84 protein-coding genes and 10 pseudogenes (1 of these 94 only partly in view) are annotated in these 115,343 nt (G+C 45.3%); 44 read left to right on the forward strand and 50 right to left on the reverse strand.

From position 1 onward, the window contains the following. Positions 1–435: the end of a hypothetical protein gene (locus XZ46_RS00300; RefSeq protein WP_008051705.1), read on the forward strand. 921 nt of this gene lie to the left of the window's left edge; 435 of the gene's 1,356 nt are visible here — the last part of the coding sequence; its start codon lies beyond the left edge, outside the window; it ends in the stop codon at positions 433–435. A gap of 3 nt (positions 436–438) precedes the next feature. Here the strand turns inward: XZ46_RS00300 and XZ46_RS00305 are convergent, their stop codons facing one another. From XZ46_RS00305 to XZ46_RS00320, 4 genes are read right to left on the reverse strand one after another with little or no spacing between them, the layout of a single operon-like run. After that, positions 439–1,719 carry a glycoside hydrolase family 10-like protein gene (locus tag XZ46_RS00305; protein ID WP_008051707.1) on the reverse strand — a complete coding sequence of 427 codons (1,281 nt, stop codon included), beginning with the start codon at positions 1,717–1,719 and terminating at the stop codon, positions 439–441. Positions 1,720–1,734: 15 nt separating this feature from the next. Beyond that, positions 1,735–3,012 (reverse strand): hypothetical protein, encoded by a 1,278-nt coding sequence (locus XZ46_RS00310; protein ID WP_008051709.1) that lies wholly within the window; start codon positions 3,010–3,012, stop codon positions 1,735–1,737. Between the two features lie 46 nt (positions 3,013–3,058). Then, on the reverse strand, positions 3,059–4,300 hold the full coding sequence (locus tag XZ46_RS00315; protein ID WP_006622231.1) for a diaminopimelate decarboxylase family protein: 1,242 nt from the start codon (positions 4,298–4,300) through the stop codon (positions 3,059–3,061). 26 nt (positions 4,301–4,326) lie between these two features. Further along, positions 4,327–4,959: a hypothetical protein gene (locus tag XZ46_RS00320; RefSeq protein ID WP_006622230.1), complete on the reverse strand. Its 633-nt coding sequence runs from the start codon at positions 4,957–4,959 to the stop codon at positions 4,327–4,329. Positions 4,960–5,080: 121 nt separating this feature from the next. On the opposite strand from XZ46_RS00320, the gene XZ46_RS00325 reads away from it, so the two are divergent. From XZ46_RS00325 to XZ46_RS00335, 3 genes are all read left to right on the forward strand, one after another. Beyond that, positions 5,081–6,859, forward strand: a complete 1,779-nt coding sequence (locus XZ46_RS00325) for an ABC transporter ATP-binding protein (protein ID WP_008051711.1) — start codon at positions 5,081–5,083, stop codon at positions 6,857–6,859. A 227-nt stretch (positions 6,860–7,086) separates the two neighbouring features. Further along, a complete protein-coding gene (locus XZ46_RS00330; protein WP_008051712.1) occupies positions 7,087–10,200 on the forward strand; it encodes a CHAT domain-containing protein in 3,114 nt (1,037 codons plus the stop codon). A 175-nt stretch (positions 10,201–10,375) separates the two neighbouring features. Next, positions 10,376–11,524, forward strand: coding sequence for a helix-turn-helix domain-containing protein (locus XZ46_RS00335; protein WP_006622226.1), 1,149 nt, complete (start codon positions 10,376–10,378; stop codon positions 11,522–11,524). On the opposite strand, the gene XZ46_RS00340 is transcribed toward XZ46_RS00335, so the two are convergent. The 4 genes from XZ46_RS00340 to XZ46_RS00355 all read right to left on the reverse strand — a co-directional run bounded on the left by XZ46_RS00340 (position 11,521) and on the right by XZ46_RS00355 (position 17,339). Then, the gene (locus XZ46_RS00340; protein ID WP_228116439.1) at positions 11,521–11,931 is read right to left on the reverse strand and encodes a late competence development ComFB family protein; all 411 of its coding nucleotides are present in this window, start codon (positions 11,929–11,931) and stop codon (positions 11,521–11,523) included. The genes XZ46_RS00335 and XZ46_RS00340 overlap by 4 nt on opposite strands. A gap of 158 nt (positions 11,932–12,089) precedes the next feature. After that, positions 12,090–12,473 (reverse strand): DNA sulfur modification protein DndE, encoded by a 384-nt coding sequence (dndE, locus tag XZ46_RS00345; RefSeq protein ID WP_008051714.1) that lies wholly within the window; start codon positions 12,471–12,473, stop codon positions 12,090–12,092. Positions 12,474–12,508: 35 nt separating this feature from the next. Further along, positions 12,509–14,731: a pentapeptide repeat-containing protein gene (locus XZ46_RS00350; protein WP_008051715.1), complete on the reverse strand. Its 2,223-nt coding sequence runs from the start codon at positions 14,729–14,731 to the stop codon at positions 12,509–12,511. Between the two features lie 268 nt (positions 14,732–14,999). After that, positions 15,000–17,339, reverse strand: a complete 2,340-nt coding sequence (locus XZ46_RS00355; RefSeq protein ID WP_008051716.1) for a tetratricopeptide repeat protein — start codon at positions 17,337–17,339, stop codon at positions 15,000–15,002. Positions 17,340–17,522: 183 nt separating this feature from the next. On the opposite strand from XZ46_RS00355, the gene stpA reads away from it, so the two are divergent. The 7 genes and pseudogenes from stpA (at position 17,523) to XZ46_RS00385 (ending at position 25,253) form a co-directional block, all read left to right on the forward strand. After that, on the forward strand, positions 17,523–18,806 hold the full coding sequence (gene stpA, locus XZ46_RS00360; protein WP_008051718.1) for a glucosylglycerol 3-phosphatase: 1,284 nt from the start codon (positions 17,523–17,525) through the stop codon (positions 18,804–18,806). Between the two features lie 790 nt (positions 18,807–19,596). Then, complete coding sequence (locus tag XZ46_RS00365; protein WP_006622219.1) at positions 19,597–20,607, forward strand: rod shape-determining protein; 1,011 nt, start codon at positions 19,597–19,599, stop codon at positions 20,605–20,607. Positions 20,608–20,803: 196 nt separating this feature from the next. Further along, positions 20,804–21,932 (forward strand): annotated as a pseudogene (locus XZ46_RS00370) (RNA-guided endonuclease InsQ/TnpB family protein). A 60-nt stretch (positions 21,933–21,992) separates the two neighbouring features. Beyond that, complete coding sequence (gene mreC, locus XZ46_RS00375; protein ID WP_008051723.1) at positions 21,993–22,787, forward strand: rod shape-determining protein MreC; 795 nt, start codon at positions 21,993–21,995, stop codon at positions 22,785–22,787. 69 nt (positions 22,788–22,856) lie between these two features. Then, positions 22,857–23,420 (forward strand): rod shape-determining protein MreD, encoded by a 564-nt coding sequence (gene mreD / locus XZ46_RS00380; RefSeq protein WP_006622216.1) that lies wholly within the window; start codon positions 22,857–22,859, stop codon positions 23,418–23,420. Between the two features lie 155 nt (positions 23,421–23,575). Then, a pseudogene (locus tag XZ46_RS27755) lies at positions 23,576–24,181 on the forward strand (IS607 family transposase). Continuing rightward, positions 24,144–25,253, forward strand: coding sequence for an RNA-guided endonuclease InsQ/TnpB family protein (locus XZ46_RS00385; protein ID WP_230428132.1), 1,110 nt, complete (start codon positions 24,144–24,146; stop codon positions 25,251–25,253). The pseudogene XZ46_RS27755 and the gene XZ46_RS00385 overlap by 38 nt, the downstream one beginning before the upstream one ends. A gap of 128 nt (positions 25,254–25,381) precedes the next feature. On the opposite strand, the gene XZ46_RS00390 is transcribed toward XZ46_RS00385, so the two are convergent. Both XZ46_RS00390 and petP read right to left on the reverse strand, forming a co-directional pair. Further along, positions 25,382–26,473, reverse strand: a complete 1,092-nt coding sequence (locus XZ46_RS00390) for a Get3/ArsA fold putative tail anchor-mediating ATPase NosAFP (RefSeq protein ID WP_006622214.1) — start codon at positions 26,471–26,473, stop codon at positions 25,382–25,384. A gap of 161 nt (positions 26,474–26,634) precedes the next feature. Then, complete coding sequence (petP, locus tag XZ46_RS00395) at positions 26,635–26,838, reverse strand: cytochrome b6f subunit PetP (protein WP_006622213.1); 204 nt, start codon at positions 26,836–26,838, stop codon at positions 26,635–26,637. Between the two features lie 129 nt (positions 26,839–26,967). Here petP and XZ46_RS00400 point away from each other — a divergent pair, with 129 nt between their 5' ends. Beyond that, the gene (locus tag XZ46_RS00400) at positions 26,968–27,486 is read left to right on the forward strand and encodes a phycobiliprotein lyase (protein WP_006622212.1); all 519 of its coding nucleotides are present in this window, start codon (positions 26,968–26,970) and stop codon (positions 27,484–27,486) included. A gap of 250 nt (positions 27,487–27,736) precedes the next feature. On the opposite strand, the gene XZ46_RS00405 is transcribed toward XZ46_RS00400, so the two are convergent. The 7 genes and pseudogenes from XZ46_RS00405 to lpxD all read right to left on the reverse strand — a co-directional run bounded on the left by XZ46_RS00405 (position 27,737) and on the right by lpxD (position 36,162). Then, complete coding sequence (locus XZ46_RS00405; protein ID WP_006668598.1) at positions 27,737–28,225, reverse strand: hypothetical protein; 489 nt, start codon at positions 28,223–28,225, stop codon at positions 27,737–27,739. Further along, entirely contained in the window at positions 28,218–30,248 is a 2,031-nt protein-coding gene (locus XZ46_RS00410; protein WP_228116440.1) for a DUF3769 domain-containing protein, read from the reverse strand. The genes XZ46_RS00405 and XZ46_RS00410 overlap by 8 nt, the downstream gene beginning before the upstream one ends. A gap of 527 nt (positions 30,249–30,775) precedes the next feature. Beyond that, positions 30,776–31,447, reverse strand: coding sequence for a DUF3318 domain-containing protein (locus tag XZ46_RS00415; RefSeq protein ID WP_035759958.1), 672 nt, complete (start codon positions 31,445–31,447; stop codon positions 30,776–30,778). Between the two features lie 275 nt (positions 31,448–31,722). Continuing rightward, positions 31,723–32,114: pseudogene (locus XZ46_RS27760) on the reverse strand (zinc ribbon domain-containing protein); the annotation flags it as partial. A gap of 1,129 nt (positions 32,115–33,243) precedes the next feature. Further along, positions 33,244–34,065, reverse strand: a complete 822-nt coding sequence (locus tag XZ46_RS00420) for a radical SAM protein (protein WP_008055214.1) — start codon at positions 34,063–34,065, stop codon at positions 33,244–33,246. Between the two features lie 69 nt (positions 34,066–34,134). After that, positions 34,135–34,539, reverse strand: coding sequence for an AbrB family transcriptional regulator (locus XZ46_RS00425; protein WP_006622204.1), 405 nt, complete (start codon positions 34,537–34,539; stop codon positions 34,135–34,137). Between the two features lie 573 nt (positions 34,540–35,112). Next, on the reverse strand, positions 35,113–36,162 hold the full coding sequence (gene lpxD / locus XZ46_RS00430) for a UDP-3-O-(3-hydroxymyristoyl)glucosamine N-acyltransferase (RefSeq protein WP_008051734.1): 1,050 nt from the start codon (positions 36,160–36,162) through the stop codon (positions 35,113–35,115). A 269-nt stretch (positions 36,163–36,431) separates the two neighbouring features. Here lpxD and XZ46_RS00435 point away from each other — a divergent pair, with 269 nt between their 5' ends. Then, positions 36,432–36,722, forward strand: coding sequence for a hypothetical protein (locus tag XZ46_RS00435; protein WP_006622201.1), 291 nt, complete (start codon positions 36,432–36,434; stop codon positions 36,720–36,722). Positions 36,723–36,734: 12 nt separating this feature from the next. Here the strand turns inward: XZ46_RS00435 and XZ46_RS00440 are convergent, their stop codons facing one another. The 11 genes from XZ46_RS00440 to XZ46_RS00495 form a co-directional block, all read right to left on the reverse strand. Further along, entirely contained in the window at positions 36,735–37,514 is a 780-nt protein-coding gene (locus XZ46_RS00440; RefSeq protein ID WP_008051736.1) for a TrmH family RNA methyltransferase, read from the reverse strand. 273 nt (positions 37,515–37,787) lie between these two features. Next, entirely contained in the window at positions 37,788–39,833 is a 2,046-nt protein-coding gene (locus XZ46_RS00445) for a VgrG-related protein (RefSeq protein WP_008051737.1), read from the reverse strand. Between the two features lie 18 nt (positions 39,834–39,851). Next, on the reverse strand, positions 39,852–40,694 hold the full coding sequence (locus tag XZ46_RS00450) for a CIS tube protein (protein ID WP_008051739.1): 843 nt from the start codon (positions 40,692–40,694) through the stop codon (positions 39,852–39,854). 159 nt (positions 40,695–40,853) lie between these two features. Further along, positions 40,854–48,701, reverse strand: coding sequence for a hypothetical protein (locus XZ46_RS36140; RefSeq protein ID WP_071829292.1), 7,848 nt, complete (start codon positions 48,699–48,701; stop codon positions 40,854–40,856). Beyond that, complete coding sequence (locus XZ46_RS36145; protein WP_228116441.1) at positions 48,673–52,128, reverse strand: hypothetical protein; 3,456 nt, start codon at positions 52,126–52,128, stop codon at positions 48,673–48,675. Before XZ46_RS36145 ends, XZ46_RS36140 begins: the two co-directional genes overlap by 29 nt. Positions 52,129–52,260: 132 nt before the next feature. Beyond that, entirely contained in the window at positions 52,261–52,746 is a 486-nt protein-coding gene (locus XZ46_RS00470) for a phage tail protein (RefSeq protein WP_006622193.1), read from the reverse strand. Between the two features lie 79 nt (positions 52,747–52,825). Further along, positions 52,826–53,050, reverse strand: coding sequence for a hypothetical protein (locus tag XZ46_RS00475; protein WP_006622192.1), 225 nt, complete (start codon positions 53,048–53,050; stop codon positions 52,826–52,828). 10 nt (positions 53,051–53,060) lie between these two features. Beyond that, positions 53,061–55,502, reverse strand: a complete 2,442-nt coding sequence (locus tag XZ46_RS00480) for a substrate-binding domain-containing protein (protein ID WP_008051746.1) — start codon at positions 55,500–55,502, stop codon at positions 53,061–53,063. Between the two features lie 63 nt (positions 55,503–55,565). After that, positions 55,566–56,624 (reverse strand): type III secretion system chaperone family protein, encoded by a 1,059-nt coding sequence (locus XZ46_RS00485; protein ID WP_008051747.1) that lies wholly within the window; start codon positions 56,622–56,624, stop codon positions 55,566–55,568. 50 nt (positions 56,625–56,674) lie between these two features. Next, a complete protein-coding gene (locus XZ46_RS00490) occupies positions 56,675–58,609 on the reverse strand; it encodes an ATP-binding protein (RefSeq protein WP_008051748.1) in 1,935 nt (644 codons plus the stop codon). A gap of 24 nt (positions 58,610–58,633) precedes the next feature. Further along, positions 58,634–59,965, reverse strand: coding sequence for a Pvc16 family protein (locus XZ46_RS00495; RefSeq protein ID WP_008051749.1), 1,332 nt, complete (start codon positions 59,963–59,965; stop codon positions 58,634–58,636). 530 nt (positions 59,966–60,495) lie between these two features. Between XZ46_RS00495 and XZ46_RS00500 the strand changes: the two genes are divergently transcribed. The 11 genes from XZ46_RS00500 (at position 60,496) to XZ46_RS36150 (ending at position 70,904) form a co-directional block, all read left to right on the forward strand. Further along, positions 60,496–62,223 (forward strand): phage tail sheath family protein, encoded by a 1,728-nt coding sequence (locus XZ46_RS00500; protein WP_008051751.1) that lies wholly within the window; start codon positions 60,496–60,498, stop codon positions 62,221–62,223. Between the two features lie 92 nt (positions 62,224–62,315). Further along, on the forward strand, positions 62,316–62,873 hold the full coding sequence (locus XZ46_RS00505) for a phage tail protein (protein ID WP_006622185.1): 558 nt from the start codon (positions 62,316–62,318) through the stop codon (positions 62,871–62,873). A 3-nt stretch (positions 62,874–62,876) separates the two neighbouring features. Next, entirely contained in the window at positions 62,877–63,395 is a 519-nt protein-coding gene (locus XZ46_RS00510) for a hypothetical protein (protein ID WP_048894870.1), read from the forward strand. Between the two features lie 59 nt (positions 63,396–63,454). Further along, the gene (locus XZ46_RS00515; RefSeq protein ID WP_008051752.1) at positions 63,455–63,943 is read left to right on the forward strand and encodes a phage tail protein; all 489 of its coding nucleotides are present in this window, start codon (positions 63,455–63,457) and stop codon (positions 63,941–63,943) included. A gap of 14 nt (positions 63,944–63,957) precedes the next feature. After that, positions 63,958–64,461, forward strand: a complete 504-nt coding sequence (locus tag XZ46_RS00520) for a phage tail protein (RefSeq protein WP_006622182.1) — start codon at positions 63,958–63,960, stop codon at positions 64,459–64,461. A gap of 14 nt (positions 64,462–64,475) precedes the next feature. Further along, positions 64,476–64,778 (forward strand): hypothetical protein, encoded by a 303-nt coding sequence (locus tag XZ46_RS00525; protein ID WP_006622181.1) that lies wholly within the window; start codon positions 64,476–64,478, stop codon positions 64,776–64,778. 46 nt (positions 64,779–64,824) lie between these two features. Then, positions 64,825–65,235, forward strand: coding sequence for a hypothetical protein (locus XZ46_RS00530; RefSeq protein WP_008051753.1), 411 nt, complete (start codon positions 64,825–64,827; stop codon positions 65,233–65,235). Beyond that, a complete protein-coding gene (locus XZ46_RS35115) occupies positions 65,217–65,375 on the forward strand; it encodes a DUF6760 family protein (RefSeq protein WP_006622179.1) in 159 nt (52 codons plus the stop codon). The genes XZ46_RS00530 and XZ46_RS35115 overlap by 19 nt, the downstream gene beginning before the upstream one ends. 59 nt (positions 65,376–65,434) lie before the next feature. After that, a complete protein-coding gene (locus XZ46_RS00535) occupies positions 65,435–68,104 on the forward strand; it encodes an eCIS core domain-containing protein (protein ID WP_008051755.1) in 2,670 nt (889 codons plus the stop codon). Positions 68,105–68,123: 19 nt separating this feature from the next. After that, complete coding sequence (locus tag XZ46_RS00540) at positions 68,124–68,588, forward strand: YbjN domain-containing protein (protein ID WP_006622177.1); 465 nt, start codon at positions 68,124–68,126, stop codon at positions 68,586–68,588. Positions 68,589–68,693: 105 nt separating this feature from the next. Next, a complete protein-coding gene (locus XZ46_RS36150) occupies positions 68,694–70,904 on the forward strand; it encodes a hypothetical protein (protein WP_008051756.1) in 2,211 nt (736 codons plus the stop codon). Between the two features lie 63 nt (positions 70,905–70,967). On the opposite strand, the gene XZ46_RS00550 is transcribed toward XZ46_RS36150, so the two are convergent. From XZ46_RS00550 to XZ46_RS00560, 4 genes and pseudogenes are all read right to left on the reverse strand, one after another. Further along, on the reverse strand, positions 70,968–71,255 hold the full coding sequence (locus tag XZ46_RS00550) for a DUF2288 domain-containing protein (RefSeq protein ID WP_006622172.1): 288 nt from the start codon (positions 71,253–71,255) through the stop codon (positions 70,968–70,970). A 30-nt stretch (positions 71,256–71,285) separates the two neighbouring features. Continuing rightward, a complete protein-coding gene (locus XZ46_RS00555; protein ID WP_008051757.1) occupies positions 71,286–71,924 on the reverse strand; it encodes a lysophospholipid acyltransferase family protein in 639 nt (212 codons plus the stop codon). A 71-nt stretch (positions 71,925–71,995) separates the two neighbouring features. Continuing rightward, a pseudogene (locus XZ46_RS27790) lies at positions 71,996–72,157 on the reverse strand (DsbA family protein); the annotation flags it as partial. After that, entirely contained in the window at positions 72,153–74,306 is a 2,154-nt protein-coding gene (locus XZ46_RS00560; protein ID WP_008051762.1) for a peptidase domain-containing ABC transporter, read from the reverse strand. The pseudogene XZ46_RS27790 and the gene XZ46_RS00560, both read right to left, overlap by 5 nt. 219 nt (positions 74,307–74,525) lie before the next feature. Between XZ46_RS00560 and XZ46_RS00565 the strand changes: the two genes are divergently transcribed. Together XZ46_RS00565 and XZ46_RS00570 are read left to right on the forward strand one after the other, a co-directional pair. Beyond that, positions 74,526–74,795 (forward strand): hypothetical protein, encoded by a 270-nt coding sequence (locus XZ46_RS00565; RefSeq protein WP_008051763.1) that lies wholly within the window; start codon positions 74,526–74,528, stop codon positions 74,793–74,795. Positions 74,796–74,889: 94 nt separating this feature from the next. After that, the gene (locus XZ46_RS00570) at positions 74,890–76,395 is read left to right on the forward strand and encodes a beta-barrel domain-containing protein (RefSeq protein WP_008051765.1); all 1,506 of its coding nucleotides are present in this window, start codon (positions 74,890–74,892) and stop codon (positions 76,393–76,395) included. An 845-nt stretch (positions 76,396–77,240) separates the two neighbouring features. Here the strand turns inward: XZ46_RS00570 and XZ46_RS00575 are convergent. Continuing rightward, a complete protein-coding gene (locus XZ46_RS00575) occupies positions 77,241–78,110 on the reverse strand; it encodes a ParB/RepB/Spo0J family partition protein (RefSeq protein WP_008051767.1) in 870 nt (289 codons plus the stop codon). A gap of 393 nt (positions 78,111–78,503) precedes the next feature. Between XZ46_RS00575 and XZ46_RS00585 the strand changes: the two genes are divergently transcribed. Continuing rightward, positions 78,504–79,871 (forward strand): helix-turn-helix domain-containing protein, encoded by a 1,368-nt coding sequence (locus XZ46_RS00585; RefSeq protein ID WP_008051769.1) that lies wholly within the window; start codon positions 78,504–78,506, stop codon positions 79,869–79,871. Between the two features lie 78 nt (positions 79,872–79,949). On the opposite strand, the gene XZ46_RS00590 is transcribed toward XZ46_RS00585, so the two are convergent. Further along, positions 79,950–80,705: a DsbA family protein gene (locus XZ46_RS00590; protein ID WP_006622164.1), complete on the reverse strand. Its 756-nt coding sequence runs from the start codon at positions 80,703–80,705 to the stop codon at positions 79,950–79,952. Positions 80,706–80,759: 54 nt separating this feature from the next. Here XZ46_RS00590 and XZ46_RS00595 point away from each other — a divergent pair, with 54 nt between their 5' ends. Both XZ46_RS00595 and XZ46_RS00600 read left to right on the forward strand, forming a co-directional pair. Beyond that, on the forward strand, positions 80,760–81,572 hold the full coding sequence (locus tag XZ46_RS00595) for an arginyl-tRNA synthetase (RefSeq protein WP_228116442.1): 813 nt from the start codon (positions 80,760–80,762) through the stop codon (positions 81,570–81,572). 66 nt (positions 81,573–81,638) lie between these two features. Next, the gene (locus tag XZ46_RS00600; RefSeq protein WP_006668621.1) at positions 81,639–82,046 is read left to right on the forward strand and encodes a thiol-disulfide oxidoreductase DCC family protein; all 408 of its coding nucleotides are present in this window, start codon (positions 81,639–81,641) and stop codon (positions 82,044–82,046) included. Here XZ46_RS00600 and XZ46_RS00605 read toward each other — a convergent pair. Together XZ46_RS00605 and XZ46_RS00610 are read right to left on the reverse strand one after the other, a co-directional pair. Further along, positions 82,043–83,458, reverse strand: a complete 1,416-nt coding sequence (locus XZ46_RS00605) for a DUF4335 domain-containing protein (protein WP_008051771.1) — start codon at positions 83,456–83,458, stop codon at positions 82,043–82,045. The two genes, XZ46_RS00600 and XZ46_RS00605, sit on opposite strands and share 4 nt — an antisense overlap. Positions 83,459–83,471: 13 nt before the next feature. Then, complete coding sequence (locus XZ46_RS00610) at positions 83,472–84,032, reverse strand: DUF3038 domain-containing protein (RefSeq protein ID WP_006622160.1); 561 nt, start codon at positions 84,030–84,032, stop codon at positions 83,472–83,474. A gap of 295 nt (positions 84,033–84,327) precedes the next feature. Here XZ46_RS00610 and XZ46_RS00615 point away from each other — a divergent pair, with 295 nt between their 5' ends. After that, the gene (locus XZ46_RS00615; protein ID WP_048894871.1) at positions 84,328–84,693 is read left to right on the forward strand and encodes a hypothetical protein; all 366 of its coding nucleotides are present in this window, start codon (positions 84,328–84,330) and stop codon (positions 84,691–84,693) included. A gap of 24 nt (positions 84,694–84,717) precedes the next feature. Here XZ46_RS00615 and XZ46_RS00620 read toward each other — a convergent pair whose 3' ends face one another. After that, positions 84,718–87,174, reverse strand: coding sequence for an endonuclease MutS2 (locus tag XZ46_RS00620; RefSeq protein WP_008051772.1), 2,457 nt, complete (start codon positions 87,172–87,174; stop codon positions 84,718–84,720). 291 nt (positions 87,175–87,465) lie between these two features. Between XZ46_RS00620 and XZ46_RS37905 the strand changes: the two genes are divergently transcribed. From XZ46_RS37905 to hemG, 3 genes are all read left to right on the forward strand, one after another. Next, complete coding sequence (locus XZ46_RS37905; RefSeq protein WP_350308516.1) at positions 87,466–87,546, forward strand: hypothetical protein; 81 nt, start codon at positions 87,466–87,468, stop codon at positions 87,544–87,546. 466 nt (positions 87,547–88,012) lie between these two features. Continuing rightward, the gene (locus XZ46_RS00625) at positions 88,013–88,237 is read left to right on the forward strand and encodes a DUF2811 domain-containing protein (RefSeq protein WP_006622156.1); all 225 of its coding nucleotides are present in this window, start codon (positions 88,013–88,015) and stop codon (positions 88,235–88,237) included. Positions 88,238–88,405: 168 nt separating this feature from the next. After that, on the forward strand, positions 88,406–89,860 hold the full coding sequence (gene hemG / locus XZ46_RS00630) for a protoporphyrinogen oxidase (protein WP_006622155.1): 1,455 nt from the start codon (positions 88,406–88,408) through the stop codon (positions 89,858–89,860). Between the two features lie 251 nt (positions 89,861–90,111). On the opposite strand, the gene XZ46_RS00635 is transcribed toward hemG, so the two are convergent. The 7 genes and pseudogenes from XZ46_RS00635 to XZ46_RS00655 all read right to left on the reverse strand — a co-directional run. Next, positions 90,112–90,822 (reverse strand): response regulator transcription factor, encoded by a 711-nt coding sequence (locus tag XZ46_RS00635; protein ID WP_006668624.1) that lies wholly within the window; start codon positions 90,820–90,822, stop codon positions 90,112–90,114. Positions 90,823–90,906: 84 nt separating this feature from the next. Further along, positions 90,907–92,955, reverse strand: coding sequence for a tetratricopeptide repeat protein (locus XZ46_RS00640; protein WP_008051773.1), 2,049 nt, complete (start codon positions 92,953–92,955; stop codon positions 90,907–90,909). A gap of 65 nt (positions 92,956–93,020) precedes the next feature. Further along, positions 93,021–93,191, reverse strand: a complete 171-nt coding sequence (gene psb34 / locus XZ46_RS33665) for a photosystem II assembly protein Psb34 (protein ID WP_006622152.1) — start codon at positions 93,189–93,191, stop codon at positions 93,021–93,023. An 18-nt stretch (positions 93,192–93,209) separates the two neighbouring features. Continuing rightward, a pseudogene (locus XZ46_RS36155) lies at positions 93,210–93,421 on the reverse strand (hypothetical protein); the annotation flags it as partial. A 182-nt stretch (positions 93,422–93,603) separates the two neighbouring features. Then, positions 93,604–94,434, reverse strand: a complete 831-nt coding sequence (locus XZ46_RS00645) for a thiazole synthase (protein WP_006622151.1) — start codon at positions 94,432–94,434, stop codon at positions 93,604–93,606. 169 nt (positions 94,435–94,603) lie between these two features. Further along, on the reverse strand, positions 94,604–95,860 hold the full coding sequence (metK, locus tag XZ46_RS00650; protein ID WP_006668625.1) for a methionine adenosyltransferase: 1,257 nt from the start codon (positions 95,858–95,860) through the stop codon (positions 94,604–94,606). 125 nt (positions 95,861–95,985) lie between these two features. Then, positions 95,986–96,585 (reverse strand): annotated as a pseudogene (locus tag XZ46_RS00655) (HAD family hydrolase); the annotation flags it as partial. Positions 96,586–96,647: 62 nt separating this feature from the next. On the opposite strand from XZ46_RS00655, the gene XZ46_RS00660 reads away from it, so the two are divergent. Continuing rightward, positions 96,648–97,523 carry an IS630 family transposase gene (locus XZ46_RS00660; protein ID WP_048894872.1) on the forward strand — a complete coding sequence of 292 codons (876 nt, stop codon included), beginning with the start codon at positions 96,648–96,650 and terminating at the stop codon, positions 97,521–97,523. 18 nt (positions 97,524–97,541) lie between these two features. Here XZ46_RS00660 and XZ46_RS00665 read toward each other — a convergent pair. From XZ46_RS00665 to XZ46_RS27800, 3 genes and pseudogenes are all read right to left on the reverse strand, one after another. Then, positions 97,542–97,721, reverse strand: a pseudogene (locus XZ46_RS00665) (HAD family hydrolase); the annotation flags it as partial. A 105-nt stretch (positions 97,722–97,826) separates the two neighbouring features. Next, positions 97,827–98,954: a 30S ribosomal protein S1 gene (locus XZ46_RS00670; protein ID WP_008055852.1), complete on the reverse strand. Its 1,128-nt coding sequence runs from the start codon at positions 98,952–98,954 to the stop codon at positions 97,827–97,829. A gap of 360 nt (positions 98,955–99,314) precedes the next feature. Then, positions 99,315–99,689, reverse strand: a pseudogene (locus XZ46_RS27800) (zinc ribbon domain-containing protein); the annotation flags it as partial. Positions 99,690–101,091: 1,402 nt separating this feature from the next. Between XZ46_RS27800 and XZ46_RS27810 the strand changes: the two are divergent. The 6 genes and pseudogenes from XZ46_RS27810 to XZ46_RS00700 all read left to right on the forward strand — a co-directional run. Further along, a pseudogene (locus XZ46_RS27810) lies at positions 101,092–101,484 on the forward strand (zinc ribbon domain-containing protein); the annotation flags it as partial. A 19-nt stretch (positions 101,485–101,503) separates the two neighbouring features. Beyond that, positions 101,504–102,034, forward strand: coding sequence for a DNA starvation/stationary phase protection protein Dps (gene dps / locus XZ46_RS00680; protein ID WP_006622146.1), 531 nt, complete (start codon positions 101,504–101,506; stop codon positions 102,032–102,034). An 844-nt stretch (positions 102,035–102,878) separates the two neighbouring features. After that, positions 102,879–103,499, forward strand: a complete 621-nt coding sequence (gene grpE / locus XZ46_RS00685; protein WP_006622145.1) for a nucleotide exchange factor GrpE — start codon at positions 102,879–102,881, stop codon at positions 103,497–103,499. A gap of 119 nt (positions 103,500–103,618) precedes the next feature. Further along, a complete protein-coding gene (locus tag XZ46_RS00690; RefSeq protein ID WP_071829293.1) occupies positions 103,619–104,278 on the forward strand; it encodes an IS607 family transposase in 660 nt (219 codons plus the stop codon). Further along, on the forward strand, positions 104,190–105,299 hold the full coding sequence (locus tag XZ46_RS00695) for an RNA-guided endonuclease InsQ/TnpB family protein (protein ID WP_230428133.1): 1,110 nt from the start codon (positions 104,190–104,192) through the stop codon (positions 105,297–105,299). Before XZ46_RS00690 ends, XZ46_RS00695 begins: the two co-directional genes overlap by 89 nt. 135 nt (positions 105,300–105,434) lie before the next feature. After that, positions 105,435–105,785, forward strand: a complete 351-nt coding sequence (locus XZ46_RS00700; RefSeq protein ID WP_006668629.1) for an STAS domain-containing protein — start codon at positions 105,435–105,437, stop codon at positions 105,783–105,785. 177 nt (positions 105,786–105,962) lie between these two features. On the opposite strand, the gene XZ46_RS00705 is transcribed toward XZ46_RS00700, so the two are convergent. Next, complete coding sequence (locus XZ46_RS00705; protein WP_008051781.1) at positions 105,963–107,099, reverse strand: PP2C family protein-serine/threonine phosphatase; 1,137 nt, start codon at positions 107,097–107,099, stop codon at positions 105,963–105,965. An 83-nt stretch (positions 107,100–107,182) separates the two neighbouring features. On the opposite strand from XZ46_RS00705, the gene XZ46_RS00710 reads away from it, so the two are divergent. Next, a complete protein-coding gene (locus XZ46_RS00710) occupies positions 107,183–107,731 on the forward strand; it encodes an ATP-binding protein (RefSeq protein WP_006622141.1) in 549 nt (182 codons plus the stop codon). Here XZ46_RS00710 and XZ46_RS00715 read toward each other — a convergent pair. Beyond that, complete coding sequence (locus XZ46_RS00715) at positions 107,709–108,485, reverse strand: DUF1350 family protein (RefSeq protein ID WP_006622140.1); 777 nt, start codon at positions 108,483–108,485, stop codon at positions 107,709–107,711. The genes XZ46_RS00710 and XZ46_RS00715 overlap by 23 nt on opposite strands. 146 nt (positions 108,486–108,631) lie before the next feature. On the opposite strand from XZ46_RS00715, the gene polA reads away from it, so the two are divergent. Then, on the forward strand, positions 108,632–111,514 hold the full coding sequence (polA, locus tag XZ46_RS00720; RefSeq protein ID WP_046321847.1) for a DNA polymerase I: 2,883 nt from the start codon (positions 108,632–108,634) through the stop codon (positions 111,512–111,514). Here the strand turns inward: polA and XZ46_RS27815 are convergent. Beyond that, the gene (locus XZ46_RS27815) at positions 111,426–111,962 is read right to left on the reverse strand and encodes a hypothetical protein (protein WP_006668631.1); all 537 of its coding nucleotides are present in this window, start codon (positions 111,960–111,962) and stop codon (positions 111,426–111,428) included. The two genes, polA and XZ46_RS27815, sit on opposite strands and share 89 nt — an antisense overlap. 2 nt (positions 111,963–111,964) lie before the next feature. Here XZ46_RS27815 and XZ46_RS31275 point away from each other — a divergent pair. Then, positions 111,965–112,842, forward strand: a pseudogene (locus XZ46_RS31275) (IS630-like element ISAtsp1 family transposase). Positions 112,843–112,992: 150 nt separating this feature from the next. After that, a complete protein-coding gene (locus XZ46_RS00735; protein ID WP_008051788.1) occupies positions 112,993–114,396 on the forward strand; it encodes a site-specific integrase in 1,404 nt (467 codons plus the stop codon). Positions 114,397–115,343 lie beyond the last annotated feature (947 nt).

Here is a 115,343-nt window from a genome sequence, read left to right on the forward strand (position 1 = left end):
GCAGCGGGTTTAGGTGCGGTTAATTTCGTCGGCGCATTGATTTTAGGTCATTTACTAGAAGATGGCGCAATGGCAGCGCAAATGGGTGGCTTAGTCGCATTTGTGGAGATGATTTATCCCCTACTTTTTGCCTATGGTGCGGGTTTTCTGATTGTACCTTTAATCAGATATTTTTGGGTACAGTGGCGCAATGGTAAAATGGCTGTGCGTAATGAATACCGCCAGTCTCATGCGATCGCCTTAAATCAAGCTGATGATACCGTTCAACAAAAGTTAAAATATGCGCGTAAATTCGCCGCCGAAACCGTCATTAGCAATCAAGATTTGGCTTATACCACAGAAACAGATCTGGTTGACCAAGAAGCTGCTAACGCTGATAAAATTGATGAGGAATGGCAGAAACGTCTGAATCAATCTGATGGTAAATTAAGCTAAACTCTAGTTTAAAATAGATTCCGAAAACATGATCTCAAATGCCTGACGACGTTTTCTGGGTGCATCAGGTGTTAGGTAACTCCAGAGTGTTTCCCAGTAAAAAAAGGAGACACCATCTAAATGGCGATCGCGTACTTCTTGCACCTGTGCTTCAATCTCCTTAATCTCCACAGGATTATGGAGAGTACCGCTTAAAATACCGATAATCAGGGGGACTTTTTGTTGAGTCGTAATCAGCGAATGGTGTTCAAGTTCTTGGATAAATCCTTCTAAGCTATTGCGATAAACTTGTAAGACCACTTCATCTATCCAGCCACGATTTACCCAAGTTAACCAATCTTGTAAATAGACATTATAGGTAAATTCGTAGGGATTAGGAGATAGGGAAACAATACAATCAGGTTTCGTGGCTTTAATAGTTTTAACTAAATGTTCAATAAAGTCAGTAATTTTGTTAGAACGCCACCGCCGCCATTCCGGGTCCTGGGGATTATCAGGGGGAGATTTTCCCTGATGTTCCTGTCTGTAGAGGCTGACCGTATAGGGGTCATAACCAAACTCAACCGGAATACCGAAATGATCATCAAGTTGAATACCATCTATATTGTATTTCATCACCACTTCTATGATTAAATCTTCCAGAAATCTCTGCACTCCTGGATGTAAAGGATTTAGCCAAACATTGCGAATCGGACTTAATAGCAACAGCCTCCGAATTAGATTAAATAATCTGGCATTAACCGACTCTGGTTCCGTGGTATATCTAGGAAGTATTAGCCTACCATCTTTGGTGGTTGTTACCCATTCGGGATGTCTCTTAACTAACTGAGAATTGATGGGAGCCATAAAACCATATTCTAACCAGGGAATTACTCGTAAACCCCGATTATGTCCTTCGATGACAATTTCCGACAGAATATCTCGTCCTAGTCGGCTGATATGTAGTAGAGAATCTTGTGATTTTCCGGTGACTCTGCGACTGACAGCACTCTGAAAAAATGTCGTGCCTCGGTTCCAAATTACTGGGTAAACTGTGTTAAAATTCAGAGCAGATAGTTGGTCGAGTGCGCGGTTAATTCCCCAGGGAACAAACAGGACTCCGCTGCTAACATTGGTTATCCATACTCCCCGAATTTCCTGTTCCGCACTAACGGCTGTTTGGTGTATGGTGACAGGCGGAATTGCGGCTATGGTTAATCCACAGGTTATTAAAATTATCAGGATTACCCGGATTAAAGATTTAGACAAATTTAGGGGTTTCACAGATTTGATAATTTTAGGCATTCAAGGGGTGGTGATTTAACCGAAACTTGAAGAAGCAAAGATAGCGATATCTGTAGATGTTCTGCTATCAATTGTGCTATCACTACTGGTGGTGTCATCTGACCACTTGGTAGAGTTTAAGTTAAATTGTCGGCTGAGAATTTGTAAGAGTTTGGCTGGGGGTAATGATTCTAATTCGACAAAATTTCCGGCTTCTAACCATGCTATTTCTTCCGGTGATAGGGTGGTGCGAATTTCTGGGGATATGGCTGGTGATTGTGTCTCTGATGTGTCAGAATGACGGATAAAGAAACCTTTACTATTTAACACCTGTTGGGGTGTTAAACCTACGTCATAAATAGGTATAGTAGTGTTTTGAAACCATTGAGGGGTATTCCGCAAATGATGGGTTAATGAGACACCCCGAGTGGTAGCATCATGGACGGCATAAACTACTAATTCGGGATTGCGTTTAGCCATTTCTAAGATGGTGGAAAAAATGCTTTGAGGATATCCGGTAATACTGACAATTGCACAACTATGGTTGAAGTGAAAGTTATTGGCAATTAAAAATTGAGCGATCGCCGAATTATCACAGACCATAAGGCGATCGAAACTATAGGAGGTAATGTCAGGAGTAAGTACAGCATTACTCTCTGATTGTTTGGGAGATGGTAAGAGTTTAAATATAGGACCATTAACTGCACTCCAGCTATTTAACCAACTATCTAATTGTGTTGATGCGAGCGGAAATTTGTCAATAGCATGACTAAGCATTTGACGACGACTCTCTCCTACATATATCATAAATAAACCCAGACCTACACTCAGTAGGAAAATTATAAATCTGATATTGTTGGGATTGATCATCAGCAATATTACTGATGCAAATATCTCAAATAAACCGATAAATTGCAAAAATCTCGCCTGTTGTTTACGCAATGATACGGGTTGATTTTCTGACTTTATTTGTGCCGACAATATCATCAAAGTTATGAACGAAACTAGAAGTGGCACAGAAAATAAAATAGTTACCCAAAAATATATAATCAGGAATAGTATGGCGTATGGATAGATAGCAAACTTATTTTTTTTGCCTAATTTGCGTTCAAAAAAGTAGATTAATTGTTTTTTGGTGAATAAAAGATTCTCCGGACCTGAAACTGATTCAATAGATTTCTGAAAGCCGGGATCACTAAAGGGAGAACCTGTTTTAGGTTCAAATACAAATTGATGTCCGCAACTTTTACATCTGCCACCATAGGCGGTGCGTTCTTTAAAGTTATTTTCGATACCGCAATTGATACACTTCATAATCTAATTTGTTGATGATTAAAACTTGCAGCCAATTGATTTTAGCTTAAATATCGACCTGCTGGGTTAAGAGAATATTATAATCTTCCCGTTGGCGAATTAACTGATGTTTTCCCTGTTGTAGTAGGACCTCCGCTGGTCGAGGTCGGTGCAGAAAGTGAGATGACATGGCGTAACCATAAGCGCCACAGTCTAAAATAGCTAGGATATCTCCCCGTTTAAGTTGAGGAAGTTGGCGATTTTTTCCCAGGTAGTCGCGGGAGTAGGTTGTATTTCCACAAACATCAGTAATATAATGGTTGGGTGTATCAGAAAATGATACAATTTCTCGATAATTTCCATAGACTGAGGGGACGGATAAATTAGCCACTGTGGTATCAACTCCCACTATCTGTTTTGGGGGTTGCCATTTAGTTGAGACTACTTGAGTTAATAGGGTTCCACAGGAGGCGATCGCCGACCTTCCCGGTTCAATAATTAAATCAATTTCTCGGTTAAGTTCTCGGTTAAGTTGAGTAAGTTCCGCCGTGATTTGTTGTCCGAAAAAATGCCAATCAAAGGCTGATTTTTGGTGTTGATAGGGGTAGCCAAAACCACCGCCAAAGTCCAGATATTGCCAATCTGGTAACTGTTGACCGATAGCTAACAGGGGTTTAATCACCTGAGTAAAAGAGGAAGTTGCATTAGTGCCAGTGCCGCGATAAAAATGGAGTCCGGTAATTTTTAAGCCAGCGGATGCGGCTATTTTGATGGCTTCTGGAAATTCCTGGGGATTAACACCAATGCGACTATCGCCATTAATTTCCGGCAGATTTAGCCGAAATCCTAACTTAGGTAAAAAATCGATTTTTAGTTGTTGGAAAACTTCCCCAAATAGCTGGAGTTGGTCGAGACTGTCTAAATTATAGGTAGTGATTCCCCAGTTTAATAATAATTGAAACTCCCGGTGATTTAAATTACTGCCACTATACACTATTTGCTGGGGATGAAAGCCAGCCTTGAGTCCTAAAAATGCGTCTCCTGGTGTATTGGCATGGAGTCCCCAGTTAGCCTGTTGAAAAATCTTGAGTAAGGCAATATTGCCATTAGTGACACTAGCGAATTTAAAGCGAGTTTTAGGATAGTTAACCGCTCCACCAATATGGTTAATTGTATCCTGGAGAATATCAGCATTATACACATACAGAGGGGAGCCATATATATCTAGTAATTTTTTCGCCAAGTCGGTAGAAAATGGCAACTTTTGAGACAGTTTAGGATTGATGGTTTTGGCTTCAGTGATATTCATGAATTGTTAATGTTATTTAACTGCTGTTATTTAACGGTAAATTCTGATTGGCTTAAAATGCGATCGCCTAAAAACATTTCCACCTGCCAATTTCCTGGTGGTGAAGTGGGACCCAACTGATGCCGACAGCGGGTATTCCAGACATCACTATCAATTGTACGAGTTTGATAGCGATTTTGATGGGCAAGTTGACCATTAGGATTAATCCAATTACATCCTAATTCTAGTTGACGACCCTTGGGAGTTTGTTGTAACCTAACTTGGTAGTAAACTGTGGGGGAGTTCTGGCGGTCTATGATGTCAAAATGACTAACCCGGTCGAATCGTTCTAAAGTCAAACGACTTTGATTTGGGTTAGCATAAACTTGGGCGATCGCCTGTTGTTGTTGATCAAACCATAGGGAACCGCCGCCGACAATAGCCACAGCAGCTAATCCCAATCCTACCATTAAGATTCGGTTTCGCTTGGTTTCCGCCGCCAAGACTTCCCGACGGCGAACCTGCATCAGCGCCTGATCAAGATTTTCAGTAGGTAAATTTAATTCCTCCAGAATTTCTTGGACTTGTTGGCGATCGAGTTCAGTTTCCTGAATTTGGGATAGGCGTTCAACTTCAGCAATCACCTGATCTAACTGTTGTTGAGTAAGTTTATTATTCATGTTGTCGGGTAAAATTCAGCTCAAACAATCGAAAATTCATATCTGATTACAACTTCAATTGACAATTAGCAAATTCCAGAGACTTAACAACTGATATCCTAAACAAATAGTATTAATATCTGTGGCATCCTTGAAACAATCATCAAGTTACTGGCAACTATTGCCCTATGTTCGTCCCCAGTCGCGAACCATCGCCAAGGCCCTAACCTGTACCCTAGTTTTTACCGCATTTTGGCCGCTATTAGCTTGGCTAATGGGTCAAATAGCCGGATATATTGGTCGGGGGGATGTAGAAGCGATCGCCCAAATTGCTGGGGTTGCTGCCATTATATTTCTAATTCGGGGAACTGTCCAATACGGTCAGGATACCCTGATGGCTAAAGCAGCCCTAAGCATCGCCCTAGACCTGCGAAAACAAGTATATACTCATCTTCATCGGCTAAATGTTGGTTACTTTGAAACCGCCAAAACGGGAGATTTATCCTATCGTCTCACGGAAGATATAGATAAAATTGGCGAAGTCATTAACAAATTATTTCATCAATTTATCCCCTGCATTTTGCAGTTAATAGTCGTCCTAGGCTATATGCTTTACCTGAACTGGAAACTTACCCTAGCCACCCTAATTATTGCCCCTCTGATGGCGCTATTAATTGGCTGGTTTGGGGAAAAACTGCTAACCTTTACCCGCCAAAGTCAATCCCGTATTTCTAACCTTTCTGCCCTATTGACGGAGGTATTTAGCGGCATCCGTTTAGTGCAAGCCTTCGCCGCCGAAGATTACGAAATCTCTCGATTTTCCCTAGAAGCAGAACACAACCGACAGGCGAAATTTTTGGCGGAAAGAATTAAGGCATTACAGTTCGTAGTAGTCGGCTTTTTGGAAGCGATGAGTGTAGTGTTTTTATTTTTCCTAGGAGGCTGGCAAATCTCCCAAGGTCAGCTAACGGGAACAGGTTTTATCAGTTATGTTACAGCCGTAGCTTTATTGATTGACCCCATTTCTTTAACCACCAGTAATTATAGTGACTTCAAACAGGGAGAAGCCTCCTGCGATCGCATTTTTGAACTGTTCGCAATTCAGCCCAATGTCATAGAAAAACCTGATGCGATCGCCCTTCCCCACGTCAAAGGAAAAGTTGAATATCGTCATGTCAGCTTTACCTATCCCACCTTGAGCCAAAACAGCCATAATCACCGCCAAGATTCTGCCCCTAATCAGCCCGTTCTCGTCGATTTTAATCTCTTAGTAGAACCCGGTCAAATGGTAGCCTTAGTCGGCGCGTCAGGAGCCGGAAAAAGCACAATTGTCAGCCTCCTACCTAGATTTTATGATCGCCAACAGGGTCAAATTATGATTGACGATATAGATATCCAAAATGTCACCCTTCCCAGTCTCCGTAGACAAATTGGCATAGTACCCCAGGAAGTCACATTATTTTCTGGTAATATTGCCCAAAACATTGCCTTTGGTCAAACTGATTATGATATTGAACAGGTAAAATCCGCCGCCAAAATCGCTAACGCCCATGATTTTATCAGCCAATTTCCCGAAGGTTATCAAACCATAGTAGGGGAACGGGGAGTTAACTTATCCGGTGGACAAAGACAACGAATTGCCATAGCCAGAGCAGTCTTATTAAACCCCAGAATCCTAATTTTAGATGAAGCGACATCATCCCTAGATTCCGAATCAGAAACCCTAATTCAACAAGCCTTAGAAAGACTCATGCGGGGGCGAACGGTTTTTATTATCGCCCACCGATTAGCCACCGTCCGCCGATCCGATCGCATTTTAGTAGTGGAACATGGTACAATTACCGAATCCGGGACTCATACTGAATTATTAGCACTTGGTGGTCGTTATGCTTATTTCTATTCCCAGCAATTTAGCAGTTAGACAATTACCGAACACTACCCCTAGACTCATCTCCGCCATTCTCGCGCTATGCAACCATCCCCATGGAGAATAGCAACAATTAACGGAAATTAGATCAAGTCTGTGGTAAATAGCTATTAATCTTGATAAAATTTGAGCGGGAGGCATTGTCGGGACTTTTCCCATAATCTCTGGCTCTGTACCCCAGGCGCAAAGCCTACCGACCTAAACAATTAATCGCGATCGCAATGGATGAAAATCTTCAGCAAGCCTACTACGAAATTGTTTACAGTTTGCTTGTCTACTCTCCAGAGAAATCTCTGCAAGTCCTCCAAGCCAATATGGCTGTAATTGACGAGGATTTTGTGCCATTTGTACAGGAAGTTTGCCAAGTTCTGGCAGATCGCAATTGTGAAGAAGATGCCCAACGATTAACAGAAATAGCCACTAAAATTCAAGAGTTTGGCAATGTCTCCACCCTCATTCAGCAGAAAATGCCAGCGCCTCCACCCCAGGAAGTAGCTAAACCTGTACCAGCAGTCGCCAGCACAGCATCCCCCCAAGTTTCTGAACAACCAAAAGCCGAATTACCAGCCCTAACTCCTGAACAAATTACAGCTAAACAATCCCAAGCTGAGGAACTTTTCAAACAGGGAGTTCAACAGTTCCAAAATAATGACTTCCAAGCAGCCTTTAAATCTTGGCAAGAAGCCCTAATTCTTTATCAGGAAGTCAATAACCATCGTGGGGCGATTAATTGTTTAGGCAAATTAGGTAATATCTATCATTCTTTAGGGCAATATGAACAAGCTATATCCGCCCATCAACAGTGTTTAGCTGTAGCCAGAAAAACTCAATATCCCCAGGGAGAAGCCAACGCCTACAGCAGTCTCGCCCATGTTTGCTATGCTATTGGTCAACATGATCAAGCCTTGTTTGGCTATCAGCAGGCTTTAGAAATAACCCAAAAAATTAACTATCGTTTCGGCGAGGTAAATGTGCTGGGTTCTTTGGGTCAATTATACTCAACTTTAGGGCGCTACGAAGAAGCGATCGCCCATACCAAACAAGCCGCCGAAAAAGCCGAGGAACTAGGTTATAAATTCGGAGAAACCAGCTTTTTAGCTAGTTTGGGGAGTGCATATACTGCCATAAAACAGTATGATAACGCCACCGCAACCCACCATCAAGCCCTCAAAATTGCCCGCAGTATTAATTATAGTTTTGGGGTGGCGAATAGTCTGAGTAATATCGGGATGACCTATCAAATTAAAGGAGATTTAGAGCAGGCGATCGCCTACCATAAACAGCATCTAGAGTTAACCCAAAAAATTCAGTCAACCCAAGGACAAATAATCGCTTTACTCAATTTAGGCGACACCTATTATCGCCAAGGAGAAGGACAGAATGCCATTGACAACTATCAACAAGCCTTAGCGATCGCCAGAGAAACCGGAGATTTGCGCCAAGAAGTCAAAGCACTTAATAATTTAGGTCAGACATACCAAGCTATTAAAGACTTTGATAATGCGATTCAAGCCTTTGAACAAAGTTTAGAAAAAACCACCCCCTTGACCCTTCCTATGCACTGTTTACTAGCAGCCAGACATCTGGGGGATATCGGATTTTCGCAGCAAAACTGGTCCTTGGCTATAGCAGGTTATAGTCGCGCTATTGAAACTGTAGAAACCAGTTACACAAATATTATTCCCACCACTCATCGCCAGGAAGTTACTAGGGAAGTCGCCGGGTTATATAGTCGCATGGTGCAGACCTGTATTAATGCTGATCAGCAACAGTTAGCTTTTGAATATGGGGAACGTTTCCGCATTCAACATTTAGTCCGCTTGCTGTCCAATAATTATGCCGGAATAGATCAACAATTAACCGAACTTGTCGAAAAATATCAACGGCTTCATCAGCAAATTGACACTCTCCATTTTCGCCGTCAGTCTGATGAAATGAAACAGTTTGCAGCAGCAGGAATTAGGATGAATAGTATTGCTATATTCCGGGCGGAAACAGCTACACTCAATGGTTTGGATACTCAAACTGACCAATTGATTAATCAGATACGCTCCCTAGACCCCTTCCTGGCTGGTCTGCTGCGAGTTGAACCGTGGAGTCAAGAAATCCTACAGAATTTCATACATTCTCGAACGGCTTTATTGAGTTTCTATACATCCGACAAATGTGCCTATATTTTTATAGTAAAACAGGGAAGTAATGATGATGCTTGGTCATCGACAAACACCCTAGAGATTGCCCTGCATATATGTCCTGATCAATCAGGGGAAAACTTAGAAACTTGGTTGACTAATTACTGGCTAAAATTGGATATAGACAGCCCAACAAATAGCCGCGATCGCATGAAAGGGATGTTAGCAGAATTGGCTCAACGTCTGGATATTGACCGCCTAATTAGTGAACATCTTGTGGAAGTTGACGAACTGCTAATTATTCCGAATTTAGTCTTACATCGCTGTTCCTTTGTGGCTTTACCAATTGCTGGCGGCGAGGAATTTTTAGGCGATCGCTTCCGGGTCAGAATCGCCCCCAGTAGCCATATTCTCAATTTATCCAGTCAAGTTAGAGAAACCCGCCAGTCTCAGCCTCATTCTCAGATAACAGCATTAAACACCTCAACCCCATGGGGATTAATTGGCAATTCTCAACCTACCTCACTACTAGCAACTTATGAATGTGCAGCCTTAGCCCAACGCTATTCTATCCCCTCAGAACAGTTGCTAAATGACCAGATTAATCTGAATCAGTATCAAAAGTTACTGAAATCTGCCCAAGTTTTATATATCGGAAATCCCATTACCTTTAATACCAACAATCCCCTATCCTCTCAACTCAATTTAGGCACAGAATCCATATCTCTACAAGACTTGTTCAATATGCGATCGCCCCAACTCCTAGAAGTATTCATTTCCCGCTGTCGGACCTGTACAACAGCTTCCGACCCAAACCGCAACCCTTCCCCAATAGATCAACAATTCATCAACTTTAGTAGTGCCTTTTTGGGTATGGGAGCCACAACAGTTATTTATCCCCTATGGTCAGCCGGAGAAATTCCCACCACCCTCTTTAGCCAATTCTACTATCAATATCGTCAAGAATTAAGCCCCCTAGAAGCCCTCAAACAGGCTCAAATTAGACTCAGAAGTTTAACCAAAACCGAGTTAATGGCAACTTACCAGCCCGAATTAGAGAGCTATTTTGAACAGATAACATCTCAGGAAAACCTCAAACAAATTAATGACCAAAAAACCATTTTAGCCAGCTTCAACTTACAAGATTTTCCTTTTGCTAACCCCTACTACTGGGCTGCATTTACCTTAGCTGGGTTGGGGTAATATAAATACCTAATTATAAGATATAGCCGACCTTCCCTGAAACCCTCCTCTAATTCAGCTATCTAGCCGACTTTACCGACACAGGACACAATCAAGATTCTTTTGATCCTCATCCGGACTGAGAATCAACCCATAGAAAAATGAATTATAGCACTTGGATTAGGGGAGACCGATAATGCACGATATTAATCCCACAGTTAACTTCAGCGCCACCGGGATGGCGGCCGAGATTTCCTCAGAGGATATGCGATCGCTTTTATATAAGATTGAGGCAGAACTTCACAAAAGCGAGGTTTATCAGATTGCTCTGCAAAGCCTCCAAAAAATGTTAGGGGAAGTCGCCACTAAAGCTGAAATAGTCATCAAAGCAGTTGGTAGAGAGGCGATCCAGCTTTCTGTTAAACAGTTAATCCGACAGCAGAGAATGATGTTGGTCAGTGCTGATCAAACCGTCCTTGTTCCACCCCCACAGCCTCCGGTCTATTCTCCAACACCTGAGACCACATCTGAAACCCCCTCATCCCCATCAACCGTAGAAGTATCTACTGAAAAACCCAAACCGCCAACAGATAATTCTCCCTTATCCTCACCAGAGGATCACGACAACTCCCATAGCCAACTAAAAACCCCTCAAAAACATTCCACCCCCAAACCCAAGACCCCCACAACCAAGAAGAAAAAACCCAAAAAACTCACCCCCGCACAACAGGCCGAAAAATCCCAAAAAAGGCGGGAAATTTGCCTGTGTCAAATCGGCAAAAAATTACAAAAAACTCGCGCCGAGCATGGCATCACCTTACAGCAAGTTCATCATTATACTCTCATCCCAGTTAAAGTTATACAAGCGATCGAAAAAGGTCAAATCGATCGCCTACCCGAAGATATCTATTTGAGAGGGTTTATATGTCGTTTAGGTAATGCTTTCGGACTGAACGGCAGTGCTTTAGCCGGAGCCCTACCCACTCCCAGTCCTGACCCTACCCTAGTTCGTTCTTGGTCAAAAATTGAATTAGACTCTAGGTTTTATCTGAATTCGGTTCACCTATATTTAGGTTATACCGCCATTTTAGCAGCTTCCCTCGGTGGCATTGCTTGGATAGCCGATCAACCCCTCCCAGAAACTGAATTACCGCCGGAGCTACCTGAGACTAAACCCGATAGTAAATCTGAATCCGAAGCCAAATCCGCCGTACCAGGTTTAAAAAACCATCAGCAAGGCATTGTTTTAGGAGCAGATATCGCCCCACCAGAAACAATCTCCCCAGAATTAATCCCACAGGAATTAATTAGCATGGAGTTAAGCAACTTTATGAATAACCCCTAACGGTTGTAATAAGAGTGACTTTTACGCAAATATTGATATTGCTCAGGGTCTTTAGATCCCTTCGTCACGGGATGAGTAGCTGTCGTCGCATTTTTGTGTTCCTCCTCATCCCTTACCAAGGGAGTCGAACTTCTCAACAAATCCCGTTGAACAGCAGCCAAAGCCTGACGCACTGCTATTTTCACCTGCTCATAACAGTCATCAGTCCCCCGCCGCTTTTGATGTAGCCATCCTTCTCTACTACAAGCATAAAGAGGTGGTAAACGGTTTAAAGCATAGGTTTCTACCTCCACCCGTTTAATATATTGAGTTAGCCGAGGAGACATCGAAACTAACTGTCGTCGGACTTCCTCAGACACCAGATCTTCCATAACATTATGGTATTTTCTGGATTTAATGGTTTCCATAATCTCAATCCCCCAAAATCTACAAAAACCCGGATTAGCCATAACTCCACCGGGCTCAATATTGGTTACATAAGCAAAGTCGCCTATCCAATACTTTCACGGTCTATTATTAACCATTACAGCACTTTGATCGCTAAACGTCCAGATCACGAATACTCCTATTGTAACACTAAATCTGTTAAGTCCTCCAGGGTTTGCAGTTCACTATCCCCCGCCAAATAGCCAATACCTCGGTGTAAATGTAGCCGAAATTGTTGTTCGAGGGTTTCCGGCGAAGTTCCCAAGCCATCCTCATAACAGCGTTGCTTGAGAGCAATTGTTAAAATATTAGACATATCACCCGCAAACACCCGCCAGGTTAGTTCCACATTACTATAATTAGCGATCGGCACCGGAGAAGGAGGGCTCGACTCCCCCAGAGAACGACAGAAACCCCAGCGACATAAAATATTCCATTGGTCAATTTTAGTGATTCGTTTGAGTTTAATCAATTGGTCTTTAGCCGTTTCCGATAGGCGAAAACGCTCAACTGGTGGTTCCATAATCTCAGTAACTCTCTAACAGTTTCTGTTAAAATTTATACATCATTTCTGATGCAACCTACAGTATTGCTACCAAATAAATTCGCCTTTTCAAGTTTAGCATTGGTTAAATCAGCCCCACTTAAATTAGCATGACGAATTAAAGTAAAACTCAAATCAGCACCGTTAAATTTAGCATTACTTAAATCAGCACGAGTAAAATCAGTACCCTTTAAATTACTCTGACTTAGATTAGCACCCTGTAAGCAAGCACTGCGTAAACGACTTTTACTTAGGTCAACTCTGATTAACTCAGCATCCCGTAAATCGCTGCGGTTAAAATTAACTCGTCTCAGGTTTGCTCCATTAAAATTACCTTCTGTAATATTAGCTTGATAAAAGTTAGCTCTGTGTAAGTTAGCACCCTTGAAATTAGCACCCTGTAAGTCTGCACCCCTGAGATCAGCACCTTCTAAATGTGCGCCTTCTAAATTACCGCCTCGTAGGTTCGCATTGCGTAAATTAACTCCCCGTAGATTAGCATGAGCTAAATTAGCCTGGTTTAACTTAGCTGATTCTAAATTACCATTACTTAGATCGGCACCCTGTAGGTCACAGCCTTCTAAACTGGCTGCCATTAAATTAGCCTTAATTAAACAAGCCGATCGCAAATTCGCTCGTTGTAACTGAGCAGTTGTTAGACTCGCATAACTCAGATTCACATCTTCAAGATCCGCACGTCTTAGGTCTGTTTTTACCAAACTCGCCTCTTGCATATTAGCTCCCTTCAGATTAGCAACAGCTAATTTAGAACCGTTGAGAATAGCATGGCTCAGGTTCGCTTTGGCTAAATTTACCAGTCGCAAATCTAGTTTAATTAAACTCATTCCTTTGAGGTTTTTTTCGCGCATATCTGCACCTTTAAAATCTATGGTTTTGAGGTTCACTCCTTTCAAGTTTTTCTGGCGCAGGTCTTGTCCTTGGAACTGAGAAAATAGCCGAGATGTTTCTAGAACTGTCGGGGCTGGTAATGTGCCATCATCAGATTTAATCGAGACTAAATTATACTGTATATTTTCGGTGAACAAAGTAGATACTAAGTTGAAAACCTCTAAAAAATTGATGACAATTTTACATTGCTGTTCATCGGAATTTTGATAATAATTAATAATCCGAGAAATACACAAATCCAGATGCTCTCGACTGTTGGCCGAAATTAAAACTACTTTCATTAAAATAATTGCTAATGTCAAATGAGTGGCGTGCTTCATTGACAAAGTGAAATTAGGGGAAGGATTACCATTACTCCCAATTGTCAAAAATTCCAGTGTCTGATTACAAACTATCTGGATCATATTGCCATTAATATGACGATCGCTCCATTGGTTGCCTAAATCATTTAGCATTTTATCTAGGCGGGAACTAATCACATTAAAGGGATGTTTGGAGTCAAAATTTAAAATCAAATAATCATAAAACTTATGTTTAAATTCTCGGTATTTTAAGGCTTCTACCTCTTGTAACAATTGGTCGGCTTTGATTTTGCTTTTCGAGACACTTTGAGTAGAAATTGCCTTTTTAATTAAAGTAATAACTTCCGAACCAAGATGGGTAGGATTTTTTAAATCATTCTGGGGATAATTGGAAGACTCAGAACGGGATAAATACATAGCTAATTCAAACTTGTATGTGTCCCGGAGTTTTTGTGATAAATTTCTCGCTACTTCTCGATGTTCCCAAGAGTTTTCAGGGTTAGCATATTGAGAAACTAATAAATAGGTTTTATAGCGATCGCTCCAATTCTGACTAACCGTTACCTGGGTGACAGCCTTAATATCTTGATAATCAGAACTATCTAAAAATTGAATTAACCAATTATGTAAACAAATATGTTCTTCATCACCCCCAAACTCCTGCTCTCTAACTTCATTCAGCTTGGTAATTAGTTTTTGTACACACTCAGAATATCTCCCTACATACCAGTTATTGATTAAAATATAACAAGTGCGCTTGATTAATTCTTGAAATTTTTGCTGTTGATTTTTAGCAATCAGATACTGAAAACTTTGTTTAATTTCCCTGTCAATCGGGCCAGCAAATTTCAGAAATAGTGCTTCAAATTTAGCCAAAACTTCATCGGGTTTTTCCTGTTTTACCCTCTCGATAAAATACTGATAAATTTTCTCCTGCACTATCTCAGTGTCGGACTGAGTATAATGTAATGCCGAGGATTTTTCCCCGGGGTCATAATTTCCACTAGGTTTCTCCAAACTTGCCATTGATAGACCCCTTTAATTGCCCTATATTTCCGATAACTGACCTAAATCAACCCTTCCACAAATATTTAGCCTTTGTGATTAAGGTTATTTAGTCTAATTGCAGGTGTAAAGTCACTGTCAAAATTTGATCAAATTTGGGGATTCCCTCGGCTACAGCCAGCACTTCCCTAGCAGTTATACCATTGTCAAAATAGCTAGGCAGGGGTTAGACTGGCTGTGTCTATGGTATGGAAAACATGAACTAACTTGATATTCCTCAACATGAAGCCTAAGAACGCAGCCGACGAGCGATCGGTTCCAAATTAGGATCAGTGCGAGCCTCTTTCCCATATCGGGGATTTAAGTTAATAGCCTGTTCCAGATGTTCAGTCGCCAAATCAACCTGACTATTTATGGCATAAGCCATAGCCAAATTATAGCAAGCATCAGCATAATCTGGTTGCACCTCTAAGGCCCGTTTAAAGCTATCCATCGCGATCGCATCTTGCTCCAATTTTAGCAAAGTATAACCCCGATAATTCCAGGCTTTGGCCAAACTCGGATCACAGTGGGTCGCCACATCAAAAGACTTAACCGCCTCCTCATAACGTTCTAACACATCCAAAGCCATACCCCGATTTAACCAAGCCACCCCATCATCTTGATGCACCTTCACCGCTCGGTCGAAAGACTCAAACGCTTCCTCATGGCGCTGTAACTTTCCAAGAGCCACGCCACGATCGACCCAAGCCTGATGGTAATCCGGCTTCAATTCTAAAGCTCGTTCATAGCAAGCGATCGCCTCCTCTAACCGTCTCAAACGGCTTAAAGTCATACCCTGATTTAACCAAGCTCGATAATCATCAGGTTTCCGCGTCACCACCTGATTAAACATTTCTAAAGCCGCCTCAAACTGACCCTTAGCAAAATAGGAATTACCCTGATGCACATAATCTTCCGCAGTCATAAACATTTCAGGATTTGCCGCCTTAATCTTAGCTAGATCCTCATTAACCGTTGCTAACTTATGCAAAATTTCTGACAAAGCAGACTCAGCGATAAAAGTCGGCGAAATCTCAGCCAAATCCTGCAAAATGCGCTGTTTCTCAGTAGTCGCAGACTCTTGCAGCATCACCAATTTCGCCAAGATTTCATCCTTTTGATTCTGTGCTTCCGAATAAACCGTTCCCAACTGTTTAATAATCCGCTGTTTCTCTCCTTCCGCATCAGACTGCATCACCTCTAACTGTTCAGATAATGTACTTTCAAACTTATCTAATTTCTGGAAAGTACCATCTTTGCGATCGCGAATTTCCGTTTTTAAACCATTCAACTGATTTCCCACATCAGTTTGCAACATTTCCAGCTCTTGTAAAACCCGCTGTTTCTGACCTTGGATACCCGTTTGCGCCTCCGTAACCTGAGCGACAAACTCACTTTCCAATTGTTTAAGAGACTGAAACTTATCCCGAATCCGATCTTGAATTTTCAACTGAGCATCAGCAATTTGAGTCGCCAGAGTCTCCCCTAACCTCTCCAAATCTGATAAAGCAACTTCCACCTTCTTCTGAGCTTCCAATTCCGCTTGCTCACGAATATTTGACAATTGAGGCGAAAACTCCGCCGCCATTTGGCTGATATTTTCCAACACTAAATCTCGTTGTTTTCTCACTTCCTGTTGCCACTGTGCCAGTTGAGTAGAAAACTCCCTTTCTGCACCCTTTAACAGAGACAATACCGCTTGTTTTTGTTCATTAACATCATCTGGCACCGTCGAAATATCCCGCGTTGATACTTCCCCAAGCTGTTTCAAATTATCAACAATTAACTTTTGTTCCTGTTTGGTCTGATCTTGCAATTGTGCTAATTCTGTAGAAAATTGACCAGCCGACTCTTGCAACTGCTCCCACAATACCTCTCGCCGATTTCCCAAATCATTATGAACCTGAGAAAATTCATTTTCCAGAGTATCCACCAACCTCTGTAAATCCTGTTGAGCCAACTCTCCCCGTTCATCCACCTGTTGTTTCAGTTCTCCCATACGAGCTGTTAATTCCCGTTGTAAATGTTCTCGGGTTTCCCGTAGTTCCTGAATCTGCTCTTCAAACTTTAATAGCGCCTGTTCCCGGGACTGAACGAACTCCGATTGCATAGCGTTCATTTCTTCTCGCCGAGTTCCCAGATCTTGCTCAAAACCCTCAGCTTGCTGATTCAATTTACCAGCCAACACCTGGGTACTTTTCATCAAAGTTTGTACCTGTTCATTCCCGCTGGTGATTTTATTTTCCAAGTCCCCCAGTTCGTTTAGATGGGTTTCCACAATTCCAGTAACTTCATGAATTACCGATCGCCGTAAAATCCACAAAGCAGCGATCGCCGCCGCCAACAGCAAAGCCAACAACAACAGCAGCAAATTAAACAAAGCCATTGTCCGGCTAAAAATTTGGTTCGCTTCCGCCTGTACCGCCTCCTGTAGTCGCAGTTCATTCTGTAATCGTTCCACCTCCGCCGGACTGACCTCGACGGGGTTAGACTGACTACGGGCTACATCAACCGACAGCACAAAGGCTGAGATCATAATACTACTTACGGACATTAATGCTAAAACGGCTGGATTCTGGCGCTGCATTACAATTCCTTCCTTAAAATCAGAGTCAGTCGAGAACAGCCGGAACTGCCCTGCTTGTATCTTAAATTATCATTCTACTCTATCGCGATTTTGCCACAGCCTGCCTCATTCTGCCAGAGATGGCTTGGGAAAATACCAGCCACATGGTATAGTGGCGATCGCGCGGTCAATTTTTGCACCACCATGACACCATTATCCCCAATCCCATTGCACCAGCAGTCTCTGTCCCTTGACCATCAGACCCTCACTCAGGTTTTGGTTCAGACTCCAAACCTCTTGATTATTCAGGATTTGGATGGGGTTTGTATGGGATTGGTCAAAGATCCCCTTCAGCGCCAGATTAGTTTAGATTATGTGCGCGCCGCTTCCCTTTTAGATGGTCATTTTTACGTTTTGACCAATGGAGAACACATCGGCACTCGTGGCGTAAATGGTATCATTGAACGAGCCATCGGTGATCCCAACTTAGTAGCCACACAAGGGCTTTATCTTCCCGGTTTAGCTGGGGGCGGCGTGCAATGGCAAAATCGCCAAGGACAAGTATATCATCCTGGGGTTACTGATGCTGAGTTGGAATTTTTGGCGATCGTTCCCCGTGCTCTTCGCGCCCGACTACAAAGATTTTGTCAGACACATCAGGATATTTTGTCCCCTAAAGATATAGAAAAGTGTATTGATGCTTCCGTTTTGGATAATCAAGCATCACCAACCGCTAACTTAAACTCATTTTACGATCGCCTCCATAATCACCATCAAGTCTATGCCGACTTACAACAGGACATTCATCAGTTAATGATGGATTTACTAGAAAAAGCCAGGGCGCAAGGCTTAGAAGACTCATTTTTTGTTCACTATGCCCCCAATTTAGGCCGAGATGCACAGGGTACAGAAATTCTACGTCCCGCGCGGTTAGGAGACTCTGGTACTACCGATTTTCAGTTTATGATTAGGGGTGCAATTAAGGAAGCCGGGGTCTTAGCGTTGTTGAATCGTTACTATTTTCAACGCACCGGAAGTTATCCCCTCGGCGCAGATTTTCATGTCCGCCAGTGTCCACAGGCGATCGCTGATTTATTAGAGTTAGTCAAAGCTAATTTTGACCCCCAACAAATGCCTTTAATCGTCGGCGTAGGTGATACCGTAAATAGCCAATTTCAACAAGTAGATGGTAAATTAGAAATCCGGCGTGGTGGTAGCGATCGCAACTTTTTATTATTAATTCAGGAAATCGGCAAAGCATTCCATACCGGAAATATTATTATCTATGTAGATAGTTCCCAGGGAGAAGTAAAAAATCGCCAGCCTCTTACATTAGGAACCAATGAGGATGGAATACTAGAAGTAGTTGCTGGACCCGGCGACCCCCTAGACACAGAAGATCCCCTCACCCTCAATGTCGCATTTCCTCAAGGACATCTCCAATATATTGACTTTTTCCAAAAAGTCGCCCAAGGTAGATCCAATTAATAGATCAGCCGCATCAACCGTTAACCTGTCCCGTTTCCACATCAAAACAGCTTATAATTCTCCCCAATAATCATCGCCAACCCGGGGGAACGCTCATTGGCTTTCACCTATCCTAACTTGGGAAGTTGACTCCTTAATTCATTGACTGGGAAGCCTTGAGGATAAGTCGCTGATTGCTTTCCGTTTTGAGACTTGAACCTGGGATGGCGTGCTATTCCAGAAAAAAGTTACTGAAGGCCTTATCTAAATGCTTCAAAGACTCTTGTTGGTGTAGCCTTCCCAGGGAAAGGACTGGACTGGCTACCTCAGTCAACCAGGGGAGTTCTTTCTGTGAAGTGGGCAGTTGGTTAGCGGATGATTTGGTATAAGATAGTCCTGAAACCTTGCCTTGTCTACCGAACCCTTACATTAGGGCTGACCAAGTTAACGGATATGTATAGCAGCACGTAGTCAAGTCTTCACAAAAGACTAGACTCTGAGACCAAAACATACTACAATCCACATCGGTTCACGAGGATTGACTCAAACCAGAAAACTGGTTATAACTTCCAGTAAAATTTGGTGTTTGAGAAAAAAAATATGGCAAACTGCTAGGGGGTCATCTTAGCAACCGCTTTCTCGTATTCCAATCAACCGAGTTAGGCAGTGCTGTTGGTGCATAGTCTAAACTACAGCCTCTGGCAGGTTGTATCCTATCAACATAGCCAAGATAGCCTTGAACAAAGAATTAATTAAATTGGGGACGTAAACACCAGTGGGCTTTTTTAATCGCTTTTCCTTATCACGGGACATGGGCATAGACCTAGGAACCGCCAACACCCTCATTTATGTATCAGGAAAGGGAATAGTTCTGCAAAAACCATCCGTAGTTGCCATTAACCAAGACGACAAAACACCATTAGCAGTAGGAGAATCGGCCAAAAAAATGTTAGGTCGCACCCCTAAAAACGTCCGTGTTGTGCGTCCTCTGCGTAATGGGGTGGTTGCAGATGTAGAAGCAGCAGAACAGATGCTGAGACTATTTATCCGGGAAGTTAATGACGGAAAAAAACCTCTTTTTGCTCCTCGGATTATAATTGGCGTTCCCAGTGGTGTGACTGGGTTAGAACGACGGGCCGTAATTGAAGCCGCAACCCAAGCCGGAGCCGGAGATGTCAAACTGCTGGATCAATCGATCGCTGCAGCTATTGGCGCTGGTCTTCCCGTGGTAGACCCCACAGGAAATATGATTGTTGATATTGGTGGCGGAACCACAGAAGTAGCTGTACTCAGCTTAGAAGGAAACGTCCTGAGTGAGTCCCTCAGAGTCGCCGGGGATGACCTAAACGAGGCGATCATCCAATATATGAAAAAAGTCCATAATTTAGTAATCGGGGATCAAACCGCCGAAGAGATTAAAATAAATCTAGGTTCAGCTTATCCTATTGATGGCGAAGAACAATCTATTATGGAAGTTAGGGGGATTCATTTGCTCTCAGGATTACCTAGGACTGTGACCATTAAAGCCGCAGAAATCCGCGAGAGTATGCTAGAACCACTATCAGACATTATTACAGCCATTAAACGCACCCTAGAGCGAACCCCCCCAGAACTAGCGGCCGATATTATAGATCGAGGAATTATGTTAACCGGGGGAGGAGCTTTGATGAGAGGCTTAGATGCTCTGATTAGTCACGAAACTGGTATTGTCACCCATGTGGCTACAGATCCCCTTTCCTGTGTAGTATTGGGAACTGGACGGGTACTAGAGAATATGGAACAGTTTGAACGGGTATTTACACGGCAACTGCAAAATCCGTAGCTGTTTTGTTGAATGATTTTTGTAGGCTGCTGCGGAGCCAGAATTTAATCCAAGATTTGCTTAAAATCTTAGGACAATAAGGTACAATACCCAAAAAGATTCGCAACTCAATAATGAATATACGGTCAAACCCCAGACCATGCCAAATTTCCCTGACGACATACTCATAAAGTCGGATTCATGGTACAATCAAATCATGCCTTACAAAGCTTTCCGAACCAAACTAAAACTCAATGACCGTCAAGCCACCTTGATGGCCAAACACGCGGGGTATGCTCGATTTGTGTTCAATTGGGGATTACACTTATGGATGTCAGCTTATGAAGAGGGACTCAAGCCTAACGTCAACTCCATCAAAAAGGTTTTTACTCATTATGTAAAACCTCAATATCCTTGGATGTCTGAATTGTCTTCTAAAGTTGATCAATATGCCTTCATTAATCTAGGGGATGCCTTTAAGCGCTTCTTCAAGGGAATAAGCAGTTATCCTAAATTTAAGAAGAAAGGCCACCATGATAGTTTTACGCTTGACAATTCTGGAAAGCCATTCAATCTGTCAGGAACTCGCCATAAGCTGCCTTTTGTGGGCTGGGTTTCTACATTTGAGGCTCTACCCGAAAGTTGGGTTAAGAAAGTCACCCTAACGCGCCAAGCAGGGGACTGGTATATGAGCTTTTTTGTAGAAATCACGCCAGAAATTACACCGAAATATCGAGAGAGAATCGGGGTAGACCTAGGAATTAACAATTGGGCGACTTGCTCCGATGGGACCCAATTCTCTAATCCCAAGGCTTATAAAGCAGCCACCAAAAAACTAGCCAGATTACAACGTCATTTAAGTCGCAAAGTCAAAGGCTCGAAAAATTGGGCCAAATGTCTCTTAAAAGTTCAAAAGCTACATCAAAGAGTAGCAAACATTCGGCGGGACACCATTCATAAAATCACTACTTTTTTGGCTAAGAACCACAGCCAAGTAGTCATTGAAGATTTGAATGTGTCAGGTATGCTGAAAAATCATGGTTTGGCGGGTTCTATCGCTGATGCTTCATTTTATGAGTTCCGTCGGCAACTAGGTGACAAGGCAGAACATTATGGTTCAAAGTTGATTATTGCCGATAGATTTTATCCATCCAGTCAACTGTGTTCTAATTGCGGTTATCGTCAAAAAATGCCCCTAGTCCGTCGGACTTTTGAATGTCCAAACTGTGGCTTGAAGATTGATAGAGATTTGAACGCCAGTATAAATTTAGAAAAATCGCTTTCTTTCCGACGATTACACTTGTGGACGGGGTGCTGCCGACAGTCCCGGACGAAGCAAGAAATAAACATCAATATCCGGCTATATCCGGTTTTGTTTAAGTTTTATAGAGCAGCAGCAGGAATAGATGGGTACACGCACCTGGTGGAATCGATACGGTTCACAATTAGCACTGCTGAGTTTAGCAGTTTTCACAGCATTATGGGTAAGACAAACCCAAGGTGCAGCACTGTTTGAGGTCTATTATTGGATAACTCGCCCGTTTCAACTTCAATCTGAACAAAGATTGGAACAACAACAACAAGCTGAGTCCCTTAATCCTATTATCCAAGGACTTGAAGCTAGAGTTGAAGAATTGGAACAGCAAAACAAAAGGTTAGGAGAACTGGTGGACTATGTTTCTACTAGACCTAATTTTAAAGGTGTGGTGGCTCCGGTGATTGCTCGTAGTCCTGACCATTGGTGGCAACAGATAACTTTGGGGCGGGGAAGTCAAGCGGGTATTAAAGAAAATGCCTTAGTTATGGGACCAGGTGGTTTAGTGGGACGCATTATTAGTGTCACCCCCAACACCAGTAAAGTTCTGCTGGTGACTGACCCTACCAGTCGTATTGGTGTGGCGGTGGCCCGCAGTCGCCAGATGGGTTATTTGCAGGGTCTCAATAACAATCAGGGAGTTCTGGCGTTTTTTAATACTGTTCCTGATGTTCAACCGGGAGATGTGGTGACAACTTCGGTATTTAGCCAAATCTTACCACCGGGTTGGCCAGTGGGTAAGGTGGTATCTGTCGATATTAATAAAGCCACAGGACCAGAGGCGGCGATCGCATTTTTTGCTCCCCTTGATTCCTTAGAGTGGGTGGTGGTTTACCAAAATGAGCAACAGTCTTCAGCCTTGAATAACCCATCACCCCCAGAGTAGGGGCGAGTTCAGATGATTGGTAAACCCCCCCATACAAATGATTTGGATAATCCAATTTTTAAGATTTAAATGTATATCACAACTGGCCAATTACTCAATGCTCTGATTAATGTGGGTTCTGCGATCGCCTGTATTTTATTGATGCTGGTTGAAGTCCCTGGTGTTGATATGTTTGGTATTGGTCCTAATTGGCCGGTCATCTGGTTAGTAGCTTGGAGTCTCAGGCGATCGCTTCCACAAGCTATTATTGCTGGTTTAGTTATGGGTTTCCTAAGTGATAGCATCAGCGCCCCACAGCCAAGCCATGCGGTTCCATTAGTCATTGCTGCTGTCATCACCTTCGTACTTTCTAAATTGGTGCTCAAGAATATCCAAGAAGATTTTATCTCCGTGGCTATGATTGTATTTGGCATGGCGATCATTGTCGAGATGATCAGAGCCTTACAATTTAGCCAATGGGGCTTAGGAACCATTACAAATGATTTGGCAGACATTTGGAGCGATCGCCAAAAAATTGCCATCAGTTCAGCCATACTCAGTAGTTTATTGGCTCCTGTAGTCTACTTTCCCCTCAGTCGTTGGTGGAAATTCCACCAAAAATATCATCAAATCCCATCTCTGAGAAACCGTTAAAGCTAATCCCCAATGCAGCAAGTCCTAATTGCCCAACTCAAACCAAACCCCTCTCGATCGCAATAAAAGCTATTTGGAGCATGATTTAATCTCAAATTAGGTTAATATTTTAGGGCAATAGGGTCTAATAAGCGAGAAGAGTTGAGGATAAACCTATTGCCAGATATGTCAAACCCAAGGAAGCCGCCCAAATCCTTGGAGTCCATGAAAGAACACTCCGCAGATGGGACGACAATGGCTCAATCGAGACCATCAGAACCCCCGCTGGGCAACGACGATACAACGTTGAGTCATATACTGCCAAATCAGGCAGTGACAAACGCAAAGTCGTTATCTATGCCAGAGTTAGTAGCCGCGCCCAGCAGTCAGACCTCAACCGACAGGTAGCCGCACTGTCCAACCTCTACCCCGAAGCAGAAGTCGTCTCAGAAATCCGAGGCGGGCTCAACTTCAAGGGAAAGAAAATGCTGGCCTTACTGGGACATCAATTGTCAGGAGATGTCCGCATGGTTGTCGTTGCCCACCCAGACTGATTGGCAATATGGGGATTTGACTTGTTTCGATGGCTCTGTGAGCAAAACAGTTGCTCACTCATGGTTCTCAACGAGACAAGTCTCAGTCCAGAACCAGAAATGGTTGAGGACATCCTCGCCCTCCTCCACTGCTTTAGCTCCAGATTATACGGACGGAGTAAATACAAAACTCAGGTCAAAGAAGATCCGGATTTACCCCAGCCCCGAGCTAAATCAAGTCTGGCGTAAATGGCTGGCCGCTTGTCGGTATTGCTACAACCAAGCAATTGCATTATCCCGGAGTGGTAAACAACTAAGCAAACTGAAATTACGCAACGAAGTGATGCAGAGCGACTTGCCTGCATGGGTCAAAGAAACACCCGGCCATATTCGGCAGAATGCTATCTTTGATGCCTATCTCGCCTTTTCAGCCAGTCCTGGCGCAAGGTTTAGGAGCTGTCGGGCTAGTTCTCAAGCCATCAAGTTTAACGATGCTAATTTCTCTTCAGGGAGTTGGTATCCAAGACTAACGAAAGGATTAATTTTCATGGTTTCCGAACCCATCCCTAAAGCTTGCGGGCAAGGGACTCAGTTGGTGTTTACCAAAGGTCGATGGTTGGCGATTTTCCCTGAACCAGTTGCCGTTACCCCAACTGACGCTACTGGCGTGATTGCATTAGACCCGGGCGTCCGAACTTTTATGACCGGGTTTGATGGTTCACGATTTCTGGAATTGGGCTCCGGGGATATTGGACGCATTACTAGGCTATGTCAACATTTGGATGATTTGATGAGCCGAATCGCCAAGGAACCCTGTCGTTCAAGAAGGCGACGGATGAGGCAAGCGGCTCAACGAATGAGAACCAAAATCCGCAATCTAGTTGATGAAGCCCACAAACAAATTGCTCACTACTTGACTCACAACTACAGCCTAATTTTTTTGCCGACCTTCGAGACTTCCGATATGGTTGTCAAGGTGAAGCGTCTAATCAGGTCTAAGACTGCCCGCGCCATGCTGACATGGGCGCATTATCGATTCAAACTAACCCTGAGACATCAAGCCGAGATAACTGGAACTACAGTTGTAGATGTGACGGAAGAATACACCAGCAAAACCTGTACTCACTGTGGTCATGTGCATTCCCAGCTAGGTGGCTCAAAAGTGTTCCGATGTCCTGAGTGTGGGTTCACTCTACCCAGGGACTGGAACGGTGCTTTTGGAATCTTTCTAAAAGCTTTGCGGGATACCGCCTCTGTTACCTTAACCGGTAATAGTGCTATCGTCGCATTGTCCGGGAACAACCGGAAAAATGTCGCGTAAATGTATCAGACAAGTTAGTTGGGCTGATCGCCGTAGGGGTCGATTCAGCAGTCGCATTTGTGGTGCGTCAGGTCAGATTTTTCTGGTATTAATTATTAGAAATTTTTCTGACGCACCCTACCATGAGGTCAAAGAGAAACAATCAGATAGCCATTTTGAAATTTAGCCCCAGTTACAGGTTGACCAGTCAGGGAAGGAGGTAGCAAAATATTACGGCGTTGATCTCCAGCCTCAATAGTCAGTTCAGGACCATATTGGGTGAGTTTGATCTGTTTTTTATCAAATCCTGGTAAAAATAGGGTGACATGACGGCGCGCGACATCAATAGAGATGGAACGCGGGGCGCTGGTGGCTTGGCTAAAGTCCGGTAGGGCTTTGATTAAAGTTTCCCAGTTGGAAGCAGCTTCTGGAATGGCTGTAACCGTCAGGGGGGCGAAGCTGTCAGCCAAATAGCTGGTTTGTTGGCTCTGGTTGAGGAGAATACCACCCACAGTTAAGCCTACCTGTTGAGCGCTTCCCCATAGGTAACTAGCCGTAGCCCGCGCCACTTCATCTTCCGTAGTCACCAGATAAGCACTAACTCGGTTAGGGTCTGATACTGCGGATTTTCCCTGTTCCAGAACATTGCTCATTTCTTTAGTAGGTCCGGCGAAGGTATCCCCAGAGATATCCACACTTAACACCGTACTAGCAATGGGTTGCACAAATGGAGATAGTGCTTTTCCTAAGTCCGAGTCCAGAAATACCTGCCGAAATCTTCGGATGTACCAACTGAGAATTTCTGGCATTCCCAGCATCCTTAATGTTTCCTGGCTGTTATTGCCATCATAGACGATCGCATCATAATCGCCACTATGATCATATTCTCTCAGGGCATTGAGGGCTAGGGCGCTATCCATTCCTGGTAATACCCCCAATTCCTGACCGTAGACGTTTTTAAAAAAGGGAGTGCGTAGGTATTGCGCCTCTAGTGTCTTGAGTTGTTCCCAACTGCTTTCCAGTAAAGCAGCGCACTGGAATTGTACTGCTTTTAGGTTAGTTTCTACAGGGGTGGGTGTCGTAGTCAAAGGAGTTCCCAGTAGCAGGGATGGTCCTGGCCCGCTGTCGGAGGTGGCCAGTAAAACCCTTTTACCTTGGGCGGCGAGTCCTTTAGCGGTGGCGATCGCCATTGTAGTTCTACCTGTACCACCCTTACCCAAAAATGTCAGAATCACAGCCATCAATGATTTCCTATATGGTTGGCGATCGCGCAGTCTAGGTAAAACCCCCCCATGAGAGGCGATATATGCTACCTAAGCCTTACGCGATCGCTCATGGATTAGTTATTTATCCTATCCCAGGAACCGCACCTGAGCCGCTGATCGCGGATAATGGATTGTCATTAAGCATTTTCTAGCTCATCTTCAAAAAACCAAGTCGATAGACTATTTTCAAATTGGACGACAAAACCAATACCACTGCCATCGACCATTTTAAAGCCTTTGACAGTTCCAAATGGATTTTGCTTGAGTTGAGTAACGATATTTCCCGGTATGCGATCTCTAATGCGCCGGACTTTGACTCGTTGACCGATTTCGATTGCCACTTCCAGTGTTCTCCTTGGGTATTGAACCAATCCACAGTTTATCAGTTATCCGGTCCGCCTTTTTAGCAGTTGTGTTGAATAACCAAAGTGTTTAAGCTATTTGTTGGTTAATTGCAATGGACGAAAATCATGGATATTGTCGAATTTTTTGAGTTGAGTGCGGGAAAGTGGTTTTCTCAGCGGACTGTACACAATTTGACTTCCGGTAGCCTGGAGGCGGGTAAATCTAATTTGGTCATGGAAGCCCTTTCCCCTGATGATGCTATTGTTATAGACATCTGCTCCCATCATGGCGTTGACACGGCATTGGTAGCTAAGGGTTTAAAGTTGACTTGGGAAGGGACTATAGAATCAAATCCTGATCAGCAACGAGGTTCGGCGGTTTTGGTTCCCCTAGTCGTCAGCGACAGTCCCCTACAAGGAAAACTTTTGCAGCAGGGGGGCGATCGCCAGACTCAATTAATGGGTCGTTATCTCATGGGTAAGGATGATGTTTTGACTTTATGGCTTGAGTCTGATCAGTTTAAAGCTGAGGAGAGGATCTGGTATTTGATTCCTAATCTACGCCTGCGAACCAGTATTGTTCATTATAGTAATGGATTGGCTTTGGCTTCTTTTTGCTCGGAAATTCGCATGGGTTTAAAGTAAAAAAACATAACCCCTTTAATATTCCCTGGGTAATCAGCCCCTACATCATAATTGACAATTGACAATTGATAATTGATAATTACCCCAGCTAAATGGCTCCCCGTCGTAGAGACAAGCTACCACTTGTCTCTGCTTTGAAATACAGCCCTTTCAGTCATCATGGCTTACTTGTCTAAGTGCCTCTCCCCCCGGGGAGAGGGCTTTAGGGTCAGGGTAATTTTTGAAGCGACTTCCGAACAAACTGTATCTATTATTCATCAGTTTGACTATTTTCGATAATAGCTTGCAATTTGGCACAAAAGTCTGAATAGTGGAGCGTCAGAGTCGGGGTGATCTCACTCACTGGGAGAGATTCAATAACTGGTTTTTCCGGAGCTGGTATTTCGTTTACAGGTGGATTTTCCTTCCCTTTGATTTCTTGTATGGAATTTTCAACAATTTTATAATCCTTAAAAGCATGGGGTAATTTATTGCAAATTAAGCGCTCAAACTCTGAATTAAAGTGATATATTGGCTGATTGCGGCGTTTCCATAGCTCTAGTATTTGCTGGACTGAAATAGATTTATAACGCCCCAAATAGAGAGCTTCGATGACAGCAAGATGCAGCCAATTCACATCATATATTTCCGACCAATTTATAATAATTTGACTTGAGGTTTTTCCCTCTAGATCAAAACTGTAATGATTAAGCAGGACTTCGGCTTGTTCTGCGGGTGATAGGCTCATACGGCTAATCATCAAAAGGGGGTGAATCCCCAGTCCAGTTAAAATCACTAATCCTAAGACTGAAACTTCCCAGTCTTTGGACAGGATTAATTCTGAGGATGACACCATGGGTGCGCCGACTGTATTCTAAGGTAAATTCATAATTTAAGGCTAAACCGCTATCTAAATTAATGGCTGATTCTACACCACCCCTTAACCCTCCATAAATTTGCTGAACTAATCCCAAAGTGAGGATTCTTTGATCTACCATGCGATCGAATAAAAAGGGAGATGCACCATCGATCGCCACTTGAGTATAGAATACACTGAAACCCGTATAGTCCAGATAGCTGCGGGAAAAATGCCCTAGCTGTCCTTGAATACCCACACTACTACTAAGATAGAATTGGGATTCATCCTCAGAATACAGACTAGCCACTCCTCTAGCAATTCCCACCAGACGCACAAAGGGGATGACAGGTCTGGGAGTGTATCTGAGTCCCTCGGAAGCCGTAGCAGGGAGAGCCGAACCATTCCACAGGGGAATTGGATAGATCAGAGTACCAACAGTTTGAAAGCGTTGGCGACTGATGCGATCGTTTTCGCGTTCCGCCTCCAGAAGGTCAAAGCGATCGGTATTCGCTTCTATGGCTTGGTAGCCGGTTTGAAAATTAACATATCCTCCTGATGGTCCGATCAAGATATTAGGTACTGTCAGAACCGCGCCAAAACTACGGTGTACCGTTTGTGACCCCAGAGTTCCGTTAAATATCCGTTCCCGATAGCTATATTCCCCGGTGAGCGTGTAATCTTCTAATGATTGGCGAACCCTTAATCTCCCCCTGTAGGCGTTTTCCCCTAGGTTGGGGAAGTCTTCAAAGTTACTAATTTTGAACTGTCCCTCTATTGAAGTAGTGGGGGTAATGCGACCAGATAAGCGGGTGTTCAAGCCATAAAATCGAGGGTCAAGTGGCGATAAACTTTCCGAAATAGCCCGCTGTAGTAACACCTGGGGAGCTACTTTTAATTCTAACGGTCCTACTTCAATGGGGGTTAGGTTCCACTGGACGAAATAACCATCGAGGTCTCTCAGGTCATAGCCAAATTCTAGGGGACTCGGTTCCCTTTGGCGACGGTCAATAATAGTGCGATCGCGAAATAGCGGTATCGAGAAACGTTGGTCGAACACTAGACGCGATCGACTTGTCAGCAGTTCATCTTGTAGGGGAGAGATCCGCCTTAATTGAGCATTATCCGCCCTAAGTTCCAATTCCGGGGGCGAAAAAGGGTCATTAGTAATGCGGATATTAGTAGCCTCCCATTCTCCGTTAGGTTGAATATCGATGCGTTCGGCTTCAAACCTTAAACGATTTACAGTCCCCCCAACTTGTGGGAAAGCAGCACCAGTTACCTGGATTTGAGTCTCTCCGGTGGTGGTAACTTCCGTCACTGGTTGCGCTTCCGTCAGGGTATCTGACAGAGACCCGGAAAAAATGGGCGCAGGGGTCAGGTTGGTTGGTTGTTCTATGTCAAAGTCAGAGGCGGTCGATTGGGTGACAACTACTCCTCTCGCTTCGTAGATGACTCCGGTACTACGCACAAAGTTATATTCCATCTGGCTCCCCTGAACCAGTTGTTCCCCCCTTTGTAGGGCGACATTTCCCCTGGCGGCGGTTTGACGGGTGCTAAGGTTGACTTGGGCTTGGTCTGCTTCGATCAGGGTTTCTCTAAATCTGATTCTGACATTCCCTCTAGCCGTGATGATTTGTCGCTGTTGGTCAAATTCCTGTTCGGCGGCTGTGACTTCTACTAAGTCTGTGGGGGGAATTACTGGTATCTCAATCTCCTCTGACGGGGTAGGTTCTGTTTGGGCTAGGTATAGGGGACGATGGGGATCGAAATGTGTAAATTTTTGGCTGCTATTAATCCCGTAACTCGATGAGGAGGCGATCGCATTTTGGGGAAATTCTAATTCCCTTTGTCCAGTGTTCGGAATTAGATACAATCCCGTGTTCCCGTAAATATCTGACCAGTTACGGGTAATGGGCTCACCCAAAAGGGCTGCTGATGATTCGCGCTTTATTTCCGAGCTTGGGCTTGATGGTAGAACGTAGGATGATGGTAGAACGTAGGAGATCGTTTGATTATGCTGTATATATCCTTTTGAACCAGACTCCGGTTGATTCCAGCTCTGATATGAGGGCGGTTGATTGGGGCTTGGGTTAACAAGGGTTTCGATAATCGCTGGTGGTTCAGGAGGCGGGACCGGATAGGGCATAGTTTACTGACAAACTCGGTTCTAACATATTCGCATCATATCAAGTCCGCTTCACGCAGTATATCTACTTATCCTCGCCGGATCTCTTCCGTCACCCCAAACGGCGGGTTTATCAATCTTCTCGCCCCCAGATAGTCGCCGCCGTGGAACCCACAGAGCCGAGACAGAGGACGGGTTTATCAATCTTCTCGCCCCCAGATAGTCGCCACTGTCGAACCCACAGAGCCGAGACAGAGGGCGGGTTTATCAATCTTCTCGCCTCCAGATAGGCTGAACATTGGAACCCGCCCCTACATGATCATCCATTATCCGTAAATGCTCTCGGAACTGGAGGATGAAGAATCTGGACTACTACCTTTCACCCTGGCTTTAGCTTTAGCCGCACTGCGCTTGAGAGCCTGTAAACGTGCTTCATAACGGGCTCTTTGTCGCTTTTTGGGTGTTTGTTCAATTAACGTCTTTAAGGCACTACCAAGGCTCTTGTAGGCGTTGGGGAGTGTATAACCAAAACGAGATGCGATCGCGATCGCCTTTTCATCAGCTTCGATCGCTTCGATAAGGGTTCGCTCCCCATTATTTTTCTGATACAAGCGATAGCCAGAAACTCCACACAGAGCCAGAGCCAGCAATAACAGCAGTCCATCCTGTACCCACAGTTCTCCCACCGCACCCCCTAAACCAATAGCCAGGGCTGCCATTTCCCAGCCATCTCTGGGGATAGTATCATTTTGAATGCGGGCGACTTCGTGCCAAAATAACAGGTTACGCTGGTCTAGGGCTAGTTGTTCCCAGCGAACTAAATCAATTTGAATCTCTACTTGATCTTTGCCAATTTCTTCTGAGCGAATCAATAGCGGGTTAACCTCAATGGTTTTCTCCACAGTTACCCAACTCTGTAATTCAGGGGGTAGCAAACTTTTCAGTCGCCGGAGTTCGCTCATTTCAGATTTGGCGGTCGAGGTTGCGTATGATGTCATGGTTCCCGCTCTATGCAGTTTATATCTATTCTGACACAGATACATTCAACCCAGAAAAATCCTGCCAAGGGCGGGAAGTTTCTGAGTATGGCACCATCTGAAGTGAAGTAATCACGCCAGATGATGTGTCACTCATTGAGCCTTTAACACTTAGGTTAAAAGCGCTATTGTTGAGTCCATTCTGGTGGCCTATTCAACTGCTGACTGCAATATAGCTATAGTCAGCTACTTGATAGTTCGGCAAACCACCTTTGGTTATGGCTTAACTGATACATTTACGCGACATTTTTCCGGTTGTTCCCGGACAATGCGACGATAGCACTATTACCCGTTAAGGTAACAGAGGCGGTATCCCGCAAAGCTTTTAGAAAGATTCCCAAAGCACCGTTCCAGTCCCGTGGTAGATTGAACCCGCACTCCGGACATCGGAACACTTTTGAGCCACCTAGCTGGGAATGGACATGACCACAGTGAGTACAGGTTTTGCTGGTGTATTCTTCGGTCACATCTACAACTGTTCAGTTATTTCCCCTTGATGTCTCAGGGTTAGTTTGAATCGATAATGCGCCCATTTCAGCATGGCGCGGGCAGTCTTAGACCTGATTAGACGCTTCACCTTGGCAACCATATTGGAAGTCTCGAAGGGGGGCAAAAAAATCAGGCTGTGTTATGGGATAGCCAGGGATGCGACCCAATTAACCAAGGGGTTGAAGTCCTCACCGGGTAGTCCCCACGCCCATTTCAGCTCGATTTCATACCCGAAGGTCTCGCAGGTAGGGGTCGAGAGGGAAGTCGCCTTCCCCTACTCCCATTCAAAACCGTGCTTGATACTTTCGCATCACACGGCTCCTGATGTAGATACCCCTTGGCAACGGGAACAGGGTTACCAACCCCTGCTTTTGTACTTCAACTTTTGGAGCTAAATACAACATCGTAGTGTTTAAACTCGCTTTCGCCGTTAAACTCCTGTTGATTGCAGTAACTATATCTACACCGTGACTAGTGGGCATATCCTAACCATTACAATTAGGCATTGGCTTTCAGTCACATCCCTTCCCCTTAAAGGCATACGATTACACTTTCACTACTCAACAAGATGTACCTGCCGAGAGCCTAAAAAAAGGGGTTTAAACGTTCCGTTTATATGGGCATTCCATCTTTAGACTTGTCCTTTCCACCGGGGTACTTAAAAAGGTCTGTGTAGGTGTTGTATGGAAAACCCTACTTTTCCCCTTGCTCTTTTGAGCGCAGCGTGGCAACCTATTACGCTACTCAATAATGACGATGGTTCAAGCCAGACATTCGGTTTCCCTAGTCATGGATGGTTGGCAGTGGTCGCATTTGGTAGTAGGTTCTACTTCACGCCTTCCGTTCCCCGCTTCAATCCCAAGGTTGTGTATCCTGAAACTGGGGGTGGCTATCGCCTTTACTCTCTACTCCCTGATTTCTCAGTTTGTTTATGACCTTGAGTCCCCTGCCTTGCTCAGATTTCTCCAAGCGTCGGGACATATAAACAGTTATGGGATGGTCAGGGATGTGAATCCCTTATATTCCACAAAGGGGTGGAAGTCCCACTAGGAGGCTATTTCGGGCATTGCATCCCTATTTCACTCCTAAACGTCTCGCACCCATACTTGGTATTATACCGTATTGCCGTCAAATGTTAACCTAATTTGAGATTAAATCATGCTCCATAGACTACCATACTTAGAAAAATATTTCCCGAAATATCTAGTTCGGAACCAGTGAATCCCCCTCTAATCAACAACACCCGCCAATTAGCGACAATTCTCAACTTAAACTGTGGCAGGAATTGGCGCTGTTCTGACCATAATACCTGTTTTTTGCTCAATTTCTTGGGCGAAGTGGTGCAGAATTTCGGGAACTACGCAACGCAGCGCGCGCACTTGATAAGGACGATTGGCGCTTGATGTATGGTTTTCACGACCATCGAGTTGTCGTTGTACTGGTTTAGGACGGGTAGGGGTGTTTAATTGGATTTCCCTAGGTGCAACAGCAGTTATTAAGCTAATATACTCTCTTCTGGTAGACTCGTCCCAAGGAGAAAGCAGCATGGTTTGAATCCCTATTTCTCCCTGATAGTGCTGGCGAAATTCCAGTAGTCCGGCGATAATGTGGTCGAAGTCTATACCGGGGACAGGTCGGTTCACCCGTCTGAGTTGGTCTGATGATACCCCATCTAGTTTGATAGATACTTTATCTGCGATCGCCAAATCCGATCGCACCTGGGGGTCATTTAAGGTAGTACCATTAGTCAGAACTAGAGTAGGGCGCGCGGTCAAGGTCTTAATTCCTGTTAAAATTTCTCCCAAATTCGCGGCCAATGTCGGTTCACCACTACCGCTGAGGGTAATCACATCTACCGACCAGGGGGCAAAATTTTCTAGGCTGGTCAAAATCTCGGCGCATGGTACATAAATCATGCGATCGCTCGTTTTCTGTTCAATTTCCCCAAGCTGACAGTAAACGCAGTTAAATGAACAGGTAGAAACCACCCCAATTGGGTCAATTCCTAGCGATCGCCCATAACGCCAGGAGGACACCGGACCATAGACCGGGGTGAATGATGGGTGTAATGCAATTGTCGAATCAATCATCAGAAATTTCCCCCGAAACCGGTATCAGCAAGAGTCCCACTAACCATCCGGTGGGAACTCTCTTGATTACTATTCTTCCTCTGATTCAGCCCAACTGGTTACTTTACCGTTTTCTTGGACCTGAATCAGATGGATGTGTTTATATCCTAGTTTAATCTCAAACTCATCACCTGTTCCCAATCCCATTTCCTTAGTATAAGTCGAGCCGATCACAATTTGACCATTTTTGTGAACACTGACCGTATAGGTAGCATCCCGACCCCTACCGTCTTTGGGAGTCTCTGAATTAAAGGGAATTCCCCGCGCTTCCAGTAAAGCATCATAAAAATCCGTGAGATTCACCCTGACTTCACCATCTTTTATGGTGTAATACCCGCACAGTCTGGCGGTTTCTCGCCGGGGAATATCTGAAAGTTCTTTGACTTTTTGAAGCAAATCCTTTCCGACTAACGGGGTTGTTGCTGCTTGTGACATTGCGAAATACCTTTTATAACTCGGAAGTATTAATAAACTTACTCTGTAGCATTCCTTAATTATCTATGAATCAGTAAACCTTCTCAAGTTCAGCTAACCATTTCCTTAGTCCGGTAATGGTAACATGACAGATATTTTTGGGTGATTCCGAGTTAACTAAGGATGCCTGATGCAGTTTTTACCCGCATCAAACACCATAATATCTTTAAAACAATCATTTTGACAAACACAGTTAGATTATCGGTATCTGTGAGCCTTATCTGGGGATATCTATTGGGCTAGAAATCTTTTTTAATACGTCAATCATTCAATCTTAGCTGTTTAGCATCAATTGTGGCACTGAAGACAGTTGCACAATATTCGGCAATTATGGTCTAATCCAAGTTCTAAAAAAGCCTGTTACAGTTATCCAAGTTCTAAAAAAGCCTGTTACAGTTATCCAAGTTCTAAAAAAGCCTGTTACAAATTAGCAGATATCCAAGGGAGATGGGGGAGGGAAAACAGTATAGCAGCCCGATCTAACTATACTGAAGTTCCCGCCGGGAGAGTCATTATGGTATGAAACCCCCTATTTTATTGATCCAAGCCGAGGTGGCGCTGAATATGTTTGAGGGTTTGATAAATTTCGGGGAGTCGTTTACGAATGGCGGAATTTTTCAGATAAAGTTTATTGTCAATGGCTGGGGAGTCTGAGACAATAGCGCCTGGTTTAACATCGCTGTGAATACCAGCTTGCGCGGTAGCGATCGCACCATTACCAATTTTAGCTTGATTAGCAATTCCCACCTGACCGGCGAGAATAACGCGATCGCCAACAGTGACACCACCAGCTAACCCGACTTGCGCGGCGAAAGCACAACCAGAACCAATCTTACAGCCATGACCAATATGGACTAAATTATCTAATTTGGTCTGGCTCCCGATACGAGTTTCTCCGACGGCTGGACGGTCTATGGTGCTGTTACAACCTACACTCACGCCATTTTCAAGTACCGTAATTCCTGATTGTTCCATTTTTAGCCAACCGTCTGGGGTGGGGACAAAGCCAAAACCTTCAGCGCCAATGACTGCGCCACTATGAATAGTGCAATCTGCGCCAATCTCAGTACGTTCGTGGATAGTACAGTTAGCATGGAGTATTGTGCGATCGCCAATTTGAACTTGGGGATAAATGACGACATTGGGATGAATACAGACATCATCGCCGATTTTCGCCCCAGACCGAATCACTACATGGGGACCAATATGCACACGGGAACCGAGTTTAACATCAGGTGCAATGGTTGCTGTGGGGTGAATTTCCGACCTAGGATGATAGGGTTGATAAAATAAGGCGATCGCCCTCGCAAATAGTAAACGTGGGGATTCTGTGGACATCCAAGCTAGTCCTTTTGCGATCGCTTGAGCTTGTAAAGCCTCATCAACAGGCAAAATCACCGCATCAGCTTTCGTGGTAGCCAAATAATGGGCAAACTTTTGTCCTTCGATATAACTGAGAGTACCAGCCTGAGCCTCATCAATGGCTGCTACACCATGAATAACGGGATCTGTGCGATCGCTCAATTCGAGACTGTCGCTAACTACTCCATCTTTTAATTGCTGTAGGAGATCACTAAATTTCATCGCTCATCAAAGTTATAGTAACCTTTAGAGAATAGCCAATCTGTGTGCGTCACGGGACATTCCGGGGCTGGTTTTCCCCAAAGCTAACCGACTTCAAGCCCGACGACAGGAGAAACCGATAGCTTTTGGGTTGTTGTTGATGTCATGACGCTAGGTTATCGCCATGAGTCAGTTTTGCGGTATAGTATGGGGATGCTGTGCTATGGCACAGTTTGGAATGGCAGGGGTAGGCTGCTAAAACCTATCTCCACCCCTAATAGGAGTTGATCATGACGGATAAACACCAGCGCGATATGCGTCGTCATGCTGCCGAAGAGTTCGTTAAATCCTTTCAACAGGAGTTACTTGAGGCATTCCAACAAGAAAATGAGTCATCGGAGGAAGCCCTCTCTCTCGATCATTCCCCCGTGGAACGCCGGAGAGATCATTATCCTTCGAGTCCTATTAGTCTGTCGGAACTTGAGGAGGCTATTTCGGACATTGAGCAGTTTTTGGAAAGCCGACAGGAACACCCTTCTAGTTCAGAGACTCTCCGGGAAACAAAATCAGAGGAAGATTAACTGGAAGGCGGGTTAAGTGTCGAGTCGTTGACGCTGCGCTTCATATAATATCAAGGCTGCACAAATAGCCACATTCAGAGATTCAACATTCCCCAACAGAGGGACCCTAATATGATAGTCAGCGAGGCTGTTTAAATCTGGGGATAAGCCAGAACCCTCATTTCCCAAGACGATCGCTGTAGGTTGGCGCAAGTCAATTTCCCAGTAGCTTAGGGAAGCGTCCGCGCGGGTGGCTACAACTTGTATACCCTGTTTCTGACTATTGCTTAGTTGGGTGATCAGGTCGGAATGGACGGCTATGGGAACCTCAAACCAAGCACCAGCAGAGGCGCGGAGGACTTTGGGATGGGTTGGGTCAACGCTATCACTACTTAACCATAATCCCTCAACTCCGGCGGCTGTGGCTGTACGGATCATGGTTCCTAGGTTGCCAGGATCTTGCACGGTTTCTAGGACTAGGCCTAAACTGGTGATGGGAACTGGGGTTTGGTCTTGGCGGCGGGCGATCGCTACTACTCCGTCAGGGTTGACTGTGGTGGTCATGGCTACTATCAGGCGATCGCTCACCTGTTCAGTGCGATCTGCCGTTTTTACTGCCAATTCCCACAGTTCCGGGTGACGTTCCTGCCATTGGGGGGTACAGCAAAGGGTGATGATCTCCCAATTCACAGCACAAGCCGCCTCTATTAGGTGGGTTCCTTCTAGGATGAATAGTCCCTCCTCTCGTCTGGCTTTGGCTGTATGTAACTGGCGAATTTGCTTAACTAAGGGGTTTTGTAGGCTGGTTAGCATTTAACTTGACGTGGGGGCGCAAATTGGATTTGGGCATCGTCTCATTTACTCAGACAAACTTTTGGCTGGTTTGATGTTTTCTTCTGCCTTGATGGTCTCCCCTTTTCGGAAACTGAAAAACCACTTTGATCTGATCGGATGGGGACAAAAATTATGTTTTTGAATACTCAATTATTGGGTTTATGCCGACAAAATACCAGGAAATCGCCTACTCTGTCAAGCTCTTTCCAGCGATGCGGTTCCCTGGTTAATAGGCGATCGCCCATTGCTATATCAAAACCTCATATTCCTAGCCTGTGCTTGCGCCTCCTGTACTTGTCGTCTGAGTTCCTCTGTGGTTATGTTTTCCTGTTGGTCTAGCTGGTTTTGTTGGTTGAGGAAGTTCTGGAAGTTCTGCTGCTGTTGCTGAAGCTGGTTGTTGAGGGCGGCGGTGGTTTGGTTTTGGCTGCGGTCGCGCGCCTCTTGGGTTCTAACATAATCCTGAAACTGCTGTTGTTGCTGTTGTTGCTGCGCCGCCAAATTAGCGATCGCATCGGCCACATTCATCCCCCCCGTCCCGCCGACCATTAAAGCCGCGGCTGTTACAGCTCCGGTCACGTTGACGTTAGCAGTTTGAATGTCAATTTTGCGGGTACGATCATCAATGCGGATGCGCTGATGGCCAGATGTCACTATCTCTATACTGCGATCGCTATCATTAAGCCTAATTTGATGACCGCCACTGGTTTGAATATACACCCCATCCTGGCTAGTCCGACTTAGATCCTCCTCCACAAACTGGATTTTATGGCCGCTGGGAGTAGTGAAACTTCGCAGCCGCACTTTCCCCCGATTAGAAATAGTCTCCTCAACCGGGTCTGGGGGACTATCCTTGCCGTTCCATACCCCACCAATGCAGTATGGACGGTGGATATCTCCATGTTCAAAAGCCACTAGCACCTCATCATTAATTTCTGGGAGACAGTAAAAGCCTCGGTTTCGTCCAGCACCAAGACCCACAACCCTAGCCCAGGCGCTGGCGTGGGCGCTCCCGTCCCCTTCTGGGGTCAGGGTCGGAAATTTCACTCGCACACGCCCAAGACCCTCTGGGTCATAGTTATGAGTAACAATACCCACTAGATGGGTTTGCCCCGGTTTCAAACCTATTTTGGGGGAAAGGGTTGTCAAAATTGAACCGCCCCGTAACCCCCTCACACTAAATTCCGTGCTGTATCTCCCTTCTTGATACAGGTGGCGGGTTTCGGTAATGTAATATCTACCGCTATAACGCCCCATTCCAGTTAATTCCACCACTTTCCCTACCCGAATATTCGGGTTTCCCGGAGCATGGGAGTCGGCTTGCACAAATTCTCCCTCGAGTTCGTTATAGAGGGCTTGAGCCATCAAGTCCGCCGCTTTGGGACTGGAAACAGGCTGATCTACAACAATCATTTTCGGCGGCGGGAAGTTGCTGCCAAAAAGTCCCGTGGTTAAGGGAGCGCCACCTGATGACCTCCGTTGAAACTGACTCGACCACCCCTCCTGGGAATTACCCTCGATTTGAGTGATTTTTTCCGAGCGATCGGCTACCGAGACAATCGGCTGTTTTCTAGTATAATCCCAGCTTCGCACTTCCACTGAGTCAACCTGTTCCGCACTGGTGACTCGGACTCGAAAACTTTCAAAGTCTGTTAGCCATTTCAGTCTCAAAATATCCCCTCCCTGGGGGCGACGGAAAAATAGTTTCCCATCTTGAACAAATAATTCAAATCCAATTCTAGCCGCTCTGTCCCGCAGGAATTCCATATTGGTCTGGTTTTCCTGAAAAACGTAGGCTTGTTTTTCTCCGCTCGGATCGATTCTCCCTTGCTCAATTCCGACTTCTCTCGCGATTTTGACAACTATATCACTATCGGTATAGTCCTGGAAAGAACGGTTATAACGCCCTCGGTGCAGACGATGGGAAATGTCATAACCCCGAACTATAATCGGTGCTTGGGTGTCGCTGGTAAAGTGGGTTTCAATCGCGGTAATTTCGCCTTCGATAATGTAGTCTTTTTGTTCTTGGTTGAATTCTGGCGACTCCGTTGTGCTACCTTGAAAACCAATCTTGACTTTTTTGCCAATTTGTAGCAGGGGATCGTGTTGCCATGTTTGGCTTTCGTCATCTACCGGAACGTAGGGATTATTGATAGCCAGTGTGAACATCCCCGGTAGGTGCAAACTCTCTTCTACCGAAATTTGCAGCAAATCATTCATTAAAGCCGACAGGGATGATTGGTCGGCTCCTTCAATTTGCAACAGAGGACTGGAAACATACAGACTGCGATCGCTTGCCATGGCTACAATGATATGTTATTATTTACTGATAATTTTACGACGCTCACTAAAACTGCGATCGGCAACCCCCAGATCCACTTCTTTCAGCTTAATCGTCACTCGGGCGCGTACTGGTGTACCATCTGGTTTAAACATCGTCAATTTATAATCTAAACTTTCCACCATACAACGCATATAATTTTTATCCCCCCAAATTAAGTAGTAAACCGGGGGTCGTCGCAGCTCTAGGGCTTGTGTTTCAATATCTCCCCCACCATATTCAGCCACCTCCATGGCATTCGCATTCACCCCTAACAAGTTACTAGACAGGCTAGATACAGCCGATTGAATTACAGTATTAGTAACACTAGCTTTGACCAATCTTTCACTGTAGCCGCCTTCTTTACTAAATGGATCTTTAAAAGAACTGAAGTCTACAGTATCCAGAATAGGCTGGATTTTATTCAATACATTTTCACCGGTTTCATAGGTATCAAACACCAGATCAGTTAACGTCAATTGGTAGGGTTCTACAAAACCAAAGTTCACCTTCGGTAAACCTCTACTTGTCCGCGCTCCCTTGATATCTTCAATCGAAACAGACCTACTTAACTGCAAGTCTGTAGGGTTAAACTGGAACCTGATAATTTTAGCGCCTTCTCCACTTCTAGGAATCAGAGCAGCTTTGACCAATTTACCACTTTTGAACCCAGATCTTTGATAAAGAGAACTGGCGTCAGACTCTTTCCTTGTCTCTAGAGCTAAATACTGCTGATCTCGAATTTTGTCATATCTAGCTGCTTCTTGAAGCAAGGCAATATCGGCTGTACTTGTCGCGACATCCTTAGCCAAATTACTGAGCCATGAATTCTCTTTTGTCATAATTAAGCCACTTGTAAAATTTAACAACAATCAAGATGATACATAATTAAGATTCGGACTTTTTATAGTCAATTATTTATGATAATACCATACTTTTTGATAAATACGATAACAATTTAACTTTTCTTTATATTTCAACCAAACTTTGAATATGTTTACTTACCAAGGAAAACGTCCAGAAGACCTATGGGAACCATAACGTTCTCGTTCCACTTGAAATCGCTGACAAATAAAGCCATATATTTCTCTAGCTAGTGCTTCGAGATGTTCAGATGTGACGACTTCTTGTTGTTTAGATTCGGCTTTTTCCTGTTCATTGTAATTCCTGTTATATTGGGCTTTAATATTTTCATCTAATTCATAAATATCTTGCTGGTTTAATGGTTCAACTTTATGAGACCTTTGTGATGATACTTGTTGCTTTAATTTTGCTCTATCTTGAATAGTTTTTTGCATCATTTCTTTAACAGAAGATGGCTTATTGTAAAAATCAGAAGACAAAATATCACCCTTGGTACTCACCTGAACATTATCTGGAATATATTTATTTTTAGGTACTACCAAACTTTTCAGTCTTGATTGGTTTAATCCTAATTTTTCCTGATTTTTCATCAATTCTTGATGATTATCCGGAGACTGTGGTACTACACCACGCGGTTGAAAATCAACATTATGTCGGTTATTTTTCATTAATTTTTGTTTATTTAAAGGTTTATTTTTATCATATTTTTTCTGGTTATTTTTTGTAATAAATCCTGGCTTATTTATGTTTTTAATAAACCTTTGAATCTCAGGGATTCCTCCATTGATAAGCATTTCTTTAACCGTTTTATTACTATCAGATAAACCAGGGTTTATATCTGATTTAGGTTGAAAAAATAATGAATTAGTATCAGATATACCATCCGTTATATCTCCCGAATTGGAAGTTTCCGATTGTGGTTGAATTGTGGAATCATGAGAAGCGATCGCATTATTAACATCTCCCGAATCCGAGGTTTCCGAGAGTCTCGGAATTGGAGATGAATCAGAAGTTTCCGAGAGTCTCTGAATTGTGGAATCATGAGAAGCGATCGCATTATTGACATCTCCCGAATCCGAGGTTTCTGGGAGTCTCTGAATTGGGGAGTCATGAGAAGCGATCGCATTTACATCCACCGAATCCGAGGTTTCCGAGACTCGTTGAATTGAGGAGTCATGAGAAGCGATCGCATTTACATCCACCGAATCGGAAGTTTCTGGGAGTCTTTGAATTGGAGATGAATCGGAAGTTTCTGGGAGTCTCTGAATTGGGGAGTCATGAGAAGCGATCGCATTTACATCCACCGAATCCGAGGTTTCCGAGACTCGTTGAATTGAGGAGTCATGAGAAGCGATCGCATTTACATCCACCGAATCGGAAGTTTCTGGGAGTCTTTGAATTGGAGATGAATCGGAAGTTTCTGGGAGTCTCTGAATTGAGGAGTCATGAAAAGCGATCGCATTACTTATATCTTCCACCGAATCCGAGGTTTCCGAGACTCGTTGAATGGAAGGAGAGTCATCAGAAGCGATCGCATTTACATCCACCGAATCGGAAGTTTCTGGGAGTCTCTGAATTGGAGATGAATCGGAAGTTTCTGGGAGTCTCTGAATTGGGGAGTCATGAGAAGCGATCGCATTATTTACATCTCCCGAATCCGAGGTTTCTGGGAGTCTCTGAATTGAGGAGTCATCAGAAGCGATCGCATTTACATCCACCGAATCCGAGGTTTCCGAGACTCGTTGAATTGGAGATGAATCGGAAGTTTCTGGGAGTCTCTGAATTGGGGAGTCATGAGAAGCGATCGCATTACTTATATCTTCCACCGAATCCGAGGTTTCCGAGACTCGTTGAATGGAAGGAGAGTCATGAGAAGCGATCGCATTATTTACACCCACCGAATCCGAAGTTTCTGGGAGTCTCTGAATTGGAGATGAATCGGAGGTGTCCGAGAGTCTCTGAATTGAGGAGTCATGAAAAGCGATCGCATTACTTATATCTTCCACCGAATCCGAAGTTTCTGGGAGTCTCTGAATTGGGGAGTCATGAGAAGCGATCGCATTATTGACATCTCCCGAATCCGAGGTTTCTGGGAGTCTCTGAATTGGGGAGTCATGAGAAGCGATCGCATTATCATCCACCGAATCCGAGGTTTCCGAGAGTCGTTGAATGGAAGGGGAGTCATGAGAAGCGATCGCATTTACATCCACCGAATCGGAAGTTTCTGGGAGTCTCTGAATTGGAGATGAATCGGAGGTGTCCGAGAGTCTCTGAATTGAGGAGTCATGAAAAGCGATCGCATTACTTATATCTTCCACCGAATCCGAGGTTTCCGAGACTCGTTGAATGGAAGGAGAGTCATGAGAAGCGATCGCATTATTTACACCCACCGAATCCGAAGTTTCTGGGAGTCTCTGAATTGGGGAGTCATCAGAAGCGATCGCATTTACATCCACCGAATCGGAAGTTTCTGGGAGTCTCTGAATTGGAGATGAATCGGAAGTTTCTGGGAGTCTCTGAATTGGGGAGTCATGAGAAGCGATCGCATTACTTATATCTTCCACCGAATCCGAGGTTTCCGAGACTCGTTGAATGGAAGGAGAGTCATGAGAAGCGATCGCATTATTTACACCCACCGAATCCGAAGTTTCTGGGAGTCTCTGAATTGGGGAGTCATCAGAAGCGATCGCATTTACATCCACCGAATCGGAAGCTGCTGCGAGTCTCTGAATTGGAGATGAATCGGAAGATTCTGGGAGTCTCTGAATTGGGGAGTCATCAGAAGCGATCGCATTATTTACATCCGCCGAATCCGAAGTTTCTGGGAGTCTCTGAATTGGGGAGTCATGAGAAGCGATCGCATTATTTACATCCACCGAATCCGAAGTTTCTGGGAGTCTCTGAATTGGGGAGTCATGAGAAGCGATCGCATCATTGACATCTCCCGAATCGGAAGTTTCCGGGAGTCTCTGAATTGTGGAGTCATCAGAAGCGATCGCATTATTGACATCTCCCGAATCCGAGGTTTCCGAGAGTCTCTGAATTGGGGAGTCATGAGAAGCGATCGCATTACTTATATCTTCCACCGAATCCGAGGTTTCCGAGACTCGTTGAATGGAAGGGGAGTCATGAGAAGCGATCGCATTATTGACATCTCCCGAATCCGAGGTTTCCGAGAGTCTTTGAATTGAGGAGTCATGAGAAGCGATCGCATTTACATCCACCGAATCGGAAGTTTCTGGGAGTCTCTGAATTGGAGATGAATCGGAAGTTTCTGGGAGTCTCTGAATTGGGGAGTCATGAGAAGCGATCGCATTACTTATATCTTCCACCGAATCCGAGGTTTCCGAGAGTCGTTGAATGGAAGGGGAGTCATGAGAAGCGATCGCATTATTGACATCTCCCGAATCCGAGGTTTCCGAGAGTCTTTGAATTGGGGAGTCATGAGAAGCGATCGCATTTACATCCACCGAATCGGAAGTTTCTGGGAGTCTCTGAATTGGAGATGAATCGGAGGTGTCCGATTGTCGTTGAATCGAAGGGGAATCACCAGAAGCGGTCGCATTATTTACACCCACCGAATCCGAAGTTTCTGGGAGTCTCTGAATTGGAGATGAATCGGAGGTGTCCGAGAGTCTCTGAATTGTGGAATCACCAGAAGCGATCGCATTACTTATATCTTCCACCGAATCCGAGGTTTCCGAGAGTCGTTGAATGGAAGGGGAGTCATGAGAAGCGATCGCATTTACATCCACCGAATCGGAAGTTTCTGGGAGTCTCTGAATTGGAGATGAATCGGAAGTTTCTGGGAGTCTCTGAATTGGGGAGTCATGAGAAGCGATCGCATTACTTATATCTTCCACCGAATCCGAAGTTTCTGGGAGTCTTTGAATTGCAGAGGAATGAGAAGCGATCGGATTACTTATATCTTCCACCGAATCCGAAGTTTCCAATAGTCTTTGAATGGCGGAATCAGCAGAAGCGATCGCATTATTTCTATCTTCAGCCGCATCCGAAGATGTCGTGTATCTTAAAATTCGAGATGAGGCAGGAGCAGCGATCTTTTTTTTTATATTTTCCAAATAAGAAGTTTCGTATATTTTTAAATTAATTAATTCATAAGAAGCAATGTTATTTTTATCTTCAACCGAATCCGAAATTTCCGAGAGTCTTTTAATACTGGAGTCATGAGAAGCGATCGCATTACTTATATCTTCCACCGAATCCGAAGTTTCTGGGAGTCTCTGAATTGTGGAGTCATGAGAAGCGATCGCATTACTTATATCTTCCACCGAATCCGAGGTTTCCGAGACTCGTTGAATGGAAGGAGAGTCATGAGAAGCGATCGCATTACTTATATCTTCCACCGAATCCGAGGTTTCCGAGACTCGTTGAATGGAAGGAGAGTCATGAGAAGCGATCGCATCATTGACATCTCCCGAATCTGAGGTGTCCAATTTTCGTTGAATGGAAGGGGAATCACCAGAAGCGATCGCATTTACATCCACCGAATCGGAAGTTTCTGGGAGTCTCTGAATTGGAGATGAATCGGAGGTGTCCGAGAGTCTCTGAATTGTGGAATCACCAGAAGCGATCGCATTACTTATATCTTCCACCGAATCCGAAGTTTCCGGGAGTCTCTGAATTGGGGAGTCATGAGAAGCGATCGCATTACTTATATCTTCCACCGAATCGGAAGTTTCTGGGAGTCTCTGAATTGGAGATGAATCGGAGGTGTCCGAGAGTCTCTGAATTGTGGAATCACCAGAAGCGATCGCATTACTTATATCTTCCACCGAATCCGAAGTTTCTGGGAGTCTCTGAATTGGGGAGTCATCAGAAGTGATCGCATTATTGACATCTCCCGAATCCGAGGTTTCCGAGAGTCTTTGAATTGGGGAGTCATGAGAAGCGATCGCATTACTTATATCTTCCACCGAATCCGAAGTTTCTGGGAGTCTCTGAATTGGGGAGTCATGAGAAGCGATCGCATTATTTACATCTCCCGAATCAGAGGTTTCTGGGAGTCTCTGAATTGGAGATGAATCCGAGGTTTCCGAGAGTCTCTGAATTGTGGAGTCATGAGAAGCGATCGCATTTACATCCACCGAATCGGAAGTTTCTGGGAGTCTTTGAATTGGAGATGAATCGGAAGTTTCTGGGAGTCTCTGAATTGAGGAGTCATGAAAAGCGATCGCATTTACATCTCCCGAATCCGAGGTTTCCGAGACTCGTTGAATTGAGGAGTCATGAAAAGCGATCGCATTTACATCCACCGAATCGGAAGTTTCTGGGAGTCTCTGAATTGGAGATGAATCCAAAGTTTCTGGGAGTCTCTGAATTGGGGAGTCATGAGAAGCGATCGCATTACTTATATCTTCCACCGAATCCGAGGTTTCCGAGACTCGTTGAATGGAAGGAGAGTCATGAGAAGCGATCGCATTTACATCTCCCGAATCCGAGGTTTCCGAGACTCGTTGAATTGAGGAGTCATGAAAAGCGATCGCATTTACATCCACCGAATCGGAAGTTTCTGGGAGTCTCTGAATTGGAGATGAATCCAAAGTTTCTGGGAGTCTCTGAATTGGGGAGTCATGAGAAGCGATCGCATTACTTATATCTTCCACCGAATCCGAGGTTTCCGAGACTCGTTGAATGGAAGGAGAGTCATGAGAAGCGATCGCATTATTTACATCTCCCGAATCAGAGGTTTCTGGGAGTCTCTGAATTGGAGATGAATCCGAGGTTTCCGAGAGTCTCTGAATTGTGGAGTCATGAGAAGCGATCGCATTATTAACATCTGCCGAATCCGAGGTTTCCGAGAGTCTTTGAATTGTGGAGTCATCAGAAGCGGTCGCATTACTTATATCTTCCACCGAATCCGAAGTTTCTGGGAGTCTCTGAATTGGGGAGTCATGAGAAGCGATCGCATTACTTATATCTTCCACCGAATCCGAAGTTTCTGGGAGTCTCTGAATTGGGGAGTCATGAGAAGCGATCGCATTACTTATATCTTCCACCGAATCCGAGGTTTCCGAGACTCGTTGAATGGAAGGAGAGTCATGAGAAGCGATCGCATTATTTACACCCACCGAATCCGAAGTTTTTGGGAGTCTCTGAATTGGGGAGTCATCAGAAGCGATCGCATTACTTATATCTTCCACCGAATCCGAAGTTTCTGGGAGTCTCTGAATTGGGGAGTCATGAGAAGCGATCGCATTACTTATATCTTCCACCGAATCCGAAGTTTCCGAGAGTCTCTGAATTGTGGAGTCATGAGAAGCGATCGCATTACTTATATCTTCCGCCGAATCCGAGGTTTCCGAGACTCGTTGAATGGAAGGAGAGTCATGAGAAGCGATCGCATTATTGACATCTCCCGAATCCGAGGTTTCCGAGAGTCTTTGAATTGGGGAGTCATGAGAAGCGATCGCATTATTGACATCTCCCGAATCCGAGGTTTCCGAGAGTCTTTGAATTGGGGAGTCATGAGAAGCGATCGCATTACTTATATCTTCCACCGAATCCGAGGTTTCCGAGACTCGTTGAATGGAAGGGGAGTCATGAGAAGCGATCGCATTTACATCCACCGAATCGGAAGTTTCTGGGAGTCTCTGAATTGGGGAGTCATGAGAAGCGATCGCATTACTTATATCTTCCACCGAATCCGAGGTTTCCGAGACTCGTTGAATGGAAGGAGAGTCATGAGAAGCGATCGCATTATTTACACCCACCGAATCCGAAGTTTTTGGGAGTCTCTGAATTGGGGAGTCATCAGAAGCGATCGCATTGACATCCACCGAATCGGAAGTTTCTGGGAGTCTCTGAATTGGAGATGAATCCAAAGTTTCTGGGAGTCTCTGAATTGGGGAGTCATGAGAAGCGATCGCATTATTTACATCCACCGAATCCGAAGTTTCTGGGAGTCTCTGAATTGGGGAGTCATGAGAAGCGATCGCATTATTTACATCCACCGAATCCGAAGTTTCTGGGAGTCTCTGAATTGGGGAGTCATGAGAAGCGATCGCATCATTGACATCTCCCGAATCGGAAGTTTCCGGGAGTCTCTGAATTGTGGAGTCATCAGAAGCGATCGCATTACTTATATCTTCCACCGAATCCGAAGTTTCTGGGAGTCTCTGAATTGGGGAGTCATGAGAAGCGATCGCATTACTTATATCTTCCACCGAATCCGAAGTTTCCGAGAGTCTCTGAATTGTGGAGTCATGAGAAGCGATCGCATTACTTATATCTTCCACCGAATCCGAGGTTTCCGAGACTCGTTGAATGGAAGGAGAGTCATGAGAAGCGATCGCATTATTGACATCTCCCGAATCCGAGGTTTCCGAGAGTCTTTGAATTGGGGAGTCATGAGAAGCGATCGCATTATTGACATCTCCCGAATCCGAGGTTTCCGAGAGTCTTTGAATTGGGGAGTCATGAGAAGCGATCGCATTACTTATATCTTCCACCGAATCCGAAGTTTCTGGGAGTCTCTGAATTGTGGAGTCATGAGAAGCGATCGCATTACTTATATCTTCCACCGAATCCGAAGCTTCCGAGACTCGTTGAATGGAAGGAGAGTCATGAGAAGCGATCGCATTACTTATATCTTCCACCGAATCCGAGGTTTCCGAGACTCGTTGAATGGAAGGAGAGTCATGAGAAGCGATCGCATCATTGACATCTCCCGAATCTGAGGTGTCCAATTTTCGTTGAATGGAAGGGGAATCACCAGAAGCGATCGCATTTACATCCACCGAATCGGAAGTTTCTGGGAGTCTCTGAATTGGAGATGAATCGGAGGTGTCCGAGAGTCTCTGAATTGTGGAATCACCAGAAGCGATCGCATTACTTATATCTTCCACCGAATCCGAAGTTTCCGGGAGTCTCTGAATTGAGGAGTCATGAGAAGCGATCGCATTACTAATATCTTCCACCGAATAATAGGTTTGTCTAGAGTCGTTGAATAGAAGGGGAGTCATGAGAAGCGATCGCATTTACATCCACCGAATCGGAAGTTTCTGGGAGTCTCTGAATTGGAGATGAATCGGAAGTTTCTGGGAGTCTCTGAATTGGGGAGTCATGAGAAGCGATCGCATTACTTATATCTTCCACCGAATCCGAAGTTTCTGGGAGTCTCTGAATTGGGGAGTCATGAGAAGCGATCGCATTACTTATATCTTCCACCGAATCCGAAGTTTCCGAGAGTCTCTGAATTGAGGAGTCATGAGAAGCGATCGCATTACTTATATCTTCCACCGAATCCGAGGTTTCCGAGACTCGTTGAATGGAAGGAGAGTCATGAGAAGCGATCGCATTATTGACATCTCCCGAATCCGAGGTTTCCGAGAGTCTTTGAATTGGGGAGTCATGAGAAGCGATCGCATTTACATCCACCGAATCGGAAGTTTCTGGGAGTCTCTGAATTGGAGATGAATCGGAAGTTTCTGGGAGTCTCTGAATTGGGGAGTCATGAGAAGCGATCGCATTACTTATATCTTCCACCGAATCCGAGGTTTCCGAGAGTCGTTGAATGGAAGGGGAGTCATGAGAAGCGATCGCATTATTGACATCTCCCGAATCCGAGGTTTCCGAGAGTCTTTGAATTGGGGAGTCATGAGAAGCGATCGCATTTACATCCTCCGAATCGGAAGTTTCTGGGAGTCTCTGAATTGGAGATGAATCGGAGGTGTCCGATTGTCTTTGAATCGCAGCGGAATCACCAGAAGCGGCCGCATTATTTACATCCACCGAATCCGAAGTTTCTGGGAGTCTCTGAATTGCAGAAGAATCCGAAGTTTCTGGGAGTCTCTGAATTGGGGAGTCATGAGAAGCGATCGCATTATTGACATCTCCCGAATCCGAGGTTTCTGGGAGTCTCTGAATTGGGGAGTCATGAGAAGCGATCGCATTTACATCCACCGAATCCGAGGTTTCCGAGAGTCGTTGAATTGAGGAGTCATGAGAAGCGATCGCATTTACATCCACCGAATCGGAAGTTTCTGGGAGTCTCTGAATTGGAGATGAATCCGAAGTTTCTGGGAGTCTCTGAATTGGGGAGTCATGAGAAGCGATCGCATTACTTATATCTTCCACCGAATCCGAGGTTTCCGAGACTCGTTGAATGGAAGGAGAGTCATGAGAAGCGATCGCATTATTTACATCTCCCGAATCAGAGGTTTCTGGGAGTCTCTGAATTGGAGATGAATCCGAGGTTTCCGAGAGTCTCTGAATTGTGGAGTCATGAGAAGCGATCGCATTACTTATATCTTCCACCGAATCGGAAGTTTCTGGGAGTCTCTGAATTGGAGATGAATCGGAGGTGTCCGAGAGTCTCTGAATTGTGGAATCACCAGAAGCGATCGCATTACTTATATCTTCCACCGAATCCGAAGTTTCTGGGAGTCTTTGAATTGTGGAGTCATGAGAAGCGATCGCATTACTTATATCTTCCACCGAATCCGAGGTTTCTGGGAGTCTCTGAATTGGAGATGAATCCGAAGTTTCTGGGAGTCTCTGAATTGGGGAGTCATGAGAAGCGATCGCATTATTTACATCCACCGAATCCGAAGTTTCTGGGAGTCTCTGAATTGGGGAGTCATCAGAAGCGATCGCATTATTTACATCCACCGAATCCGAAGTTTCTGGGAGTCTCTGAATTGGGGAGTCATGAGAAGCGATCGCATCATTGACATCTCCCGAATCGGAAGTTTCCGGGAGTCTCTGAATTGTGGAGTCATCAGAAGCGATCGCATTACTTATATCTTCCACCGAATCCGAAGTTTCTGGGAGTCTCTGAATTGGGGAGTCATGAGAAGCGATCGCATTACTTATATCTTCCACCGAATCCGAGGTTTCCGAGACTCGTTGAATGGAAGGAGAGTCATGAGAAGCGATCGCATTTACATCCACCGAATCCGAAGTTTTTGGGAGTCTCTGAATTGGGGAGTCATCAGAAGCGATCGCATTTACATCCACCGAATCGGAAGTTTCTGGGAGTCTCTGAATTGGAGATGAATCGGAAGTTTCTGGGAGTCTCTGAATTGTGGAATCACCAGAAGCGATCGCATTATTTACACCCACCGAATCCGAAGTTTTTGGGAGTCTCTGAATTGGGGAGTCATCAGAAGCGATCGCATTTACATCCACCGAATCGGAAGTTTCTGGGAGTCTCTGAATTGGAGATGAATCGGAAGTTTCTGGGAGTCTCTGAATTGGGGAGTCATGAGAAGCGATCGCATTATTTACATCTCCCGAATCCGAAGTTTCTGGGAGTCTCTGAATTGGGGAGTCATGAGAAGCGATCGCATTTACATCTCCCCAATCCGAGGTTTCCGAGAGTCTCTGAATTGAGGAGTCATCAGAAGCGATCGCATTTACATCCACCGAATCGGAAGTTTCTGGGAGTCTCTGAATTGGAGATGAATCCAAAGTTTCTGGGAGTCTCTGAATTGGGGAGTCATGAGAAGCGATCGCATTACTTATATCTTCCACCGAATCCGAGGTTTCCGAGACTCGTTGAATGGAAGGAGAGTCATGAGAAGCGATCGCATTTACATCCACCGAATCGGAAGTTTCTGGGAGTCTCTGAATTGGAGATGAATCGGAAGTTTCTGGGAGTCTCTGAATTGAGGAGTCATGAAAAGCGATCGCATTATTTACATCCACCGAATCCGAAGTTTCTGGGAGTCTTTGAATTGGAGATGAATCGGAAGTTTCTGGGAGTCTCTGAATTGAGGAGTCATGAAAAGCGATCGCATTATTTACATCCACCGAATCCGAAGTTTCTGGGAGTCTCTGAATTGTGGAGTCATGAGAAGCGATCGCATTTACATCCACCGAATCGGAAGTTTCTGGGAGTCTCTGAATTAGGGATATGTCGGAAATAGGTTCAGAAGTTGAAGATTTGTATTGTCTTTGTATGGACTCAGGATTAGGGGATTTCGATTCTTCTGTTATTTTGGGGTGTTTGGGAGGATAAAATTTGTTAGATTTAGGAGATATATTATCTCCTAATATGCTTCTAAATATGGTTGACTTTGATGGTGTTGATTTTTGATAATTAACTTTTGTTTGGTCTTGATTAAGATTGTCTAATTCCTCAGATGGTGAATCTAATTCCCGGCTAATTTCAGGTGCTTCTGATGTAAAAATAGCAGATGTTTCTGTGGATTGCGGAATCGATGTTGTCTCTGCATTTGGGGTAAAATCGACAGAGTTAAGTGGCTTTTCTTGGATGACGTTTTGATTACTAAAGTTAGGCTTTGACTCTAAGAAAAAAGGACTATCCCACTCATCAAAACTTTGTAATTGTACTCCTTCACCCGCGAATAAAGATAAATCTAAAACTGATATGGAACGCGCACCCAGAGGCTGTAAAAATTTTTGACCTAATGGCGTAGGAGACATTAAAGGATTTTTTACGCCTAAATATGATGGTGAATTTATATTAGTTGATTTCACGTTATCTGGGTTTTTAGACATACAAATTAAGTGAATTTATGAATTATTATAATACTATAATATTTGATGATTGTGGTTTTAAAAGTATCCATCATTATCCCGCCTTCTATTAATGGCTGCACCTCCTGCGCCTCGAGGTGTTATGGTCACTTTTAACCCTTCATAAGCTAGGGTTAATTCTTCGATCGCTACTGAACTTCCTTCAGCTTGAAATCCTGGTGCTTTCCAGGAAATAGGAATAGCACCAATCAAAGTCCATGCTTGCATAATTTCCCCCGCTTGATTGAACATCAAAATATTGATATTCCGACGATTATATATGGGATTACTGATGGTAGTTAGCATCCAATCCCAGAAAATTGTGCTATTCGTCATTCCCCGCTTTAAGGTGATGTCGTCAAACTCTGCATGACCAATAAATACTCGCTGTTGGTCATTGACTCCACCTTCTAAATATGCTTCTTTTTGTAAGGTTACTCCGAAGCCAGAACATTCGGAAAATGATGCGGAAATGGTACTTTCCATTTCTACATAAAAGCGATTGGTTGTGATATAATTATACATGGATTATAAGGTATTCCTAGGATGTATGATCAGCATGATTTGCCTGGATATTTATTCACAACAAAATTGAAACCGAAAATCAATGTCGCTCACGGATTAAATTGAGGTCAGAAATTAACATTTCGTAAACTCGTTGTTCAACTTGTTTTTTGAGCATCGGGTCAGCGCGAACTTTTTGGGCGATTTTATACATCAAATCTCCGGGATTATCGCACTGTATTTTCGTGGGTGCGACTAAGCCAATGGGGTGGCTAGGTTGTCCGGGTGGCGGGTGTGGTATTGGGGGTTGATGGTTAGGTTTCATGATTCAGTGATTAAGGATTTGGGTTGAGATTTTGTAAAGGAACTAATCCTGTTTTGATCAGCAGATTTTGTGCTTCTTCTGTTTTGAGAATTTCGGCAAATTTCTGCCCGACTGGGGATAAGCTGTTATCAAAGGAATAAACAACAGCCAGAGAATAGGCTAAAGGATATTGTCCGGTTTGAAATTGCTCAACGGATGGATAGTAACTACCTTTATCATTGCACAAATCGGTTCCGGGTGTAATAGGTTGATTGTGATGTTGACTTATGGGTTGTACCGCTGGTCTTAACCCTTCGGCGATCGCCAGAGGGTAGACCGAACACTGCTGAAAAACTTGACTGAGGGGGCCAAAAGATAGGCTGCCAATTTCCCGTTCTTCAAAATCCTGAAGAACTCTTCTCATGGCTTGAAAAGTGGGGATTTGGCGAATTCTATTGACATTGGTTTCAGTTGTGATAAAATTGTCTGAGGGAGAGCTTTGCCACAGTCGCCGAAATTGGTCGATCGCTCGCTCGGTTTGTAGGACTCGTTCTTCAAAAATGCGGATCGCTTCTGCATCGGTGGGGATGTAAAGTTGCACCGGTAAATCTGGCCCTCCTAACTGTTTCCAGTTGTTAATTTCTCCGGTGTATAGTTGTCGCAATTGCTTAATTGATATTTGTCCGTTTAAATTGTGAGGTAAGGAATTCTGGCGGCGCTGGTAACTAAAGGCGACAAACACGACCAAACCATCATAAGCAAAGGGAATAGCATTTAAATCTCTGTCTAAGTCTTGGATTAAGCTGGTAATGGCAAAATCTGCCTCTTGGTTGCGAACTTTAGCCAGTGTTTTTTCCGTGGTCGGTTGGGGTTTATAAACCAATTTCATCTGGGGAATGCGCTGTTGTAATTCCTCCTCTAATGTTTTACCTTTTTCTACTAAGTTGCGCTGTCGGATTGCATAATTCCAAACCCCATTTTCATTAGCGGTGTAGCTAAATCTTCCTTTGGGAATAGCAGCAATATCTTTGATGCAACAGGGTAAAAAACGGTGGTCAGCTAGGACTATAGATGGGCGATATAATAACCGCCAGATACCAATTACTCCTAAAAAAGCCAGTAGAAGCAGCAGCAGAATCCATAACCGGGGAAAAGGGCGTTTTGTGTCTTCTTTTTCTAATGCGATCGCTTGATAATTGTGGTCAATTTCCGGTATTTGGGGGAGTGCTTCCCGGGCGGCTTTGGCGTTTTCAAAGGGTATATTGAATCCCAGGAGTCGCAATATAAACTGTTGCAGGGGGGGATAGGTTTCTGGCCAGTCTTCGGGGAATTGGTAACGGAAGGTTTGCCCTCGGGTATCGACGGGGGAGGTTAAATCATGTTGCCAATTTCCTTTTAAAAGGTCAAAGGCGATCGCACCTAAAGCCCTTAAATCGAGGCTAGGATCAGCCTGGCTAACCGTGGTTAACCCGGGCTGAAATGGCTTTTCTGTGAGGGTCAAATCGGCTATGTAGACGAGAAATTGGGGGCGATGAAACTGATGCTGTTCGATGGGTAAAATCAGAATCGTGTCCAGGCTGAGGTTCCCGTGGGCTACAAGTGAGTGAATTTGACCGGAGGGGAGGCGGTATTTCTGAGTGTGGAGGACTTCGAGGCTTTGCAAAACCTGATCAAGGAGGTGCCGCGCTTGTTGGGGGGTCATGGCACCAAATTGGCGGAGGTAGCTTCGCACGCTGGGATAGCTGTTGGAGAGGGAGTGGGTGACCGTGTAGCAGCGGGGTTGGTGGCGGTCGGCGATCGCTTCTGAGGGGACCAGCAGCCGAAAGTCCTGCACCCGACCATCAGCGGGGACTAATCCTGCCACATTTTCAAATACTGTTTTTGTCTGCTGTTCTTCCTGGGGGTTAAAGTGGCGTTGGGGGAGCAGATATTCTTTAATAATGACTGTTTTATTGTTGTTGGTTTGCACTGCTTGATAAAGGCGACCCAGACCCCGACTACCGATGAAATTGACGATGCGATATCGACCTTGGTTGCCGATAATTTCCGATTTGGTGGGGAGTATCGCGGGAAATCCGCATTGTAGACAGGTTAAAGCCTGTGGTTCTGCTGTCGTGGAGGATGAGTTAGCCAGGGGGCAGAATAGGGGGTTGCCGTGGGTACAGCGATATTTAGGATAGGGGTTGAGGACACCGGGGCTGACTTCCGCAAGTTGTGGAGGGGTATCGAGGGTTTCGATGTCTGTGTCTTGGGGAATTTCTTCGCCTCGTTTCCGCCGTCGGAGGAGATCTCGGACATCTTCGCGAATGAAGGGTAAAAGCCGAACTACCCACAGGGGGAGAAATCGATAGACTGGAGCGAAGGCATTATAACCTACCCGTCGGACGCGGTGTTGGGCGGTAGCAATGGTGCTTTCTCTGATGGCTTTTGCGGTTCGGGTTTTCGGAATTGGGCGCTGAGGGGGTCTTACCATTGCATAAGGGTTCCCAAAAAGCAGGTGTTAGGTAGTCAATTAGGGGGTGAGAAAATAGGGTATTTATTCAGCCTCAACTTGGGCGATCGCATCATCGGGGGATGTCCCATTGAGTACAGCAATAATACCTGGGAGGTATTGATCCATCATGGTCACGTTGGTATAAACGAGGGATTCTATTAAAGTCGGGGTGAGGCGATCGCCTTCTACATCGATACTGGTTTTATAACAAACCTCCCCATCAGAATAGTCTAACTCGAAGTTGCCCAGAATCAAACCAGAATTAGCTTTTGTTAATAATTCAGCAATAGCCGATCGCTTTTCCGCAGGAATTGTCAGGGGACAAATCGAGTAAAACAGGAATTGTTGTTCTTCGTCTCTCGCCTGTGCGGAACAACTCCAACGGCCATTGTCGCCAATAAATGCCATTTCTAGGGTAGCCCCCTCCTCTAAGCTAACGTAGTCCCAATCATCTTGGTTAAAAAAGGCAGCCATGATTTGGGAAATGGGGGCAGAAATTGGGGATTCCGAGTCTCCAGTTGGCGGCGCGCCCAATTCCCGGCTAATTTCTTCGATGGCTTGGGTTCCGTGTAACAAAGCCGTTTGAATTTGCGTCCCTAACTGCTGAAAAGCGTCTTTTCCCGTAGCAACCAGTTGACGGAGTTGGTCAGGATTTGCCCAATCCCAAAGGGTACGATAGGCGATCGTTTTGTCTAATTGTTCTTGTCGCACTCCCAAACAAAACCAGTTTTCCGTAAATTGGTGAGGTAGGGGTTCTGGTCCGGGTAGTTGTTGTAGGTGGTTGATGAGAGTAGCCGTCGTGGTTCCGTCCTGGGTGAGTTGAGGCAGCAAACCCGGTTTCAGCATCAATTCTAACGTTAAATTGGTGCAAGGGTCAAATTGGCGATCGATTAAGGGACTACAAACCTCTGGTTTCAAGTTAAACAATTGTTCCTGTTCAATCAATTGATAGGTATCAAAGGATACTTCTAGGGTGAGACAAAAATCAATATCCTTACCATCATTCTCTCTAAAAATACCATTTAAAGCAAGCATTTCAATGGTTAATTTTGAGGGCAAAATAAAGGTCAATATTTGCTTCAAGGAAATCTCTTTTTTCATGTTAATTATTAATTATTAATTATTAATTATTAATTATTAATTATTAATTATTAAACCCAGCCTTTAACTTCACTATCCATCAAAGGTTTTTCCAATTTCATATATTCACTTTGGGCGGCAGCGAGTAGATGTTTCATCATTACCGGTTCCCCGACATCAGCAGCCAGAAAAGCCGCATTAAGGGCGATATTGCGGATATTACCCCCAGAAACACTCAAGCGCGCCAATTTCTCAACCGTGAGCCCATCAGTGGGAGTTTCCGAGGGGAAGATACGCCGCCAGATTTCGGCGCGTTGTTTAGCATCGGGAAAGGGGAACTGGACCACAAAACGGATGCGACGGAGAAAAGCGGGGTCGAGCGCCCCCTTCATGTTGGTGGTAAGAATAGCTAAACCTCGGTAGGCCTCCATGCGTTGCAGAAGATAACTAACCTCGATGTTAGCATGGCGATCGTGGGAGTCTTTGACCTCGCTGCGCTTACCAAATAGCGCATCAGCCTCATCGAATAGCAAAATTGCGCCCCCACTTTCGGCAGCATCAAAGACCCGGCGAAGGTTTTTCTCGGTTTCGCCGATATATTTGCTAATCACGGAACTGAGGTCAATTTTGTATAAATCGAGTCGCAAGGCTTGGGCTAAAACTTCCGCCGCCGTGGTTTTCCCCGTCCCACTGGGTCCAGCGAATAGGGCGCTGATACCTAAACCCCGATCGCTTTTTTGACTGAAACCCCAATTTTCATAAACTTGGGAACGTTGGCGGAGGTGAGCCGCCATGGTTTCCAGAACTTGCATTTGAGCTTCTGGGAGAACCAAATCCGCCCAAGTCGCTTTAACTTCGATGCGCTGGGCCATATCTTCCATGCGGGGGCGAGCAAGGACGCGACAAGTATCCCAAAGATGGTCAATAAAGGTTTCGGTATCGTGGGGGGAAATTCCCTGGCTGGCGGTGGTTGTACAAACGGAGAGAATGGCGGGGGAGGGGAGGTTAAATTGGGCGGTAACTCGTTGTAGGTGGCCGTTAAGGTGTGTAACATCTCCCAGGTGTTCTTCCCAATACTGGTACTGTTCCGCAGCGCTGGGGCGGGTAACCTCGAAGTTGAGGAGGGGTCGGGTTCGTTGAGGAAGGCGATCGCGGACGGTAATGATCAGGGGGCTACCGATGCGCTCAATCAGTTGCCAGATACCGTCTCCGTGGCGACTCATTTCCACCTGTTCACAGTCGAGGAGGAGCGCATAGCCTCCTAAAACGGACTCGCGCTCCCATAGTTTTAACATAAGGTTAAATTCTGCGGTGGTCGAGGGGATGCGATCGCCATCACTATGATAGAGTTCTAGGTCTAACTGTTGACAGGCCACCTGTGCGATAGCTTGTCGAGTCGCCATATCTTCCCCGGAAAGCTGGACAACCGGTAACTGAGACTCTTCGCTAAAGTTCGACCAGGTTTGGGCAATTTTTAGGGCGAGTTGTTGATGGGAGGGGACTAACAGGGAGGCTTCCCCAAGGGATTCCACAATGCCGAATAAGCGTTCATCGAGATGCTGTATACCGATGAGATAGTGGAGGATACGTTCGTCAATGCGAATGGGACTGAGGGTCAAAACCGCACCGCCTCCCACTTCGAGTAAACGCCAGCGACGTAGGGGAGCATTGGGTGTTAGGGCGCTCCAATGGGGGCGATCGAGGATATTAAGGGCGAGGCTAAAGGTAGGATAAGGCTTTTGGGGGTCGCCGTGGGCTTCCGCGCAGAGTAGGGGAAATTCCCCATCGAGTTCCATTCCCGCGCACAACAGCAGCAAATCTTGTTCAAAGCTAGACAGCCCAAAGGTCTCGCACAGTTGCTCTAGGACAGGGGGGACGATGAATGGCTCGGTTGTTTCGGATCTGGTTTGCCCATTGGATGCCGCCCGGAGGGCATCCTTAATCCGGGTTAAGGCGAGTATGAGAGTTTGTTGATTCGGTAGTGAATGCCAGTTTGAGTCAGTCATGGGGAATGGAGAGTCGCGTGCTGTTTAATTTATCGCTACTTTGGGTTGAATGTATTGCTCAAAAGTTGGACTGTCGGGGTTGTCGTCTACACTCAGGATACTTTCTGCCCCATCAATTTGGACTCGCACCAGGTATTCTCCCGGTTTGACTTCCCGAATGGGGATGGAGACGGTAGCCGTGGCGCGAGTAATGGGTGGGGCGGTGAATAGGTAGCCGATGGGATTATTGCTATTGGGGCTGCATTCGTTCATCATCACCACAATTCGCTGACCTGGAGCGATCGCCAAGTTAAGGCTAATGCTGAGGGTTCCCGACCGTGGCTCGTCGTCAAATCCATCTAAGTCTAGGACTGTGACTGTTTCAATAGTAGGCCGCAAGACGAAGGGGGCGACGTTAGATTCCACTTGGGGAACACGAGCAGGAGTGTTACGGTTAGTGGTGGCTGTAGTCCCCCTTCTGCTAGATCGGGACCCGTTACGGGGGGGTGCGGGTGGGGCTTGTAGGTGAATGACCTGTAGGCTTTGAACCCCAGCCCGTAGTTGGTCTGTTTCAATTAGGCTCAAGGGGAGCCGTAGTTCTCCGCTGTTGACGACTTGGGGGGTGATTTCTAGTTCACCGATGCGGATTTGGGTTAAGACACCAGAGAGATGCTGGCCACGAATCGAGAGGATGCTGTTACTGAAAATGGGTTGATTTTTACCTCCCACCGCGACCACTTGGGTGATGATGGGTTGTTTGGGAAAGACTGTACTGCCTAAAATGCGATCGCGCACAGGTAGGGCGGAACGTCCGGCGATGTCGCTTTCAATGATGATGACAGTCACTTTGTACACCAGGGACAGGGCGTAGGGGGTTTGGAAGAACACAGACCAGATTTTGGAGAGTTCGTCCGTCGAGACAGAGATAAATTCCGAGCGGATTTGTTCCACTTGTTCCGCTAGGTCGGAGTCCGCGAGGTAGGTAAAGGTGGGGTCGGCGATCGTGGCGCGGATGGTGTCCGCACTCAATACTAACTGGTCTTCCAGGGTTTGGACGACGCTACCCAGTAGGCGCTGGGGTTCGAGATCGCCATCGTTGCCGTAGAAGGATACCACATAGAATAGGTCGATCGCCGCTTGTCTACGACGGGTCATGTCCCCGCGCCGTTGGAAGTTGGGGGTGTCTTGGTTGGTGAGGGCCGGGTTGCGTTTGATATGATACAGGTATAGGTTCACACCTGTTTCGGGAATTGACCCGCTGGAACCGTCTGGGCGCACCGTGGTGACTCGCGCTCCGTCTACGTCTCTTTGAACGGCTCGCTGTAGGATGCGCTGTAAGGTCGCGGTGGCGGTGGCGACGGCTAGATGATTACTCATGGCTGACTGGGCCAGTTAAAGGGGTGGCAATGGTGAGGAGGGGTTTCTGGGGAACTTTGATGTTCATCTCTGATGCTCCTCCATTATTTAATACCACTTTGAGTCTATAGCGATCATTATGAACGGCAGATTATATATATATTAACAATTACTTCATATATATTCACAGAAGTATAATTAACTAAAAAAAACGTTATCAAAATAAGTATATTTGGTCGAGATTTCGGTGTAGTATTTTGAATAACTCCAAATTATTGCGTAAGCTTGGATGGATAAAGCACATCCTAGAAATGATAAATAGGTAAAAAAAACAGCATGAGCAGGTTGTGGATTATCCACGCTATGCTGATTTTCAAAATTTATCCATCCGGTTGATCAGAAAAAATGGGTTTAAAACCTCGTCCTTTTAGACATGAAACTGTAAGACCAAAACTAACGAGCGTTAGTGGAGGCAGGATTCAGCCCCAGAGTCCCCACGCACTTAGGCTGGGGAGTGTCCAAACTGCCCACTCTCAGGGAGAAAGATTTTTATGGCTAGGCTTGACTATTTTGCACCTGGCGTTTACATTGAAGAGGTCGATCGCGGCTCTCGACCTCTTCAGGGTGTTCCCACCGCTGTAGCCGGATTTGTCGGTTTCACGGAAGATATCCGAGGTGGGGCTGAACCTTTTAAGCCGATGTTAGTCACCAGTTGGAAGCAGTATCTGGAATACTTCGGTCGAACCAACTCGGACGGTTTCACCGACTTCGGAGCCTATCTTCCCTTTTCAGTTTACGGTTGGTTTCTCAACGGCGGCGGTCGGTGCTGGATTACTAGCATGGGAACAGGACTCCCCGGTTCTCCTAAGCCGGAAGTGACGGAAACGGGAACCGAAATTGTCAACCGCGCTAATCGTCCTTCGTTAAGATTTTCGATCCGTGAGAGTTCCCAAGATGGTGCTTCGGAAAGTTCCCTAGCCGACAGTTCGCAAAACGGGTTCCTGGCTGTGAGCGATCGCTCTATCCGGGTGCAAATTACCGAAGGGTACCCGAAACCCCCCAGCGAAGAAACGGAAGCATCAGAAGCGATCGTTACTGCTAATACAGGGGAATTTTTCACCATAGTGATCCGCCAGGGAAGTGAGGAACTCGAACGGTTCCCGCACCTGAGTATGAATCGAGACATCGAAACAGCAGTAGCCGATTATGTGGTTAGCGCCCTGGAAGAATCCCAGTACATTATAGCCACAGATTTGGCTATCAGTGGTAGTCCCCTGGCTCGCCGCCCGTCTAACGGCATTTATGAAGTCAGCCCTCCGGCAATTATAGCAGAAACCGACAACTTAGCGCGCCATGTGGAAGGCGTGAGGGAGGATCGCACCGGGATTCGCGGCCTATTTGAAATTGACGAAATAACTATCGTCTGTTGTCCCGACTTAATGAAAGTCTACGAACAGGGATTGATTGATCAAGATCAACTCCACGGACTAATGGACTTGATGGTGAGTATGTGCGAGGGAGCCGCAGACGGAGACATCCCCAACGCCCCCAACCGGATGATCATCCTTGACCCGCCGCCTGATCGGGTGAAACCGCAGGATATCAGCCGTTGGTTGAGCCAAGAATTTAACCGGCGATCGCAATTTGCCGCCCTGTACTACCCGTGGATTTTAGTTCCGAACCCCCGCAACGCCGGACGGCCCATAGCTATTCCCCCCAGCGGCCACATGGCAGGAGTATGGGCGCGGGTGGACGAAACCCGGGGGGTTTACAAAGCACCTGCTAACGAAGTACCAAGGGGTGTGATCGGTCTGACTCACCCGTGCAACTTCCGAGAACAGGAACTGCTGAACCCTATTGGCATCAACTGTATCCGGCCCTTTGATAACCGGGGTATCAGGATCTGGGGCGCTCGTACCTTGGTCGAACCCGACAAAACCGAATGGCGCTATATCAACGTTCGCCGTCTGATGAGCTACATCGAGAAGTCCATCGAAAACGGTACCCAGTGGGTGGTGTTTGAACCCAACGACGAAGACCTATGGCAGCGGGTCAAACGCACTATTAGCAGCTTCCTGACTGAATTATGGCGATCGGGAGCGCTGACGGGTGGCAGTCCCAGCGAGGCTTTTTATGTCAAGTGCGATGCTGAACTAAATAGCCCCCAAAGCATGATGGCCGGTCGCCTGTTTGTGGAAGTGGGTGTTTGTCCAGTGCGTCCGGCTGAATTTGTGGTGTTCCGCATCAGTCAGTGGACCGCTGAGGGTGACGGCGAATAAGCCAACTCTCTTAAATCTCTGCCTCCAAAACCAACCCATTGGAGGCAGTCGAGATTTTTTTGATATTTACACTTAAACAAGGGAATCGAATCATGAGTAGTGCTGCTCCGGTTTTTACCACTACCGCCACCCGGTATCAAATTGATTTTCGCAATGATACTGTCGGGAATATTGTCCAAAATGCTTATATCAAAAGTATGGCAGCCCTGACCTACGAGGGAAAAGTAGCCGGAGGTGATAAAGCCTTGGGTTCTGGTCGCAAAGGTCGCCGGGTTCGCCAAAGTACGATCGCCGGTTATGAAAGCAACCCATCAATGACGATCGAAACCTACATCAGTGACGACCCCAACGATGCCAGCCGCCAGCTATTTGCTTGGTTCAAAGCCTGTCTACCACCCGAAGAGGGAGGAGAAGGGAAATGGTCTCAATACCGGGCTAGTGGTTCTGTGGTGCTGTATTCTCCTGACGGAGAAGAGGTTTTACGCTGGAACCTGGAACGTGCTTGGCCGAAAAAATATTCCATTGCTGATATGGACTCGACCTCGGGAGATTTGGCGGTTGAAACCTACGAAATCGTTGCTGAAATGATTACCAAAGAGGTGGCTCTGGGCGGTCAAGTTGCCAGTATGAGGAGTGGGGCTGCGGTTTAATTTATGGGTAGGTGGGTGCATCAGTATCGGGCGCGGCTGCAGAATTGGCTGGTTTTCCCGTCTCCTCAAAGAAGGGCGGGTGCAAAATTGGCTAGTTTTCCCGTCCCCTCAAAGAAGGGCGGGTGCAGAATTGGCTGGTTTTCCCGTCCCCTCAAAGAAGGGCGGGTGCAGAATTGGCTGGTTTTCCCGTCCCCTCAAAGAAGGGCGGGTGCAGAATTGGCTGGTTTTCCCGTCCCCTCAAAGAAGGGCGGGTGCAGAATTGGCTGGTTTTCCCGTCCCCTCAAAGAAGGGCGGGTGCAGAATTGGCTGGTTTTCCCGTCCCCTCAAAGAAGGGCGGGTGCAGAATTGGCTGGTTTTCCCGTCCCCTCAAAGAAGGGCGGGTGCAGAATTGGCTGGTTTTCCCGTCCCCTCAAAGAAGGGCGGGTGCAGGTAGTTGGCTGGTTTTCCCGTCCCCTCAAAGAAGGGCGGGTGCAGGTAGTTGGCTGGTTTTCCCGTGGCGGATCTAGCACCCGCCCCTACTAGCACCCGCCCCTACCAAGCCTTCAGGGCGCTTATCGGTTAGGTTAGGAGAGATTTAAATTATGGCCTATGAATATTTGACTTCTGCGCGGTTTTACTTTGAATTTGGCAATAATACTCGTTTGCTAATTTCCAAAGTGAGTGGGATTTCTATTAGTATTGACCCAGCCGCAGAGGGGCAGTCGATCGGTTCGGGAAAAAACGTGAAAAGTGAAACTCAAATTACGCCCGCATCGGTAACCTTTGAAAATATGACTCTGGAGTTTGTGACTACCGCTGAAAATGATGCCCTGGTAAAATGGTATCTCGACTGTCATCCCCCGGCGATGATTGGTGGTAAAACTGACGCGATCGCCAAGGTGAGTGATGCTTCCTTGGTACTTTACAAACAGGATGGCTCCGAGGGGGCTCGTTGGAATTTGAGGGACTGTCTCCCCGCCAAGTATACGACCACCCAAGCTAGTTCAGATTCAACAGATCTGTTTAAGGAAACCATTGAAATTAGCCATTCGGGGTTGCAGAAAGTCCCAACTTTAGGAACAACTATTTAGTTGTGGTATCAGCTATGATTGGTGATTTAATCAACCAAAAACGTGATCTCTATGAAGTTCTGACCGCCTGCCGTTTTTATGTGGCTTTGCATTTAGACGGCGGCCGGGATGATGTGGATGGCTACTTTATGGAGTGCCGAGGGTTCAAATATTCCCAGACCGTCATTACCCACCATGAGGTATTCCCGAAAAGGTGGGGAAAGGCGACTCGAGGTCAGGTGATTTGCACTAAACTTCCGGGTAACGAAAATGTTGATAATTTTTCTCTGCGTCGGGGACTAACGGCTTCAACTACACTGTGGGATTGGATCGCCAACGTCCATGATGGCGGTTGGTCATCTAAGTTTAAAAATGGTTTTTTGACCATTTACCGTCAGGATAGTTCCGAAGGGGCGCGGTTTGCTTTTAGCCGAGGCTGGCCGGTTAGTTATAGCATCACCGATAATATGGCATCGGGAAGCGATTTGGCGCTTGAGGAGTTGGAAATTGCTTGTGAAGGGTTTGAACGAGTCTTGTAGGTGGCGATTAAACCATGCAAACGGAGTTTGAGTTTACCTTACCCAAGGGCTATTTAGATCCCGATGGCAACTTGCACCAGCGGGGCGTGATGCGCCTGTCGCGGGCGATCGATGAGATTGTCCCCCTCCGCGATCCTCGCGTACAGATGAATCCCGCCTATGCAACTGTGATTATCCTGGCCAGGGTGATTACTGAACTGGGTAGTTTGGAGGAAGTGTCCCCGGCGGTCATTGAAAATATGTTTGCCGTAGACTTAGCCTATCTCCAGGACTTCTACCGCGAAATTAACGGCCTGGTCAAGTCCGAGTCGGATTGAAAATCAAAAGTCGAACCTAAGAAACCGGGTTTCTATCTGATGTCGGATGGGAATTCCAGACCCTCTTAGAAACGGGGTTTCTCAAACTCCCTACTCCCTACTCCCCCATCTAATGTCACCCGAAAACTTACCTTTGAGACAATTTCCCTTTACCCTCCCGGTCGGATTGTTGGACGGGGAGGGAACTTGGCATCGAGAGGGAATCATGCGATCGCTGACAGGGTGGGATGAACTGTTCCGGGAAAGGGATCTGCGGGTGAGGGAGAATCAAGCCTATGGAATTTTGGTGATGCTGTCTCGCTCAATTGTCCAGTTGGGGGAGATTTCCGCCGTAACACCCGATATTTTAGAAGGATTATTTTTAGCAGATCTCGACTATTTACAGGCGGTATATAATCAGATAAATCCACCAGAAGCAAGGATTTCTCGGACGGGGGAGTGGCGGGCTACCCCCTAGAGGATTTGTATCGGGAGGTAGCCTTTATTGCTTTTTATTTCCACTGGTCTCGGGCTGATATTCTGAATCTCGAACATGGAGAACGACAACACTGGATCGGGGAAATTGCCGATTTGGTTCGGGGAGAATTGGGAGAATAATTCCGTTCCCCCGTGCAAATACGCGGTTCGCTCATTACTATGGTTAGGAGGCTATCCTGATGAAAATACAACGCCGTAAAAAACGCCAAAACGAAAGCCCAACAGCTCCTTTGCAGGCACAATTTCAGTCTCGGCCGTTTCAGGATGCCAACTTTGCCCCCCCGGACAAACAAGCCGCCCCGCCGGAACGCGAATTTCAGGCGGAAGGGTCGGGGTTCAATTTGGGCAGCATTCCCCTTTTTAGCAATGGTAATAGTACGCCAACCCAGCCCATCCAGCGCAGGGAAGAAGACGTGCAGATGCAGGCAGAATCGAAATCGCCCCTGCACGGGAGATTTCAGACTTTAGCCCAAAGAGATAACCCGAAAAATTCGACACCACAGCAGCCGATTCAAGCTAAACTGACTGTGGGTGCGGTCGGGGATAAATACGAACAGGAAGCGGACAGGGTGGCGGATGTAGTTGTCGATCGCATCCAATCTCCCCCCAGCAGCCCGGAAGTTCAGAAACAGGAAGAAGAAACACTGCAACAAAAACCCCAGTTATCGACTCCGCCGACGATTTCTCAGTTGCAGAAAAAAGAAGAGTTATCAAATACCCTACAGCGAGAGTCCGATGAAGAGGAATTTGATGATGATAATGATAATGATGATGTACAGATGAAACCTCAGACCGCCGAAGCCGGGGGAGAAGTTTCTGCCGATTTCGAGTCGTCCCTTCGGCGAGAAAAGGGCGGCGGACAACCGTTGAATGAGAACTTGCAGTCCCAAATGGGGCGGGCAATGGGGGCAGATTTTGGCGGGGTGCGGATTCATCATAATTCCCCAGCCAATCAACTGAATCAATCAATCCAAGCCAAGGCATTTACGACGGGCAAAGACATCTTTTTTAAACAGGGAGAGTATCGGCCGGAGAGTCGGGGCGGACAAAAGCTCATCGCCCACGAGTTGACCCATGTGGTGCAGCAAGGTGGTGTCAATAATAGTGGTTCTGTTCAGCGTTTTAACAGTAGTAAAGAAGAACGAAAGCATCTCCAGATTCTTTTGTCTGAACAAAAGGCGAAAGGCAGAGATAAAATGACCCAAGAGTTTAAGGATTTCTCGGCTAATCTCAAGTTGCCTGCTACCTCAAAAAATATGGACAGATGGGGAGGAGAAAGACCGAGAAGTAATGCGATTAATGATAATAATACCGGGAACAAACCTGTAGATAAACTGGATAATTGGGTGAATAGCGATACTGCAGATGTGACGGGTAATACAGCCAGTGTGATTGAAGGGTTAACAGGAATTACTGGGGAAATAGGTACTGAAGGTTTGGGAAATTCCGGGGATACGGAAACTGGGATTTTTCAGAAATATTTTGAAAAAGCTGGTGCCAATATGTCGGGTGATCAGAAAAATGTACTGAGCGGACGCAGTGATATGGCGGGGGCTGTAGCGGGTGGTGTTGGCAATATATTGGGGGGCTTCCAAGCTTTTAATGATTATAGACAGGCTGAGGACAATTATGATCGCAGTAAAGCAGTATTACAAGGAGGATCAAGTCTCGCGGGTTTAGCATCAAATGTGGCTAAATTTGGGGGTGGTTATCTGACTCAGAAAGATGGTGGTGCTGCTAACTTAGATCCAAGTTGGATTTCCAAGGATCTTAATACCAGTGATAGTTGGAAGTTTGTTGGCGATGGGATTGGTGCGGTTTCTGGTGGTTTGGGTTTTGGGGCTCAGGCGGTAGGGGGAGTTAAAGACTTTAAGAGTTGGCTAAACGAGAGGAAGAAAGGTATCTACGGCGATACTAAATCGGGGGGTAAAGGTAGCGGTGCCTATTTACGTTCGCTGGGAAGGGGGGTTAAAAGTGCTGCTAATTTGGGTCAAGCCGGGGTGACAACGACCTTGGGGGTTGGTAAATTGATTGCCCAATTTGGGGCTGAGGGAGGCAAAATTGGTGCTGATGCCCTCAAGTTGGGTTCCCAAGGAGCGATCGCACCCTTAGCTAATTTGGCGGCTGCATCAGGGGGTTTGGGAATTGCTACGGGGGCGATGGATCTTGCCAGTGGCGGTTTCAAGGCGTTTAAAGCTACGAAGCGTAAGGGTTTAATTAAAGGCTTACAACAGGGAAATAAACAGTTTAGTAGTGTGAGTGAGTCGGAGCGTAATGCTGCTCTGGAACATCTCAAGGAAATTCAGACCAAAAAGCAAAAACGCGGCGGCTTAGGGATGGCTGAAGGTGCGCTGGCGGTGACGGCAGGGGCTTTGGCTTTAACTGGAGCCGGGGCGGTAGTTGGTGCGGGTCTGGCGGCGATCGGTGGTATCGCGAAGTTGGGACGCTTTGCATTCAACAAAATTAAACAGAATCGCCGAGATAAGGCGGATCGAAAAGATAAGCAATGGCAAGCTGATATGGAGACGGCGGGGCTGAGTGAAGAACAAATCAATAATGTATTTTTAGCCCGACAAGAACGGGAAGATCAACAATATGAGCAAGCTAAAAGTAAAGGAGGTTTCTCCAAATTTAAGGCTTGGTTTAAGAAGAAAATGAAAGCGGATAAAACCAAGAGTACGGATGCTAAAGACCAGCGTTACGAAACCACGGCTAAAACCTTAATCAAAATGAATGATGCTGAACCAGGTATCATGCTGAAGTTAGTGAATTTACCTGAAAAACAAATGGAGGGAATGAGCGGGGAAGAGAAACTGGAGTTAGTCAAAAAAGCTCTGAAAAAACGCTAGTTAAATTTGAGGAAGTTACATGAATTTACAGAGTATTCAGTCGATTATAGATGGTGAGAATTTCACGACTTCTTGGGAACCAGCGACACCAGAACATCCAATGGATAGGCTCTTGGTTTTGCTGAGTGAAGAGAAACAACTTCTGGCGGAGTTGCTATTTATTCCGGTAGAGGAAGAGGTGGAGAATGTGCATTTGCTGCAATTTTATGTAGGTCTACCAGGAGGGGTGGTAGCGGAGGCGATGTCTGAACTCAGAGCATTTATTTTGAGGCTAAATACTACTATGCCTATTGGTAGTTTTGGGATTCAAGAACAGCAGGAATTGCTCTATTTTCGCTATGTTTTAGTGATACCTCAAGAAGAAAAACCCAGTGCGGAAATCGCGATTATACAATCTATGTGGCTGGTGTTTTATTTGGTGGAGTCCTTTGCTGACACAATTCAGGCAGTGGCGAAGGGAGAAAGATTACCGTCGGAAGTTTAAGGGAAATTTTAGTTTTGAGGAGCGATCGCACCCCGGTTAATCCACCTATTTGGTGGTAGAATTGTCGTGGGAGTGTGATCGATGCCAAATTAGGGGGGGATCCTGATGAAAATACAACGCCGGAAAAAACGCCAAAACGAAAGCCCAGCAGCCCCTGTGCAGGCACAATTTCAGTCCCGGCCGTTTCAGGATGCCAACTTTGCCCCCCCGGACAAACAAGCCCCCCCGCCGGAACGCGAATTTCAGGGGGAAGCGTCCGGGTTCGATTTGGGCAGCATTCCCCTTTTTAGCAATGGTAATAGTACCCCAACCCAGCCCATCCAGCGCAGCGAAGAAGAAGACGTGCAGATGCAGGCAGAATCAAAATCGCCCCTGCACGGGAGATTTCAGGCTTTAGCCCAAAGGGATAACCCGAAAAATTGGACACCGCAGCAGCCGATTCAAGCTAAATTGACTGTGGGTGCGGTGGGGGATCAATACGAACAGGAGGCCGATCGCGTTGCGGATGTAGTTGTCGATCGCATCCAATCTCCCCCCAGCAGCCCGGAAGTTCAGAAGCAGGAAGAAGAAACACGGCAACCAAAACCGCAGTTAGGGATTTCTCAATTGCAGAAAAAACCATTATCGGGAAGGGTACAGCGGCAAGACGAGATCGCCTCCCCAGAAACAAGATCCAGAACCAATGCTGTTATGCCTCTCTCAAAAGAAGAAAAGTTGAAGTCTTATAAGAGTATCGTCAGTAAGTTATTTCAGAAAACATCTTGGGAGAAGCATGGCAAAACCAAAAAGGGTAGGGAATACGAAAGGCGAGATAAATTTGCCTATGAACTATTGAAGGATCACGAAATTGAAGCCCTGGAGGGATTAAGCCAGACACCAGAAGGTAGAAAATATTTATTGGGTTTAGAAAGCAGCTCATCGAAAGGCAGAAAAAGACAGGAGTTTGCCAAAGCGGCTGGTGAAAACACTTATGATATAGCCGAGTATTATAAAAAGAAAGCCGAAGAACTAGATCAAAACCAAAATTCTCCTTTGACTGGAGATTGGCTGGCAACGGGAAGTAATGTTAGCTATTTGGAGTTTTGGTCGAAGAGAAAATTTACCAGTATGGAGCGTTTATTAATTGCCACCTATCAAGCCAAATTAGGCCAGAAAAATCCCGATTATCAGAAGACTCCAGGGTATTTGCGCTATGAAGCATTGAAAGCCAAAGAGGGTAGTGAGGAACACAAGGAAGCAATTTATAAAAAAGATACGGATGCTTGGGAGAAATTGTTAAATATCAATGAGAGCAATAAAGATACAATCCTGAAGCAACTGGTTGGAAAATCCAAAAAAGATGGCAAACCAATTACTCCAGATGAAGCAAAAGGTTACGTCGAACAATCTCTGGCTATAGCCAATATAATGAGACGAGTTTTTACTGTGTTGCAGTATAACTTGGAATATTCCAATGATAAAAATAACAAAGGAGAAGATCAAAAAGATAAACCGATGTATGCAAGGGATTGGAACAAGTGGACGAAGCAAGTGGCGGTCGCCCTCTCTCACGGAGGCAGGGTGAACATTGTTTTACCGCCCATTGGTACAGAACAACATGGTAAAAAACATGGTAGAATCATGAATGCTTTGAGTTCTACCAATAAAAAGGAAACTCAAGAATATTATAACAAACGTGACCATTTTGTGAATTGGCTTTTGGGAGTTGAAAAAGGTCATCATGCCCATAAGCGTAGCAAAGAGGATTTGGCTGGTACAGATTATAAAAATGCCGAAGTTGATACCCGCTTTGTTTCCACCCATGATGTGGAAATTAAGGAAAATTCGTTTAAAGAGTTAAAAGGCACCAATACCAGTACCGGGCAAAGTGAGGTGCACTATGGAATCAATCCCGCTCTCGGGGGACTGGGTGAAACAGACTTGGCGGGCAATTTAATTTTACCGGATGGCAGTCACGGTCATATTTATATTTTCTATAAACCGCCAACCTCTAAATTAAAAGGAGCCGTTTTGATTGGAGGTGAAACCTCTGAGATGGGTAAACGAGATGTTTTTGGAAAGCTACATAATGCCTCCGGTACGAGTGCAGAATTTTCTCCAACTGGGACGGGTAAAGCGGCGAGAATAGGGAGTGAAATTGGTGGGATGAGAGTCGATCTATCAGGATTTGAGTCTCAAGCTGATATTGTTGGTATGTTTGAAACAGCGATCGCAAGAGGTGTAGAACCTGGACAACTTGTTGACGAGTCCAAGCCAGAAGTTCGCGAGGCTTTGTTTGATATCAGAAAAAGATCATCGGCGATAAGGGAGAATTAGAGCAGTGTTCCCGAAAACCCATAAATTTAAGGTAGTCGTGGGATAGCGAGGGTATAAATGATTTTAGGCTTCCTGTACCAAAACAAAAGGTTGGATAATTAGGGCATTAAATCGTTTAGTCTGATCGCCATTCCAATCGGAGATTTGCTGGGGAGAGGGTTTATAAATCTGTTGTTCACTGATCCAGCGCTGAACGTCAGTCACATGATCCTCGCTAATAGCGACACCGACATCTAATAAATCTAATTGGCGATCGACTACGACGACTGCATCCCTTTGTACATGGGGAATTAACCATTCCCACTCGGCTTGATCAATGTTAGAGGCTAATTGTGCTTTTAATTCTTCCATGATTTGATTAATTGTTGTACTGCCAAAAACTCACCGCCCTAAATCGTGCATAGCATTAATGATTTCGGCGCAATATAGAGCGATCGCCTCTAGTTCCTCCCGCTTACTGGACTTGGGGGGGTCCATAGGTTCACCAATTCTGACGGTGACGGGAACTGGTCTGGGTATAGCAGAGCCTTTGTTAAAAATAGCATGAGTTCCCCACAGACACACAGGAATTAGGGGAACCTGTGCTTTGGCTGCAATTAATGACGCGCCCAATTTCGGGTCTGTGATGCGACCGTCGGGGGTGCGAGTTCCCTGCAAAAATACACCAGTCGCCCAACCTTGTTCTAGGGAATTGAGAGCGGCTCGGATCGCATTGCGATCGCCAGCACCCCGTTTAACTGGATAAGCGCCATATAGGGAAATCGCCTGTTTCAGGACGGGAACCTTAAAGAGTTCCTCTTTAGCCATAAATGCTACGGGTCGCTTGACGCAGTTGGACAGCATTGGGGGGTCAAAATCACTAGCATGATTACTAACTACCACAATGGGTCCGGTTTGGGGCATCCGTTCAGCATTATAAATGCGACCACGAAAATAGACATGGAGCATGGGGCTAACCACAGACCACTTAAACAGGTGGTAGAGGACTAAACTTTCGAGTGGTTCACGGTTTTTGACCACGGAAACTTGAGTTGGTAAGGGTGGAAACTGTGATCTAGCCTATCAGGTTTTGGCAGCAGTGGAGTTAAAAGTTATTCGCGAGCGATGACCTCTGCGAGGGTTTCTTCGAGGGTTGACAGGTCTACAGCCCCAGATAGGGTTTCCCCATTCATGATAAAAAACGGGGTCCCAGAAATCCCTAGAACCCTCGCTAATTGCAGATCCTGTTCAATGGCTGCGATCGCTCCATTACTCTGGGAACAAATCTAAGTGCTGACCTTCGACTGTTCTTAATTGCTCAGGAGTTCCTGTAAATTTTAGTTTTCCGTTATCCAATAAAACAATCCAACTCGCACGGTTAATCACCGGGGGACGATGGCTAATCATAATAGTAGTTTTCCCCTGGCGATAATGCAGTAGTCTATCCAAAACCTCCGCTTCTCCGGCGGGGTCAAGTGCGCCGGTGGATTCATCTAATATCAGGATGGGGGGATTGGTGACAATGGCTCTAGCAATGGCTAATCGCTGCTTTTCCCCACCGGATAAATTCGCCCCAAACTCTCCTAATACAGTTTGGTATTTATCGGGAAGCTGACTGATAAATTCATCCGCATTAGCCATTTCACAGGCGGTGACAATTTCTGCCAAAGTGACGTGAGGATAACAGAATTTGAAGTTTTCCAGAATCGATCGACTCCAGAAATGAGCGTCTTGGGGAACCAGAATAATTTGCTGGCGCAAACAGTCAAGGGGTAGGTCTTGAATATTATAATGACCAATTCTAATATTCCCCGATTGTAAAGGATAGAGACTAGATATCAGTTTAGCTAGGGTACTTTTACCACAGCCAGATTTACCAATCAAAGCTGTTACTTGACCGCCGGGAATAGTCACCGAAAAATCGGTAAGCAAATTCACTCGCCCGGCATGATGAAAGTTGAGATTATTGCAGATAATATCCGCCCCATCAGAAATTTGAGCAGATTCTTTTTTACTATCATTAGGATTTTCGGCGGTAGCATCAATAACCTCCGTGAGACGTTGGGTGGCGGTTCGGGCGCGGACGAAGTTATCAACAAAGGTAATTACAGTGCTAATAAACCCGGTAAAATTACCATTCATGGCATTGAATGCCAGCAGTTGACCAATGGATAATTCATTGTTAATCACGAATCGACTACCTAGCCAAAGTAAAGCAATGCTGCCACCACTGGAGACTAAACCGGATAAAACATTATTGTAAATAGAAATTTGAGTGGTGCGTAAGGTAATGTTGGCAAGGCGACCAAACCGACTTTGAAATTCCTCCCAGACTTGGGGAGCGGCATTGGTGGTTTTCAGGGTCATCGCACCTTTAAAGGTTTCGACTAAAACCCCTTGATTTTCGGCACCCAGGACTAAAACACTGCGGGTTTTTTGTTGCAGAGTTGGCAGTAAAATAATGGTGGAAATCGACATTAAAATTGCCACAATTATGGCGGCTAGGGTGAGTTGCCAGCTATAAAACAACATGAAGCACAATGAAATTATGGCAACAAAAAGCTGGCTCGGTAATTCAACGACAACTTGGGAAACCAGTTGATTTACTTCGCTAATATCCCCTAAACGACTGACAATTTCTCCACTGCGACGGGATTCATAATAATTTAAGGGTAAGTAGAGAATTTTGCGTCCAAATTCTAGGACAAACCCTAATTCTAGGCGTTGGGCAAAATGGGCGATGAGATTAGACTGCACGAGTCCTAGACTGCTTTGAATTAGGCTCAGGATGACAATGGCAATTGCTGCCCCAGTTAGCAGTTGCATATCCCCCCGCACTAATACATCATCAGTCAGAATTTGAATAAAGAAGGGGGAGGCTAGAGACAGTAAACCCAGTACCAAATTAATGATTAATGCTTCAGCGAGAAGGGAGCCATAGGGGATTACCCGCTTAAAAAAGCGCAGGAAGCCATTGGGTTTATCGCTATCATCAGGTAGGCTGAAAAAGCGGTTCTGGTCGGGTTCAAGTCTAAGCATTACGCCATTGCCCCAACTATTGGCTAGTTGAGCTTTGGATAAGTAACGCACTCCTACGGCGGGGTCAGCAATCACATATTTTCTGCCTTTTTTGCCATATAAGACGACCCAGTGATAGCCTTGCCAGTGAATGATGGCAGGTAGGGGAAATTTATTCATTTGTTCGAGGATTTTCTGGGAGGCGCGACCTGCACTGGCATTGAATCCCAGTTCTTCTGCACCTCGTCTGAGTCCGAGAATTGTGGTTCCCTGTTGTCCTGTGCCGACGGCTTCTCGAATCCGACTCATGGTAAAGGTGCGTTTGTAATACTTGGTAATTGTGGCTAAACAAGCTGCGCCGCAGTCTTCTTCGCTGTGTTGGAGAACAATTGGATATTTCTGCACGGTCTATTGATAGGGTGATAAATAGTTTTCATATCTTAAAGGCTATTTCTGTTGGTGCAAGTGCTGGGAACTGTTTTTTTTTAAGAATGCCAACATCGGGAACAATCTTTGTTTTTGTTACATTTATTGATGTTTTGGTTCTTGACAGTTAAGAAAACCTTGGTTTATTATTGAAGGGTACAGAAAAAACTTATAGTTCAAATTACCAGGAGAATCAAAATGAATACAACTCAAATTTCCCCCTCGGTTGAAAGTCACACCGAAGAACCTCTGTGGCAAGAGTTTACTGAGCAAGAACAGGAAAAGATTTGTGGCGGTTCGGGAAGGGTTACTTTTACTACAATATTTGGTCCTTGGCGGCTTCAGGCTACTTGGCGAGATCGTCATGGCCGAGTGACGCGTAGTTACCAACGTTCGGTGACAAGATTACGAAACGGTAGTCCAATTTCGTTCGGGTCTCAACCAAGGTGGGTGGTCGATATAATCTAGCAAAATTGACTAAAAATAAAAAGCTAAACCTCCCAATATTTTCTTGTGGGGGGTTTTTATTTAATTGAGAGTATTTTCACTATAAACATTTCCCATGCAATCTAAATCAGAACAACTAATTTATGATGATTTGCCCGAAATCCAAAGCGATGAATTTCTCCCCCCGGTTAGCTTATGGATGACTTTGGGCGGATTATTTCTGGTGGGAAGCTGTGGCATTGCTGTAGCAGTTGCGGCTTTCACTCCCTATAATGTTACGGTTAGAAGTGCGGCAGCGGTTCGTCCGGTTGGAGAACTTCGGTTAGTACAAGCAAATAGCCCAGGAGTTGTTACCGATATTGCTGTTGTAGAAAATCAGACGGTTGAACAGGGCGATATTATTGCGACTATTGATGACTTTCGCTTGCAAACAAAAAAAGGTCAGCTACAAAGTAGCCTAACACAAAATCAACAGCAACTCCGCCAAATTGATGCCCAAATTCTGGCAATTAATAATCAGATTACATCGGAAACTAATCGCATTCAGAGGGTTATTGCGGCGGCGGAAGCTGAATTAGCACAAACGGAACGGGACTACCAAGAGAGAGTCGCCACTGTTCAAAGCCAATCTCAAGAAGCTGAAGCTAATTTGAATCAAGCGCAACAGGAATTACCAAAAGCATTGGCTCAGTTACGGTCGGCTGAGGCGGAATTGCGGTCAACTGAAGCGGCTTTAAATGCTGCGATCGCACGACGCGATCGCTATAAGCCAATTTATGAACAAGGTGCATTATCCCCTGACCAATACCAGGAAGCAAAGCTGGCAGTTTCCCAACAAGAACAAGCCTTAGAAGCTAAAAAATCCGCCGTTGAAGCACAAAAGCAGGAAATCCAACGACTCTCCTCTGCTGTTGATGCGGCGGCGGCTAGATTGCAGGGAACATTAGCCACTTTGAATCCCGGTGATGCTAGAGTGACAATGGCGCGGGAAAAAATCTATCAAGAACGTGCGACGGGAGAATCAGCGCTCTCCAGATTAAACCAGGAACGGGAACAACTAATCCAGCGTCAATTTGAACTACAAAACCAAATTAATCGCGATCGAGAAGAACTCCAACAAACTGAAACTGAAGTGGCTGCGATGGCAATTCGCGCCCCGGTTTCTGGTATTATTCAGCAACTCAGTCTCCGTAATATTGAACAAGTGGTTAATACTGGAGATGTACTGGCACAAATTGCCCCCAGTGACACCCCGCTAGTGATTAAAGCCTTAGTTCCTGCCCAAGACATCGGTAAAGTAGACATTGGTCAACAGGTGCAAATGCGAGTTTCGGCCTGTCCGTATCCTGATTACGGTACGCTTTTAGGTACGGTGACGACAATTCCTCCTGATGCCAGCCGTCCTCAACAAACTAATGATAATCAGGGAGAAAAAAGGAATTCTAAGCAAGAAACCGCTACCTATAATGTCACTATTCAGCCAGAACGTCTTGAGTTAACTTCCCGGACTCAGACTTGCAGAATTCAATCGGGGATGGAAGGCAGAGCAGATATTATTACTAAGGAAGAAACTGTTTTGACTTTCATTCTCCGAAAAGCTAGATTGATGACTGATTTTTAATAGACCTGTTGCCGTTAAAAATACCCGCCCAGCCTGTTTGAATATATCCCCTTGAACCCCCCTGATTAAGTTAAGGGGGGCTTTTAAAGCGCTTCTCATCTCTATGAGGTAGAACCCTCACCCCAAACCCCTCTCCCACAACGGGAGAGGGGCTTTGAAAAGTACCTCATCAGAGCGCTTCTCATCTCTATGAGGTAGAACCCTCACCCCAAACCCCTCTCCCAGAACGGGGAGGAGCTTTGAAAAGTACCTCATCAGAGCGCTTCTCATCTCTATGAGGTAGAACCCTCACCCCAAACCCCTCTCCCACAACGGGAGAGGGGCTTTGAAAAGTACCTCATCAGAGCGCTTCTCATCTGTATGAGGTAGAACCCTCACCCCAAACCCCTCTCCCAGAACGGGGAGGAGCTTTGAAAAGTACCTCATCAGAGCGCTTCTCATCTGTATGAGGTAGAACCCTCACCCCAAACCCCTCTCCCACAACGGGAGAGGAGCTTTGAAAAGTACCTCATCAGAGCGCTTCTCATCTGTATGAGGTAGAACCCTCACCCCAAACCCCTCTCCCACAACGGGAGAGGAGCTTTGAAAAGTACCTCATCAGAGCGCTTCTCATCTGTATGAGGTAGAACCCTCACCCCAAACCCCTCTCCCACAACGGGAGAGGGGCTTTGAAAAGTACCTCATCAGAGCGCTTCTCATCTGTATGAGGTAGAACCCTCACCCCAAACCCCTCTCCCACAACGGGAGAGGGGCTTTGAAAAGTACCTCATCAGTCTGGAAACCGTTATAATGGGTAAGCGGTCAGGATTAGAGAATTTTTGCCCTAGAATCAACTGGGTTGGCGGCTAATCAGATAATAACATTTCTAATTGTTTGAGCAAGGATTTGGCTTGCTCCCGCTTGTGGGGGTCGTTCCACAACTTGAGTTTCTTCATTTGTTTAGGAATCGCCTCTAACCGAGCTTGTAGTTCGTGGGCTTCTTCGGTTTCCTGTTGAGCCTTAATTCGTTGTTTAATTTGATTGAGCGATAGAGATTCTGTAATTGCTTCTTGGAGAATTTTGGCTCTAATTTCAGGATCTTTAATCCGACCAATCACTCTTCCCTTGCTGTATTTAATTTCGCCATCGCGGATAGCCTTCAGAACGTCCGGGGGTTGGTTCAAAAGGGGGAGGCGGTTGGTTCGGAATGACTCGGCTGTAAGCCCGCCCAGGGTTTGGAAAACGGATGATATAGCCGCCTGTTCCTGGGGGCGGATAACGTTATCCGCCAACCCCCTTTCAACTTTTGCCATCCGATTTAGCAGCGAAATAACTGATTCTCTATCGGTTTCTAGGTTCAATTCCAACAGTTGCAAAATCCCCTCGGTTTCCTCAATGGGGTTCAAATTATCCCGCTGCAAGTTCTCCATTAGGGCGCAGTGTAAGGCTTGTGTATCATTCATCTCTCTGATGGTCACGGGTACATGAGTTAGCCCCACGGCTTTAGCGGCTTTATATCGACGTTCCCCCGCGACTACTTCATAGCGATCGCTGCCAATGGGTCGGACAATAATCGGGTACATCACCCCATACTGTTTGACGCTTTCTGTGAGTTCTGCCATCTTTTCCGGGTCGAAGTAGCTTCTCGGCTGCAACTTGGAGGGATAGATTTGATCGAGTCTAAGTTGCTGGGAAGGCAAGGGTTCTTGAGGGTCTGGAGTCTTGTTACTTTTCATGAGCAGTTAACTAAGCTATGCTTATAGCTTCCATAAGCGGAAATCAGGGTGAGGTCTGGACACTAATGCTCAAGGTTGGGCTTTTGACTGACCGGTTATAGGCGCTGTTATAGGCAATGAGACTGTTGAGTGTTGAAAGATACCTCGATGCTCCCGGTTAGCCTCTGTTAATAGGCAATCTGTGGCTGTCTGGTGGCTATCCACTGAATTGACCGGGTTCTATTCCCATCGTAAAGTCGGCGACTTCAATCTGCCAACCAGAAAAAACAAGATTTATTCTGGGATTTTGTAACAAAATGTTAAGTAAAACCAGAAAAAACAAGATTTGATTGATAAAAGTTAGGCTATAATCTCGGAAACTTTTACCATATCTCAAGTAGATGACGATTAACTATGACTATTACAGAACTCTTAAAGGCTGTCGATCGCTTGGTGGAGAAGCAAAGGGGAAAGCACCTTAATGATTTTGAAAAAGTGGTGATTAAAGGTCTCTGGTCGGGTCAAACCTATAGCGAAATTGCTGAGGAATGCGGCTATCATCAAAATCATGTGGGCGATGTCAGCCGTCAGTTATTTAAAATTTTATCTCAAGAATTAGAAGAAGATATTAATAAATATAATTTCTGCTGGACTATTGAAAGGGTAGTCACTTCACGTCAGTTTGTGATAGGTTTATTTAACAGTAATATTACTTGGTGTAATCCTCATACCTTAGATGATGTTAATTTATCGGGTTCGAGTCAGCTAAACGGCGATATTGAAACGAATTATCACGATTTACACTTAGCGCCTAAAATTGTCAAGTTTTGCGATCGCACTGAGGAACTCAAAACCCTGTCTAATTGGGTGTTAAATGAAAACATCCCCCTCATCTCAGTTTTAGGATTACCCGGTATCGGTAAAACCAGCCTAGTTAAACGATTTATTGATCTGAATATAGATAAGTTTGATGCGGTCATCTGGAAAAGTCTGAAAATTCAACCTGCTTTAGACCATAATATCACCAGTATATTAACTAAAATGGGTTATGTCAACCCCAATTTAAGTGAAAATGAAACGCCTTTATGTCAGTTGCTCAATTCCTCAATCTTACGTGCTAAAAAGTGCTTAATCATTCTGGACGACGTTCAAGAAATATTTAATCTGGGTGTATTTTCTGGACAATACAAAACTGAACATCAAGGGTATCAAGATCTATTTAGACGCATCGCGGAAACCAGCCATCAAAGTCATTTCATTTTGCTGAGTCAGGAATCGTCCCCAGATATGTTGGGGTATAATGATGATTTTGCGATCGCCAAATTTTTACAACTCCAAGGATTAAAGAGTATTAATTTTTTGAGCGATCGCGGCTTAAAAGATAAGGAGTCTTGGTCAAAGTTAATCCATCTTTATGAAGGACATCCCGGTTATTTAAAAGATATCGCCCAACTAATCAAGGATATATTTGCGGGGAAAGTCTCCGATTTTTTGGCGGAACCAGAGATAATACTAACAGTAGAAATAAACCGGAACTTAGCCGTTATGTTGCAACGTTTATCGGTGATAGAACAACAGATTTTAATGCAGTTGAGTCAAACTGATCAACCCCGTTCACGAAATGATTTAAAACAAAGTTTATCACTATCATTAACCGATTTAATTAACGGTTTGCAATCTTTAAATAGACGGCATTTAATTCAAATAACAGACGAAAAAACTATGTTGTTTAATGTGTCTAAAGTGGTGAGGCAATATGTGAGATATTGTGGCTCAAAATAGGTGGTTAAGCGCCCCCAAAAAGGGGGATGATTTTTCTATAGCCAGATCGCTATTTGAAAGAGGTCTCTAGCCTGGGAGTTATTCGCGAGCGATGACCTCTGCGAGGGTTTCTTCGAGGGTTGACAGGTCTACAGCCCCAGATAGGGTTTCCCCATTCATGATAAAAAACGGGGTCCCAGAAATCCCTAGAACCCTCGCTAATTGCAGATCCTGTTCAATGGCTGCGATCGCTCCATCACTGTTGCGATCGCGGTTAAATTGTTCTAAATCTAAACCTAGGGAAATGGCGATCGCTTCATATAGCGCCTCTCCTAAGTCATCCTGACCTTCAAAAAGGGCGTTTTGATATTCCCAGAATTTACCTTGTTGTTGCGCCGCCCAGGACGCTTTCGCCGCCGGTAACGCTTCCGAGTGAATTTGACTGAGGGGGAGATGCTTAAACACTAGAGTAACTTGGTCTTGGTGTCTGTTCATAAACTCTCTAATCGTTCCGTGGGCGCGACGACAGAAGGGACACTGAAAATCAGAAAACTCTACCAAAACAATTTCAGCATCCGCTGCGCCCAACGTGGGAGAATCACCAATAATCGCCCGTGGTTGGGTTTTCATTTGTTGTAAAAAAGATGATCGCGCTTGGCTGAGTTGGTTTTGTTGCTGTTCCTGATAGGCTTGTACCGACTCTAATATCACTTCAGGATTATTGCGAATTACTTGTAAAACCTGTTGTTCAAAATCTGAAGATGGGGTGGATGAACAGCCGTTTACTAAAATTCCTAGGGTGCATAACATAGTCACCATCAGGGTAGGTAATCGGCGTTGAAAAGAGTTGATCATGAGTCAAGTTGTGCTGTTTTAATGGTGTCTATTATAGCAAGTTTTATGGAAAATATGGTAATTAAGCAAAGTTTAATCAAGTCCCTCGGCTCTGGATTAAGGGGGCTAGATCCTGATTTTATCGGTTCGGTTGATATTCCTGTGACTCGTGTTCCTAATGGTAGCCGGATTCGTTATATATCGGCGATCGCTATGAAATTGGCGGCTATCAATTCTCAATCTCCCGCCGAAATTGCTACTTTAATTGTCGCTAATCAAGCTGATAAAATCGTGGATGATGGTATAATTACCACCGTGCTACCATCGGGAATGATTCAATTTGATATTACTGATTTTGGCGTGGTCAAGTGGTTGGAAAATATCCGGCTCCATGGTTTGCCCATAACTGCCAATTCTCCCGATAATCAGAGTTTGGATTCCGGTTTATTTCCGGTTCAATATATCCATGCTCGTTGCTGTTCGTTATTGCGAATGGCTCATCGCGATCGCTTAATTTCTCTGGTGGAAACAGAACCAATTTTTACCCCTTTTCTGTGGAGGTTAGCCACCCCTAGGGATTTGCCTTGGTTAGATGATTCCGGGAATTTGCGGTTAGTTCATGATGCCGAAAAAATGCTGATTGGCGAGTTAATTGATGGGGTCGATTTCTGGCATTATCTACCTCGGAAGATTGATGATAAAAAGGTGGCGATGAAAATAACTGAACAATGCGATCGCTTTCTGCGCCAATGTCCGATTTGGGGAGAGGTCAAACTTCATCACCCCCAATTATCCCAAGCTAGACTAGGATTAATTATCGTCACACAGTCTATTTTGCGATTTGCACTTCAAGAAAAGTTGGGTATCATTGCACCTATGGAGTTATAAAGATTCCCTGGTCATCTCTCAGGAAATATGCTATAGTTGTTAACTGTCCTCCACTGTGATAAATTGATGCTATATCATGTAATTTACGATGGGAACTGTAACCTGTGCAGTAACTTGGTGCAACTGTTGGAAAATCTCGATCGCGGTGAACGTTTTAGCTATATTCCTATGCAGGATGAGGCAAAATTAGCACAGTTAAATATTACTCCCGAAGACTGTTTAATGGGAATGATTTTGATTGACGTAAACCAGCCACAACGACGATGGCAAGGTAGTGATGCCGCCGAAGAAATCGGTAACATTTTACCAGGTGGGGAGCTATTTGTCAAGGCTTATCGAGCAATGCCAGGGCTGAAATGGGCAGGCGATCGCATTTATGAACAGGTGCGGGATAACCGCTATCAATTGTTTGGAAAACGCGACCAAACCTATGAATCTAATTATCCCAGTTGTTTCGGGAATAACCAATGCTAATCATGAGATTCCAAGAAAGTCTGAACCCGACCGCTGGGGTCTAAAACCACCCTAATTTTCGCCGTCTTCCCATCTTCCATAGGTGAGACAAACGGCTGATTTGCTGATGGGAATTTAATCTGTGGTAACCAGTTAACCGAGGCTGACCCCAAGGGAGTAATACTGTCAATCGCGCCCTGGGAATTGAGTTGTAAACGATACTGCAATATTCTGTTTAAATTCTTGTGAGGATGCCAATTTTTTACAAAATAACTCCGTACTTCCGCCACCTGGGGAATTTCATCAAATACCGTATTATTCAGGGAACGAATAGAGACTATCCGAGGTTCTCGTTTAGTTAGCTGTGCAATTGGTTCGGCATTTTCGCTGTCTTCTGGGATATCCTGAACTGCATAATTTTCCGGGGTATCCGTTTCGGGAACTCTAGCATTTTGCAGGGGGGGAAGGCTAATATTTTCTGGTACTGTTCCTATATCAAATAGGGGAGTGGGAGGCGGCGCTAAAGGTGTGGGAGGGGGAGGAGTTTCTGTGCGGTTAACCGTCCCATTAACAGGGGTTCTATTAACGGGTTCTGTGGGAATGATAATTATCCCATCTGTTTCCGGTGCTATATTAGGGATTAATTCAGGGGAAGGGGGAGGTTGATCAAATAGGGGTGGGGGAACAGTTAAAGGTACTGTATCAACTAGGGGAAGGTCTGGCGCTACTTGTATTTCTATTTGAGGCGGCGCTGGGGGTTCATCCATGGGAAACTCTGGGAGTGGTGGCGGTTCGGGGGGGGTTGTAGAAGTGGAAATTTGGGGAGTTTCTGGGGTAGAAATTAAATGGCGATCGCGACGATAATAATTGCTTAAATTGATAATTCCGCTAAATAGTCCCGTGGTAGTAATAATAATCATCAGAGTTCGTAGCCACGCGGGAGAGGTGCGTTTCGGCTGGCTTTCTGAGGTCAAAAAAGGTTCTATTTCGGTGATGCAATTCCGCAAGGCGGCGGCGACATCAAATAACTGTAACGCGCTTAAATGAACGAATGATTCCGAAGGACTAGGCGCTAAGTTTCCCAAAAATAAATCATGGTACAATAAACCATCAGGCTTTATCTGGAAGTCTGAACAGGTGGTTAAGGAATTTTCCGCGTCGGGAGACTCTTCGGAAATGGGGTCAATTTCCGACAAGGGGGAAGCGGTCAGAAAGTCGTTAATATACCTGTTGATGCTTTCATAGAGGTTGGTTAAGTTATGGCGATCGCCTTCTATTGCGATATATTTATATTCAGAAAGACGGGGGTCATCAAAGGAAAGTTTGAACCGAAAGTTATCCCAACTCTCATGTTTCCAGCGACTGAAAAAAGAAGTATTGGCGCTAACCTCTAGTGTACAGGTAGGGGGGGTATATTGTCGGGTTACTAACATAATCTCCGGGATTTTAGGGCTGGCTTCTATTAATATTATAACCGCGTTGTCTAGCTTGCGATCGCATTAGCAGGGTTGACCAAAACCTCCCGAAACCATCAGGACTGCTATAAAATAGTAAATCAATTAGCAGTTTTTTCGCGAAGGGGATGATATCTTCTTCCGGAATGGGTCGGTTAACCGGAAACTGCTGATCATAGCCTTGGATGAATTTATCCAGGTAGTCCCGCATCAAAGAAATCTCTCGGATATCCTGATTTTGTGCTTCTAATTGTTCAATCAAAGCAATGGCGCGACGCAGCAGGGCTTGATTTTGTCTAGCTAGATAGGAGATAACTAAAACTAGCGATCGCCCCCCTTCTACCGTCAATTTTTGGGATTGCCATTTTTGGATATATTCCACATCTAAACTCAGGGTTTGTGCCGCCTTTCTTAAAGTCTCTGGTGTCACTTCAGCCAAAGACTCTAAAGCTAATATAACTAGACGCAATTCCACAGCCATACGGTCTAGTTGTGTGGCTGTTAATTCCGGCGTTTTAGGTGAATGCCAATGGGAAGGAATGCGATCGGACATAGAGTTAATATATAGTTAAAATTCCCCGTTTCAGGTGGGGTAGGGCGGGTAAATGGTGGGGCGGGTTTATGAATATCCTCGTCGAGAATTGATAATTGACAGCATAACCAGCCCCTACAACTATTAATTATAGCCAGGTTTCTCCCACATATTTCAAGAAACCCGGTTTCTCAAAGAAACCGGGTTTCTCAGCCGAAAGGGTGGTTTCCCGACAACTATTAATTATAGCCAGGTTTCTCCCACATATTTCAAGAAACCGGGTTTCTCAAAGAAACCGGGTTTCTCAGCCGAAAGGGTGGTTTCCCGACAATTATTAATTATAGCCGGGTTTCTCCCACATATCTCAAAGAAACCGGGTTTCTCAGCCGAAAGGGTGGTTTCCCGACAATTATTAATTATAGCCGGGTTTCTCCCACATATCTCAAAGAAACCGGGTTTCTCAGCCGAAAGGGTGGTTTCCCGACAATTATTAATTATAGCCGGGTTTCTCCCACATATCTCAAAGAAACCGGGTTTCTCAGCCGAAAGGGTGGTTTCCCGACAATTATTAATTATAGCCGGGTTTCTCCCACATATCTCAAAGAAACCCGGTTTCTCAAAGAAACCGGGTTTCTCAGCCGAAAGGGTGGTTTCCCGACAATTATTAATTATTAATTATTAATTATTAATTATTAATTATTAATTATTACTTCAAATAAGCAATAGTCACCCCCGCCCCACCATCTGGATTTGATGCCAGTTCAAACCTTTCAACTTGGGGATGTTCTTTGAGTAACTCGTGAACCCCTCGCCGCAGTTGTCCGGTTCCCTTACCGTGAATAATCCACAGCGCCCCAAAGTCGAGAATTTGCCCCAAAGTGCGATCGATTTCTGTTTCCGCTTCTGATACCCTTTTCCCCCTCAAATCTAGCGTATTTTTATCCGTGCGAACCCTCGGAAGTTGGGAGGGTTCCGGTTTATTCGTAATGGGTTTAGGAGTCTTGTCAGCCTTGGGAGTTGGGGAAGTTTTAGGAAGTTCTACCTTTTGACCATCTAAGGACTCAATTTCCCCTAATCCTACAGTCATTTTCATAATCCCAAACCGGACTGTTAGTTGATTATTATCATCAGGTCCGCTGAGTATCTCTGCTGTTTGACCAATGCGAGGAATACGAATCCGATCGCCTACTTTCGGCATAAAATTAGGCGATCGCACTGGTGTAGCCTGCCGAGATGGTAGATAATTTTCAGCGATCGCATCTAACCTAGCCGTAGCCTTTTGTGCGTCAGCCGCCGTAGCTTTCCCCTGTTGTAGGCGACGGATCACCTTAGCTATTTCCGCCTTAGCCTGTAGTAAAGTTTCCTTAATTTCCTGTTCCTGGGCTTGTTTAAGCTGCCTTTCTCTTTCCTGAAGAGATATAGCCCTTTCCGCCAATTCTCCGTGTAGGCGTTCAGTCTCTTGGAGTAGTTGACTAGCAGCGATCGCCTTAGTTTCCTGCTGTCGTCGCTGTGCTTCCAACCCCTCGATCACCTGGTTAACATCCTCATCACCGCCACCAACATAGGACCCCGCCAGTTTCACTATATCATGATCTAACCCCAACCGTTCCGCAATTTTCAGAGCATTAGAACGCCCAGGAATCCCCCACAATAGGCGATAGGTAGGTTGCAGGGAAGCATCATCAAACTCCACCGAAGCATTTTCAAACCGAGTGTCTTTGTATTTTAACGCTTTCAGGTCGCCAAAGTGGGTAGTCGCCACCGTAAGACGGGTGAGGTCCGCGAACTTTTGCAATAGGGCGATCGCCAAAGCCGTCCCCTCCGTCGGGTCAGTCCCCGCCCCTATTTCATCTAACAATACTAGAGATGGACAGATGCGATCGGACTCCCCCGCCTCCGTTACCCTCATCGGTTCCCCAATAGCCTGTAGAATGCGAGTAATGCGGCGAATATGACCAGAGAACGTAGACAAACTCTGCTCAATAGACTGTTCATCCCCAATGTCTGCTAACACCTGTCCAAACCAAGGCATTTCCACAGGTTCCCGCGCCGGAATAAATAGCCCCACCTTAGCCATGATCGCCGCCAAACCAATAGTTTTCAGCGTCACAGTTTTACCCCCTGTATTCGGTCCGGTAATTGCTACCACCCGGATCTGAGGGTTAATCGTGATATCAATCGGAACCACCTCCGGTCCCTGTTCATACTCTTGTTGCCATATTAGGAGGGGATGGCGCAGTTGTCGCAGATTGATAGTTTCTGACGTATCCCCAGGGTCAATAAACCTAGGTGGGTTCGCTTGTAGCCAGTAGCTATAACGGGCTTTAGCCAGGGCTAGATCGATAGTTGTCACGATCGCTAAAAGTTTTTCCAGATCCGGTACTACCGCCGCCACCTGTTCCGTGAGACTACGGCGGATCGCTTCCGCTTCCGTTTGTTCAGCCCGCTGAATTTGTCGCAGTTGGTTGTTTAGTGCTACAATAGAGTGAGGTTCCACATAGACTGTCGCCCCTGTAGTCGAAGCATCATGGACGATACCCGGAATCGCATCTTTTTGGGGAGCTTTCACTGGAATCACAAACCTACCCTCTCGTTGGGTGATGATTTGTTGTTGCACTGCTTGGGCTTTCCGTTGCAGGATGCCTTGTAGAACTTGATAAATGCGATCGCGGGTTGATTGCAGCCGGGCGCGAATAGCCCCCATTTTCACACTGGCGCGATCGGTTACCTCTCCCCGTTCATCAATACACCGATGAATTTCCTGTTCTAGTTCCGGATAGGTCCGTAGTTCTTCCACTAAGCTAGTTAATACCGGTACATCTTCCTGGTCATCAATTACCCGGCGCAGTTGTCTCGCCCCCGCTAACGTAGTGGCGATCGCTAATAACTCCTCACCAAATAAAATACCTTGGCGATCGGCCCTTTCCAGAGAAGCCCCAATATCCTGAATACCATCAAGAGACAAACCCTGAACCAGCTTCAGTTCCAGTTGATAAGCCTCTTTCGTTTGTGCTAACAGGCGATCGGTTTCTTCTTTCGTCTCTGGAATAGCCAACTGACGGGCCGCGAAAGCACCCAACTTAGTGGCTGTAAAGGTTGCCAGATGTTTACACAGCCGATGCCATTCCAGTAGTTCCAGCGTTTCTGCTTGAATCTGAATCAAAGCCTAAAGTTTTTATCATACGAATGGTTGTTCTCCATGGTATCATATTTTTTGATTTTTACCAGCGATCGCCTTGAATTTGGGAAATTTTGGTAAGTCAAATGTTTTCAACTTATCGCTTTAGGCTGGGGAGTTGTCAAAGGTTTGACTTATGCCGATATCTTCCATGGTATTGGAGGATTTATAATCGGGCTATAACCAACTGGATTAAAATGTATTTATGCGTTCTAAATTAATCAGTATTGTCGCCAAGCATACTTTCAGAATTTTGGGGACTACCCAGAAGCAGATATCCCTCAAGTTTATTTCACTAGCCTTCCCAAAGTTAATCTAATCACCCCTGGTTTTCCCTGTCAGCCTTTTAGTATTTGAGAATCCCTCTTGGCAATATTTTGACTTTCATTATCCATTGTCCACAGATCGCCCCAATTTTGTCCCTTCAACATTCTTATCTTTTCACCAAATTTTCCCCAGAGATTCCACAAACTTTCCACAGGGTAAGGCGAGTTTTTCCACAGATTTATCAGATTTTTCCACAGCCAACCACTCCCAGAATGATAGTCTGGCGTTTAATTGGGGATTTTGGCAAGCCTAGTATCGACAGCCTTAACTACCCAGATTGTTGTAAAGTTATGTAAAAAAAATGGCTTGAAACCCTGATTATGTCGTCAAGTCCCCATCACCCAGACCGAGGTTGTAACATTTAGCAACATTGACAACCCTCCCCCCCCATAGCACACAATAAATAAGATACCCTTTTCCCTTCAAGCAGAATTGGCTCAGTCGTTTGGCCTAGCCGCCTAAAAAATGGCTCCATCTCAACTCCTGTGAGGTTTATATGAACACAAGTGTTAGTATTCTGACCGAAATTCCCGAAACACTGCACGAGTCCCTTCAGGGCTACCTGGAAACTCACCCCGACTGGGATCACGATCGCGTGTTTTCCGCCGCCCTGTCCCTGTTTTTGTTACAAAATGGCAAAAACAACACACCAGAAGCCCTCGATAGCTGTAGAGTAGCCGCCAGAGTATACCTAGAAACTCTGTTTCAGTCCAATACATAGGTGAAGCGTGAGAATAACAGAGTAGGGTGCCCCGCATGCTGATAATTTCCATAGATACGATAAATCTTCTGATGCGGGACACCTTCCCAACCTGAGACTCCACTTGAGACTTGAGACTCGACAGCAATCAACAGTACAATCACTCTAATCTGCTTTGTAATTTCCACAATGACAAACCTAGTTGATAGCCTTATTGTTGGTGCTGGTATTAGTGGGCTGAGTTTAGCCTATAGTCTTAACCGTGAAAAAAGTGTGCGCGAACCTCTAAAGGTTTTGGTTACAGAAAGCCAGAACCGAGTCGGGGGAAATATTACAACCGGACGGGCTGATGATTTTTTATGGGAAGAAGGCCCTAACAGTTTTGCCCCCACCCCTGAATTACTCGGACTAGCCGTAGATTTAGGGCTCAAAGAAGAATTGATTTTTGCCGATCGCAAACTACCCCGTTATGTGTACTGGAACCTAATGTTACATCCAGTACCCATGAACCCCCCCGCCCTACTCTCCTCCGAACTCATCAGCGCCAGAGGTAAACTCCGCGCCGCATTAGGAGCCATAGGATTTGTGCCACCCCCAGTAGGCGCTCACCTCTCTCAACAGGGAGGAGAAGAAACTATCACCCAGTTTTTCGATCGCCATTTAGGTTCAGAAGTCCTAGAACGTCTCGTCCAGCCCTTCGTTTCAGGGGTTTATGCTGGCGACCCTCAACAGTTAGCAGTCCGTTCCGCTTTTAGTCGCATAGTAGCCGCTGAGGAGGCTGGGGGGGGGCTACTACCTGGATTTGTGCGATCGCGTCTGAATAAAAAAGCCCCCGTCTCTACCCCCGACCCCAACATTCCCAAAACTCGCCCCGGTGAATTAGGGTCCTTCCGTTATGGTCTGCAAACTCTACCAGAAACCTTAGCCAGCAAATTAGGCGATCGAGTTAAGTTAAATTGGACTATCGACCGTTTTTATCCCACCGATCATCAAACCTATATTGCTGAATTTTCCACCCCAGACGGTCCTCAGCAAGTAGAAGCCCGAACCCTTGCCTTAATGACCCCCGCCCATGTTAGCGCTCGCCTGTTGCAACCCCTACACTCTCCCATCGCTACCGCATTAAGCCAAATTCCCTATCCCCCCGTCGCTTGTGTAGTCCTCGCCTATCCCAAATCAGCCTTAAAACAACAACTCAAAGGCTTTGGTAATTTAATTCCCCGCCATCAAGGAATCCGTACCCTTGGCACTATTTGGACCTCAAGTTTATTTCCCGGTCGCGCCCCAGAATCTTGGCAAGTCCTCAGCAATTATATTGGGGGTGCAACAGACCCGGAAATTGGCGAAATGGATGATGATCAAATTGTCGCCGCCGTTCATCAAGACCTACGCCAAATTCTGCTGGCTGAAGATGTCCCCCCCAAGGTCTTAGCTGTTCATCTTTGGCGGCGCGCTATCCCACAATATACTCTCGGTCATCAGAACCGCCTAAATTGCATCGATGCTGGATTGCGATCGCTTCCCGGACTTTATCTGTGTAGTAACTATATTGATGGGGTTTCCGTCGGAGACTGTGTGAGGCGCGGCCAGCAATGGGCATCTAAAATTCAGTCCCACCTTCATGACTGCCAAACAGCCAACTAATCACCAGTAGGGAGTCTTGGCCCTCCCTCTAGTTTATGTTAACTTTTGTAACGAAATGTTAAGAATTGTTGCGAAAAATTTTTTCTGGGGGAGGTTCCTTGCTTTTTGGTGGCGCTTCTGGTACAATTTTAGATAATGGGAATATGTGCAAAATTATTTATATAGTCAAAGTCTTAATTTTAATTAAGATGTCAAAATATTACCATTATTCCCAGTCGCCTGTCAACCCCCAACCCTTAAAATGTGTAAGTTTAGTCCCTGGGTTCCTCATGACCACGGCGATCGAACATATATCCCACCCCGCGAATGGTTTTAATCAACACAGGTTTATCTGTGTCCGGCTCAATCTTTTTACGAATTTGACCAATATGAACATCAACCACCCGCTGTTCACCCTCATATTCATAATCCCAGACCTCCTGTAGCAGTTCTGAACGTCGCCAAGCTCTACCAGGCTTTTTGGCTAAACAGTACAGTAGATCAAACTCTAGGGCGCTGAGGGAGATTTGGCGATCGCTAATATAGACCTCACGGCGGACCGGATCTATCACCAGATCCCCATAGGTCAAGCTCCGCATTTCCGTATCCTCTACAGAACGCTGTCGCTTCAAAATGGCGCGCACACGAGCGCCTAGTTCCGCCAAACCAAAGGGCTTAGTAATATAGTCATCAGCCCCCAGCTCGAAACCCTTAATCTTATCAGCCTCTCCAGTCAAACTGGTGAGAAGCAAAACAAATACTCGCGTCCGGTCCTGCATTTCTTGGCACAGGGCAAAACCAGTGGTATCAGGTAGGTTAACGTCGAGAATCACCAGATCGGGATTAAATTCGTCAAACAATTGCAGCGCCGTCTCACCATCTTTTGCCGACTCAACCTCATAGTTTTGTTGAGTCAGATACCGAGAAATTAAATTGCGGATTGCCGGGTCGTCATCAACGACAAGAATCTTTTGAGAGGCCATAACCACAAGAAGATCGTGAGCATGGGGCAAAAATACAAGCCTAGCCTTGCCAATATAGGGGGAGTCTTGATTTTTTTATTGGTTTCAAGATAAGCAACGCCATATTTCCGGGAGGAGATGACCGGGAATCTTAGATAGGGCTTGGTTTTGACCTTGCCAACCAGATTCCTGGTACAAAGCGCGTAAGGTTCGGACTAGATGATTGAACGCCAAACGATGACGTTCTGACTCTAGGGCGTTGGCACTTCCTTTCTGAGAACATGGTTGTTCTTCACAACCTGCCATCAGGTGATGGTCCAGTGCTTTCTCTAGGTGAGAAACCCTTTGTTCTCCACTGAGACAGAGTGCTTTATCTGTTGCCAAACGATAATGAGCAAGTCCTAAGTTATTGTGAGTTGCCAAGGTATCGAATGTCAACTGCGTGGGACTGAGTTGTTGGGCTAGGGCTAAGGTTTTTTCATAAGCTGCGATCGCCTCATTCAATGATTTACTGCGGTCTTCTGGTTCTTCCTGATACATTGCTAAATGCCAACAGGCTGTCCCCAGGTTATTTTGAGTAGTTGCACAGGCGAGAGGATCGGCTTGGGATGTGCGATATTTTAATGCTTCTCGGTAGCTATAAATCGCCTTTTGCAGCCACCTTTTTGAAGGCTGATGCTGTGCCAGATTCCAGTAAGCTGTTCCCAGGTTAGCCTGAATCATAGCATAGCGTTGAGGCTCCTTATTCTCGGAATAGCCCCGCAACGCCTCCCGATAAGCTGCGATCGCCGCCTTTAAATTAACAACTGGTTCAATATGTTGGGCGCGTGTCCAGTAAGCCGTTCCTAAATTATTTTGGATGGCCCGATAATCCAGCGCTATACGGGCGGGTTCTAAAGAATCTGCTGGAGATAGAGGCTGATTACAGAACCCGCCCCCACCTAGACCGCCCTGGTCTTTAACAGATTTAAGACAGTTGATAGCCTCTTCATAAACAGTAATCGACTGTTGTAAATTCTCTAATGGCTCTCTAATTGTCCCTAAATCTGTATAAGCTGCACCCAGGTTCTTCAGCAGTCTAACATAAATATAGCCTCTCGAGGTGGGGTCAACTTTCATTAACCCCGTTTGATAACAGATGATACTGATCTCCAGATTAACCAACGCCTGGCTACCCTGATTGATAGATTTTCGAGTCTGCTGAAACAGCATCCAGTGGAAAGTACCAAGATCGTTATAGATATTAACCGGATCTAAATCTTTCCGTAAAGCACTATTTGACTCTAACAGCATTTCCCACTCATTTAATTGCTCCACCACCTGGTTATAGGCTTCTATGGCATCTTGAAGTAGTGGCACCGTGGGGGGACCCTTAGATATGCGATCGCGATACATATAAGCCCGTTTTAAACAGGTCTGTAGATATTCCTGTGAATATACCACCCTCGATGGTGAACTATTTATTGGCAAATCTGGATCACCTGTGTACGAGTTCGGATCATCTACAGACCAGATCACCCTTGAGGATTTATGTATCCCCGGCGAATTCTGCCCTGATAAAGCCGGATCATACACCGGACTAGGGTCGCCCACAAATTTAAATATACCCCTATGCAAGCGCCAAAATTCCGGCGCTGACTGTTGAATACAACACAGCCAAGGCGATGATATCCACAGCAGCACACTTAACTCAAATTCGATTAACTTAGATTCAGCCTCCCGCAAATAGTTCAAAAATGACCATTGAATTGCGGCAGGTTGTCTAGTCAACTGTTCAACCCCTAAAATCTGGAAAGCTAGGGGAGATCCAGCATTTTGACTTTTCCATTCGCACATTTGAGCAATAGGGTTTGGGTCAGTCAATTCCAAATGCAGCGTCACCAACTTAGAACTAACCGGCTTTGGGGTTGTGAGATCTTCCTTACCAGACCGCGCGCCAACTGTACTCAGAATCTCCTCAGAACCTAGTTCCGTTTCCAAACTACTCGCCATTTGATGCAACAGACTCAGGTGATCACATACTGCAATAAAAACCTGTTGTCCCAAACCTAATCTTAAAGCGCGCTTCAACTGAGTATAAAGCTGCTTATTTGTGGCGTAACTACTAGAGAAGGTTGTATTAGTTGCGGTCATTCCATGCAGAACAGATAACATTGATACTGACTTGATACTATTTCATTCAAGCCAGCACCATCACTACAGGAATTTCTGGACTGATTTTAAGATGCAGCTACCGCAATAGCTAACACACCACCCACCAAAACCACAGCAAGCACTCCCCAAATTATGTAGTTACGCTTCTGAGTTTTATTGGGAGGTTCGGCTGTATAAACTTTTGGTTCTACAGCAAAGTTATTGATGAGTCCATCTTCTTCGGTTGTATAAGGCATTCGTATATAGTCCTAATATCATATGATACATTTACGCGACATTTTTCCGGTTCCGGATAATGCAACGATAGCACCATTACCTGTTAAGGTAATGGAGGCGGTATCCCGCAAAGCTTTTAGAAAGATGATCCAAAAGCACTGTTTACCTTGGTAGCCTTAGACCTAATTTTTCGCTTCACCTTGGCAACCATGTTGGAAGTCTCAAAGATGAGCCCAAAAATTAGGCTGTGTTATGGGATGGTCAGGGATGCGACCCAATCAACCAATGGGCTGGAGTCCCCACCAGGGGGTTATTTCGGGCATTGCAGCCTTATTTCGTGCCTGAACGTCTCGCACTGACAGGATCATTGTAGCACATGGGTGCGGACTATGGCAGAAAAAGATTGGCCAGTGAGACTTTTGCCTACAGAAATTAGACAGATGTGATTGTACCGGTGAGAGGGGAAGAAGCGATCGCATAATCCTTAACCGGAATACGTCCCGCCAAATAAGCCATACGTCCGGCTTTCGCCGCCATTCCCATAGCATCCGCCATCATAGATGGTTTACTCGCCAAAGCGATCGCCGAATTAATCAGCAAAGCATCAGCCCCCATTTCCATAGCCATAGCCGCCTCACTGGGAGTACCAATTCCGGCATCTACCACCACCGGAACCTTAGCATTATCAATAATAATCTGAATATTGGCTGCATTTCTAATCCCTTGACCAGACCCGATAGGAGATCCCAAAGGCATGACCGTCGCACAACCCGCCTCTTCCAAATGTTTGGCTAACAGAGGATCAGCATTAATATAAGGCAAAACCGCAAACCCTTCTTTTACCAATTGTTCCGCCGCCTTCAGAGTTCCTATGGGGTCAGGTAGTAAATATTTAGAATCAGGAATCACCTCTAACTTGACAAAATTATTGTCTTCCTGACCCAATAACTTAGCCATTTCCCGACCCAGACGCGCCACCCGCACAGCATCTTCCGCCGTTTGACAGCCAGCAGTATTAGGTAACATCCAAATTTTTGACCAGTCGATCGCCTCCGCCAGCCCCTCATGTCCAGGAGCCTGAGTTTGCACCCGTCTAACCGCGACGGTCACTATTTCACAGCCACTAGAAACAATACTTTCCTGCATTTGTTCTAAACTGCGATATTTACCAGTTCCGGTCATCAAACGCGATGTAAATGACCTACCAGCGATCGTTAGCGGAGAATCAACAGGTTGTGATACTGGTTTTTCAACAGTTTGCATAGCATCATCCTTGAACTTGACACAAAGGGGATAGTACAGACAAGACAGATCTTATCCCTACCCTGGCGGGACATCAAATACCTGGGCCATCATTATCCGGCTTCCCGCCGCACCGATAATCACTACAGGCGGGAAGTGCTAGTTACAGAAGGCTATCAAAACCCAGGTATCAGACCGTTGCCGTTTGCAGTAATTCCCGCTTGAGTAATTCTACTTTATCAGTTTTTTCCCAAGGTAGATCGAGATCCGTGCGTCCCATGTGACCATAGGCTGCCACATCTTGGAAGAAACGGCCTCCCCGTAGGGCTGGTAAATCCCGCAGGTTAAACTCTTGAATCATACCCGCCGGACGCAACTCAAAGTTTTCTTGCACCACTTTCAGCAGTTGTTGCTCATCTACCTTACCGGTGCCAAAAGTCTCAATAAATAGACTAACAGGACGAGCTACCCCGATCGCATAACTTACTTGAACTTCGCACTTATCGGCTAAACCAGCAGCCACAATATTTTTAGCAATATAGCGGCAAGCATAAGCAGCACTGCGGTCTACTTTGGTGGGGTCTTTCCCAGAAAAAGCGCCGCCGCCATGTCTGGAATAACCGCCATAGGTATCAATAATAATCTTACGACCGGTTAAACCCGAATCCCCTTGAGGTCCACCGACGACGAATTTACCAGTAGGGTTAACTAAAAAGCGAGTATTTTCGTCAGGTTTAATATCAATGCCTTCCAAAGCTGGAGTGATCACCTTAGCCAACAAATCTTCTTTGATGCGATCTTGGACGGCTTGGGGGTCAGTAATATCGCCAATAGTTGCTGTATGTTGGGTTGAGATCAAAATGGTGTCTATTCTGACCGGGCGATCGTTTTCGTAAGCAATAGTAACTTGAGTTTTGCCATCAGGTCGCAAGTAAGGCAAAGTCCCATCTTTGCGAACAGCGGTCAACTGCCTAGACATCCGGTGAGCTAAACTGATGGGCATAGGCATCAGTTCCGGGGTTTCATTGCAAGCAAAACCGAACATCAATCCCTGATCACCAGCACCGATAGAGTCTAGGGCAGCTTCACTCAGTTTTTCCCGATTTTCCTGGGCTTGGTCAACACCTTGGGCAATATCTGGGGACTGTTCATCAAGGGCAACTAATACTGAACAGCTATCTGCTGAAAAGCCATTTTCGGCGTGTATATAGCCAATTTCGGCAATTTTTTTACGGGCTAGTTCGATATAATTAACTTGGGCTTTAGTGGTAATCTCCCCGGTAATTAGAACTAAGCCTGTGTTGACAACTACTTCGGCAGCGACCCGACTTTTAGGATCTTGAGCCAAGAGAGCATCTAAAATGGCATCAGAAATTTGGTCGCAGATTTTATCAGGATGACCCTCTGTGACTGATTCAGAGGTAAACAGATATTGACGATTAGACAAGGCTTTTCTCCTGTTGGATGATTGATTTGTTCCCAGTACGCACTATCCCGTCCAATATACCAAACTGCTGCTCCCTACAACGGATCATGAAAGTTTGAGGACTCAATGGGGTTCTAATGGGTTGGTTATAAAGAATCTGATGGAGATAGAGGCTGATTGGAGGCTCCCCCGGTAATAATTGCGATCGCATCAAGTGCCGAGATTACCACATCAGCCATTTGTAAATCATGGCTTGATGGTTGCCAGCAAATACCGATCGCCCCAGCCGCTCCGGCTTGTTTCGCCATTTGCATATCCCCAGCAGAGTCTCCCACCATTAAGGTTTTCCCTGGTTCTACCCCTAGTTCCTGGCAACTCTGAACAAATAGGGCTGGGTTAGGTTTCGCTAAATTTTCACTAGCCCCCTTCTGTAGTTGTATATATGGATCTAACTTATGGCGGGTGACAAATGCTTGCACCTGTTCCGTCGTAGCTGCCGACAAAATCCCTAGTTTAATACCCCCGTCATATAGCGATTTCAGCACATCTAAGCCGCCTACGAATAGGGGTGATGGCGGATGGTTTTTAAAGCTGTTGTCGGCTTCTATAAAGGCTTTCTGAGCAATGTTTTTCGACTCTATCCATCCCCGTCCGGTTTCCGCGATATAGGCGGCGGTGGCAATTTCATTTTCTTGGCGTGTTCCTGTTGCCATTAAACCTGTAGGGTCTAGGGTATCGTTTTCTATAGCACCAGACAGGAAAGTTAGGACGTATAATGGAGAGGACGAGATGACTAAGAAGACCCAAAATGCCAGCCCCCTATAGTTACGACCTCAGACAAAAAGTTATTGATGCAATTGAACTAGACGGTATGCCCAAAACAGAAGCCAGTCAAGTTTTCCATGTCAGCCGGAACACCATTAATCTCTGGCTGCAAAGAAAAGCACAGACCGGAGACTTCCTCCCTAAACCTAATCACCCACCTGGCAATAACCACAAAATTACCGACTGGCATAAATTCAAAGCTTTTGCCCAAGAGCATGGCCACAAAACCTCCGCTCAAATGGCTGAACTTTGGGATGACGACATCTCTCCTCGCACCATATCCAGAGCCTTGAAGAAAATTGGCTTCACCAGAAAAAAAACTTACGGCTACCAAGAACGTGATGAGCAACAGCGAGAGGAGTTTATGGCTCAGATTGAACAGATGGAGCCGGAAGGGTTGGTTTACCTCGATGAAGCTGGCATCAATAGTCAAGACTCGGATTATCCTTATGGTTACTGTGAGCAAGGACAACGCTTCCATGTCCTCAAATCCGGGAAGAGGCAGGGCAGGGTGAGCATGATTGTGGCATGGTGTCATCAACAACTCTTAGCCCCCTTTACCTTTGAGGGTTGTTGTAATCGGACAGTGTTTGAGTTGTGGTTGGAGTTCATCTTAATTCCAACACTGAAGCCAGGTCAGACTCTAGTGCTAGACAATGCAACGTTTCATAAAGGGGGACGGATTCCTGAGCTAGTGGAGGCGGCTCAATGTCGTTTGCTCTATCTACCACCTTATTCGCCAGACCTCAACAAGATAGAGAAATGTTGGTCGTGGTTGAAAGCCCGCATTCGCCACTGCATTGAGCAGTTTGATTCTCTCCATGATGCCATGGATTCCGTTCTCAAAGCTGCGTCCTAACCACCTTGACTAATGCTATATACCAAAAGCCATCAGTAGGGGTTCGCCAATGCCGGGAATTTGGGCATCAACTAAACGCGATCGCACCTGTCCCAATTTTCGCAAGAATTCCTGGGAGTCTTCGAGAGTGCCATCTTTATCGAAAATGATAGCTTCTATGCGATCGAATGTAATGTTATTAACTCGAATACTGGGCAAGGTTCAGACCTCATATTTTCTAGCACCTTCCGTTTTAAATCTATACCCTACCAAATACGAAAAAAAAAGAGGGTTATCCCTCTTTTTTCCCTGATTGTTCAGCAATTAGGATTCCGTTGCTATGGGAATCTCTTCTTCTGAATCTTCTACAGCCTCTGTTTCGGCTACCGGTTCTGTGATCGCCTCTGATTCTGAAATCGGTTGCTCCTCAGTCTGATCAGCCAATTGCGCTTCCGTTTCCACATCAGTAGCCGGTGGGATATCAGCCGTAGATTCTGCTACCTCCGCTGTCTCTGCTGTCTCTGCTGCCGTTTCAACTACCGGGATACCTTGCTGTTCAGCCTGCATTTTTTCCCGGAACTTAGCAGCCATTTCCTCAGCTTTCTCATAAACCATCTCAGGATTTTTCACCATCGCCCCCGGTTCCGGTTCTAACTGCTTAGTAGACAGTGAAATCCGACCCCGATCAGCATCAAGATCAATAATCATGACTTTCACTTCATCATTAACATTGAAGACGCTGTGGGGGGTATCAATATGATCATGAGATATTTCTGAGATGTGCAGCAAACCGCTGACACCACCGATATCAATGAATGCACCGTAAGGTTTAATTCCTCGCACCGTACCGATGACCACTTCACCTACTTCTAGGCGGTTCATCTTACGCTCAACTAAGGCGCGACGGTGGCTGAGAACCAAACGGTTGCGGTCTTCATCAACTTCTAAAAATTTCAGTGGTAGTTCTTCCGCTACCAATTCTTCTTTAGGTTTCCGGGTGCTGATATGGGAACCAGGAATAAAACCACGCAATCCCTCAATGCGGACTAAAGCCCCACCTCGGTTAGTGGCAAAAACCTGAGAACGAACTGTAGCATCTTCTGCTTGCAGTTGGCGAACTCGCTCCCAAGCCCTCATGTATTCTATGCGACGGATTGACAATGTAAGTTGTCCATCCTCGTTTTCATCCGTGAGAATAAAAAATTCCCTGGTTTCATTGGACTGCAATACTTCTTCCGGGCTCTCCACCCGGTTGATCGACATTTCCTGTAGCGGAATGTATGCTGCTGTCTTAGCACCAATATCAATCAGAGCGCCCCGGGGTTCTAAACTGAAAACTGTGCCCGGCACCACATCTCCGGGGCTGAAGTGATAATCATACTTATCCAACAGGGCGGCAAAATCTTCGTGGGTAAAGCCCACATCTCTACTTGTTAGTGTCTGATTGATCATGCGAGTCGTTTCCTAGAATTTCTCCCCTTAATTGTGTTTACATTGGACAGAGGGCAGCGGTTTTGGGTTTCCGGGGGGGGTGGATCTGCTCTATTCTAGTGACCCAAATTTGTTAATTTGGACCCCAGTTAGGTGCATTTTACCTCAATCGGTGGCCTCTGGTTATAACCTGGTTGACTACTCACCCGAATTTAATTACGGGCAATTTTCAGCAGTTGTCACACAATGGTATCAATACCCTTGGCTCCATGCCTAGTAGCTGCCATCTCTAAGTATGTATCCATATTGCCCGCTGGTCTATGCCTTAGTCTTTAAGTTAAGACCAGGACTCTGACCTAGCTTTGATCCTGACTGATACATTTACGCGACATTTTTCCGGTTGTTCCCGGACAATGCGACGATAGCACTATTACCCGTTAAGGTAACAGAGGCGGTATCCCGCAAAGCTTTTAGAAAGATTCCAAAAGCACCGTTCCAGTCCCTGGGTAGAGTGAACCCGCACTCAGGACATCGGAACACTTTTGAGCCACCTAGCTGGGAATGGACATGACCACAGTGAGTACAGGTTTTGCTGGTGTATTCTTCGGTCACATCTACAACTGTTCAGTTATTTCCGCGCTTATGTCTCAGGGTTAGTTTGAATCGATAATGCGCCCATGTCAGCATGGATCGGGCAGTCTTAGACCTGATTAGACGCTTCACCTTGGCAACCATATTGGAAGTCTCGAAGGTGGGCTAAAAAATCCGGCTGTGTTATGGGATGGTCAGGGATGCGACCTAATCAACCAAGGGGTTGAAGTCCTCACCGGGTAGTCCCCACGCCCATTTCAGCTCGATTTCATACCCGAAGGTCTCGCAGGTAGGGGTCGAGAGGGAAGTCGCCTTCCCCTACTCCCATTCAAAACCGTGCTTGATACTTTCGCATCACACGGCTCCTGATGTAGATACCCCTTGGCAACGGGAACAGGGTTACCAACCCCTGCTTTTGTACTTCAACTTTTGGAGCTAAATACAACATCGTAGTGTTTAAACTCGCTTTCGCCGTTAAACTCCTGTTGATTGCAGTAACTATATCTACACCGTGACTAGTGGGCATATCCTAACCATTACAATTAGGCATTGGCTTTCAGTCACATCCCTTCCCCTTAAAGGCATACGATTACACTTTCACTACTCAACAAGATGTACCTGCCGAGAGCCTAAAAAAAGGGGTTTAAACGTTCCGTTTATATGGGCATTCCATCTTTAGACTTGTCCTTTCCACCGGGGTACTTAAAAAGGTCTGTGTAGGTGTTGTATGGAAAACCCTACTTTTCCCCTTGCTCTTTTGAGCGCAGCGTGGCAACCTATTACGCTACTCAATAATGACGATGGTTCAAGCCAGACATTCGGTTTCCCTAGTCATGGATGGTTGGCAGTGGTCGCATTTGGTAGTAGGTTCTACTTCACGCCTTCCGTTCCCCGCTTCAATCCCAAGGTTGTGTATCCTGAAACTGGGGGTGGCTATCGCCTTTACTCTCTACTCCCTGATTTCTCAGTTTGTTTATGACCTTGAGTCCCCTGCCTTGCTCAGATTTCTCCAAGCGTCGGGACATATAAACAGTTATGGGATGGTCAGGGATGTGAATCCCTTATATTCCACAAAGGGGTGGAAGTCCCACTAGGAGGCTATTTCGGGCATTGCATCCCTATTTCACTCCTAAACGTCTCGCACCCATACTTGGTATTATACCGTATTGCCGTAAAATGTTAACCTAATTTGAGATTAAATCATGCTCTTACCAAAGGGCAACAGAGCCGGACCGCTGGCTCGGATTCGTTAAAAATATTTTTAGTTTAACTCAGAGCCTATCCATTATGCCATACTTTAGCAAAAGTTTAGCAAATTTTTATCCTAGCATTTTCAGTACCGAGATTGTCAAGGGGCTGAGACTGGTAGAAGTACCCACCTCCATCAAACGGTGGGAGAGCTTAATTTAATCGCAGATTAGTTGAACCAATTAGGGCGATGCGCTACAATACCAAGTATGGGTGCGAGACCTTCGGGTATGAAATAGAGCTGAAATGGGCGAAATAACTACCCGGTGAGGACTTCAACCCCTTGGTTGATTGGGTCGCATCCCTGACCATCCCATAACACAGCCGGATTTTTTTGCCCACCTTCGAGACTGCCAATATGGCCAGTCAGGTGAAGCGTCTAATCAGGTCTAAGACTGCCCGAGCCATGCTGACATGGGCGCATTATCGATTCAAACTAACCCTGAGACATAAGCGCGGAAATAACTGAACAGTTGTAGATGTGACCGAAGAATACACCAGCAAAACCTGTACTCACTGTGGTCATGTGCATTCCCAGCTAGGTGGCTCAAAAGTGTTCCGATGTCCGGAGTGCGGGTTCACTCTACCACGGGACTGGAACGGTGCTTTTGGAATCTTTCTAAAAGCTTTGCGGGATACCGCCTCTGTTACCTTAACGGGTAATAGTGCTATCATCGCATTGTCAGGCAATAGCCGGATAAATGTCGCGTAAATGTATCAGTAATTAATTTATGACTAGCACCACTACCAAAACTAGACTGTACTCAAGCCGTATAGATTTACCGGAAGACACCCGGTCTCAAATTATCACAATCCTCAATCAAAGTTTAGCAACTACTCTCGACCTGAAAACCCAGGTTAAGCAGGCTCATTGGAATGTTAAAGGGCTGAACTTCTACTCCCTACATCTGTTGTTTGATGAACTAGCAGGGGAATTAGAGGGATATGTGGATATGATTGCTGAACGAGTTACCGCCCTGGGAGGTTATGCGATGGGAACGGCTCGTCGGGCAGCGTCTGAATCGATTTTACCAGAATATCCACTAAATATTGATAATGGCACAGATCATATTGTGGCTTTGGCCGATCGCTTTGGTGTGTATGCTAAGTCCCTGCGAGAGGCGATCGACAAAACTGATAATCTGGGTGATGCAGACACAGCAGACCTATATACAGAAATTTCCCGCACTGCTGATATGCGCCTGTGGTTCTTAGAAGCCCACCTACAGGGTAATGCTAATCAGCCATTAGCCAGCCACTAGACTCTTGCATAAAATCCGATAATTTCCGGCTCGATCCCGAAATTACTCCTCAAAGGAGATGATCGATGCAGGTCCAGGATTAGACCTACGTTAAGGGGGTGATGACACCTACAGGTGAGCGCCAGCCTGTTGCTCTGTCGTCTATCTTTAAGGAACGAGATGAGTGGATTTGTAAGCTCCAGTGAGCTAGACGTAAAAAGCCCCTTTAACATGACCGAGGCAAACATTACCCCATCTGGGAGATAGCTTAAATACCAAATTACCCAAATTACGTTTTTGTGGTTGACACACTGGGGCAACCGTTAAGTCCCACTCATCCGGTTGTATAAATTTTCCTGAGTTTTCCGGTCATTACCAGGTTATAGACTTGCTGATAACCACCATCTGGGCTAGGCTACATTTATCAGAGAAATGGGTTTAAAACCTTGCACTTCAGGGCGACTTTGTGCTAAAACTCAAAGAAGCGGAAAATCAGATGTGTAGTCGTGGCACGCGAACTGACCGTTGTCAAAAGGCTAGTGTCACCAACCTTCCATTAGGTTGCCCCAATACCTCACTGCTCTCTAACAAAGAATATGGCTTCTGTGGGTGAAAATAGAACTTAAAATAGGGTAGGGCATACCCGAATTTACGCTTGGGGAGTAGTCCATAGCGAGTGCTTGCTGTAAAAGGTGTAGTCGGATACGACATGAAACTGTAAGACCAAAACTAACTTAGGTTAGTGGAGGCAGGATTGGGCCCAAGAATCCTCGGACTTCAGGACGAGGAGTGTCAACAGCAAGGTTGTCTAGCCATGAACGGGTCGCCATCATCATCTGACTATACCCCGCAGTTACAAAAACTTATGCGGCGGGCGGGGTTTTCCAGTATACGAGAGTTAAGCCGATATTCAGGGGTCGAGGAGAGACAGTTCTTTCGGCTATGTCAGGGTTTGGTCATGCAGACCCGGGTGGATGTTTTAATGAAAATTGCGGAGGGGCTGGGAATTTCTCTGATGGAACTGTTGAGCATTTTCGCCCCGGAGGAGAGTAGCTTCGCCTATTCGGGGTTTAATTCGGCTTTCCGTCAGGAATATGAACGGCTACAAGCTGAGATGGAACAATTGCGGGAGTCTGTAGGTCGGGAATTTGAACAAGCTAGTTTAGATATTTTGGAATCTTGGTTGTTGAATTGGCCCAAAGTTACCGAAAAAGTTGAGGAAAATCCCCAAATTCCTGCCAAAAATATATTGCCTTTGGTGAAACCAGTGGAGCGACTTGTGCAACAATGGGGAGTGGAGATAATTGCACCGATCGCCTCTGAGGTTCCCTACAATCCGCATCTACACCAGTTAGTCCAGGGAACTGCACAGCCGGGAGATAGGGTGACTGTCACTTCTGCTGGCTACCGAAAGGGCGATCGTCTTCTCTGGCGCGCCCAGGTAAAAGTCCCAACCGATGATAATTTGAGGATTCAGGGAGGTTAGGGAAACCCACATGATGGACTACCCTTTGTGTCTGATTTAGGAGCATGATTTAATCTCAAATTAGGTTAATATTTTAGGGCAATATGGTATAAGAAGCGAGAAGAGTTGAGGATAAACCTATTGCCAGATATGTCAAACCCAAGGAAGCCGCCCAAATCCTTCGAGTCCATGAAAGAACACTCCGCAGATGGGACGAAAATGGCTCAATCGAGACTATCAGAACCCCCGCTGGGCAACGACGATACAACGTTGAGTCATATACTGCTGCCAAATCAGGCAGTGACAAACGCAAAGTCGTTATCTATGCCAGAGTTAGTAGCTGCGCCCAGCAGTCCGACCTCAACCGACAGGTGGCCGCACTGTCCAACCTCTACCCCGAAGCAGAAGTCGTCTCAGAAATCGGAGGCGGGCTCAACTTCAAGGGAAAGAAAATGCTGGCCTTACTGGGACATCATTTGTCAGGAGATGTCCGCATGGTTGTCATTGCCCATAAAGACCGACTGGCAAGGTTTGGATTTGACTTGTTTCGATGGCTCTGTGAGCAAAACAGGTGCTCACTCATGGTTCTCAACCAGACAAGTCTCAGTCCAGAACGACAAATGGTTGAGGACATCCTCGCCATCCTCCACTGCTTCAGTTCCCGATTATACGGACGGAGTAAATACAAAACTCAGGTCAAAGAAGATCCGGATTTACCCCAGCCCCGAGCTAAATCAAGTCTGGCGCAAATGGTTGGCCGCTTGTCGGTATTGCTACAACCAAGCAATTGCATTATCTAGGAGTGGTAAACGACTAAGCAAACTGAAATTACGCAACGAAGTGATGCAGAGCGACTTGCCTGCATGGGTCAAAGAAACACCCTGCCATATTCGGCAGAATGCTATCTTTGATGCCTATCTCGCCTTTTCAGCCAGTCCTGGCGCAAGGTTTAGGAGCTGTCGGGATAGTTCTCAAGCGATTAAGTTCAATAATACTAATTTCTCTTCAGGGAGTTGGTATCCAAGACTAACGAAAGGATTAACTTTCATGGTTTCCGAACCCATCCCTAAAACTTGCGGGCAAGGGACTCAGTTGGTGTTTACCAAAGGTCGATGGTTGGCGATTTTCCCTGAACCAGTTGCCGTTACCCCAACTGAAGCGAATGGCGTAATTGCATTAGACCCGGGTGTGCGAACTTTTATGACCGGGTTTGATGGCTCTCGGTTTCTGGAATTGGGCTCCGGAGATATAGGACGCATCACTCGGTTATGTCAACATTTGGATGATTTGATGAGCCGAATCGCCAAGGAACCCTGTCGTTCAAGGAGGCGACGGATGAGGCAAGCGGCTCAACGAATGAGAACCAAAATCCGCAATCTAGTTGATGAAGCCCACAAACAAATTGCTCACTACTTGACTCACAACTACAGCCTAATTTTTCTGCCGACCTTCGAGACTTCCAACATGGTTGCCAAAGCCAAGCGGAAAATCAAATCCAAGACTGCCCGCGCCATGCTGACATGGGCGCATTATCGATTCAAACTAACCCTGAGACATCAAGCCGAGATAACTGGAACCACAGTTGTAGATGTGACGGAAGAATACACCAGCAAAACCTGTACTCACTGTGGTCATGTCCATTCCCAGCTAGGTGGCTCAAAAGTGTTCCGATGTCTGGAGTGTGGGTTCACTCTACCCAGGGACTGGAACGGTGCTTTTGGAATCTTTCTAAAAGCTTTGCGGGATACCGCCTCTGTTACCTTAACGGGTAATAGTGCTATCGTCGCATTGTCAGGCAATAGCCGGATAAATGTCGCGTAAATGTATCAGATGTGAAATTCTGTCTCTGAGAGCCTTAATTGGGCTGTAAGCCTCTATAATTGTTGTTTGGGTAGGAGAGTTTGGCTTGAGGACGCATTCACAGGCTATACTAGCGGAATATGGCGAGTCATTTCTATGCTTCAATCTCAAAAGAATATGAGTTCTGATGTTCAAATCCTACAGCCCCAAGGTATTTTAGACGGTACTAAAGCTAGCCAATTCCGTCAGGATATTTCTAGGTTAGTTGAAAAGGGAGCTAAAACCATCTTGATTGATTTTCAGGATGTCACATTTATGGATAGCTCTGGTCTGGGGGCTCTGGTACTGGCTCTGAAAACGGTTCGAGCGGCAGATAGTAAATTGGTAATTTGTTCGATTAATGAACAGATTAGAATTCTGTTTGAACTAACCAGTATGGATCGAGTGTTTCAACCAATTTTTGAAAATCGACAGGAGTTTGAGAAAAAACAAAGTTACCTCGGCTAGTTATGCCAATCATCCTCTGAATTTTTAATCGGGGTTTTGGGAAATAAAAAACTGGTTTTGGGATAGATATTTGGGTCTGTGTAATTGATGTTGATATTATGCAGGCTCAACGGTTTTTATCAAAATTTATAACCATCAAAATATGATATTTTTTCATGCCAAATAATCACATATTTTTTAGGGTAAACTAACTTTTATAAGGGAGAAATCATCCTCAAAGGGATGGTCAAAATTGATGGTTTTGACGGCTTCTAAGATGTTATTTAAACTCCCGGATTGAAAGTTATTGTTTCTCATTAAAAGTTTAATAAAGGCATCCATTCCCCAAATATTACCACCGGGTTGATGAATTTCATAGACTCCATCACTAAAAATATAAAGGTTGCTGTTTTTTTCGACGTGACAAGAAGCGTCAATATAGGCAGCTTCTAGGAACATACCTACAGGCATTCCGGGGGTTTTTAATTGTTGAAATTGTAGATTATTGGGGTTTTTTCCAGATAGTAGAATGGCGGGAGGATGCCCAGCGCTAGAGTAAGTTAATTGTCGGGAAATGCGGTTATAAACGCCATACCAAATGGTGAAATATTTATCATTTTGATAGGTCATTTGGAAGGTAGTATTAAGCGATCGCAATACGTCACTAGGCTGATAATAGTTAATATTAGGGATAGCACGGGATCGCAATAAATTCAACACGGAAACCGAGGGCAATGCCGCCCTAAGTCCATGACCAGAAGTATCTAATAAATAGATAGATAAATGGTCGGCATCGAGCCAACAATAATCAAAACAGTCTCCCCCCAATTGCCGAGAGGGGATAAATTTTGCCTCAATACGCACAGGTTCTTCCAGGGGTTCAGGAAGTAGCGATCGCACATATTCGGCGGCTTCGGATAACTCAGTTTCCAATAACTGTTTTTGAGTTTGTAAATCTTGGCTAAGTTGATGAAGTCGCAGACCGGCTCTCACCCTAGCATATAACTCATTCATCTCAATAGGTTTAGACAGAAAATCATCAGCCCCGGCATCTAAACCCTTAACGCGATCATCAACAGCGGTCAGAGAAGTAAGTAAAAAAAACTGAGTAGTTGATAATTCCGGCATAGCCTTAACTTGTCGGCATACTTCAATTCCGGTCAGCCGAGGCATAATCCAATCACAAATCATCAAAGCCGGACGCAATTCTTTAGCCTTTTCTATGCCTTCCTCGCCATTACTAGCTACCACCACATCATAACCCTGCTTTTTGAGTGTTCTTTTGAGCAGTTCTCGAATTATGGTATCATCATCAATCACTAAAATTTTAAACATGGGCGCTGAGTTTAAACAATTAGAGGGACGGTCAAGCAAAGTTATCATTAACCATTAGGATCACCCAGAGCATCTCACCGGGGATGGCTATATTAGATGACAATGAACTAATCCTATACAGAACATTCAAGATAGAGTATAGTCTAATTACAAGATGGCTCGACGATCGCACCTATCGAAAAGTGATTAAATCTGAAGGTTCCCAACCTATCCCTTCTACATTCTGCCTGCAAACGGAAACCAGTTTGGATATGTTGGCAGATGTTTTAACATGGTTTGGCAAATTACAGCCACCATCAATTCCTAAGTCAGTCTGGCTGCGCTGTCAACTGGCATTAGCAGAAGGATTTACCAATGCTGTGCGACACGCGCACAAGGGACTGGCTGTAGATGTTCCTATTGAGATCGAGGTCAGTCTGTTTAACAATAGTATTGAAATCTGCATTTTTGATCACGGTCAACCGTTTGATTTAGATAAAAAACTGCTAGAGATGTCATCGAAAACCCATCAAGGTTCACCGGGAGGGCGGGGGTTGATGCTAATGCGAGATATTGCGGACAAGTTTAGTTATCGGCGGTGTGATCCTCACAGAAACTCTTTAGTGATCATCAAATATTTTTCACCGGACTGAGAGGGTTAAGCCATTGTAGGACTTCCCGTCTAAGTTGGTATAGGTCTTTATAGACTTCGTGTTTAAACCATTGTCCGATCGCGTCTAGGGGGCTAAATGATTCTCCTCGTGGCCAACTGATATCCTGGGCTAGGGGGGTCTGATGATCGCCTCGCAACTGCTGAAGTGTCACCAGTCCAGGAAATCTGTGGTTGAGAATTTGATAGAGTCCGCTACTTTGGTCGATGTTATCTTTACTGAATTGGATCAACAGGTTACGCCGGACTTGATAGCGATCGCCAACTAGGGAATTGGTCTGCTGTGGGGTCGGGGTAAATTCCACATCAATCACGGATGATAACTGTTCTACCAAAGGAATTGACTGTCGGGCGGTATAGTTATTAAAAGAGATCAAAATATTTCCCGCCCTTTCGACTTCAAACAAGGACCCGATCAGTAGATGCAGCTTGCACCCCATACTATGACCAATGCCATAAATTGGCAACCCCCGCCGCCGCAGTTTCTGGGCTGCAAATAGGTCTTCTAAGCCGTCCTCAAAGGTCCATAATACCTCACGCGCCATATTTCCATGATCAAGGGTATTAATAAATGGTGTAGCGATGATGGCATATCCCTGCAACCCTAGTTGTTCTAATAACCAACGATAGGTGATATGGGGGGCTGATGCTACAAACGCCCCACCGAGAAAATGTACGATCGCTTTGGGTTTTGGGGGAATTAACACCCAATTATCGGAAAATTCCAGCCAGTCCATGAGTTACCTTTTCCTACCGCTGTCAATTATAATCAAATCTGGGGGTCTGGTTAATGGCGATTTCGGATTGACCCGTGTTTTTTTTGATTAACCCGCCCCTGGTATTATAAATATCTACCAAAATATTGTTACACAAAGGCTTGCCCGTGTCTTCTAACTCTCCGGTTTTAATCCTCATTGACGGCCATTCCTTGGCTTTTCGCGCTTACTATGCTTTCGGGAAAAGTCGCAGCGGGGGACTGCGAACTTCTACAGGAATTCCTACCAGTGTCTGTTTTGGCTTTCTTCAATCTCTACTGGAAGTTATCGACATCTATAAACCGGAATTAGTGGCGATCGCTTTTGACCGGGCTGAACCCACTTTTCGCCATGAAGCTGATGCTAACTATAAGGCGGATCGCGCCGAAACCCCGGCAGATTTTATTCAGGATATCAATAACCTCCAACAATTATTAGAAGCCTTCCGTATACCGATTTTTTCGGTGGCTGGCTACGAGGCTGATGATGTTTTGGGAACTTTGGCAAATCGGGGAAGCGCCGCCGGATATCAGGTCAAAATTTTATCTGGTGATCAAGACTTATTTCAACTAATTGATGAGCAAAAACAGATTACGGTTTTACATTTAAGCCATGGGAAGGGTAGCAGTCCCCAGGAATTTGCCGCCCCCCAGGTTTATGAAAAATTAAGTATTAAACCAGAACAGGTGGTTGATTATAAAGCACTGTGTGGCGATCAGTCTGATTGTATTCCGGGGGTCCGAGGGATTGGGGAAAAAACGGCGGTTAAATTATTGGCGGAATATGGTTCCTTAGATAGTATTTATGAATCAGTCAATCAAATCAAAGGGGCGATCGCCAATAAACTTAAACAGGGTCAAGAATTGGCTTATCATTCTCAAAACATGGCGACGATTATCTGTGATGTCCCCCTAGATATTAACTGGGAAGATTGCCAACTACAGGGGTTTGATAGCCAGGAAATTATCCCTTTACTACAGCAGTTAGAGTTTCAAGTATTTATTGATAAAATCCATCAGCTTCAATCCCAATTTAAGGGATTAGTTGATGTGGAGATTAACTCAAGTAATTCGGAAGTAAGCTATCCCACAGAGTTGGATAGTTCCGAGGATAGTTCCGAGAATAATGATGATGATGATTTGTGGTTTTTTAGTGCTGAGGATACCGCCTTAGAAACTAAAGCGATCGCCAATTCTATTCATCCTCAAATCATCCAAACTCCCGAAGCCTTAGCCCTATTAGTTAATCGCCTAAAAACCCATACTAACCCGGATAAACCAGTCGCCTGGGATACAGAAACTACATCCTTAGAACCGAGGGATGCGAACTTAGTAGGAATTGGCTGTTGTTGGGGTTCGGAATTATCCGACCTGGCTTATATTCCCCTAAATCATACCCAGGGGGAAATGTTAAATATAGAGGAAGTTTTGCCGGCTTTGCGTCCGATTTTAGAGTCGGAAAACTACCCGAAAACCTTGCAAAATGCCAAATTCGATCGCTTAATCTTACGGAGTCAAGGAATTACCTTAAAAGGGGTAGTTTTTGACACTATGTTAGCCAGTTATGTAATCAATCCTGAATCATCCCACAATTTGACAGATTTATCATTAAGATATTTACCGGATTTAGGAATAGTCGCCCAGAGTTATAGTCAGTTAGTCCCCAAAGGCAAAACTATTGCGGATTTAGATATTAACACCGTCGCCAATTACTGCGGCTTAGATGTTTTTACCACCTTTCAAATCACCCAAAAAATGCAGGATATCCTCAAAGATGTACCACCATTAAATGATTTATTGAGACAGGTAGAACAACCCCTAGAACCGATTTTAGCCGGGATGGAGTTTCAGGGGATTAGGATTGATACAGACTACCTTAATCAACTATCAAAGCAGTTAGGTGAGACCTTGGAAAGTCTCGAAAAAGCATCTCATCAAGCCGCCGGAGAAGTGTTTAACTTAGGGTCGCCCAAACAATTGAGTGAGTTGTTATTTGATCGGCTACAATTAGACCGTAAAAAAAGCCGGAAGACTAAAACCGGATATTCTACAGATGCGACGGTTTTAGAAAAGTTAAAACATGACCATCCCGTGATTAATTATATCCTGGAATATCGGACGTTATCCAAATTAAAATCTACCTATGTGGATGCTTTACCCGAGTTGGTGCGAAGTGATACGGGTCGCATTCATACAGACTTTAATCAGGCGATTACATCAACAGGTCGTCTGTCTTCTTCCCACCCGAATTTACAGAATATACCTATCCGCACGGAGTTTTCTCGCCAAATTAGAAAAGCATTTATTCCTGAGTCTGGCTGGCTGTTAGTGTCGGCGGATTATTCTCAAATTGAGTTACGGATTTTAGCGCATTTAAGCCAGGAAAAGATGTTAATAGAGGCTTATAATACTAATCAAGATGTACATAGTTTGACCGCTCAATTGCTGTTTGATAAGGATGAAATTACAGCGGATGAAAGGCGCTTAGGAAAGATTATAAATTTTGGGGTTATTTATGGTATGGGTTCCCAAAGATTTGCGCGGGAAGTGGGGGTAAGTGCTACGGCTGGCAAACAGTTTATTGATAGGTTTAACTCTCAATATCCGGGAGTGTTTGAGTATTTGGAATCGCAAAAGTTGGCGGCTATTAATCAGGGTTATGTGGAAACTATTTTAGGGAGGCGGCGCTATTTTGAAAGTTTAAAAGGACGCGATCGCGATCGCCTTAACTACCAAGATGAACAAATGTTACGCGCCGCCGCTAATGCACCTATTCAGGGTTCAAGTGCTGATATTATTAAAATAGCGATGATTAAACTGGCTGAAATTCTCAAAAACTACCAAGCCAGACTATTATTACAAGTTCACGATGAACTGGTCTTTGAGGTTCCCTTATCAGAATGGGAGGAACTCCAACATCAAATTAAATCCACCATGGAAAATTGTCTATTTTTATCAGTTCCGTTGGTGGTAGATATTCACGCCGGGACAAATTGGATGGAAGCCAAATAATGGAGAATTGACAATTCTGGAAATTCTCTAATGTAGCTTGCATTAGTGCTTGAGTTTGACCGGAAACGGTAAATAATAGGGCTTCCCGATAAACCCGCGAGGCGGGATGATCAATTAAATTAGCCGCGCCGCTGGATACTGTCACCGCAGCATGGGCGCATTTTACGGCTAAAGCGATCGCCTTTCCTCGTAACTGTACCTGTTCAGAAAAGCTATAATTCCCGTCGGTAATTGCTGCCAATATTTCCCCCCGACAGCCTCCCAACTCTTCTGTGAGGGACTCCAGCGCCGACTCAATAAAAGCAAATTGTTTTTGCTCAAAAACCCTCTCAACAATGTCTAAACCCGCCCTAGCGCATCCCAGAGCGAAAAAACTGGGCTGTAATATAGAACAAGACAGAACACTTAGGACGTATAATGGAGAGGACGAGATGACTAAGAAGACCAAAAATGCCAGCCCCCTATAGTTACGACCTCAGACAAAAAGTTATTGATGCCATTGAACTAGACGGTATGCCCAAAACAGAAGCCAGTCAAGTTTTCCATGTCAGCCGGAACACCATTAATCTCTGGCTGCAAAGAAAAGCACAGACCGGAGACTTCCTCCCTAAACCTCATCACCGACCTGGCAATAACCACAAAATTACCGACTGGCAAAAATTCAAGGCTTTTGCCCAAGAGCATGGCGACAAAACAGCAGCTCAAATGGCTGAACTTTGGGATGACGACATCTCTCCTCGCACCATATCCAGAGCCTTGAAGAAAATTGGCTTCACCAGAAAAAAAAACTTACGGCTACCAAGAACGTGATGAGCAACAGCGAGAGGAGTTTATGGCTCAGATTGAACAGATGGAGCCGGAAGAAGTGGTCTACCTCGATGAAGCCGCCATGAATAGTCAGGACTCGGATTACCCTTATGGTTACTGCGAGGAAGGAAAACGCTTCCATGCACTCAAATCAGGGAAGAGGCAGGGCAGGGTAAGCTATATAGCCGCATGGTGTCATCAACAACTCTTAGCTCCCTTTAGCTTTGAGGGTTGTTGTAATCGGACAGTGTTTGAGTTGTGGTTGGAGTTCATCTTAATTCCAACATTGAAGCCAGGTCAGACTCTAGTATTGGACAATGCAACGTTTCATAAAGGGGGACGGATTGCTGAACTGGTGGAGGCAGCTCAATGCCGTTTACTCTATCTTCCGCCTTATTCGCCAGACCTCAACAAGATAGAGAAATGTTGGTCGTGGCTGAAAGCCCGTATTCGCCACTGCACGTGAGCAGTTTGATTCTCTCCATGATGCCATGGATTCCGTTCTCAAAGCTGCGTCCTAACCACCTTGACTAATGCTATACCTTCTTTAGATCATTCTCGTGTATCCACCCCACAGGCTGTATAGACACCGGTTAGAACGGCTATAACCCCTATTGTACCGTCACTTTAATGCACTCAATGCCGATCGCACATTCAGGAGTTAGTGTAAAATGAGTGCAAGTACAAACAGTACACATAGTGGTACATATCAAGGCTTTGAAGATATTCTTGAGTTTTTCAACCTATCCCGCAAACAATGTCCCAAAGGTGTCAGGATTAAGCGTAACCGGGGGACAATTCAGCTAGACATCACTACTGACCCGGAGACGGGAGGGCGTAAGCAGCGAGGATGTAATTGTCAGTTCACTTCTGAGGGTATCCGTAAGGCCGTTGATAAGGCCTGGTTAGTTCATAAATCCCTTGACGGACAATTTCAGTCGGTGTCTGAATGGCTGGACTGGTACAAGGCTACTATCCTTGATGAAAACAAAACCCCTTTGGAAAACGACTTAATCACCTATCGCCAAGTGTTTAAAGAGATGGAAGATGATTACTTTAATGGGGTACACAAGAACACTAAACGGAAACGTTCCCGCAATATAGTTAGTGACCAAAGTTCATTCAATTGTTGCTTTTTAGATGTATTTAACAAAGTGACAGATTGGGATGCTTACGTCACCTGGGAGGGTATCAAGGAAGCGCTATATAGCCCGTTAAAGAATGGTGATAGTCCGGTAGGTAGTAAAACCTTTAAGGATAGATACTACCGACTAAAACAAGTGGCGGAACGTGCTGGTTGTAAAAAAGCACTAGAGAAACTAGAAAAAATTGACTCAACTCAGACGGTGTTTATGAAATTTCAAAGTGTAGATTTGGATACCCTACTAAACCTACTAGACAAGGAACGCAACACTGATTATCGTACCGTTACAGACAATAATGCGCGTGATGGTTGGTGCTGGGTATCGGCAATGTGTGCTTTATATGGATTGAGACCATCAGAGATTGCAGCAGGACAAAACTTAACCAAGGATATCACGGTTGACGGCATAACGTTCCCCGCAATAAGTGACTCCAATAACATTGAGTTAGTGTTAGTGATTGGTGAGTTTACTTACTTTGGGGGAAGCACTAAAACAGGTCAACGGTTAGCTATCCCAATGTCAAAAGACAATGCTTTGATTGACCGTCTTGGGATTCATAACGTTTGTTTGCCTATTACAACATCTAAAGACCCTAATAGTTTTAACAATAACCATAGGTTATGGCTTAAAAATCACAATTGGGGATTTACCCAAGCCTACGCTTTCCGACATCTTGGAAATCAACTGGGAGAGATGAACGGGATACCACAGGAAATTAGGGCACGCTCATTTGGTCACAGTGTGGCAATTAATGACAGCAAGTACAAAAAACGCCGCAACCTTGCCACAGAGCTAGGTATCCTGACACGACATCAAAAACAACCATTGCCACTAGAGATGGGGAAACAAATCCTGATTAATATTGGCATTAATCCAGACCTACCAGAGGTTAAGGCAATTATCAGAGCTCTTTACCAGCTTGATGATTAATCCCCAATAAACCCACAACACAATACCCTCTAGGCTAAATACCTAGGGGGTTTCATTTTACACTAACTCCTGAATGTGCGATCGCTTTTGAGTGCATTAGAGTGACGGTAGAATAGGAGTTATAGCCTTTAAACCAGGTTCAAATCCCGCCAGAGCCATTTTACTTAAACCCTTATTCTAGCCGGGATAACCGGGAAACACTTAACCCGATAGTCGTACCGTTACACTTAATATGCACTCCATTCAGTCTTAGCACACGGGACGATTAGTGCATATCTCTTAGCAACAAAACTTAATTATTGACGGGTTAATCAATAAGCACAACTTAATCAATCTGTCAAATAGCTACATCACCCCCCAACCAGACACCGATAGGTTAACTCCCTTGTGATACCCGTCAATGGCAAGCCTATCGGTTCGTACCTCACCATTGACTGCTATCACGTCGGTCGTTTCCCCAAAGAGTGTTTGTTCCGGTTGGGGGGAGGATATGTTTCAAAATCAACCACGATAGCCGTAGGTAGCCGTAGGGGGGAACCCGCTAGGGAATCAACGTACAAAGATATCAGACCGCCTTTCCGTGGACTAGACCTATAGGGGAAACTATGTGCGATCGCCGTAGTGATTGTCTATGGGGTCAAACCATGATTATTACTGGGGGGATTCTTGGGAGTGCGATCGCAAAATCTAAATCATCTCCTACCGGATCCAACCCGATACCCCTAAACAACTTTTCAACTGGTGACAATTACCGAGATGGGAATCGATACCCACATAATCCTTAGCAAGTCTCTAGTCTTTGGTGGTAATCACCCCGTGCGGAAACCGATACCAACATAATCAGTTCACCCCCAAAATCTTAGCCGTAGGTTGTAGGTAAAGCTATCTGTTGGGGGTAACTTAGTTCTGGGTAATATCTGGACATGATAGGGTAGGCATTCATATAA

The organism is Limnospira indica PCC 8005, from assembly GCF_000973065.1.
Lineage (GTDB): Bacteria > Cyanobacteriota > Cyanobacteriia > Cyanobacteriales > Microcoleaceae > Limnospira > Limnospira fusiformis.

Excerpts from the sequence above, each read along its gene's own strand:
- XZ46_RS00550 (WP_006622172.1), bottom strand. The coding sequence starts at position 71,255 with ATGGAAGAATTAAAAGCACAATTAGCCTCTAACATTGATCAAGCCGAG.
- XZ46_RS00480 (WP_008051746.1), bottom strand. The coding sequence starts at position 55,502 with ATGGTAAGACCCCCTCAGCGCCCAATTCCGAAAACCCGAACCGCAAAA.
- stpA (WP_008051718.1), top strand. The coding sequence starts at position 17,523 with ATGACACCATTATCCCCAATCCCATTGCACCAGCAGTCTCTGTCCCTT.
- dps (WP_006622146.1), top strand. The coding sequence starts at position 101,504 with ATGACTAGCACCACTACCAAAACTAGACTGTACTCAAGCCGTATAGAT.
- XZ46_RS00510 (WP_048894870.1), top strand. The coding sequence starts at position 62,877 with ATGGGTAGGTGGGTGCATCAGTATCGGGCGCGGCTGCAGAATTGGCTG.
- XZ46_RS00670 (WP_008055852.1), bottom strand. The coding sequence starts at position 98,954 with ATGATCAATCAGACACTAACAAGTAGAGATGTGGGCTTTACCCACGAA.
- XZ46_RS00700 (WP_006668629.1), top strand. The coding sequence starts at position 105,435 with ATGCTTCAATCTCAAAAGAATATGAGTTCTGATGTTCAAATCCTACAG.
- XZ46_RS36150 (WP_008051756.1), top strand. The coding sequence starts at position 68,694 with ATGAAAATACAACGCCGGAAAAAACGCCAAAACGAAAGCCCAGCAGCC.
- mreD (WP_006622216.1), top strand. The coding sequence starts at position 22,857 with ATGTATATCACAACTGGCCAATTACTCAATGCTCTGATTAATGTGGGT.
- XZ46_RS00340 (WP_228116439.1), bottom strand. The coding sequence starts at position 11,931 with ATGGAAACCATTAAATCCAGAAAATACCATAATGTTATGGAAGATCTG.
- XZ46_RS00575 (WP_008051767.1), bottom strand. The coding sequence starts at position 78,110 with ATGAAAAGTAACAAGACTCCAGACCCTCAAGAACCCTTGCCTTCCCAG.
- XZ46_RS00390 (WP_006622214.1), bottom strand. The coding sequence starts at position 26,473 with ATGGCTGTGATTCTGACATTTTTGGGTAAGGGTGGTACAGGTAGAACT.
- XZ46_RS00610 (WP_006622160.1), bottom strand. The coding sequence starts at position 84,032 with ATGTCCGATCGCATTCCTTCCCATTGGCATTCACCTAAAACGCCGGAA.
- XZ46_RS00710 (WP_006622141.1), top strand. The coding sequence starts at position 107,183 with ATGGCTATATTAGATGACAATGAACTAATCCTATACAGAACATTCAAG.
- XZ46_RS00330 (WP_008051712.1), top strand. The coding sequence starts at position 7,087 with ATGGATGAAAATCTTCAGCAAGCCTACTACGAAATTGTTTACAGTTTG.
- XZ46_RS00435 (WP_006622201.1), top strand. The coding sequence starts at position 36,432 with ATGACGGATAAACACCAGCGCGATATGCGTCGTCATGCTGCCGAAGAG.
- XZ46_RS00640 (WP_008051773.1), bottom strand. The coding sequence starts at position 92,955 with ATGTTATCTGTTCTGCATGGAATGACCGCAACTAATACAACCTTCTCT.
- XZ46_RS00305 (WP_008051707.1), bottom strand. The coding sequence starts at position 1,719 with ATGCCTAAAATTATCAAATCTGTGAAACCCCTAAATTTGTCTAAATCT.
- XZ46_RS00495 (WP_008051749.1), bottom strand. The coding sequence starts at position 59,965 with ATGAGTAATCATCTAGCCGTCGCCACCGCCACCGCGACCTTACAGCGC.
- psb34 (WP_006622152.1), bottom strand. The coding sequence starts at position 93,191 with ATGCCTTATACAACCGAAGAAGATGGACTCATCAATAACTTTGCTGTA.
- XZ46_RS00420 (WP_008055214.1), bottom strand. The coding sequence starts at position 34,065 with ATGATTGATTCGACAATTGCATTACACCCATCATTCACCCCGGTCTAT.
- XZ46_RS00505 (WP_006622185.1), top strand. The coding sequence starts at position 62,316 with ATGAGTAGTGCTGCTCCGGTTTTTACCACTACCGCCACCCGGTATCAA.
- XZ46_RS36140 (WP_071829292.1), bottom strand. The coding sequence starts at position 48,701 with ATGACTCCCCTTCTATTCAACGACTCTAGACAAACCTATTATTCGGTG.
- XZ46_RS00445 (WP_008051737.1), bottom strand. The coding sequence starts at position 39,833 with ATGGCAAGCGATCGCAGTCTGTATGTTTCCAGTCCTCTGTTGCAAATT.
- XZ46_RS00350 (WP_008051715.1), bottom strand. The coding sequence starts at position 14,731 with ATGGCAAGTTTGGAGAAACCTAGTGGAAATTATGACCCCGGGGAAAAA.
- XZ46_RS00595 (WP_228116442.1), top strand. The coding sequence starts at position 80,760 with ATGGTAATTAAGCAAAGTTTAATCAAGTCCCTCGGCTCTGGATTAAGG.
- XZ46_RS00520 (WP_006622182.1), top strand. The coding sequence starts at position 63,958 with ATGATTGGTGATTTAATCAACCAAAAACGTGATCTCTATGAAGTTCTG.
- XZ46_RS00425 (WP_006622204.1), bottom strand. The coding sequence starts at position 34,539 with ATGTCACAAGCAGCAACAACCCCGTTAGTCGGAAAGGATTTGCTTCAA.
- XZ46_RS00660 (WP_048894872.1), top strand. The coding sequence starts at position 96,648 with ATGCCAGCCCCCTATAGTTACGACCTCAGACAAAAAGTTATTGATGCA.
- dndE (WP_008051714.1), bottom strand. The coding sequence starts at position 12,473 with ATGGAACCACCAGTTGAGCGTTTTCGCCTATCGGAAACGGCTAAAGAC.
- XZ46_RS00485 (WP_008051747.1), bottom strand. The coding sequence starts at position 56,624 with ATGAAAAAAGAGATTTCCTTGAAGCAAATATTGACCTTTATTTTGCCC.
- XZ46_RS00405 (WP_006668598.1), bottom strand. The coding sequence starts at position 28,225 with ATGATTAGCCGTATGAGCCTATCACCCGCAGAACAAGCCGAAGTCCTG.
- XZ46_RS00470 (WP_006622193.1), bottom strand. The coding sequence starts at position 52,746 with ATGTATAATTATATCACAACCAATCGCTTTTATGTAGAAATGGAAAGT.
- XZ46_RS00625 (WP_006622156.1), top strand. The coding sequence starts at position 88,013 with ATGAACACAAGTGTTAGTATTCTGACCGAAATTCCCGAAACACTGCAC.
- XZ46_RS00705 (WP_008051781.1), bottom strand. The coding sequence starts at position 107,099 with ATGTTTAAAATTTTAGTGATTGATGATGATACCATAATTCGAGAACTG.
- XZ46_RS00525 (WP_006622181.1), top strand. The coding sequence starts at position 64,476 with ATGCAAACGGAGTTTGAGTTTACCTTACCCAAGGGCTATTTAGATCCC.
- XZ46_RS00450 (WP_008051739.1), bottom strand. The coding sequence starts at position 40,694 with ATGACAAAAGAGAATTCATGGCTCAGTAATTTGGCTAAGGATGTCGCG.
- XZ46_RS00500 (WP_008051751.1), top strand. The coding sequence starts at position 60,496 with ATGGCTAGGCTTGACTATTTTGCACCTGGCGTTTACATTGAAGAGGTC.
- XZ46_RS00540 (WP_006622177.1), top strand. The coding sequence starts at position 68,124 with ATGAATTTACAGAGTATTCAGTCGATTATAGATGGTGAGAATTTCACG.
- lpxD (WP_008051734.1), bottom strand. The coding sequence starts at position 36,162 with ATGAAATTTAGTGATCTCCTACAGCAATTAAAAGATGGAGTAGTTAGC.
- XZ46_RS00600 (WP_006668621.1), top strand. The coding sequence starts at position 81,639 with ATGCTATATCATGTAATTTACGATGGGAACTGTAACCTGTGCAGTAAC.
- XZ46_RS00310 (WP_008051709.1), bottom strand. The coding sequence starts at position 3,012 with ATGAAGTGTATCAATTGCGGTATCGAAAATAACTTTAAAGAACGCACC.
- XZ46_RS00605 (WP_008051771.1), bottom strand. The coding sequence starts at position 83,458 with ATGTTAGTAACCCGACAATATACCCCCCCTACCTGTACACTAGAGGTT.
- hemG (WP_006622155.1), top strand. The coding sequence starts at position 88,406 with ATGACAAACCTAGTTGATAGCCTTATTGTTGGTGCTGGTATTAGTGGG.
- XZ46_RS00365 (WP_006622219.1), top strand. The coding sequence starts at position 19,597 with ATGGGCATAGACCTAGGAACCGCCAACACCCTCATTTATGTATCAGGA.
- XZ46_RS00590 (WP_006622164.1), bottom strand. The coding sequence starts at position 80,705 with ATGATCAACTCTTTTCAACGCCGATTACCTACCCTGATGGTGACTATG.
- XZ46_RS00585 (WP_008051769.1), top strand. The coding sequence starts at position 78,504 with ATGACTATTACAGAACTCTTAAAGGCTGTCGATCGCTTGGTGGAGAAG.
- XZ46_RS00335 (WP_006622226.1), top strand. The coding sequence starts at position 10,376 with ATGCACGATATTAATCCCACAGTTAACTTCAGCGCCACCGGGATGGCG.
- XZ46_RS00355 (WP_008051716.1), bottom strand. The coding sequence starts at position 17,339 with ATGCAGCGCCAGAATCCAGCCGTTTTAGCATTAATGTCCGTAAGTAGT.
- XZ46_RS00735 (WP_008051788.1), top strand. The coding sequence starts at position 112,993 with ATGAGTGCAAGTACAAACAGTACACATAGTGGTACATATCAAGGCTTT.
- XZ46_RS00400 (WP_006622212.1), top strand. The coding sequence starts at position 26,968 with ATGGATATTGTCGAATTTTTTGAGTTGAGTGCGGGAAAGTGGTTTTCT.
- XZ46_RS00440 (WP_008051736.1), bottom strand. The coding sequence starts at position 37,514 with ATGCTAACCAGCCTACAAAACCCCTTAGTTAAGCAAATTCGCCAGTTA.
- XZ46_RS00315 (WP_006622231.1), bottom strand. The coding sequence starts at position 4,300 with ATGAATATCACTGAAGCCAAAACCATCAATCCTAAACTGTCTCAAAAG.
- XZ46_RS00475 (WP_006622192.1), bottom strand. The coding sequence starts at position 53,050 with ATGAAACCTAACCATCAACCCCCAATACCACACCCGCCACCCGGACAA.
- XZ46_RS00715 (WP_006622140.1), bottom strand. The coding sequence starts at position 108,485 with ATGGACTGGCTGGAATTTTCCGATAATTGGGTGTTAATTCCCCCAAAA.
- XZ46_RS00530 (WP_008051753.1), top strand. The coding sequence starts at position 64,825 with ATGGGAATTCCAGACCCTCTTAGAAACGGGGTTTCTCAAACTCCCTAC.
- XZ46_RS00490 (WP_008051748.1), bottom strand. The coding sequence starts at position 58,609 with ATGACTGACTCAAACTGGCATTCACTACCGAATCAACAAACTCTCATA.
- mreC (WP_008051723.1), top strand. The coding sequence starts at position 21,993 with ATGGGTACACGCACCTGGTGGAATCGATACGGTTCACAATTAGCACTG.
- XZ46_RS00635 (WP_006668624.1), bottom strand. The coding sequence starts at position 90,822 with ATGGCCTCTCAAAAGATTCTTGTCGTTGATGACGACCCGGCAATCCGC.
- XZ46_RS00570 (WP_008051765.1), top strand. The coding sequence starts at position 74,890 with ATGCAATCTAAATCAGAACAACTAATTTATGATGATTTGCCCGAAATC.
- XZ46_RS00645 (WP_006622151.1), bottom strand. The coding sequence starts at position 94,434 with ATGCAAACTGTTGAAAAACCAGTATCACAACCTGTTGATTCTCCGCTA.
- XZ46_RS00415 (WP_035759958.1), bottom strand. The coding sequence starts at position 31,447 with ATGACATCATACGCAACCTCGACCGCCAAATCTGAAATGAGCGAACTC.
- XZ46_RS36145 (WP_228116441.1), bottom strand. The coding sequence starts at position 52,128 with ATGTCTCCTACGCCATTAGGTCAAAAATTTTTACAGCCTCTGGGTGCG.
- XZ46_RS00515 (WP_008051752.1), top strand. The coding sequence starts at position 63,455 with ATGGCCTATGAATATTTGACTTCTGCGCGGTTTTACTTTGAATTTGGC.
- XZ46_RS00535 (WP_008051755.1), top strand. The coding sequence starts at position 65,435 with ATGAAAATACAACGCCGTAAAAAACGCCAAAACGAAAGCCCAACAGCT.
- XZ46_RS00565 (WP_008051763.1), top strand. The coding sequence starts at position 74,526 with ATGAATACAACTCAAATTTCCCCCTCGGTTGAAAGTCACACCGAAGAA.
- XZ46_RS00320 (WP_006622230.1), bottom strand. The coding sequence starts at position 4,959 with ATGAATAATAAACTTACTCAACAACAGTTAGATCAGGTGATTGCTGAA.
- grpE (WP_006622145.1), top strand. The coding sequence starts at position 102,879 with ATGCGGCGGGCGGGGTTTTCCAGTATACGAGAGTTAAGCCGATATTCA.